Annotated in this window: 82 protein-coding genes, 3 rRNA genes and 3 pseudogenes (2 of these 88 running past the window's edge); 53 read left to right on the forward strand and 35 right to left on the reverse strand. The window is 58.5% G+C overall.

The window, feature by feature from the left end:
* The 3 genes in view from CAURIC_RS00535 to CAURIC_RS00545 are tightly spaced (at most 16 nt apart) and all read right to left on the reverse strand, a layout consistent with a single transcriptional unit that may run on beyond the window.
* On the reverse strand, nt 1–167 hold the start of the coding sequence (locus CAURIC_RS00535) for a hypothetical protein (RefSeq protein WP_290182930.1). It extends 244 nt beyond the left edge of the window; only the first 167 of its 411 coding nucleotides appear in the window; the start codon lies at nt 165–167; its stop codon lies off the left edge, out of view.
* Between the two features lie 16 nt (nt 168–183).
* Complete coding sequence (locus CAURIC_RS00540; RefSeq protein ID WP_290182932.1) at nt 184–2,952, reverse strand: hypothetical protein; 2,769 nt, start codon at nt 2,950–2,952, stop codon at nt 184–186.
* Nucleotides 2,949–3,257 (reverse strand): helix-turn-helix transcriptional regulator, encoded by a 309-nt coding sequence (locus CAURIC_RS00545; RefSeq protein ID WP_052095073.1) that lies wholly within the window; start codon nt 3,255–3,257, stop codon nt 2,949–2,951. The genes CAURIC_RS00540 and CAURIC_RS00545 overlap by 4 nt, the downstream gene beginning before the upstream one ends.
* A gap of 824 nt (nt 3,258–4,081) precedes the next feature.
* Here CAURIC_RS00545 and CAURIC_RS00550 point away from each other — a divergent pair.
* The 3 genes and pseudogenes from CAURIC_RS00550 to CAURIC_RS00560 form a co-directional block, all read left to right on the forward strand.
* Nucleotides 4,082–4,534 (forward strand): annotated as a pseudogene (locus CAURIC_RS00550) (FtsK/SpoIIIE domain-containing protein); the annotation flags it as partial.
* Nucleotides 4,535–4,789: 255 nt separating this feature from the next.
* Nucleotides 4,790–6,625: a type VII secretion protein EccCb gene (gene eccCb, locus CAURIC_RS00555; RefSeq protein WP_268871059.1), complete on the forward strand. Its 1,836-nt coding sequence runs from the start codon at nt 4,790–4,792 to the stop codon at nt 6,623–6,625.
* Nucleotides 6,626–6,817: 192 nt separating this feature from the next.
* A complete protein-coding gene (locus CAURIC_RS00560; RefSeq protein WP_156963494.1) occupies nt 6,818–7,633 on the forward strand; it encodes a hypothetical protein in 816 nt (271 codons plus the stop codon).
* 83 nt (nt 7,634–7,716) lie between these two features.
* Here the strand turns inward: CAURIC_RS00560 and CAURIC_RS00565 are convergent, their stop codons facing one another.
* Complete coding sequence (locus CAURIC_RS00565) at nt 7,717–8,439, reverse strand: hypothetical protein (RefSeq protein WP_035114969.1); 723 nt, start codon at nt 8,437–8,439, stop codon at nt 7,717–7,719.
* Nucleotides 8,440–8,610: 171 nt separating this feature from the next.
* Between CAURIC_RS00565 and CAURIC_RS11020 the strand changes: the two genes are divergently transcribed.
* The 4 genes from CAURIC_RS11020 (at nt 8,611) to CAURIC_RS00585 (ending at nt 13,327) form a co-directional block, all read left to right on the forward strand.
* A complete protein-coding gene (locus CAURIC_RS11020) occupies nt 8,611–10,239 on the forward strand; it encodes a MinD/ParA family ATP-binding protein (RefSeq protein ID WP_353959084.1) in 1,629 nt (542 codons plus the stop codon).
* Entirely contained in the window at nt 10,215–10,880 is a 666-nt protein-coding gene (locus tag CAURIC_RS00575) for a lysozyme family protein (protein ID WP_052095076.1), read from the forward strand. Before CAURIC_RS11020 ends, CAURIC_RS00575 begins: the two co-directional genes overlap by 25 nt.
* 479 nt (nt 10,881–11,359) lie before the next feature.
* Nucleotides 11,360–11,626, forward strand: a complete 267-nt coding sequence (locus CAURIC_RS00580) for a hypothetical protein (RefSeq protein WP_035114934.1) — start codon at nt 11,360–11,362, stop codon at nt 11,624–11,626.
* 183 nt (nt 11,627–11,809) lie between these two features.
* Entirely contained in the window at nt 11,810–13,327 is a 1,518-nt protein-coding gene (locus tag CAURIC_RS00585) for a dicarboxylate/amino acid:cation symporter (protein ID WP_265915215.1), read from the forward strand.
* Between the two features lie 78 nt (nt 13,328–13,405).
* Here the strand turns inward: CAURIC_RS00585 and CAURIC_RS00590 are convergent, their stop codons facing one another.
* The gene (locus CAURIC_RS00590; protein ID WP_052095077.1) at nt 13,406–14,419 is read right to left on the reverse strand and encodes a hypothetical protein; all 1,014 of its coding nucleotides are present in this window, start codon (nt 14,417–14,419) and stop codon (nt 13,406–13,408) included.
* Between the two features lie 330 nt (nt 14,420–14,749).
* Between CAURIC_RS00590 and CAURIC_RS00595 the strand changes: the two genes are divergently transcribed.
* A complete protein-coding gene (locus CAURIC_RS00595) occupies nt 14,750–15,916 on the forward strand; it encodes a cystathionine gamma-synthase (RefSeq protein WP_035114936.1) in 1,167 nt (388 codons plus the stop codon).
* Between the two features lie 194 nt (nt 15,917–16,110).
* Here the strand turns inward: CAURIC_RS00595 and CAURIC_RS00600 are convergent, their stop codons facing one another.
* The gene (locus CAURIC_RS00600; protein WP_052095078.1) at nt 16,111–17,112 is read right to left on the reverse strand and encodes an EXLDI protein; all 1,002 of its coding nucleotides are present in this window, start codon (nt 17,110–17,112) and stop codon (nt 16,111–16,113) included.
* A gap of 284 nt (nt 17,113–17,396) precedes the next feature.
* Here CAURIC_RS00600 and CAURIC_RS00605 point away from each other — a divergent pair, with 284 nt between their 5' ends.
* Nucleotides 17,397–18,179 carry an SDR family oxidoreductase gene (locus CAURIC_RS00605; RefSeq protein ID WP_052095079.1) on the forward strand — a complete coding sequence of 261 codons (783 nt, stop codon included), beginning with the start codon at nt 17,397–17,399 and terminating at the stop codon, nt 18,177–18,179.
* Here the strand turns inward: CAURIC_RS00605 and CAURIC_RS00610 are convergent.
* The 4 genes from CAURIC_RS00610 to CAURIC_RS00625 form a co-directional block, all read right to left on the reverse strand.
* Nucleotides 18,151–19,365 carry an MFS transporter gene (locus CAURIC_RS00610; RefSeq protein ID WP_290182940.1) on the reverse strand — a complete coding sequence of 405 codons (1,215 nt, stop codon included), beginning with the start codon at nt 19,363–19,365 and terminating at the stop codon, nt 18,151–18,153. The genes CAURIC_RS00605 and CAURIC_RS00610 overlap by 29 nt on opposite strands.
* 120 nt (nt 19,366–19,485) lie before the next feature.
* The gene (locus tag CAURIC_RS00615; protein ID WP_235700790.1) at nt 19,486–20,220 is read right to left on the reverse strand and encodes a hypothetical protein; all 735 of its coding nucleotides are present in this window, start codon (nt 20,218–20,220) and stop codon (nt 19,486–19,488) included.
* Nucleotides 20,221–20,225: 5 nt separating this feature from the next.
* A complete protein-coding gene (locus CAURIC_RS00620) occupies nt 20,226–20,825 on the reverse strand; it encodes a hypothetical protein (protein WP_052095082.1) in 600 nt (199 codons plus the stop codon).
* Between the two features lie 58 nt (nt 20,826–20,883).
* Nucleotides 20,884–22,200: a hypothetical protein gene (locus CAURIC_RS00625; protein WP_410170353.1), complete on the reverse strand. Its 1,317-nt coding sequence runs from the start codon at nt 22,198–22,200 to the stop codon at nt 20,884–20,886.
* A 361-nt stretch (nt 22,201–22,561) separates the two neighbouring features.
* Here CAURIC_RS00625 and CAURIC_RS00630 point away from each other — a divergent pair, with 361 nt between their 5' ends.
* Nucleotides 22,562–24,184 carry an alkaline phosphatase D family protein gene (locus CAURIC_RS00630; protein ID WP_035114939.1) on the forward strand — a complete coding sequence of 541 codons (1,623 nt, stop codon included), beginning with the start codon at nt 22,562–22,564 and terminating at the stop codon, nt 24,182–24,184.
* Nucleotides 24,185–24,201: 17 nt separating this feature from the next.
* Here the strand turns inward: CAURIC_RS00630 and CAURIC_RS00635 are convergent, their stop codons facing one another.
* From CAURIC_RS00635 to CAURIC_RS00650, 4 genes are all read right to left on the reverse strand, one after another.
* Nucleotides 24,202–24,519: a YbjQ family protein gene (locus CAURIC_RS00635; RefSeq protein ID WP_035114941.1), complete on the reverse strand. Its 318-nt coding sequence runs from the start codon at nt 24,517–24,519 to the stop codon at nt 24,202–24,204.
* Nucleotides 24,520–24,803: 284 nt separating this feature from the next.
* Nucleotides 24,804–27,809, reverse strand: coding sequence for a DEAD/DEAH box helicase (locus tag CAURIC_RS00640; protein WP_084588198.1), 3,006 nt, complete (start codon nt 27,807–27,809; stop codon nt 24,804–24,806).
* Complete coding sequence (locus tag CAURIC_RS00645) at nt 27,809–28,204, reverse strand: (deoxy)nucleoside triphosphate pyrophosphohydrolase (RefSeq protein WP_035114986.1); 396 nt, start codon at nt 28,202–28,204, stop codon at nt 27,809–27,811. The genes CAURIC_RS00640 and CAURIC_RS00645 overlap by 1 nt, the downstream gene beginning before the upstream one ends.
* Before the next feature lie 244 nt (nt 28,205–28,448).
* Nucleotides 28,449–30,959, reverse strand: coding sequence for an acyltransferase family protein (locus CAURIC_RS00650; RefSeq protein WP_235700791.1), 2,511 nt, complete (start codon nt 30,957–30,959; stop codon nt 28,449–28,451).
* Between the two features lie 130 nt (nt 30,960–31,089).
* On the opposite strand from CAURIC_RS00650, the gene CAURIC_RS00655 reads away from it, so the two are divergent.
* Nucleotides 31,090–31,596: a flavodoxin family protein gene (locus tag CAURIC_RS00655; RefSeq protein ID WP_290182947.1), complete on the forward strand. Its 507-nt coding sequence runs from the start codon at nt 31,090–31,092 to the stop codon at nt 31,594–31,596.
* Nucleotides 31,597–31,701: 105 nt separating this feature from the next.
* Here the strand turns inward: CAURIC_RS00655 and CAURIC_RS00660 are convergent, their stop codons facing one another.
* Nucleotides 31,702–32,022, reverse strand: coding sequence for a hypothetical protein (locus tag CAURIC_RS00660; protein WP_035114943.1), 321 nt, complete (start codon nt 32,020–32,022; stop codon nt 31,702–31,704).
* A 593-nt stretch (nt 32,023–32,615) separates the two neighbouring features.
* Here CAURIC_RS00660 and CAURIC_RS00665 point away from each other — a divergent pair.
* Both CAURIC_RS00665 and CAURIC_RS00670 read left to right on the forward strand, forming a co-directional pair.
* Nucleotides 32,616–33,668: an NAD(P)H-dependent flavin oxidoreductase gene (locus CAURIC_RS00665; protein WP_084588199.1), complete on the forward strand. Its 1,053-nt coding sequence runs from the start codon at nt 32,616–32,618 to the stop codon at nt 33,666–33,668.
* 192 nt (nt 33,669–33,860) lie between these two features.
* Nucleotides 33,861–34,181 carry a GlsB/YeaQ/YmgE family stress response membrane protein gene (locus CAURIC_RS00670; RefSeq protein ID WP_290182949.1) on the forward strand — a complete coding sequence of 107 codons (321 nt, stop codon included), beginning with the start codon at nt 33,861–33,863 and terminating at the stop codon, nt 34,179–34,181.
* A gap of 100 nt (nt 34,182–34,281) precedes the next feature.
* On the opposite strand, the gene CAURIC_RS00675 is transcribed toward CAURIC_RS00670, so the two are convergent.
* A complete protein-coding gene (locus CAURIC_RS00675; RefSeq protein ID WP_290182951.1) occupies nt 34,282–37,047 on the reverse strand; it encodes an ATP-dependent helicase C-terminal domain-containing protein in 2,766 nt (921 codons plus the stop codon).
* Nucleotides 37,048–37,319: 272 nt separating this feature from the next.
* On the opposite strand from CAURIC_RS00675, the gene CAURIC_RS00680 reads away from it, so the two are divergent.
* A complete protein-coding gene (locus tag CAURIC_RS00680) occupies nt 37,320–38,006 on the forward strand; it encodes a DNA-3-methyladenine glycosylase I (RefSeq protein ID WP_084588202.1) in 687 nt (228 codons plus the stop codon).
* 67 nt (nt 38,007–38,073) lie between these two features.
* Here CAURIC_RS00680 and CAURIC_RS00685 read toward each other — a convergent pair whose 3' ends face one another.
* Nucleotides 38,074–40,212, reverse strand: a complete 2,139-nt coding sequence (locus CAURIC_RS00685) for an FAD-dependent oxidoreductase (RefSeq protein ID WP_412766419.1) — start codon at nt 40,210–40,212, stop codon at nt 38,074–38,076.
* A gap of 483 nt (nt 40,213–40,695) precedes the next feature.
* Between CAURIC_RS00685 and gltB the strand changes: the two genes are divergently transcribed.
* From gltB to CAURIC_RS00705, 4 genes are all read left to right on the forward strand, one after another.
* Nucleotides 40,696–45,291 (forward strand): glutamate synthase large subunit, encoded by a 4,596-nt coding sequence (gltB, locus tag CAURIC_RS00690; protein ID WP_290182955.1) that lies wholly within the window; start codon nt 40,696–40,698, stop codon nt 45,289–45,291.
* On the forward strand, nt 45,291–46,829 hold the full coding sequence (locus tag CAURIC_RS00695; RefSeq protein ID WP_035114951.1) for a glutamate synthase subunit beta: 1,539 nt from the start codon (nt 45,291–45,293) through the stop codon (nt 46,827–46,829). The genes gltB and CAURIC_RS00695 overlap by 1 nt, the downstream gene beginning before the upstream one ends.
* A 309-nt stretch (nt 46,830–47,138) precedes the next feature.
* The gene (locus CAURIC_RS00700) at nt 47,139–47,483 is read left to right on the forward strand and encodes an RNA-binding S4 domain-containing protein (protein ID WP_070434455.1); all 345 of its coding nucleotides are present in this window, start codon (nt 47,139–47,141) and stop codon (nt 47,481–47,483) included.
* The gene (locus tag CAURIC_RS00705; protein WP_035114954.1) at nt 47,483–48,298 is read left to right on the forward strand and encodes a VOC family protein; all 816 of its coding nucleotides are present in this window, start codon (nt 47,483–47,485) and stop codon (nt 48,296–48,298) included. Before CAURIC_RS00700 ends, CAURIC_RS00705 begins: the two co-directional genes overlap by 1 nt.
* A gap of 152 nt (nt 48,299–48,450) precedes the next feature.
* Here the strand turns inward: CAURIC_RS00705 and CAURIC_RS00710 are convergent, their stop codons facing one another.
* On the reverse strand, nt 48,451–50,547 hold the full coding sequence (locus CAURIC_RS00710) for a M13 family metallopeptidase (RefSeq protein ID WP_290182959.1): 2,097 nt from the start codon (nt 50,545–50,547) through the stop codon (nt 48,451–48,453).
* A gap of 541 nt (nt 50,548–51,088) precedes the next feature.
* Between CAURIC_RS00710 and CAURIC_RS00715 the strand changes: the two genes are divergently transcribed.
* Complete coding sequence (locus CAURIC_RS00715) at nt 51,089–52,525, forward strand: glycoside hydrolase family 25 protein (RefSeq protein WP_035114957.1); 1,437 nt, start codon at nt 51,089–51,091, stop codon at nt 52,523–52,525.
* A gap of 1,106 nt (nt 52,526–53,631) precedes the next feature.
* Here the strand turns inward: CAURIC_RS00715 and CAURIC_RS00720 are convergent.
* The 3 genes from CAURIC_RS00720 to CAURIC_RS00730 all read right to left on the reverse strand — a co-directional run bounded on the left by CAURIC_RS00720 (nt 53,632) and on the right by CAURIC_RS00730 (nt 61,083).
* A complete protein-coding gene (locus CAURIC_RS00720; protein ID WP_290182961.1) occupies nt 53,632–57,168 on the reverse strand; it encodes an arabinosyltransferase domain-containing protein in 3,537 nt (1,178 codons plus the stop codon).
* 220 nt (nt 57,169–57,388) lie between these two features.
* Complete coding sequence (locus CAURIC_RS00725; protein WP_035116369.1) at nt 57,389–59,485, reverse strand: galactan 5-O-arabinofuranosyltransferase; 2,097 nt, start codon at nt 59,483–59,485, stop codon at nt 57,389–57,391.
* Nucleotides 59,486–59,682: 197 nt separating this feature from the next.
* Nucleotides 59,683–61,083 carry an NYN domain-containing protein gene (locus CAURIC_RS00730; protein WP_035116371.1) on the reverse strand — a complete coding sequence of 467 codons (1,401 nt, stop codon included), beginning with the start codon at nt 61,081–61,083 and terminating at the stop codon, nt 59,683–59,685.
* A 162-nt stretch (nt 61,084–61,245) separates the two neighbouring features.
* Here CAURIC_RS00730 and CAURIC_RS00735 point away from each other — a divergent pair, with 162 nt between their 5' ends.
* The 6 genes from CAURIC_RS00735 (at nt 61,246) to rrf (ending at nt 70,795) form a co-directional block, all read left to right on the forward strand.
* Entirely contained in the window at nt 61,246–61,620 is a 375-nt protein-coding gene (locus CAURIC_RS00735; RefSeq protein WP_035116373.1) for a GntR family transcriptional regulator, read from the forward strand.
* Nucleotides 61,617–62,630, forward strand: coding sequence for an ATP-binding cassette domain-containing protein (locus CAURIC_RS00740; RefSeq protein WP_035116375.1), 1,014 nt, complete (start codon nt 61,617–61,619; stop codon nt 62,628–62,630). Before CAURIC_RS00735 ends, CAURIC_RS00740 begins: the two co-directional genes overlap by 4 nt.
* Nucleotides 62,611–64,029, forward strand: coding sequence for a hypothetical protein (locus tag CAURIC_RS00745; protein WP_035116377.1), 1,419 nt, complete (start codon nt 62,611–62,613; stop codon nt 64,027–64,029). Before CAURIC_RS00740 ends, CAURIC_RS00745 begins: the two co-directional genes overlap by 20 nt.
* Nucleotides 64,030–65,375: 1,346 nt before the next feature.
* Nucleotides 65,376–66,896 (forward strand): 16S ribosomal RNA (locus CAURIC_RS00750).
* Between the two features lie 414 nt (nt 66,897–67,310).
* A 23S ribosomal RNA gene (locus CAURIC_RS00755) occupies nt 67,311–70,393 on the forward strand.
* A 285-nt stretch (nt 70,394–70,678) separates the two neighbouring features.
* Nucleotides 70,679–70,795 (forward strand): 5S ribosomal RNA (rrf, locus tag CAURIC_RS00760).
* The 16S, 23S and 5S rRNA genes sit together here, the layout of an rRNA operon.
* 1,102 nt (nt 70,796–71,897) lie before the next feature.
* Here the strand turns inward: rrf and CAURIC_RS11080 are convergent.
* Nucleotides 71,898–72,449, reverse strand: a pseudogene (locus CAURIC_RS11080) (pseudouridine synthase); the annotation flags it as partial.
* Nucleotides 72,450–72,485: 36 nt separating this feature from the next.
* Between CAURIC_RS11080 and CAURIC_RS00770 the strand changes: the two are divergent.
* The 3 genes from CAURIC_RS00770 to CAURIC_RS00780 all read left to right on the forward strand — a co-directional run bounded on the left by CAURIC_RS00770 (nt 72,486) and on the right by CAURIC_RS00780 (nt 74,609).
* Nucleotides 72,486–72,632 (forward strand): hypothetical protein, encoded by a 147-nt coding sequence (locus CAURIC_RS00770; protein WP_168155965.1) that lies wholly within the window; start codon nt 72,486–72,488, stop codon nt 72,630–72,632.
* A gap of 288 nt (nt 72,633–72,920) precedes the next feature.
* Nucleotides 72,921–73,820 carry a universal stress protein gene (locus CAURIC_RS00775; protein WP_035115986.1) on the forward strand — a complete coding sequence of 300 codons (900 nt, stop codon included), beginning with the start codon at nt 72,921–72,923 and terminating at the stop codon, nt 73,818–73,820.
* Between the two features lie 138 nt (nt 73,821–73,958).
* On the forward strand, nt 73,959–74,609 hold the full coding sequence (locus tag CAURIC_RS00780) for a TetR/AcrR family transcriptional regulator (RefSeq protein ID WP_035115984.1): 651 nt from the start codon (nt 73,959–73,961) through the stop codon (nt 74,607–74,609).
* A gap of 85 nt (nt 74,610–74,694) precedes the next feature.
* On the opposite strand, the gene yidC is transcribed toward CAURIC_RS00780, so the two are convergent.
* On the reverse strand, nt 74,695–75,639 hold the full coding sequence (yidC, locus tag CAURIC_RS00785) for a membrane protein insertase YidC (RefSeq protein WP_083283880.1): 945 nt from the start codon (nt 75,637–75,639) through the stop codon (nt 74,695–74,697).
* Between the two features lie 25 nt (nt 75,640–75,664).
* Between yidC and CAURIC_RS00790 the strand changes: the two genes are divergently transcribed.
* Both CAURIC_RS00790 and CAURIC_RS00795 read left to right on the forward strand, forming a co-directional pair.
* Nucleotides 75,665–76,498, forward strand: coding sequence for a class E sortase (locus CAURIC_RS00790; RefSeq protein ID WP_035115979.1), 834 nt, complete (start codon nt 75,665–75,667; stop codon nt 76,496–76,498).
* A gap of 4 nt (nt 76,499–76,502) precedes the next feature.
* Nucleotides 76,503–76,685, forward strand: coding sequence for a hypothetical protein (locus tag CAURIC_RS00795; RefSeq protein ID WP_035115977.1), 183 nt, complete (start codon nt 76,503–76,505; stop codon nt 76,683–76,685).
* On the opposite strand, the gene CAURIC_RS00800 is transcribed toward CAURIC_RS00795, so the two are convergent.
* The 4 genes from CAURIC_RS00800 to CAURIC_RS00815 all read right to left on the reverse strand — a co-directional run bounded on the left by CAURIC_RS00800 (nt 76,682) and on the right by CAURIC_RS00815 (nt 80,494).
* Nucleotides 76,682–77,251, reverse strand: a complete 570-nt coding sequence (locus CAURIC_RS00800; RefSeq protein ID WP_290182973.1) for a DUF2020 domain-containing protein — start codon at nt 77,249–77,251, stop codon at nt 76,682–76,684. The genes CAURIC_RS00795 and CAURIC_RS00800 overlap by 4 nt on opposite strands.
* Nucleotides 77,252–77,320: 69 nt before the next feature.
* Entirely contained in the window at nt 77,321–77,656 is a 336-nt protein-coding gene (locus tag CAURIC_RS00805) for a histone-like nucleoid-structuring protein Lsr2 (RefSeq protein WP_035115974.1), read from the reverse strand.
* 299 nt (nt 77,657–77,955) lie between these two features.
* Nucleotides 77,956–79,767, reverse strand: coding sequence for an alkaline phosphatase D family protein (locus tag CAURIC_RS00810; protein ID WP_084588257.1), 1,812 nt, complete (start codon nt 79,765–79,767; stop codon nt 77,956–77,958).
* Nucleotides 79,768–79,867: 100 nt separating this feature from the next.
* Nucleotides 79,868–80,494 (reverse strand): DUF6474 family protein, encoded by a 627-nt coding sequence (locus tag CAURIC_RS00815; RefSeq protein ID WP_035115972.1) that lies wholly within the window; start codon nt 80,492–80,494, stop codon nt 79,868–79,870.
* A 393-nt stretch (nt 80,495–80,887) separates the two neighbouring features.
* Here CAURIC_RS00815 and CAURIC_RS00820 point away from each other — a divergent pair, with 393 nt between their 5' ends.
* A complete protein-coding gene (locus tag CAURIC_RS00820; protein ID WP_353959085.1) occupies nt 80,888–82,366 on the forward strand; it encodes a ribonuclease H-like domain-containing protein in 1,479 nt (492 codons plus the stop codon).
* A 17-nt stretch (nt 82,367–82,383) separates the two neighbouring features.
* The gene (gene msrA, locus CAURIC_RS00825) at nt 82,384–83,118 is read left to right on the forward strand and encodes a peptide-methionine (S)-S-oxide reductase MsrA (protein WP_035115968.1); all 735 of its coding nucleotides are present in this window, start codon (nt 82,384–82,386) and stop codon (nt 83,116–83,118) included.
* A gap of 1,195 nt (nt 83,119–84,313) precedes the next feature.
* Here the strand turns inward: msrA and CAURIC_RS00830 are convergent.
* The gene (locus tag CAURIC_RS00830; protein WP_035115965.1) at nt 84,314–84,571 is read right to left on the reverse strand and encodes a hypothetical protein; all 258 of its coding nucleotides are present in this window, start codon (nt 84,569–84,571) and stop codon (nt 84,314–84,316) included.
* Nucleotides 84,572–84,706: 135 nt separating this feature from the next.
* Here CAURIC_RS00830 and CAURIC_RS00835 point away from each other — a divergent pair.
* A pseudogene (locus tag CAURIC_RS00835) lies at nt 84,707–85,264 on the forward strand (response regulator); the annotation flags it as partial.
* A gap of 38 nt (nt 85,265–85,302) precedes the next feature.
* Here the strand turns inward: CAURIC_RS00835 and CAURIC_RS00840 are convergent.
* Nucleotides 85,303–85,905 (reverse strand): superoxide dismutase, encoded by a 603-nt coding sequence (locus CAURIC_RS00840; RefSeq protein WP_035115962.1) that lies wholly within the window; start codon nt 85,903–85,905, stop codon nt 85,303–85,305.
* A 242-nt stretch (nt 85,906–86,147) separates the two neighbouring features.
* On the opposite strand from CAURIC_RS00840, the gene CAURIC_RS00845 reads away from it, so the two are divergent.
* A complete protein-coding gene (locus CAURIC_RS00845) occupies nt 86,148–87,116 on the forward strand; it encodes an L-lactate dehydrogenase (RefSeq protein ID WP_035115959.1) in 969 nt (322 codons plus the stop codon).
* A 62-nt stretch (nt 87,117–87,178) separates the two neighbouring features.
* Here the strand turns inward: CAURIC_RS00845 and CAURIC_RS00850 are convergent, their stop codons facing one another.
* Nucleotides 87,179–88,192, reverse strand: coding sequence for a patatin-like phospholipase family protein (locus CAURIC_RS00850; RefSeq protein ID WP_084588256.1), 1,014 nt, complete (start codon nt 88,190–88,192; stop codon nt 87,179–87,181).
* 40 nt (nt 88,193–88,232) lie between these two features.
* Here CAURIC_RS00850 and CAURIC_RS00855 point away from each other — a divergent pair, with 40 nt between their 5' ends.
* Together CAURIC_RS00855 and CAURIC_RS00860 are read left to right on the forward strand one after the other, a co-directional pair.
* A complete protein-coding gene (locus CAURIC_RS00855; protein ID WP_035115956.1) occupies nt 88,233–88,997 on the forward strand; it encodes a glycerophosphodiester phosphodiesterase in 765 nt (254 codons plus the stop codon).
* Nucleotides 88,998–89,160: 163 nt separating this feature from the next.
* Nucleotides 89,161–90,075 (forward strand): DUF5926 family protein, encoded by a 915-nt coding sequence (locus CAURIC_RS00860; protein ID WP_035115953.1) that lies wholly within the window; start codon nt 89,161–89,163, stop codon nt 90,073–90,075.
* A 44-nt stretch (nt 90,076–90,119) separates the two neighbouring features.
* Here the strand turns inward: CAURIC_RS00860 and CAURIC_RS11025 are convergent, their stop codons facing one another.
* The 3 genes from CAURIC_RS11025 to CAURIC_RS00875 all read right to left on the reverse strand — a co-directional run bounded on the left by CAURIC_RS11025 (nt 90,120) and on the right by CAURIC_RS00875 (nt 94,076).
* Entirely contained in the window at nt 90,120–90,956 is an 837-nt protein-coding gene (locus CAURIC_RS11025) for an LCP family protein (protein WP_265915243.1), read from the reverse strand.
* A gap of 752 nt (nt 90,957–91,708) precedes the next feature.
* Nucleotides 91,709–92,383 (reverse strand): CPBP family intramembrane glutamic endopeptidase, encoded by a 675-nt coding sequence (locus CAURIC_RS00870; protein WP_235700840.1) that lies wholly within the window; start codon nt 92,381–92,383, stop codon nt 91,709–91,711.
* A gap of 262 nt (nt 92,384–92,645) precedes the next feature.
* Nucleotides 92,646–94,076 carry an amidase family protein gene (locus CAURIC_RS00875; RefSeq protein WP_168155966.1) on the reverse strand — a complete coding sequence of 477 codons (1,431 nt, stop codon included), beginning with the start codon at nt 94,074–94,076 and terminating at the stop codon, nt 92,646–92,648.
* Between the two features lie 51 nt (nt 94,077–94,127).
* On the opposite strand from CAURIC_RS00875, the gene pheA reads away from it, so the two are divergent.
* The 3 genes from pheA (at nt 94,128) to CAURIC_RS00890 (ending at nt 97,027) form a co-directional block, all read left to right on the forward strand.
* Complete coding sequence (pheA, locus tag CAURIC_RS00880; RefSeq protein WP_235700845.1) at nt 94,128–95,186, forward strand: prephenate dehydratase; 1,059 nt, start codon at nt 94,128–94,130, stop codon at nt 95,184–95,186.
* A gap of 5 nt (nt 95,187–95,191) precedes the next feature.
* A complete protein-coding gene (locus tag CAURIC_RS00885) occupies nt 95,192–96,082 on the forward strand; it encodes a histidine phosphatase family protein (protein ID WP_052095195.1) in 891 nt (296 codons plus the stop codon).
* Between the two features lie 63 nt (nt 96,083–96,145).
* Entirely contained in the window at nt 96,146–97,027 is an 882-nt protein-coding gene (locus CAURIC_RS00890; RefSeq protein WP_290182985.1) for an SDR family NAD(P)-dependent oxidoreductase, read from the forward strand.
* A 66-nt stretch (nt 97,028–97,093) separates the two neighbouring features.
* On the opposite strand, the gene CAURIC_RS00895 is transcribed toward CAURIC_RS00890, so the two are convergent.
* The gene (locus CAURIC_RS00895) at nt 97,094–97,444 is read right to left on the reverse strand and encodes a metallopeptidase family protein (RefSeq protein WP_035115944.1); all 351 of its coding nucleotides are present in this window, start codon (nt 97,442–97,444) and stop codon (nt 97,094–97,096) included.
* A complete protein-coding gene (locus CAURIC_RS00900) occupies nt 97,434–98,552 on the reverse strand; it encodes a septum formation family protein (RefSeq protein WP_084588254.1) in 1,119 nt (372 codons plus the stop codon). The genes CAURIC_RS00895 and CAURIC_RS00900 overlap by 11 nt, the downstream gene beginning before the upstream one ends.
* Nucleotides 98,553–98,831: 279 nt before the next feature.
* On the opposite strand from CAURIC_RS00900, the gene serS reads away from it, so the two are divergent.
* The 14 genes from serS to CAURIC_RS00970 form a co-directional block, all read left to right on the forward strand.
* Nucleotides 98,832–100,106, forward strand: a complete 1,275-nt coding sequence (gene serS / locus CAURIC_RS00905) for a serine--tRNA ligase (protein WP_265915246.1) — start codon at nt 98,832–98,834, stop codon at nt 100,104–100,106.
* An 11-nt stretch (nt 100,107–100,117) separates the two neighbouring features.
* Entirely contained in the window at nt 100,118–101,071 is a 954-nt protein-coding gene (locus tag CAURIC_RS00910; RefSeq protein WP_035115941.1) for a lysophospholipid acyltransferase family protein, read from the forward strand.
* Between the two features lie 21 nt (nt 101,072–101,092).
* Entirely contained in the window at nt 101,093–101,947 is an 855-nt protein-coding gene (locus tag CAURIC_RS00915) for a Cof-type HAD-IIB family hydrolase (RefSeq protein ID WP_035115938.1), read from the forward strand.
* Nucleotides 101,948–101,949: 2 nt separating this feature from the next.
* Entirely contained in the window at nt 101,950–102,402 is a 453-nt protein-coding gene (locus CAURIC_RS00920; RefSeq protein ID WP_035115935.1) for a TIGR02611 family protein, read from the forward strand.
* A gap of 81 nt (nt 102,403–102,483) precedes the next feature.
* A complete protein-coding gene (gene glf / locus CAURIC_RS00925; RefSeq protein ID WP_265915247.1) occupies nt 102,484–103,653 on the forward strand; it encodes a UDP-galactopyranose mutase in 1,170 nt (389 codons plus the stop codon).
* A gap of 204 nt (nt 103,654–103,857) precedes the next feature.
* Nucleotides 103,858–105,939: a glycosyltransferase gene (locus CAURIC_RS00930; RefSeq protein ID WP_035116005.1), complete on the forward strand. Its 2,082-nt coding sequence runs from the start codon at nt 103,858–103,860 to the stop codon at nt 105,937–105,939.
* Nucleotides 105,940–106,063: 124 nt separating this feature from the next.
* Nucleotides 106,064–106,573 (forward strand): phosphatase PAP2 family protein, encoded by a 510-nt coding sequence (locus CAURIC_RS00935; protein ID WP_035116002.1) that lies wholly within the window; start codon nt 106,064–106,066, stop codon nt 106,571–106,573.
* A gap of 47 nt (nt 106,574–106,620) precedes the next feature.
* Nucleotides 106,621–107,646, forward strand: a complete 1,026-nt coding sequence (locus CAURIC_RS00940; RefSeq protein WP_070433640.1) for a decaprenyl-phosphate phosphoribosyltransferase — start codon at nt 106,621–106,623, stop codon at nt 107,644–107,646.
* Between the two features lie 635 nt (nt 107,647–108,281).
* A complete protein-coding gene (locus CAURIC_RS00945; RefSeq protein WP_070433551.1) occupies nt 108,282–109,301 on the forward strand; it encodes an alpha/beta hydrolase in 1,020 nt (339 codons plus the stop codon).
* A 138-nt stretch (nt 109,302–109,439) separates the two neighbouring features.
* Nucleotides 109,440–110,180, forward strand: coding sequence for a YoaK family protein (locus CAURIC_RS00950; RefSeq protein ID WP_052095194.1), 741 nt, complete (start codon nt 109,440–109,442; stop codon nt 110,178–110,180).
* Nucleotides 110,181–110,444: 264 nt separating this feature from the next.
* Nucleotides 110,445–112,406, forward strand: coding sequence for an alpha/beta hydrolase-fold protein (locus tag CAURIC_RS00955; protein WP_290182994.1), 1,962 nt, complete (start codon nt 110,445–110,447; stop codon nt 112,404–112,406).
* Nucleotides 112,407–112,633: 227 nt separating this feature from the next.
* Nucleotides 112,634–113,287, forward strand: a complete 654-nt coding sequence (locus tag CAURIC_RS00960) for a DUF732 domain-containing protein (protein ID WP_052095193.1) — start codon at nt 112,634–112,636, stop codon at nt 113,285–113,287.
* Nucleotides 113,288–113,427: 140 nt separating this feature from the next.
* The gene (locus tag CAURIC_RS00965; protein ID WP_035115932.1) at nt 113,428–114,366 is read left to right on the forward strand and encodes a cutinase family protein; all 939 of its coding nucleotides are present in this window, start codon (nt 113,428–113,430) and stop codon (nt 114,364–114,366) included.
* A 111-nt stretch (nt 114,367–114,477) separates the two neighbouring features.
* Nucleotides 114,478–115,343: the 5' end (the start) of a FadD32-like long-chain-fatty-acid--AMP ligase gene (locus CAURIC_RS00970; RefSeq protein WP_035115930.1), read on the forward strand. The gene runs 991 nt beyond the window's last position; the window shows 866 of its 1,857 coding nt (coding positions 1–866); it begins with the start codon at nt 114,478–114,480; the stop codon falls past the right edge of the window.

A 115,343-nucleotide genomic window follows, 5' to 3' on the forward strand; every position in this document is an offset into this window, starting at 1 on the left:
TGCCCATACGCGGCGAGAGCATCAGCCGCTTCGCGGGCGAGTCGATCGTAGAGGTCGCCCTGCTGCTCGGCAGCAGCAGCACGCTTGAGCTTCGCGATGCGGTCGGCGGCACGGCGGTGCTCCTGCTCGATCAGCTCATCGAGATTGGTGGAGATGTTGTTCGTCATGGTCAGTTCCTTCCAGTCAGTACGGCAGCCGGTCGGCGTCCGAGGGGTGGTCACCGGAGGCCATTGCCACCATCCGGTCGAGGTAGGGGGAGAGCGCGTCGGTGGGGAGCATCTGAGCGGCGCGCTCGGGGCGTCGAGCGTTGTCCCAGTCGCCGCGAGAAACGGTGCCCATCCCCCACTCAGCAAGCCACACAAGGCGCTCGGTAATGCTCAGAGAGCGGTCGGCCAATGTCGGGATCGTGATCACGCCCTGCCGGTGTGCCATGACGATGGACATCAGCACCGTGCGTTGCGGAGTAATGATCCGGCGACCCTTGCCGTGGGTGTATCGCACGTCCCAGTCACGCCATTCGGCGACGGTGCGAAGGCATCCTGTCCGTGCCATCTCGCGAGCGATCTGCCGGGCGCGCACGCAGTCCTCGATTCGTTCCCACGGTTCGGTGGGGAATGTCGCCATCTCCTTGGATGAGCCATCCGGAAGAGGCACCATCTCTGGGGTCATGGAGGACATGACGGGCTTGCGCTTGAGGTCATAGTCCATGCTCACGGAGCGCTCGACACGGGAGGGAAGAAAGTCCTTGCGGTCTTCGGTACGAGACAGCTCCTGGAACGACGGGAACCTGGTGTACCCGTTCGGAACGCGACCCTCACGGGTCACGACCGAAACCAGGAGCAACTCGCGGTCTTCAAGGCTGTCAGGGAGGACGCCCTTTGGTGCCTTGAGCCCGTTGTGAGCACACACCCCACGGAGGTCGAGGGAGACGTTGCCGCGCGTGGTGAAGTTCACCAGGTCGCGCTGCGCATGCTTGGCCTCCCAGATCGACGGGTCGCCGGTCAGAGCAATGCGCGCATCGCCGAGCACCTCCTTCAGCCCGTAGAGGTCCAGGGCGGCGACCTCATCCACGGTGGCGTCGGTGATGAAGCCATCCGTCGTCACCGAGTAGACCTTCCGTCCGTGATCGGTGAGTTGATTCATCGTCGCCAGCAGCTGAGCACGCACCAACGAGGTCGTGGTGGCAGCGTGATATGGGCTGGACACGGCCGAGCCGCTGTCGTTGTCTATTTCCTGTGCCCGAGCGTCCCAGGACCGATGCTCAGCGACATCCTGAGCAGTTTTGCCGTACACCGAGTTCACGCAGGTCTTGAGCGTCTGCTCCTCCAGCGACCCCTTGCCGTACAGCGCCTTAGCGGCGTTGCGGTCGTCGATCAGCTGCTTCACCCCATGACGCAACGACAGGCTCGGCTCACCATCGAGCTTGAGGACGCGTCCGAGGTAACCGATCTGGCAGTAGACTTTCGCGCCCACCACGAGAGCGAGCCACAGCTCAGGACCGCACACCCAGGTCCCAGCGACGCCCTCTGAGGTCCGCGGGTAGATGAGCGTCCCGTCAGCGACGATGGGCAGGCAAGGATGCAGCACATTGCCCGGGAACTCGAAGGAGACGAATCCTACGAACGGTGTCGTCGCCGAGGGCACCTCGTCCAGGGTGAGAGTCCTTTCGTGAACAACATCCTCGATGGCACCGGCCTCCCAGTCGAGGTCGCGCACCAACGCCATCGCGGTGGGATAGGCATTCTGAGCGTCGATGTCCACGGTCGGGATCGGGTAGTAACCAGGCATCGGGCAGCTGTTGAGACCGCCGTGATACGCGCGAGCGAATGCCTTAGTCAGCTGTGCAGCGGCACCGTCCAGAGGATTGCGGCCACGCTTGGCGTAGAAGCTCAGCCGGTCGCCTTCCTCGACGGCTTCGACGCCTTCGTCCTCATCCACCAGCCCGGCGAACTTCCGCCGAAACTCTGCCGGTGATGACGCCCCGAGGTAGGTACTGCCCGAATCTACAAGGGCGGCAGCCGCGCCACCGCTGAGAGTGATCGGAGGAACGACGCCATCGCCCCAGAGGCGGGCGAGGTACTCGACAACGATCACGGCGTCGTTGACGCCGTACTCCAGGAATGCCTGCAAATGCTCACACCGGTAGTCGGACATGCGCGAGATCCACCCATCCGGCACGTCCAGCTTCGCGACACCGCACGCCTCGCCGAGCACCACCAGCGACTTCTTCCCAGCAGGGGCCTGTGACATCGTGTCACGCACGGTCACCGACAAGCTCTGCCACCAGTGCCCGTTCTCGTTGCCCCGCTGCGAGCGGAACGGCAACAGCGTGACCAGCCCGCCACCAGCCGACGTCAGTCGGACGAGGCTGTCCAGCTCACGCGACTGGCCACCAGTGCGGAACGTCGTGAGGTCGGCGGAACCGTAATGACAGGCGAGCACGATGGGCACGCGCAGCTTCGCCAGCGCCTCGCGGCGCTTCTCCCAATCCTCGGACCAGAACGAGCCGCGAGAAACACCACGGGGACCTACCTCGTCAGGCACCAGAGGTGAGCGCCACAACTCAGCGGCAGTAACCACGGTCCACAGCGCCCGGTGCAGCGAGATGCGAGAGGTCGATCCCAGCGGAGGCAGGATGATGACCTCGACCATCACCGACGGATCGACCGGGTCCGGCACCGCGAACTGATAGCTGTCGATGACCCGAGCGCCACCACTGGTCGTGAACTCTGTGTCGAACCCGACGATGATGCCGGCGCGGCCCGTGCCCATCGCCCTCACCGACGGAAGGTCACCGAACGACCTCGTGGCGGCGCGGTCAGACGGTTGTAACGCGGGGCTCCCGCTCACCGCGGTCCGAGGGCGTCGCCGCACGAGCACCTCGAAGACGACGCCGTGCCGGGCGCCGTCGGTGATCTCCTGGCGCGTCCAGCCATACGCCGTGGCGCTCATGCCGCACCGCCTAACAGCGCAAACAGACGCTGCACCTGCTCATCGGTCAGCGGGGGAGCGGTGGCGACGATGTGCTTGACCGCGTCCTCGATGTCCTCGAAGGGGGCTGGCCGCTCCGGTACCGCGCGAACCTCAAGGTCGCTTGACCGCACCATCAGCCGGTTGCCGATCTTGACCGCGGGCAGGAGGCCCGCTTTGATGTCGCGTCTGAGGGTTGAATAGCCGCCGTATCCGAGAGCGGCGGCGCGCTTGAGTGAGATGAGTGGTTCAGGGGACGTGGTTATCGGAGTCGTAGCAAGACTCATCGTGGTAGTTTCCTCGCAGGAGTAATCCTCCGGCGTGGAGTGCATTGCCGGCTGCTACGGGGATTCACGGATAACTACATCCCACACCACATCAGTGCTCGTTTATCGCTGATCAAGCGTCTCGGGCTACTTGACTCCGTGGAGCTGCTAGACCGCCGGATAACCGGTCGAGGGGATCTGCCGCGCTCCTAAGACCATGATCGGAGCTTGGCTCGGCTACGATCATAGCAGGATCAAACACGATTTGGTGTCTCTGGTGCGCTACGTGACGCCAGTGCTGTCCTGAATGTGGTGACCTTCCGTCGGTGAGCGGGGGCACTTTCGTGCACGGCGACGCCTGGATCGGTTGCTTCGCCTGCTGCAACGAATGAGGGGGCAGCGGGGTCTCGACGTCTGGTTGCTGAGTGTGACAGTTCGGAACTGTCACACTTTTTCGACCCCTCCGAGACCGACGTTTCCCTTGGTCAGGAGACGTATGGTCGGGTACGGTCATTGGCCCCTATGGGGAGCCCCGCGTTAGGACCGTCTGACCGCGCCGCCGCGAGGTTGTTCGGTGACCTTCCGTCGGTGAGCGGGGGCACTTTCGTGCACGGCGACGCCTGGATCGGTTGCTTCGCCTGCTGCAACGAATGAGGGGGCGGAAGGGTGCAAGGGGGGATACGGGAGGCTGTTTCCGGCCCCTTTCATAAAATATTTACAAAACGTGTTAATTGGTACATTCCCATTAATACGTTTTCTTTTTTCTAGGCTTAGGGTTAAAACAGCCCCCGTATCCCCCTGGTGCGTACCCTCTTCGTAGCAACAACCCGTGTTCGGGTAAGTCTGAGGTGCTGCGCACTATCGTGTTGGCCCAAGTCGTCAACCATTCGCCGGAACAATTATCCCTTGTGCTCGTGGACTTCAAGGGTGGCGCTACCTTCGCTGGCCTAGAACCACTGCCGCATACAGCAGCGCTAGTGGATAACTTGGGCGACGGCGCTGGATTGGTCGACCGTTTGCATGATTCGATTGTGGGGGAAATTCAGCGTCGACAACACGTCCTACAGCAAGCCGGCAACCTAGCCAACGTTGGTGAATATAACAAGATTCGCGATGAAAAAATAGCGGCAGCGCAGCGAGGAGAGCGTCCTGAGTCGGAAATTCCGGAGCCTTTGCCAGTCCTTTTTGTCGTTATCGATGAGTTTGGTGAGTTGCTAGCTGCCAAACCTGAGTTCATCGAACTGTTCGTGCAAATCGGTCGTATTGGCCGCTCGATTGGTGTGCACTTGCTGCTTGCCTCCCAGCGGTTGGAGGAAGGCCGGCTCCGTGGATTGGAAACCTATCTGTCTTACCGCATTGGATTGCGCACCTTCTCTGCGTCGGAATCCCGCACCGCCTTGGGCACCACAGCTGCACACGAGCTACCTCCTATCCCCGGATCGGGATACCTCAAAGTTGATCCCGATATTTTCGAGAGATTCAAAGCCGCTTACGTTTCTGGGCCGTACGAATCCTCCGCATCTCAACAAGAAAATGTGCTGCCGCCTGTGCCGATGCCACTCGACCTTCACAACTCCACTGAAAGTTGGCTGGCTCAGCGCGAAGAGGCCTTCCGTGTGCAACTCGATAACAATCGTGATCGCGGAGAGGTTCCTGTGGACGACAGAACCACATTGGAGTTGGTGGTGTCTCGACTCGCCCCCGCCGCAGAAACCACGCGCCAGATCTGGTTGCCGCCACTACCGGAACAAACTGGACTAGAGGCAGCTGTAGGCAGAGTCGAACCAACCTCCACCCGTGGTCTCATGGGCGAAAAACCTGGCATGTTGAAACTTCCGATCGGACTGAAAGACAAGCCGTTAGAGCAGTGGCAAGGGCCTATGGTTATCGATCTCGCTGGCTCCCAGGGAAACGTTGCAGTGCTCGGAGCTCCGCAGTCGGGAAAAACCACCACTCTCAAGACACTGATACTGTCGCTGGCGCTGACCCACACACCCGCAGAGGCTGCCGTGTACATCGTCGATCTCAACGGCAGTGCTTTTACAGATTTTCAGATCTTGCCCCACGTAGGTGACGTTGCCACCCGGTTCGAAGAAAATAAACTTCGCCGAACATTCTCCGAAATGGTGCAGTTTCTCAATGAGCGGGAGCAGATTTTTGCAGCCCACCGCATTTCCTCCGTGGAGCAGATGCGAGATATGCATTCTAAGGGTCAGTTACCGGAACTCCGAAACGCGGATGTTTTCCTTGTCATTGACGGTTGGAACCGCTTGAAAAAGGATTACGACGAACTCGCCGAAGTGGTTCTCTCACTAGCAGAACGCGGCCTTGGTTACGGCATCCACGTTATCTTCGCCACCGGCCGATGGGCAGATTTCAAGCTGCAACTGCAGTCGGTCATCGGCACACGCATCGAGCATCGTCTGAACGATCCTTTAGACTCGAGCGTGGGCAAGAAGCCTCAAGAGGCGCTGGCGAAACAGGCCGTCGGTCGTGCCATGGCGAATGATGCTCTGTTCGCCCAAATCTGTATGCCTTACCTCAAACAACCTGATGTGGTACGCACGCAGGATACACATTCGCTGATTACCGCTATCGCTGATGCCCACCAGGGTACGGAAGCCGCACCAATTCGTATGCTTCCGGCCAAGGTGGAATATGACGAGCTGGTTGCCACCTCGGCAGGTGCGGAGCCAGCATTGATCGGTCTGGGAGAAACAACACTTCAGCCGGTGCGGTTTGATTTCGATCGGGGCCAGCGCCATCTATTGATCGTCGGTGATTCCGAATCGGGTAAGACTTCCACGATGCGCACACTTCTGGCAGAAGCGATCCGTGGTAAAAAACCCGGCCAAGTCATGTTCGGTGTTTTCGACCCACGTCGCACATTGTTGGGAGAATGCCCCGAAGAATTCCTCGGAGAATATGCGGGTACTCGTCCAAGTGCGGAAATCTTAGCAAAGGGAATTGCTAAGGAATTGGAACGTCGCTTGCCTCCGGCCTCTATCACGCCAGAACAATTAAGGAGTAAATCCTGGTGGCAGGGGCCAGAAATCTATTTGCTCATCGACGATGTTGAGCAATTTGAAGGGAACCAGAACCCCCTGCGGCCCATCGTCCCTTATCTATCGCATGCAGCGGATATCGGTTTGCATGTTTGGGTAGCTCGACGCTCGGCGGGTGTCTCCCGCTCAGCCTATGATCCACTCATTCAAGGCATTCGCGAAAACGGAGCAAGCGGCTTGTTGCTCTCGGGTGAAAAGCAAGAGGGCGCTATCTGGCCAAAAATCTACTTGGAACCATTGCCAGCAGGCCGTGGTCGTTGGGTGCGAAGCTCCGGCCGCACTGAATTGGTCCAGGTAGCCTACACACCACCGACTTCTTTCTGATTAGTTGTTGCTGCGCGCGGATAGCACCATCGTTAAACTCTGGTAGCGAAGGTAGTAGCGATCCAACCGAATATCGTTCGGATCCATGCCACCTAGGGCAATGGTCATCGTTACACTCTGATAACGAAGGAAGTAGCGATTTCGGTGATTCGGGTTTTGGTTGTGCAAGCCCGTGGCAGGAAAGAGGACAGTGTGAGCGACAAAACAGAATTAACTAAAATCCAATTCCACCCTGATGCCCCTCGTCCCCGCTTTATGTGGCAGGCAGACCTGCCTACCACGTGGGTCTACCTCGATACTCATCCAGAAGCTTCGGTGCGGCAGGCAGAAATCATTGCCGAAAACTATATTCCTGGGCATCGATTTAAGCGAGCAGAGCAGAAGCTCATTATTCGCCAGCTGGAAAGCGCAATTATTGCAGCCCGTAAAGCCAAGGCATTGCTAACTCTGATTTTGCCGGGCGTCAATGAAGCAGGAGAGCCAAGCGCTGCGACGTTGATCTTGCGTTGGTACGACAGCTCACCAGACATGTCTAGCATGGCGACAATTAAACGGGCCTTCGAAAAAAAGTCAGCCGTCATGGAGGAAGCCACCACTACTAAGGGCAGCGCATATGTAATGACGGCTGAAACCACAAAAACAGGGCCTCTGGATAACCGTCGCGATGCATATCACCGTCAAGCTTTTATACCTCTAGCAGGGACAACTTGGACATTGGTGGCCTCCGGCACTACTCCCGATCCGGATTCTGATGCCGTGATGAAGGATGCCATTTCTCGCTTAGTTAACAGCATTAAAGCCTATCCGGAGTCTTACGGGGAAAGGCTGCCCGATGTGGAGACTCTGGGCGAAGATGAGCAGACCGTGCAAACCGAATCGGTTGGAGAGCAAGTGGTGGAAGCGCAGAACCACGAAACGCAGACTGACTCTGTGGCGAAGACATCCGTGAATGACACGGATTACACTTTCCTAGCAAATGTCGACGGAGGGGAACTAACACGCGAATAGTGAATTCGGAATAGACAGGACTGCCGACTAGCGAGCCAGAGGAGAATGCTAGGCCCTACCGATCAAATCTGAGTTTTAATGCGTTAGAAAATTCTTGCCAGTAGTCGGTGATACATGGAAATGTCCTCTGGGTTAGTGGACGGTGTTAAACGTGTTCGAGACGTGGAGAGTAGGTTTAATGGGGGAAGAGAAACGGTATCGCTCGGCAAATTGCTCAGAGATCCGCCCACGGAGACTACCGTCACTCGCCCTTCTTGGGCCGCGCGAGTGAGATGGTGGCCTTCTTGGTACAGCCAGCCGTGATCCAAATGGTGCCGATCCGCCACTAGAAGGACATGTTTCGCCATTGCCGTCCCTGCCGCAATTGTGGCGGGGTTCAGTGTGTAGGGCAGGTCCATCACCACGGTGGGCCACCGGTGTTGTACGCGGGGTATCAGTGTATTCAGATGGAATGGTTCCAACTGATCGGTTGTCCCCGGCTGAGCTGCTACTACTGGGACTGAACCGGAATGATCTGCATAGCGTTCAATGTGAACGCGTTTCAACCCTCGAGATGGATTGGTCAAGAGACCGAAGAGGTCGCCGCTGGCCATCGCGCCTAGCGGGCCTCGCAGCGGTTGAGCTACGGTATCGCCATCGATCAACGCTACGGGGAGCTCGGAGACCTCATTGATGAGAATTCCAACGAGCGCGGACACCGGGGTAGTGAGCATCCTGTTATCCAGCGCAGCCACGGCAATGAGAGTGGGGCGGGATGTGTCGAGAACTGAACTGCGGCGCGCTTGAGCTACTCGATTTGCCCACACAACACGATGGAAGGCGCTCCACTTGCTAGTTCGGGGCTTCGTGGGGGAAGTGGAATTCACGACTGTCTTCGATCTCCGTCTTATTTCTCTGGCGCATGATAAATGCGCTTTCAACCATTACTATAGGTATGCGTTTTATCCTGCACTCGATAGCCACATTTCAGGAGCATCATGTCGAACGACAGTAACTTGCCGGACGGGATCCCCTCTTGGTTGCGGATGACCAACGAAAACCCTATCGCGGCTCCGGCGGCAGTACCACAAGCTCCTCGGAATAATGCGCACCCTAATAGCCCAGCAGACGAGTTGAAGGGTGGTCAGCAAGGGAAACTGAAATCGGACAGCGACGATCCTCATGCTCAGAGCTCGCAACGGTCTGATGCAGAGACGCAATTGCAGGCGCCGTCTCGTGCGAATACCCAACCGGCCACGACCGACGAGTCTTACGCAAACGCTGGCCAAGACCCATCGGCTCAGCCACAGTCGCACACCCAGCAGGGGCAATCGGCTCAGCCACAGTCGCACACCCAGCAGGGGCAACCGGCTCAGCCGCAGGCACATACCCATCCGGAACCATCAGCGCAGTTTCACCACCCGGATGAGCGAAGTCAGCAACAACAAACCCAGGGACAATTCAACTTCAACGCCCCACCACAGGCGCCGGGAGCCATAGGAATGGCGCGGCCCGCACAGCCGGCGCAGCCTTCTGAAAATCCATCGAGCGTGCCGCACGGGGCGTCAAACCCAGTAAACCCCTACACAGTAGCGCCCCAAACCCCCAGGCAAGCACCCTCGGGTTCTGAAATTCAAGCCCCACCGGTCCCCAAGACCGGTAAGCACCATGCGCAAATGGAGTACGACCTCAAGCCGCCACCGGCACTGGATCAATCCAACTTGGTAAACCCCGTTAAACGTGCACCTCGCCGTGGTTGGCGAAAGATGCTGTACAGCGTGACGGGTGGGCATGTCAACGTCGGCGATTCGCCCCAGGAGCTGCAACAGGATGCGCTCATGGAGCAGATCCGCAAGCCTCTGCGCGGTGATTACCGTATTGCGGTGATGTCGTTGAAGGGCGGGGTAGGAAAAACGACCACCACGGTAACTTTGGGCGGAGTTTTCGCTTCTGTACGCCATGACCGTGTGATCGCGATCGATGCTAACCCTGACCTGGGTACCTTGGCACAGCGAGTGGCCGCGCCGGGTCCCGCTACAATCCGTGATCTGCTCGCCGCCGAAGATACCTCTCGGTATGCCTCGATCCGTCAATACACCACCCAAGCAAAATCTCGTTTAGAAGTTATAGGATCCGAGCGTGATCCGGCGGTTTCCGAGGCCTTTAGTGAGTCCGACTACCGTCATGCCATTGACATCCTGCAGCACCATTACAACGTCATTCTGACAGACTGCGGAACTGGATTGATGCACTCTGCCATGGCCGGGGTGCTTGACTTGGCGAACACTTTGGTGTTGGTAACTTCACCGGCGCTTGATGGTGCGCAATCAGCCTCCGCGACCTTGGACTGGCTCAATCTGCATGGTTACGAGCAGCTAGCGGCGAATGCTGTGGTCGTTGTATCTGCGGCCCATCCAGGAAACGCCACCATCGATATGGAACAGCTATTGGCGCATTTTCGATCCAGAACGAGGGCAGTGCATGTAATCCCATTCGACCGGCACCTTTCAGAAGGCGCAATCATCGACCTGGAACGCATCGGCAAAGACACGCTGCGGTCTTATCACGAGCTAGCGGCAATCGTGGCGGAGGATTTCGATTCATGGCACAGGCACGCTCAGGGTTAAATTTCGTAGTTGTAGCGACTGTAGCCTCGCTGGTCCTTGGTACTACGGGCTGTGCTGATAGGTTGGAGCCCCCCGTACCTGAGCGGCATCCGCAGATCGAATCTATGTCCGAGTGGGCGCAAACTCGAGCTAAACCCTACGGGATTCCGCAGCGCCAGCTGGAAGCTTATGCCTATGCTGCGCACAAGGTTGGTAAGGATTCCGGTTGCGCTATCGGTTGGCCGACCATTGCGGCCCTCGGATCGGTGCTCAGTAACCATGGCCGAGCACGCGGTGCGAAAGTCGCTCCCGATGGGGTCACGACGGTAAAGCTTCGCGGTCTGACGGCTGCTGCCGGAGGTAAGAAACAGGTTACGGATACCGACGCTGGGGAAATCGACGGCGATTCCAAACGAGATGTGCCGGTAGGGCCGATGCAGATCATGCCTTCCCGATGGAAAGAGTCCGGCACTGCAGTGGAGCCCGGAACGATGGCAAACCCCGATAGTATCGATGACGCTGCTCTAACCACTGCCCTGATGCTGTGTAATTCCGGAGATGTGAGCTCACCCGACGGCTGGGCAGAAGCGATTGCGAAAATAAACCCAAGCAAAAAGTTCCTCAAGACTGTTCACGCGAAAGCGAAAGATTACAGCCGATGATCGCGAAGAAACCAAGTGTGGTGTTGTCCACCGTCAAGCGCTACAAGCTGCTTGGCGCTGTAGTATTCAGTGCACTGTGTTTGGTGGGGTGCGAGGCGCCTGGATCGGCCAAACCGCAGCAGGTCGACAGTCAGGTTCCCCCGCTCGGTGTACTACCGGATCTGCCGGAAAAAGTGACGGCTAAACCTACCCCGAGGCAAACACCTACGGCGCCAGTCGCCCCGTCCCCGGTTCCCGCACCGTCTGCACCTCCAGCCGTAACTGTCACTAAATTAAGGCCACCGCGTCCACAACCGGCTCCCCGGCGACCGGCCCCAGCGCCAGCGCCTGCGCCGAAGGATGATTCTGAGATCAGGATTCATGTCCCACCGGAGTTGCGTAACCTGCTTTAGCAAAACCGGCGGAAAAGCTATCCCGGATGCAGGCAAGAAATGCAGTTTCGGAATGTGCAGATAATTCATGGAAACGAGGTTTGAGCAATGACGATGCCCAATGTCGAACGTCCTCAGCCGAAAACCGGTCCTAATCGGGTAGAGGTTGTTTCACCTCGTCGAAAGAAGGATCATCGCGCCACTGTTCAGGCACAAAAACTGCGTGTGTCTTTGGCAACGGAAGCAATTTCTCATGGGGAAGTCGTTCCCTCCAGTGGGAAACGCACCTACAAGGTTCTGCTTGGTTCTGCGGCCCTAGCCGCGATCATCCTCGTCATCACCATCGGAGCGGCCACTGTAATTCAGATGCTCTAGCGCCACGGTGTACAGTATCCGGGTCTCCACGCTATAGACCGATCGGTATGGTTGAAATAGACCATTCGGTACGGAACGCGGGAATAACCCCAGCGCCACCATCGTTGCCCCGATTGGAAACGAAATGATGCCGTACAACGGCACCCGCGGAAAACTCCCTGTAGACCCAGAAAAGAGGACACCATGACCACCAGCATGAGGCCGGACCCGGACCGGCGCGTGGCGTCGGATAAAGAAAACCCCGGCGCCACCGGAACCGAGCCAGTCACCCAAACAACCACTCAAACAGCAACCCAAACAACCACTCAAACAGCAACCCAAACAACCACCCCGCCAACCGGTGAAGATCACCCCACGCCGCCGAAGCAGTCGAAGTGGTACTCCAACTTCGGCGCGCAGGTTATTGCGGGTCTGATTATCGGTTTGATCTTGGGCTTCGTTGCTCGTTCAATTGGTGCGGACGCCCCCGAGGCCGACGGCGAAGCAAGCAATTGGCTCGCGAGCCTGCTTGACGGCGTGGGTAGCGCATACGTCCAACTGCTCAAGGTGATGATCCCGCCACTTGTCATCACGGCTGTGATTACGAGTGTTGCTAACCTACGTAAGGTTGCGAATGCGGCACGCTTGGCGGCTTCCACCCTGTGGTGGTTCGCGATCACCGCTTTCTTCTCGGTATTGACCGGCATCGTTGTGGCACTGGTGATGCGCCCCGGTGTGGGCACTTCTATCAGTGCCGACGCCGCGAAGGAGCCCTCCACCCAGGGCAGCTGGTTGGGCTTTATCCAGTCTGTCGTCCCCAGCAACATCATGGGATTGGGTGCCAAGGTGTCCGAGACGGCCTCGGGCGCCCTCGGAGTGTCGTTGAGCTTCAATGTGCTGCAGTTGCTGGTGATCTCTATCGCCATTGGTGTGGCAGCCGTGCAGACTGGCGAGAAGGCAGAGCCGTTCCTCGGCTTCATGGAGTCCTTGTTGAGCATCGTGCAGAAGGTCCTGTGGTGGATCATCCGCCTGGCACCCATCGGCACCGCGGCGTTGATTGGCACGGCTGTAGCTACCTACGGCTGGGGCGCGCTGGGCGCGTTGGGTAAGTTCGTACTGGCCATCTACGTGGGCCTCGCCATCGTTGCCTTGGTGATTTACCCCACCGTCCTGGCGCTCAATGGCATCTCCCCGCGTGAGTTCTACCGTCGCGTGTGGCCAGTAATGTCGCTCGGTTTCGTCACCCGTTCGTCCATGGGCGTGATGCCCGTGACCGAGCAGATTACTGAGCGCAATATGGGCGTGGCCCGCGAGTACGCATCCTTTGCCATCCCGCTGGGCGCCACCACCAAGATGGACGGTTGCGCCGCGGTTTATCCTGCCGTGGCCGCCATATTCGTGGCTCAGTTCTACGGGATTGACCTGCACTTGCAGCACTACCTGCTGATCGTGCTGGTCTCTGTGTTAGGGTCTGCAGCTACTGCCGGTACCACGGGCGCGACAGTTATGTTGACGCTGACCTTGTCCACCCTGGGCCTGCCATTAGCAGGTGTTGGTCTGCTGCTGGCTATCGAGCCGATTGTCGATATGGGCCGCACCGCAGTGAATGTTACGGGACAGTCGCTTTCTGCCCTCGTGGTAGCGAAGCGCTCCGGCATCTGGGACCGTGAGGTTTGGGACGATGCGGAGCGTAGGGGCTTTGATTTGGCTGCAGCGAAGTAGGCCTGTCCCTCCGCTCGCAGTATGGGGGCGCGAAGGCTGCAGCCGGGTTAGCGCCGGGAAACCGGGCAGGGGTCGGGGCTAATTAACTCCGTAGGAATCCAGAATCTTCTGCGGGGTTCCGTCCTTCGGGTAGTTCAGCTCCATGACCACACCACGTGCAGGGTTGATGACCAACAATCCCTTTTCTAAGCTGCTCTTGCCGTAGGCAATGAAGCTGTCATTGGAATCCTTGACGATGTGGAAGTTCTTGACCTTAGCTGCCTTAATCCTGTTACTGGCGTAAGACTTGCTGGTCAGGTAAGTCACGCTGCTATATGGGCTGGGGGAGCTTTTGCCCATGCTGCAACGCGTGCCTTCGGCGTTACCGTCGGAAACCCTGCCGCCGCGGCCGTAGTGGTAGATCTCGAAGGAGCCGTTACGGCAGTTTTGAACCATGGTGGAAGTATCAAACGGTAGACCAGAGCGGTATTGGGCTGGCAATGTATCGTCCCCGCCCCACTTCTTTGGATCGTTTGGAGCCGCAGCTACCGAAGGATCAGTGGAACTGGACGGTGTGCTTTCAGAAGCTGAGTTCTCGCTAGACTCCTCGCTGGCAGAGCTGGCAGAGCTGGCAGAGCTGGCAGAGCTGGATTCAGCGGCCCCAGATGATGGGTTGTCGGAAGGTGGCGCTTCTGAGGAAGAGGAGCTGCTGGCTGCCTTGTTATCGGTTTCGGCATCGTCCTTATTTGCGAACAGGAAGTACGCGCCCACTGCCAGGATGACCGCCAGTAATATTCCCAAGATGATGGGCAAGGCCTTGTCGCCACCTCCGCTGTTTCCACCGTGGTGGCTTGACGGAATGTGCCCATTGCCGTCGGGTTGGTTGGAAACAAAGTACGGGTTGCCCAACCCATTGTTCTGCCCAAAGCCGTGCCCGGGCTGTGGTGGCTGGCCGGAACCAGCTTGACCACCGTGGCCGGGGTTGCCTTGAGCCCCGAAAACATGGGTCTGGTCGTTGTTTGGATTGTGGCCGCCGGGAACGTTACCGGCGGAGTAGTTGCCCGAGTTGTGTGGGCCATGTGGATTGCTTCCATAGGGATTCTGGTTGTTCATCGGGTTTTCCCTCTCACGTCGTTGTGTAGTTGGACTGTCCTGTTCCTGGACTTTGGTTAGGTGTCTGTACGTTGCCCAAACGTTCCCGTGGGATCGCAAAATTTTTTGTGCTCCGCCGATCGGGGGCGCTCCCGCACGGTGGTTGGTGAGGGGTCGATCCAAACCGGAATAGCTGATCTGATGATATGACCAGATGTGCAGCTAACGCGGGGTGAGCACAAAGAATTTACTTTCCGTTAACTTAAGACTGGTGTGCAAAAATGAACAGCTTGGTCTATTCTGTTGTGAACCGCTCGGTCTACAGTTGCAACGATTTTCCAAGGAGAACCCATGAGTCACCAGCACCAATCAGGTTTTGATACCAGCGCCATCCACGCGGGATACGAACCAGATGGCCACATGGGATCCATCAATGTACCTATTTATGCCTCCACAACTTTCGCGCAAAACGCTCCGAACGATCTGCGGGGTGGGTTCGAATACGGGCGCGTAGCCAATCCGACCGTCACGTCCTTGGCTAATACCATCGCAGCGCTGGAAGGCGCCAGCCATGGCAAAGTTTTCGCTTCCGGCATGGCGGCGACCGATCTTTTGCTGCGTGCCATTTTGCGCCCAGGTGATCACTTGGTGATGGGCCACGATGCTTACGGTGGAACCTACCGCCTGATCAGCACTGTGTTTGTGGAATGGGGCGTGGAGTTTTCGGTTGTCGATACCACCAAGCCCGATGAGGTTGCCGCCGCCTTGCAGCCCAATACCAAGCTGGTGTGGTTGGAGACCCCCACCAATCCGCTGCTGGCCGTCACCGATATCTCGGCCGTCGCCGGTGTTGTTCGTGCGCACGAATCCACTCCGCGTCTGATCGTGGACAATACCTTCGCCTCCCCATACCTCCAGCGGCCTTTGGACTTGGGAGCGGACGTAGTTCTTTACTCTACGACCAAGTACTTCGGTGGACACTCGGATGTCATTGGTGGCGCCGTGGTCTCCAACGATGCACAGCTGGACGAGGCACTTGACTTCCTGCTCGGTGGGGTTGGGCCCACTGCTTCACCATTCGACGCCTACCTGGTCGCCCGCGGCATAAAGACCCTTGGGGTGCGGATGGATCGGCACTGTTCGAACGCGCAGACCGTGGCGGAGTTTTTAGAGCAACGCCCTGAGGTGACTGAAGTCCTGTATCCCGGCCTGAAGTCCCACCCAGGCCACGAGGTGGCTGCACGTCAGGGCACGGGCAAGGGCTTTGGGGGAATGATTTCTCTCCGATTCGGCTCGGAGGAAAAGGCGCTGGCATTCTGCCAGGCCACAAGGCTCATCTGTCTGGCCGAATCCCTCGGTGGCGTGGAAAGCCTGCTGGAGCATCCCCCCACTATGACGCACCAATCGGTCGCGGGTTCTCAGCTGGAGGTGCCCCGCGACTTGGTGCGAATCTCCGTCGGCATTGAAAACGTGGAGGACCTCCTGGCGGATGTGGAGCAGGCCCTAGAGCGGATTTAGCTGGAGCGGACCCAACTGGAACGCATCTAATTGGAGCGGGCTCACCTGGGCTGGATCTGACTGGAACGCATCTAATTGGAGCGAGCTTAACTGGGCCGGATCTCATTCGCGCAGACCCAACTGGAGCGAACTCAACTCCTCGCGCGCGGTGGGTCGCCGCAGCAAACCCCGCAAGGGGGCTTGCTGCGCTGACATTAGATATCCAGGTACTCGGTTTCTGGGTTATCCAGTGCCCGCTCGGTAGCTGCGATGAATGGTGCGGGGACCGTTTTAGTTCGGCGGAAGGCGGCTTCCTGCAGCTTTTCAAGATCCGCGAATACCTCTAACTCGTGGTACGCGGCTAGCTCATCGCGAATGATGGAAGCGTGGGTTCCCCCCTCCGGCGCTGCTTCGGAGCCCTCTGTGTGCACGTGGAGGGAGTTGCCGGAACCATCAGCGCTTCCCGCCGTCTCCGTCGCCGCGGAATCCGCGCGGTGATCGACCACCTCTCCGAAGCCCTTGCGGGATTCCTTGTCCGAATTTTCCATGGAACCGTCGTTGGACTTATCGCCAGGCGCCACACTGCCGTCCCCGCGGAACGACCGGCCGCGATCGTTGGTGCCATTCACCAGGTCGCTGATGATCCGGTTAGCGCTATTCGCCAAATAGCTGAGGTCCACATCGACTTGTGGGCGGTAGGGGCTGCGCCCATCGCGACCGGTGGCTTTGTCGAAGGAGCGGAAGGCTAGGTCGATGAGGTCATTGGGGAACAGGTCCGTGCCCCGTGTGCCCCCAGCGGAAGGTGAGGTGGGGGAGCCCGAGGGGGCGTCGTTACCCCACGAGCCGGCAGCCTTACGGCCAGCATTCGGCCCCGCCGTGCCCGCACCGCGTGCCACGGCCACGAAATCGGGGTGTTCGGACCGGACTACTGCCAGGTTGCCCTTGGGGGTGAGGTAGCTGGTCCATTCGATCCGCCGGCCGTCGTGGGATTGGGACAGGCGGGCTAGCTGGTGGCCGTGGAAGACCTTTCTTGTTTCGACGCCATCGGTGCGATCGACCACGTGAACCTCATGGAACCCGCGCTCTGCTACATCGTTATGCCGCAGGTATAGCTTCAACCCCTCGACGACAGCAGGAGAGAGGCCACCTGCGAGCTCTGCTGCGCGGTCTGCGAGGGGCAGGTCGCTATCGGAAATGTAAATGGTCTTGTTAGGCATACGTACAAGTATGCGTAGAAGTGGGATGGGTGGCAAGGGGGGAGCGAAATAATTTCGGCCCGGCGGGCTGGGGGTGAGCGGGTGGAGGAGCAGGGCGCCGAAAGAATTGGGTGACCGGCCCGGCGGGTCCCGTGAGCGGGTGGAAGAGCAGAGCGCCGAAAGAATTGGGTGAACGGCCCAGCGGGCTGGAGTTGAACGGCCCAGCGGGCTGGAGTTGAACGGCCCAATAGGCTGGGGGTGAATCCGGCGAGGTTCTGTCTCAGTTGGTGCCTAGGATAAGTGGCATGAGTGTTACAGAGAATCTAAAAGATAACGCACGCACGCGCTTCGCCGTTGTGACCGGAGCTAGCGCGGGAATCGGTGAATCCACGGCTGAATTGCTGGCAAGGGATGGCTGGCGGGTAATTCTGGCTGCGCGCAGACAAGAGAAACTGCAGGAAGTCGCCCAGCGGATCAACGGCACTAATCCTGGTGGCGGAATTGTGCTGGCGCTCGATGTGACCGACAAGCAATCGATTGAGCGGTTCGCCCAGGATGTGCAGGACGTGGTTGCGCAGGTGCCGGGTGGTGCGCTGGAGCTGCTGGTGAACAATGCCGGTGGCGCGCGTGGGTTTGAACCGATTCTGGATACCGATCCGGAGGATTGGCGTTGGATGTTTGAGGCCAACGTGATGGGCACCTTAGAGGTTACTCGCGCTCTGTTTTCGCAGCTAGAGCGCGGTAAGGCCCCGCAAATTATCAACGTGGTTTCCGTGGCTGGGCGCGGTGCTTATCGCAACGGCGCGGGCTACAACGCGGCCAAGTTTGGCGAGACGGCCCTGACGGACGTGATGCGCATGGAATTCGCAGAGCACAACGTTCGGGTGTGCCAGGTGGATCCGGGGCGCGTGTCAACCGATTTCAGCGTCAATCGCTTTAAGGGCGATGTCGAACGGGCGGCCGAGGTCTACGCGGACAAGCTGAACCTCGTTGCCGCCGATATTGGCGAAACCATTCGGTGGATCGCTGACCGGCCGGCGCACATGGATGTGGAATCCATCATGATCCGTCCGCTGGATCAGGTGTAGCCGCCGCGCGACGAACGATAGCGGTATCCCAGATATAAACCACGCCGAGGATGCCCACGAGGATCAGGCCTGCGCCGACAACCCCGGGCCACTGCCAGTGGTGCCACGCGACGGCGCCGATCAAGGACCCAGCTGTGGCACCGAGGAAATAAATGAACATGTAAAGGGAATTCAACCGGGCCCGGGCGCCGGGGACGGTTGATGTGACGATAGCCATGCCCGTGACGTGCATCGATTGCAGTCCAAAGTCCACGAACAGGAACGCAACAATGACCGCCCACAGGTGGTGTGCACCGAAAATAGAGATGATCCACCCGATCACCAACGAGCCAAACGACAGGGCAGTGGCAAGTCCCGAACGGTTTTGATCACCCAGCTTCCCCACGGGGCGAGCTGCCAAGGCGCCCACCACACCGGCCAAACCAATCAGCCCGATCACACCCGTGGAAAGGAAGAACGGCTTGCCCGCCAGCAGCGCGGTCATGGTGGCCATCATCGCGGCAACGGAAGCGAACGCGAGGGCGCTTATCAGGGAGCGTGTGCGAACGCGCGGTTGGGTGAGGGCCAGTTCCAGCATGGAGGAATAAACCCTGCGTAGATCAATGGATTCCGTAGCCGAGTGGGGTTTGGTATCCGAGGGTAGCGAACGCCATAATGCGATTCCCACCAGCACTAATGCCAGGGTTAGTGTGGCGTAAGGTAAACGAATACCGGCGATTTGCCCCAGGATTCCCGAAACGGTTCGCGCCAAAAGAATGCCCGCCAATAGTCCGGAAAGCACGGTGCCCATGGCCTGGCCGGCTTGCCCCTCCGGGGCTAAATCGGCCGCATACGGGACTAGCACTTGGGCGGCGGTGCTGAATAAACCTGCGATCGCTAGACCTATGACCAAGACCCAGAAAGTGGGACTAATGGTGGCGAGGAAGTGCCCGGCCGCAGCGAGCCCAAGGAGGGTTAAAGCGAGGGTTTTGCGGTTGAATTTATCCCCGAGGGGCACCAACAGGATCAGACCTAGGGCATACATTCCCTGCAATACCGTCACTGTGGCGGCAGCCATGGAATCGGAAACCCCAAAAGTCGCGCTGAAATCGGCCAGCAGCGGTTGGTTAACATAATTGCCACCAGCGCACAGACCCGTAGCAATGGCCATGAGCAGTAAGGGCGTTGTCTGGGTTCTGGATTGCATGGGGTGACCTTATCGCAGCTCGTAAAAACAACGAGAGGGGCCCTGCAGCGTATGAACGCTACCGCCCCTCGTAGTACACGCTATTAATAGCATGCCGTTGTTTGGTTTTCCCACGTTGGATTAACCGAAGTCGGGAGCTTCCTCTAACCGCAGTTCCGAGTACCGCCCTTCCGGAACGGAGACCTTGTAGGTGGCACCCGTGGGTGCCCACTGCAGATCTTCCGTGCACTTCACGGGCTGCACATCGGCATCGAGGATCGTGAAGCCCCATACCAGGCGGCCCTGCTGGTGCGGCTGCAAGGTGTACGGCCCAACCGTTTCCGTCAACTTCCAAAAGGCCTGGTACACGTAATTGAATCCGTAGGCGCTGTTCAGAAGTTTGGCCAGTTCCCCATCCGGGGTGACCGTGGCAGATACTTCCGTGGTCTGCACGCGCTTGTTGGTGACCTTGTGGGTAACCGGAACGGCTTCTTCCGTGTTGTTTCCCACCGTGGCAGCATCCGTTTGCTTAAACCAACGATGCTGGGCCGAAACATACTTGGCGGCCGAACCGGGGGTCGCGCATTCCGTGTATGGCTTGAAATCCTCGTTCCAGCGCTGGGGAAGCTGGAACGCACCAGCGAAAGTACCGGGTGACGATGTTCCCGAGGGCTTGAGCGCAGGCGAATCCGTCACCGCGGGTGCCGTCGTATCGGCGGTAGTTCCGTTCGTACTCACCGCGGTCTCGGCCAGCGCGACAGGGGCATTCAGTGCTGTGGCGGTCCCCAGCACGACTGCACCTATACCGGTGGACATGACCGCCCAGGCATTTCGTCGTGGGGAGACAGAGGGGCGTCGAATAAAAGTAAACCGCATGGCTGTTATCCGAAGTTCTCGTTATCGCGGGTGGAGATCGCTACGTGGCGCTCGCGAGGAAGGGATGCGGTAAAGGTACTGCCGGTGCCCTGCCACGTGTGGTTGGTGCCACATACGGTGCGCTCACCTACGAAGTCAGAAACAACCCAACCGGCCTGCAGTACAGCGGTCTTGCCTGGCGCCAAGCTGTATGGGCCGATCGTCTCGCCAACCTCGTAGGTGGAGGAATCCGTGTAGGAGGAGGAGAAAGTGATCTTGATCAGGTCCAAGATTGGGAACTCGATGCCAGCGGAGACATTCCACGTCTTGGTCTTAGTTTCGGTAACCGATCGGGTGATTGGCAGTGGCTCGTCGTTGTAGTTGGAAACCGTCCAGGTGCCGGCCGAGCCGTCGAAGTAGGTCCGCTTGATCTTGATGGTCTGCCCGCGATCACCAGGGTTGGTGCAGGTTGCACCGATGGTGGTGGGGTTGGCCGTGCCCATGTTCTTCTGAGGAAGAGCAGCGGAAGCAGCTGGAGTGAAAACAGTGCCAGCGATGGATGCGGTCAGTGCAGCCGCCGATGCGGCCTTGAACAAAGATGCCTTGGAGAAGGTGGACTTGGACATGAGGGGTGCTCCTTTTTAGCGAGGTAGACAGGGAGAAACGTGTCAAACGTGAGGGGGTTTAACGATTGGACTGGGTGGGTACCGGCAAGGACCGGTACTCGTCAGGGGTGACATCCACTGTGCGGGTGGAACCGTCCTTGGCTGTCACCTTGGCTTCCGCCCAGAACCCGGAGGGGGCGCTGGCCTGCGGGTAGTTGCTGGTCAGGCTGTAGGTGCCGTCCTTCCCGCAGTGCAGCTCCCGGTAGTTGATCCGGGTCATGGTGGTTCCGTAGGTCACGCGAACGCGGTCGCCGGAATTCAAAGGAATGGGCTTCAGCGCGGTATTGACTGGCATGTAGGCGCGCTGCACTGTCCCAACGGATTGCAGCCAGCCCTCCGGTAGACGGCCGTTGTTGCCGCGCCAATTGAGGTAGCCGTTGAACTCTGCGCCCACGATGTGGTCCGTGACGGGGGTGAAGGTGTAGTCACCCTTCGACCAGTTCAGGAAGTCCTGGGAGTAACCGGGCTTGCGGAACGTGGGGCTCACCGAGGTGATATCTAGGGGAGTCCACGCGGTATCGGTCGCGGGAGTGCACTTATCGCCTTGCCTGGGCCACGAACTATCGCGTGCAGGGGGAATGGCCGGTTCCACAATCTGATCCTTCGCGGGATCCGCGACCTTTTCCAGCGATGGGCCCGAAACGCTGGTGTAGGTGCCGCCCGTGGGTTGGGAGTTGGCGCCCTTCGCGCGGGCGGGGATATGCATTGCCAAGTCAGACACACTGCCGTCTGGGCGGATCACGTAAGCGTAGGCGTAGCGTTCAGCGGGGGCTTGACCTCGGATGACGCCGGCCCCGGGTTCATTGACCACGTAGCCCTTTTGGCACGAGGTGAACATGGAGATGAAGTCCTTGAGAACCACACCATATTCGACTTTGAAAGACTCGCCCGGGCGCAGCGTGATGGGGCCGAAGGTTTCACCTTCCACCCAGCCGTTGGATAGCTTCAAGCCAATTTCGCTCTTCGCGGTGGTGTTCCAGTTGGAGGGCAGCTTGGCCTTCGAGTTCGCGTCGATCTCGTGGTTAGTGCCCGTTTCGACCTTCGCGGAGTACTTCACATCCTGGTTGGTGTTGTTTGTAAACTGCAGGCTGTCATCGTTGATGTAGTGGCGGGCAGTTTCACCGAAGTGCCAATCCGGGGTGATTTCCCCGGGCTTGCATGGCTTGTACAGTCCCGGCACGGGGTAGCCTTGTGGCATCGGTGGAATCTCTGCCTGCGCGGCTGGTGAGAGCACCGTGGCGGAGAGCAGGGAGCTGGAAACCACGGCGGCAGCAGCGACGGCAGCCCTGAATTTCTTAGGCTTACCCGAAGGTAATACACGGTTTTGGTTGAACATAAACAAACCTCTGAAGTGTTGGGGTGTTCCGCTAGGCTGGTGGTAATTGCCGTGTGAACAGTAGAGATCGTTGATTTACGCCAAGGCGCGAGGCTTCAGACTTTCTGTGGATTGTCGTACAACCCTCTTGATGGCACTGCTGATATTAAGGTTTACCCAGTGCCTCCGCAATATGAGCGGGGAAATTGTTTAACAAAATACACCCGCGGGGGTGGGGTGGTGCCCCCCGTGGGACCCCGCGGAGGAATTCTCGGCGTGTTTACTTGGCCGTCACTACCGAGTCAGCCGGTCCACCTAGCGTGGGGAATCGTTCTTCATTCAAGTTAAGTAACGCAATGACTTTCCCTAGGAGTGTTTTACGTTGAATTCCCCAGCTGACAAGGCGCAGCGCGAACTCACACGCCGCGGTTTCCTAAGAGTATCCGGCCTTACGGTCGCAGCCGCGGGTGCAGGATTCGTTGCACGTGGTACGGCAACAGCACAGTCCAGTTTTGGAGGCACATTCGGATCGTCCGCGGGAAGCTCCTTCGGAGCTCCCTTGCTGCCAAAGCGACCCGTGATTAGCCACGGTGTGGCGTCGGGTGAAATGACAAACAGCGGTGCAGTGATCTGGACCCGCGCCGATCGCCCCGCACGAATGGTGGTGGAAGCGGCGACGAATGGCCGGTTCAAGAATGCGAAAACGTTCCGGGCACCGGTCCCGTTGACTCCCGCGACGGATGGCACGGGACGTGTGCGGTTGTCTGGCTTTCCGGCGGGGCGCGACATCCACTACCGAGTGTTCCTGGAGGACATGTACACGGGGATGCGCTCTGCGCCAGTAGCGGGAACGTTCCGGACCGTTCCGGTGACCGCACGGGATATCCGTTTCCTCTGGTCGGGAGATGTGGCCGGGCAGGGATACGGCATTAACCCAAAGATTGGCGGCATGGTCGGTTGGGCAACCATGGCCAAGCGCAACCCGCATTTCTTCCTGCACTCGGGCGATGTTGTGTATGCCGATGGGCCGATTGAGGAAAAGGTCACGTTGGAAGACGGGCGCGTGTGGCACAACCTGGTCAGCGAGGAAACGTCCAAGGTGGCCGAAACCCTGAAGGAATTCCGCGGGCGCTATGCCTACAACCTGCGCGATGAGCACTACCGCAATTTCAACGCGCACGTGCCACAGCTGGTGCAGTGGGATGACCACGAAACCACGAACAACTGGTATCCGGGGGAGATCCTGACAGACGATAAGTACATGGAAAAGCGCGTGGATGTGCTGTCGGCGCGTTCGATCCGGGCTTTCCACGAGTGGCAGCCGGTGGATACCAAAACGGCAGTGGATGGGCGCATTTACCGCAAGGTTTCCTACGGGCCGCTGCTGGAGGTGTTCATCCTGGATATGCGCAGCTACAAGGATGAAAACACAAAGCACACCAAGGACAACAAGGAAGCCGGTTGGATCTTGGGCGATAAACAGCGGCAGTGGCTGATCGACGGGGTGAAGAAGTCGAAGGCTACGTGGAAGATCATTGCCAATGACCTACCGATCGGCATTGTCGTTCCCGATGGGGAGACAGCGCAGGAGGGCGTGTCGTCCGGCACTCCGGGCAAGCCGGTGGGGCGGGAGCAGGAGATCGCCACGGTGCTGTCCGCGATCAAGAACGTGAAGAATGTGGTGTGGCTGACCGCGGATGTGCACTACTGCGCGGCGCACGAGTACCACCCGGACCGGGCGGCGTTCCAGGATTTCTCCCCGTTCTGGGAGTTCGTCTCTGGCCCGCTAAATGCTGGCGCGTTCGGGCCGAACAAGATGGATTCGACCTTTGGCCCGGAGGTCGTGTTCTCCCACACCCCGGATCAGCCGAACCGTTCCCCGCTGGATGATTACCAGCACTTTGGTGAGGTGGACATCGATGGCCAGTCCCGAGAGTTGACGGTGCGTTTGATCAGCACCCGCGGCCAGGTGCTGTACACGAAGACGTTGCCGGCGAAGTGCTAGCGTGCTCGGCCGGTTGCCTAGCTGAGCTGGACGGCGGTGCCGGTGGCGGTGACCATGATCATGCCGCCCTGGCCCAGGGATTCGCAGTCGACCTTCACACCTACTACACCGTTGGCACCCAACTGGATGGCACGGTCGACCATTTCGCGCAGGGCTTCCTCGCGCGCGTTGTTGATCTCGCCTTCGTAGCTGGAGGAGCGCCCACCCACGATGTTGCGGAATCCCGCTCCGATGTCCTTGAACATGTTGATGCCCACGACTGATTCGCCTGCAACGATGCGGATGTAGTTTTCGATCTTGTGGCCGTCAATGGTTCCGGTGGTACTGACAATCATCGCTGGTTCTCCTTGCTCTGAGTGGGGTGTGGCCTGCTGAGCTGGAGGTTCACTGTGGAACCCTCTCCTAGACTCTCTATTTTAGGTCAGGCGGGCACGGTGGGATCACCGTTCCACCAACTTTTTCATCTAAACACACCGACGCCACGCTGGCCCGACCAAAGGCTCTCAGTACCTTTTGGGGGCGAAGCGCTGGGCGGGGTGATGCAGGGGGGGGCAATAGCGGTGCTCGGTGGGGCGGAGACGAAGTTTGGAGGGGAAGGCTACCGGGACCGGGTTAGTCCCTACACCGAAGGGCTCTCTTCAGAAAGCGTCGATGCCTTTGGTTCTCTCCTCATGGCCGCGGTTTCAAAGAACATGAGCAGATCATTACCCATTGGCTGAGCAAGATCTAGCTTCATATTCACGATTGAAACTTCCTCGCCCTTATCGCCTCGAATGGTGGTGTCCACAGCATCGCGTGGTTTAACGGGCCCTACATAGAAGAATCCTGTTCCCTCGAAATCATCGTTCTTGACGAAAAGTTCTAAGTGCAGAGAACCGGAGGCAATCTCTTGTTCGAGGGCTGAACGGGCCAGCGAGCGCCGATTCTTGCTGAACCAATTCATCGTCTTGTTATTGAGGAACTCGTCTTCGTATTGTGTGGAGGCCGAAATCGTAGCGGTTTTCTGGTATGTGACAAAGATCGGGCATGTATTAGTATCTTCATCCTTCGAATAACCGTACATGGTGGAATACTCATTATTTGCCCAGTTCAGAAGACGGCATACATCTTTACGTGAATAGCGGCGCCCGATGAGGGGGCCATCTGCTTTGTTGTAGCGGTGCAGATTGAGGAACCGAGCCGTTTCGTTGATGTCGTCGATGTGCTTCCGAAAGTATCCATCTTCGTTGTAAGCACGCTGCAGCTCCGGGACAATTTTTAGAGTCCGGTTGTCATCCTCGCCCGAAGTTGAGACCAGGGAAATGTTACCCACGCTGTTGCGTTCTGTTTGTACGAAGAACTCGAGGGTCAATATCCGCTCGACCGTCCGTGGCGTGGTTTTGAAATATCCAAGTCCTTCTGATTCAAACAAATTGCGCATTTGAACGTAGGAAACGCTACCGTGTTGCAGCAGGTATTCGAACACGACATTTTCGTGGATACGCTTGCCATTGAGGAGCTCTTGGTCCAAGAATTGAAGCACGTTCCCTTGAAACTCCGTCAGTGATTGCTCTACCTTGATGGTTTTCTTGAGGAAGTTCCAATATCCCTTGCGGTTGGAACTACTTTTACCCTGCGAAAGGCTGAACGCAACAGGGTCGAGCGTGTCGAAGCGAGCGAAGTCGACCCGCCACGGCTGTTGACCCAGGCGGAATCGAAGATTTGTGTAATCTTCTTTTAGGCGCGCAATGCTATCGATCTTGGCTTTCGCTAAAGATTCGAAGATTCGTTCTTGAGCAATTTCATCGAAAGACACTGACGATGCGCCGGCTACCGGGGAACCCTTAGCTGCCTTGCGAGTCCTCTGAGCAACTTCGTCCTTATTCCCCGAACTTTTTCCAAACAGCGCAATCGGGATATGGAAGTTGCTTGCGTAGTTACCGATGAAGTCGAGCACTCGGAGGTGGTCTTTGCCCGCGAATTTTCGAAGACCGCGGCCCAACTGCTGAGTGAAGACGATGCTGGATTGAGTCTCGCGCATCATGACGACTTGATTAATGCAGGGAATGTCAATGCCTTCGTTGAAGATATCGACAGTGCTGATGTAGTCAAGTTCCCCAGCCTCCAGCTTCGCAACTGTCGCTTCACGAACTTCCATTGGATCATCACCTGTGAGAGTGGCGACTCGAAGAGGGGCTGAGTTCTGTTCGTCGTAGACAATTTGGCCACTCAGCCCGGTGGCTAACCAGTGAGCCTCTTTCTTAGAACTGCAGAAAATAAGGCCTCGTGCATCACGGACGTGTCCATATTTGCGCAGTGCGGTTACGACCTGATCGATGCGACCACTTTCTAGCCTCGCATTTTCGCCAGTTCGATCACCAATCGGACGTCCAGCGGTGTCCGATCCTTCATGGATACCGTAGTAGCTAAACGGCACCAGCATCTTGTTCTCGAGGGCCTCTTGCAGACGAATCTCGTATGCAATGTTGTGGTCGAACAGCTCAAAGATGTTAAAGCCGTCAGTGCGTTCTGGAGTGGCGGTAAGACCGATGAGATGCTTCGGGGTGAGATATTCCAGGATTTTCCGGTAAGTCACTGCGTCAGCGCGGTGAGACTCATCGATGATTACAACGTCAAAGTGGTCAGGGGAGAATACCCTCATATTCTCGTCGCGGGACAATGTCTGGACAGTTGAAAATACAAATGGAGCTTCGAGATCTCGGTCCAGGCCTACGTATTTGCCGAATGCCTCATCGTCTTTTTCGAAGACGCGTTTAAACTCCTCAATGGCCTTGTTGAGAATCTGTTCGCGGTGAACGACGAAAAGCATTCGTTCGGGCTTCACGGCTCGTGCCGCTAATGCAGCGAGAATCGTTTTGCCCGTACCCGTTGCCGAAATGATGATGGCTCGGGATTCACCTTTCCGCCAGAGGGAAGCGAGGTTCTCCAACGCTTGGCGCTGCATTTTGTTCGGATAGATATTCCCAACGGGCACAACTTGCTCAACGCCCGTGTCGACGAGCTCGGGATGCGGGCGAATCTTCCGGTGCTTTTCGTAGTGAGCGATCCACTCTCGAGTGAGCTGTTCTGAATCCTTCCGAAGACTTTCGATCGCACTGCGCAGTTGGGTGGTGATGTCACCATCTGGCAATGCAGAGAACTTCATGTTCCATTCAGCGTTCTGTGTGAGGGCGAAGTTCGTCAGGTTTGAACTACCAATGATGGCTGTCGTGGAATCATCGGATTCAAAGATGTAGCCCTTCGAATGAAACGCATCGATGGTGTCTTTCAACACCCGGACCTCGATATTTTCGAGAAGGAGCAACTCTTCGAACATGGCCGGTTCATTGAAGTCTAGGTACGTAGAGGTGTAGATAACTCCTTTACCCTTGAAATCAAGAAGATGCTGTTTGAGCAGCGCGAGCGCGGAGGTCGTGACAAAAGCGACCGAGAAGTAGAAAGAATCGCAGCGCTTTAGCTCTTTGATGATTGCCGCGAGCATGGTTCGCTCGTCGTTGTTGCTAATCAACTCGGGGTGGTAACAAGCGGGCGTTATGGAATTCGAATCGAGGAAACCGTAACGGACGGCCTTTTCCACGAACTCTGGGGAGAATGTTGGTTCGGACTGGTGCAGTGGTAATTGCATCAAAGTAGTCCCGATTCCAAGAGTGCTACCGCTGGCAGGTCCGCTGGTGCCCATTCCACGGATCGGAGTTCGGATGGGGTAAGCCAGCGCATTTCTTCGTGTTCCGCCAGGATTGGGTCGGTTTCGCCCAATTCACAGATGTAGGTGGAAAGCACCACGGTTCCAAAGTCGTATTCATGCGCGGTGGTATCCAGGTGATCTCCAACCGTGGCTCTGCAGTTAAGTTCTTCATCGAGCTCGCGTCGCAGCGCCTGTTCTGGAGATTCGCCTTCTTCGATCTTGCCTCCGGGAAATTCCCAATAACCAGGTAGCGACATCGTTTCGCCTCGTTTGCAGGCGAGAATCTTTCCGTCTTGTACAAATACTGCGCCCACGACCTCAATTCGCTTGGACAACGGATAGCCCTTCTGTGATGTTTGTGATCCTAAAACGTGACCCATAGGGGAGGTCAGCTTCAGACTTAATCCGGTGTAGTCCAGGTAAATTCTAATGCGATTCCAGGACATGTACCGGGGATGTTCGATTTATCGCCTGTTCACCGCGTTGCATCGAGGCTCTCAGTCGATCCCCATCCACCCAATGAAAAGGGACGCCGCCCAAAGGCAGCGTCCTCATCGCATCTTCTGTGGATAACTAGCCCTACCGTGGCGGTTCAACCGGTGCCGGGACTGGCGCCGGGGCTCCTGGCGCCCCTGGATTTTGCTCCTCAGCGGGCGGCACTGCCGGGGCCACCGGCGCCGCTGGCGGCACCTCGGCCGGTGGCTCCTTCGCATTCGGCAACGCTGGTTGCCCCGGAATCGATGGCGCACCCGGCTGGCCCGGCACTGCGGGTATACCTGAGCCCGGCTGGCCCGGCGCTGGCGCACCCGGCGATGGAAGCGGCGAACCGTTTTCATCCACGGGCTGCTCCGGTTCCTCCAAGCTGATATCCATCCGCGGAATCTTGTGGTTCGGATCGAACATCTGCGCTTCCATCTCCCCGGCCAGGGTTTCCGCAAACACATTCGTGAAGTGGTGCGCATCGCGGTAGGCCGCCATGTTGCCGATAATCGCTGGGCACCAGCCCTCACGGCAGATCGCGGCGGTCAGGTCCATCAGCTTCACATTCAAGCCCTGGTAGGCCTTGATGGAAGGATCCTCCGGCAGCAATGATTCATTAACGGGAGTGCCACACGCCCGGTTGATGGCCAGCACCTCATCGAACGTGGGGTGTTCGGGATCCGCCACGCCGGAGAATCCCTCGGCGCCCGGGCCGTTCCAATTGCCTTCCATCATGCCCACCACGCATTGGCGCATATCCAGCGGGCCGCTGCCATCGGTGCGCATGTGCCACGGGTTGTCGCGGATCAGCCACGTCTTAATGCCCGCTTCGTGCCACGTCCGGACAGTATCCACGTACTCCGGCGGAATAACTTCCGGACCGTTGCCCTGAATATCGGATGGCCGCGTTCCCGGCATGAAGATGCCTTCTGTGGGCGGGTTCTTCGCAATGTAGTCCATGGTCGTCTTGGACCACTCGCGGCAGCTGGGATAATCCTGCCCGTTGTACAGAGTGATGTTCGCGTTGATGGGGCAACCCATCTTCAGCAGCGGGATCACCTTAATGCCCTGGCGCTTACCCACGATGTCCAGTGCGGGCATGTAGTGCTCCGTGTGGGAACCACCGACGGCGTAAAGGGTCCGCTTGGAATTCACATCGCCGTACGCGCACTGCTCCTGCGAGCGGTTGTAATTCTTCGTCAGCACCAGTACCGCAGGCTCAAATCCGATCTGGCATCCATCAGGCTGTGTGGGTGGCAGCAACTTATGGAAATCCTCCAGCGGAGGAACGATCGTTTTTCCCTCCGGGGTGGGCGCGTTATTAATGAAGCTCAACGCGCCGGGGTATTCCGCCCTGTCACTGGAGGCCTCCAGCAGCTGGTCCGTTCCCGCGCTCAACCGTTTTTCCAAAATGGGTGGCGACGCCACCACGGCCCCCGCAACCACAATAATCACTAGGGCGTAAACGGTCTTTGGCCACACTTTTAAGGAGTTCCCCACGTAGCTGGGGGACGTCAGCACCCAACTGCGTGCTGGCTTCTTGGCCTGGCGCAGCGGCTTTTCCACCAGCATCTTGGTCAGCCATGCCAGCACCAAGCTGGCGGCAATCACGCCCAGGCCCAGTGCCCAGGAGACCTTCGGCTGACCGGACCAGTTGAGTGCGAGCACCAGCAGCGGCCAGTGCCACAGGTACAGCGAGTAGGAAATACCGCCCAGTTCCACCATGGGGCGGGATTCCATTACGCGGGTCACGCCTACCGGCTGGCCGGATGAACCGGCTATGACCACCAACACAGCACCCGACAGCGGCACCAGCGTCCACGCGCCGGGGAACTGGTCCGAACCGTTCAGGAACACACCGGTGAGAGCGATCAGCAAAATACCGACCACGCCCAGGATCCGGCGCGCCCACGGCCCCAGCGGTCGCATCGCCGGGTTACCCTGCTTATCCCGCTTCAGCAGGATCATGCCGACCAATCCGCCCAGGCCGATCTCCCAGAAACGACTGAAGGTGGAGTAGTAATTCAGGGCCTGATCCTGGCCGTGCTGCCATGTCGCATACGCGAAACTCAGGATCGTCGCGGCACTGAGGATAACAACGAGGACGGGCCGCGCGAGGCGTCGAAATATAAAGGCAATAACCACAATGGCCAGCAAGGAAGCCAGGTAAATCTGCAGCTGAGCAGACATAGACCACAGGTGCTGGAACGGGCTGACCGTGGTTTGAATGGCCACGTAATCACGGCCGGAAAAAGCCAGCTGCCAGTTAATGAAGTAACCCAGCGCGGCCACGGCATCCTTGGCCATCTGCACCCAGACCAGCTTGTTCATGGTCAAGATGGCGGCCACCAACGTGGCGGCCACAACGATCGCCAACGGAGGGAATAATCGCCTGATGATGCGGATAACCGACTGCACGATCGTCAACCCCTTGGGGTTTCGAGCGTTGCTTAGTTGGCTTCCGAAAAAGAAAATTCCGCCGAGGAGTAGGAATACGTCCACGCCCGAGGAAACTTTCCCGACGAAAACGTGGAACACCACGACGAGGGCAATCGCGAATCCGCGAAGCCCCTCAATATCTTGTCTAAAACGTCCCGCTGCGCTGGCCATAACGAGACCAGCTTAGGCAGGTAGCTGGAAACAGTCGAATAGGACACTCCGGAACCACCGTTAACGATTCGATACCTATCGACAATGGTTTCGGCACAGGTCGGGGGCAAACTGGGCACAATGGGAGATTATGACGACCGTACTGATTGTCCACCACAGCCCCTCGCCGGTGACGGCGGCACTTTCATCTTTCATTCTTGATGCCGCGCGCTCCGCAGCTACCGAAGCTAACCAATCCCTCGGTTTGGAGGGGGACGGTGCGGTAAAGGTCCTGGAGCGGCATCCGCTGGATCCAGAGCTATCGGCCGATCAGCTGGCCGAGGAGTTGATCGGTGCGGATGCCGTGCTTTTCGGGACCACCGCGAACTTCGGATATATCTCGGGCGCCCTGAAACACTATTTCGATTCCACGTATATGGCCGCGCGTGAAAAGACCGTGGGTAAGCCCGTGAGCTGGTGGATCCGCGGCGGGTACGATACGACCGGCGCAGCCAAGGCGATGCGTGCGCTAACCACCGGATTTGAGATGCGCGTGGCCGCGGAACCCGTGGAGTTCACGGGTGAGTGGAAACCCCAGCAAGGTGTCCTGCGCACGATGGCGCAGGCGCTGGTGGGGGAGGCGTTGGGGCTGGGTTAGGGGATGATCCGCGGTGCCTCGTTGGTTCTCAACTTCTGAGCGAGCGCTAGCCTCGTCAGCGCCGGTTCCGATCCCCTATGCTGGCGCCGGTTGGGGGTCACCGCATTAGAGACGGTCGGACGCTGCATACGCAGCGCCCGCGCTGGCCGCAGTTACGGCCAACACGGCTGGCCAGGAGCCGATCTTCTTCGCCAGAGGATGGGAAAGACCGAAGGCTCCGATGTAACCCGCGGTTAGCGCGCCGGCCACTGGGGCACCGGCCTTGGCATTCCACGAGCGTGCGGCGTATGCGCCGGCAGCTGCCAAGATCACACCGCCCAAGGGGCGGATGCCCGTTTCGCGAGCTGTCAGCCATCCACCGATAAGACCGGTGGTGACAATTGCTGCGGTGTTAACGTCTTTTGCCTTCTTCAGAGTGAAATCCATGCCCCATACACTACGCGCATGTGCGAGGGCATTCCCATATAAACGTGGGCCCTGACACTAGGTCGTCATCGCATCACTGCACATTCGGCATTCCTATACCTACGCGTGGCCCGGCTCCCGTACTCGACGGCCCTCAGTGTGGGTGAGCGTGTTGGTCCTCATGTTGGTTGAGCAGAATGAGATGACGTTGGCGGGTTGGGGTGGTGTCGTTTCGTTCTGCTTTTCGAGCGTGTGGGTGGTCGTGTGGGTGAGCGTGTCGGCCGAGCGTGTGGGCGAGCATGTGAAGCCCGTGGTCTTCCTAGAGGTGCTGGGTAGGAGGAGGCAGACCACTGTAGGAGAGGAAAGGCCATGCGGACCCCGGCATTGCAGACCCAAGGAGCATTGCGCAAGCAGGTGCACACAGCCCGTAGGGGGTGGCGGGACCCTTCCGGAGCACGCAAAACAGCTGCTTAAAAACACGCAGTAATTAGCAGGAAATCCCAATGTGGGAACTCGCAACGGCCGGGAATGAAGTATGTAAGGTAGGGAACCGTAATGCGCGGTTCAGCAGTGAATCGAGATGCGAACTACCAAGTCCTGGAAATGATGTACAGATGGCAGATTCTCCCACCCACAATGCAAGCAGCCAGCGCCTGGATATGCAGAGCCAGTTTGCGCTTGGCCAAGGAGGACAGCCTGCCGGCAAGGTTTTGGCATCACGATTGACACGGTTGTGGGGGATCAACAAGCCCATCGTGGGAGCGCCAATGGCGGGGCGTTCGGATGGACATCTAGCTGCTGCGGTAAGTCGCGCAGGGGGATTGGGGATGTTCGGTGCGGGTGCGAAGAGCAGTTCCGGATGGATTAAGGAAAACGCGGACATTGCCCGCGAGGCTGGCCCGTTCGGCATCGGGCTGATGGTGTGGGCGCTAGAGGAAAACCCAGAACAATTTCAGGCGGTATTGGATGCGAAGCCCACGGCGGTTTCCCTAGGTTTCGGTGATGCCGCACCTTATGTCGAGCGCGCTCACCAAGCAGGAATTTCCGTGGTCGCTCCGGTGAATAGCCTCACGCAATTAAAGGCGGCGCTGGCAGCGGAAGTGGATGTGATCTGCGTGCAAGGTACTGACGCGGGTGGGCACACTGGTCGCATCGGGACCATGCCGCTGATGCAATTGGCACTCGGTTACTTAGAGGTTCACGCTCCTGGAATTCCTGTGTGCGTGGCCGGTGGGATCGGCTCCGGTCGTGGAGTGGCCGCGGCACTGGCGGCCGGTGCAGATGCAGCATGGGTAGGTACGGCATTGCTGGCCTCGCCGGAATCCGTGGGCTCGGAGGAACTGCGCGCGCTTGCCGTCAACAGCGGCAGTGGGCAGACCGTGTTGACCGATATCTATGACCGAGCTGAACAGCAAAAGTGGGATACCAAGACCTGGCCCACGCGTACGGTTCGCAATGCTTTCGTTGATGCGTACGCTCCCTTGAGTGACCGAGGTGAAGTCACCGATAAAGAACTGGTGGATGCGCGCAGCGAGGGTGGCGACTACGCCGCGGAGATGAAATTACATGCGGGGCAGGGCATCGGATTGTTGCGTGCTCAGGTTCCCGCGGGTGATGTGATTCAGAAACTCAACGACGAAGCGTGGGGTTTTTTGCACCGCTGGTAGCGCCCGAAGCGCGCGAACAACCCTAGATTCAGAAAAATTTTTACGGATTTTTCTTTGCTTTCGTTCGCACGGTGAAACTATCTGTGACCAGCGACGATCATGCGGCGTGTAGTCGTCGCCGACCGCGTTTACATGGTGTTTTCCTGCGTCGAACCTTTGCGGAAGCATCGACGCGCCTGTAAAAATGGTGACATGACTACTGCAATTCTTGCTGAAAGCACCCAACTACTTGCTGCCGACAATGGCGTTCCCGCGCTTGGTTTCTTGGGCTGGATCATCATTGGTGGCCTGGCCGGCTGGATTGGCTCCAAGATCATGGGCACCGATGCTCAAATGGGCATCCCAGCCAACATCATCGTCGGCATCGTCGGTGGTTTCCTGGGTGGTTGGCTCTTCACCCTCCTGGGCATCGATTCCGGTGGCTGGATCTTCAGCTTCATTACCTGCCTGATCGGCGCCTGCCTGCTGCTGTTCATTCTCAAGCTCATCACGGGCAAGAAGGGTCGTCAGTAAGACAACCCTGCATCCGTCGCACACGGCGGATGCCCCAATCCACCTCAGCTCAGCATTTTTAATCACCACGAAAACCCAATCCTCCGCGCGAGGGTTGGGTTTATTTTTTGCGCGGATCCTCCGGCCACGAATGCTTTGGGTATCGCCCACGCATATCCTTGCGAACGTCCTGGTAGGGGCCATCCCAAAAACTTGCCAGATCATCTGTCACTGCCAGTGGGCGTTGCGCCGGAGATAACAGGTGGAACTGCACGCGCCGATTACCAATGACCGGCGATTCCTCCAAACCAAAACAATCCTGCAACTTGGTGGCGATCACCGCGGGCGCATCCTCAGTGGCTGACCCCTCTACCGGTGGATATGTCACACGGGCACGCCGACCGCCGGGCAGCTCAATCGCCTCTGGAGCTAACTCGTCAATGGGGTGATCCCATGGGATCACTCCCCGCAGCAGGCCCACGACGTCCGGCTTCTGCCCTTTCACGAGGGCATCCGTCACAAAAGCCCGCACAGTTTCCGGCAATTCCCCGCGCAGGGTGGGGTAGCCGGGCACGTGGGCGTCGGCAAGAAATTGGATGCGCCGCGCCAACGATTCAGCCGCCGTAGTTAGGCCGACCAGCCGCAAACCGTGGGCGGTCAAGGCATCATCGATGGCCGCGCGGGTTTGTTCGGTGGTGGGTTGCGCGGGCGTGGACGACAGCTGGATCGCGCCTAAATGCCTGGTGGTGCGGGCGCGGACTCTGCCTGTCGCTTCGTCGTAGGTGGTGGTTGTTTCTTCTTTTATCCCGACGCCCCCCTCTCCCGCAGCAAAAACCTCCCCGGGCGTAAGCGGCAGTCCGCTACGCACTCGCGCACCCGTGCCGTCGCCCGTGTGTGCGCGGGAAATGTCGGCGATGGCGAACCAGTCCGACGGGGTTTGCGCGAGGGCTGCGGGTAGTAACGCTCCCGTACCTGATGTGGTGAGAACTGAGTGCTCGGACCCTGGGACACGCCGCGCGATGAGGTGAGGGAACGCGCAGGCGATGGTGAACGCGACGGGGTCGGCGGGAGTGAAGGGGTGCGTGGCGGTGGTGGGTTGCGCGGGTGTGTACTGCGGCAGTGCACGACGAAACAGCGAGCGTATGCGGGTGAATTCTGGGTGATTGTTCCCGAGCGTGCGGGCAGCGTGGCCGATATCGTCCGGCAGCCGGTTCGACGAGTCGAGGATGGCGAGGGTCTTCAGGATGAGTGAGGTGGCAGTGTGTGAGGCGGTGTGTGAGGCGGCAGTGTGTGAATCGGTGGGGGAGTGAGCCGGCGTGGCAGAGTGTGAGGCGGCAGTGTGTGAGGTGGCAGTGTGTGAATCGGTGGGGGAGTGAGCCGGCGTGGCATCCTCCACCGCTCGCAACGCCACCAGGCCACCGCGAGCCAGGTGTGGATCCATGGGAAGAGAGGCGAGTGCTTCGCCGAGGTCCGTGACCGTGCCGTAGGGGGTAGATTCGGACACGCCAGTGATAGCCCCGAGCATGACTAGTGACTGAGTGGCTTGCGTGGCCGCGACGGTGGGGAACGGATCGGGCAGAGGTAAATCCGTGCCGCCGGGGGAGCCCCAGCATGCGCAATCCAGCAACGCGCCTGTCAGGTCAGAGGTCTGAATTGCGGGAGGGGAGAAGGAGGGGAGCTTGCCGTATTCTTCGGCGGTAATACAGCGATAGACCACGCCGGGGCCCAGGCGGCCGGCACGACCTGCGCGTTGCGTGGCTGAGGCTTGGGAGGTTAACTCCGTGACCAGTACAGACATGCCTCGGCTGGAGTCTCGGCGGTTAACGCGGGACAGGCAGCTATCAACCACGATGGATACGCCGGGGACGGTGAGGGAGGATTCGGCAACGTCGGTTGCGATGATGACGCGGCGTGGGATGGGGGATTCAGACCGGGTGGGTGGGTTGATGACAAGCTGCTGCTGGGTGGGTGTAAGTCCACCGTGCAAGGCCAAAGCATCGACTGGGTGGCTGCTGCCATCAGCACCGTTCGCCGTGCAGGCAGCGATCATGTCCGCCACGATTTCAGTGCCACGGATGGTGGGAACAAAGGCCAAAATATCCGCGGAATCCGGCTGTTCGCGCAGCGCGTGAAGAATCGTCTGCGCAACGATCGCTTCAATGGAACCCGGTTGGCCGGGCCGGGCGCGGTGATCCCTCCTCGTTATGGAGGCCGTGGCGGGCGCGTAGTGAAATTGCAACGGGTGGATGGGTGAAGGAACATCCACAATCGGGGTTTTCAGCAGGTCGGCGAATTTCCTTGCATCGACCGTGGCGGACATTGCGACAACATACAGGTCGTCGCGGAGTTCGCGTAGTTGGGACACCATGGCGAAGACGAGGTCGGATTCCAACTGGCGCTCGTGGATCTCGTCCAGGATTACCGTGCCCACACCCTCGAGGTCCGGTGCACGCAGTAACCGGCGCAGCAGCACGCCCGGAGTGAGGAACTCGATGAGTGTTTCTGGCTTGACTGTGGATTCGCCCCGTACGGTATGACCTGCGATGGGCCAGCCGTACAGCTCGTTGAGGCGCGCCGCTGAGGATCGAGCTGCAACGCGCCGGGGCTGGGTGACGATGACTCTTCGGGTCTGGCTGGATTGCCCTGCCTGGTCGGGGTGTTGTGTGTGCTCCGCTGAGTGAAAATGGTCAATGTGCCCTACTTGGCCGGTGTGCGCTGCCTGCCCTGTCCGGGCCAAAAAATCAGCGACATAACCCGGCGCCAACGTGGTTTTGCCTGTACCGGGGGGTGCTTGGATGACCGCTCCACCATGGGATTTAAGCGCTGCGATGAGGTCAGCGCGGCCCTGGGAGAAGGGCAGATCTACATCCAGATACAGGTCACTCACGGCTATCCAGCTTAACGCGTGCATCGGACATTCCTTGCCCCGCCTCTAGCGTTCAAAGGCGAAAACTGCAGGACACGAAATTTCTTATCCACAAGCACGGGTGGCTGTGGAGAAAAAAGTTAGCCCCCACCGGTGAACTGGGGAAATGGGGCCGGGGTGGCGTCGGGAAAGAAAAGCGATGACGCATGCCGTGCCTAGTGTGATTCCTGCATGCCACCGCACCCGCAACCGCGATGGCGAAAAAAAGGGACAATGAGGAAAGGAAACCCGATATGAAGGCAGGAACTCTAATGGCAGACAACGTTCTTCCCAACGGATTGATCCGTGGAGATGACGGAATTGCACGACCGCCGTGGACGTATCGCACCGAAATTGAGAAGGACTATTTTGACAATGAGTGGGGCCGTCATGTCATCACTGAAAGCGGGTTGTTGGAACGTATTACCCTTGAGGGCTTTCAATCGGGCTTGAGCTGGTCGTTAGTGCTGAATAAGCGCCCTGCGTTTCGCGATGCATTCCACATGTTCGATCCCACGCGGATCGTCGCGATGCCGAAGGAGCGGCGGGAGGCAGCTTTGGCAGACGAACGCCTGATTCGTAATCCGCAGAAGCATGCGGCGCTGTACGACAACGCCCAAGCTGCAATTGACCTGCGGGATGATCCCGAAGCGCAGGCTCTTCCGGAGGGCCACCCAGCCCGGAAAGTGCTAGGAGGTGCGGCCGACCGGTTGGCACCGGGGCTGCCGGTGCTCGTGTGGAGTTTTACGCCGGAACACCACGAGCGCCCCCGGGATCAGGATAAGATCCCGCGGATTTCGGACGAATCCATTGCGATGGCTAAGGCACTGAAGGATCGTGGTTTCAGGTTTGTGGGACCCACCACGTGCTATGCCACGATGCAGGCCATTGGCATGGTCAATGACCGTGTGGTGCAGCCGGAGGGCGACGGCGAGACCTAGGGGAATGGTTGGGCGCCCAGTGCGGTGCTAGCGTGCACGTGGCTAGGCGCCCAGTGCGGTGCCGGAGTTAGATCCCTGCGGCAACCTCGACGGCTTGGCGGATGGCACGCTTGGCATCCAGCTCGGCGGCGACATCGGCACCGCCAACGATGTGCACGTTCGGGTGCTCTTCGCTGGCCCAGTCCTTGTTAACGGGGCGGACTGATTCCTGGCCGGTGCACAGCACGATGGAGTCCACGGGCAGGGTCAGAGCAATGCGACCATTGGCGTCTGCCTCACCCAGGGGGATGCCGGCGCGCTGAGCAGCGTTGATGGCGCGCTCGTCATCAGCGGCGATGGTGATGTGCAGGCCTTCGGAAGTGATCTTCTCGTACGTCACGCCCGCGACCTGCAATGCACCACCCATGGCCACACTCGCACGGTGAACCCAACCGGTGGTTTTGCCCAAGCCCTTGCCCAATTTGGACGTTTTCCGCTGCAGCATCACGATCTGGCGCTGCGGACGTTCAGGGCGGGGGCGGGTGAGATTGCCCTCCGTGGTGCTATCGGTGGTTACACCCCACTGCTTGGTCCAGCTTTCCAAGCTCTGAGGTTCACCTCCGCGGTCTTCCAGTAGGAACTCGGCAACGTCAAAACCGATGCCACCTGCGCCGATGACTGCCACGAACTGGCCGGCCTTCTTCGCGCCAGAGATGAGCTCGGGGTAGGTCAGCACCTGCACGCCGTCGATTGCGCCCGCCAGCCCTTCGGTCACACCCGGGAATTCAGGAATGCGTGGCTCCACACCGGTTGCCACGATGACCTCTTCGAAACCTTCGTCCAGTAGCTGCTCTGGGGTGCGGAATTCGGAGGTGTGGATCTCGACCTTCAGGCTGTTCAGGCGCTCCTGAACAGCGGTGAGGGAGTGAACGAACTCCTCCTTGCCCGGAACCCGCATTGCCAAACGGAACTGTCCGCCGACCTCATTAGAACCCTCGAACACGGTGACATCATGACCACGTTGAGCCAACGCTTCAGCCGCGAACAATCCAGCTACACCACCACCGATAACACCCACGCGCTTTGTGCCCTGTGCCGGCTTGAGCACCAGCTCAGTCTCGTAGCCAGCGCGAGGGTTGACCAAGCACGTGGCCCGCTTATTTCCGAACGTGTGGTCCAGGCAGGCCTGATTACAGGCGATACAAATGTTGATTTCCTTAGACAGACCGCGCGCTGCACGGTTGACCAGCTCTGGATCCGCCAACAGTGGGCGTGCCATGGAGACCAGGTCCGCCTGTGGGCTCTGCTCCGTGCTGCCGTCACCGGATACCCACCCACCGTTCAGTACCTGCTCGGCTACCTCCGGGTCGTTAATTCGGTTCGACGCCACGACGGGCACATTGACGTGGTCCCGCAGAACCTTCGTAGCCCACGCGAACGCGCCGCGGGGCACGGAGGTCACGATCGTGGGAACCTGCGCCTCGTGCCAACCGATGCCGGAGCTGAACAGGTCAACACCAGCGGCTTCCAGTTTGCCGGCCAGCTGCAGGATTTCTTCCTGGGTCTGCCCGCCTTCGACCAGGTCCAGAACACTGATGCGGTAGTCAATCACGAAGTCTTCGGGCACCGCAGCACGAATGGCTTTGATGATTTCAACAGGGAAGCGCTGGCGGTTTTCCGCAGAGCCACCCCAGTCGTCCGTGCGCTGGTTCGTGCGTTCAGCGAGGAATTGATTGATGAGGTACCCTTCGGAACCCATCACTTGCACGCCGTCGTAACCTGCTTCCGCTGCGTACTGCGCCGCGGTGGCATAGGCCGCAATGGTGGTTTCGATCTCCTCAACCGTCATCGCCCGCGCCGGGAATGGGCTGATGGGGGACTTCGAATCAGAGGCGCTCAGGGCCATCGGGTGGTAGCCGTAGCGCCCCGAGTGCAGCAGCTGCAGAATCGCCAAGGCGCCACCTTCATGTACGGCGTTGGTGACTTCCTTGTGAGCTGCCGCGATCTCTGGAGTGTTGAAAGGTTGGCCAAACGGAGTGAGGTTGCCCTCCAGCGTGGGTGGGTAACCACCGGTGACAACCGCGGCCACACCACCTTCGGCGCGCTCCTTGAAGTACGCTGCGAGCTTCGGAATATCGTCCAGCGAATCCTCCAGGCCCGTGTGCATCGAGCCCATGATCACACGGTTACGAAACTTTCGTTTGCCGACAGTGATGGGGGACAGCATGGTTGCGAAGTCGGCTGCGCCAGGGGCGTCGGAAAAAGAAGGGGTGCCAAGCGAAGCCGTTGTGGGCTGCGAGGGGGTAGCGGACTGCGCGGTGGGGCGGAGGCTCTCGGAATCAGTCATGGCCAAGATGTTGCCACAGGCAGTCGGGTGGGGGCGGGTGAATCCACGAAATATGAAGTCTTTGTTAAATCCTCTCCGATTTTGCGAATACCCGTTTACACTGCTTATGAAAGTGTGAGTAATTCACGTCTCTTGCGGTTTGGTTGTGTTAGGGGCATCACGGCCCCGATCGCGAAGCTGAACTTAGGTAACCCTGATTTGGACAGGTCGGGTGACATGGGTGACTCTATACACTCACCTCGGTTTCCAAAGTGACCGGAGTAACAGCAGAGGATGCGTTGCGTCCTCACCCACGAAAATTGGTGCAAATTATTCACGTATTCGCTTTAGCGGTACTTGTGACGAAGAGTTAGGTCGCCGACTATGAATAACTACCCTGCACGCCAGGGTCTTTATGACCCGCAGTTTGAGCACGATGCATGCGGTGTGGCGTTCGTCGCCGATATGCATGGCCGCCCGACCCGCGACATTGTGGAAAAGGGCATCCAGGCGCTGGTCAACCTAGACCATCGCGGTGCGGCTGGAGCCGAGAAGAATACCGGTGACGGTGCCGGTATCCTCATTCAGGTTCCAGACCGTTTCTACCGTGAGGAACTGGGAAGTAAGGGCGTAAATCTGCCCCCCGCCGGTCAGTACGCTACCGGCATCGCGTTCCTCCCTGCCTCCCGCATGGCCGCACTCGATGCAATGCGCGCTGTGGAGCGCATCATCGAGGAAGAAGGTCTGCAATTTATCGCGTGGCGCGATGTCGCGACTGATAACTCCTCCCTCGGCGCCATCGCCCGCGATGCCGAACCAATCTTCCAGCAGCTGTTCCTTTCTGGTTCCGACGCCCACGGCAACCCCCTAAGCGGCCTTGAATTGGACCGGCGCGTGTGGTTCGTACGCAAGCGTGCGGAGCGCGAACTCGGCACCCACGGAGCCGGTGCCGGAGCCGGCAGCGAAACCGTATACTTCCCATCGCTATCTAGCCGCACCATGGTTTACAAGGGCATGCTGACCACGCCTCAGCTGCGTGAGTTCTACCTGGATTTGCAGGACGAGCGCGTGGAATCTGCACTGGCTATCGTGCACTCACGCTTCTCTACCAACACGTTCCCTAGCTGGCCACTGGCGCACCCTTATCGCATGCTGGCGCACAACGGTGAAATCAACACCGTTCGCGGCAACGAAAACTGGATGCGCGCCCGCGAGTCCCAGATTCGTTCGGAGATCCTGGGAGACCTCGATCGCGTACTGCCCATCTGTGACCCAGCAGGCTCCGATACCGGTCGCTTCGATGAAGCTTTAGAACTGCTCCACCTAGGTGGACGCAGTTTGCCACACGCGGTTTTGATGATGGTTCCTCAAGCGTGGGAGCGCGACGAGAACATCGACCCAGAAGTCCGCGCGTTCTTCGAGTACCACTCCACGTTCATGGAGGCATGGGATGGTCCGGCCGCTTTGGCCTTCACCGACGGCACTGTGATCGGTTCTGTACTGGACCGTAACGGTCTGCGCCCAGGACGAATCTGGATCACCAAGGACGGGCTCGTCGTTATGGCATCCGAAGCTGGTGTGCTGGATATTCCCGAAGAGGACATCGTCAAGCGCACCCGCGTGGAACCAGGTCGCATGTTCCTGGTTGATACCGCCCGAGGAACCATCGTCAGTGACGAGGAAATCAAGCAGCAGTTGGCTGCGCAGCCCTACACCCAGTGGGTGGAGGACCAGCTGGTGCGGGCTGCGGATCTGCCACAGTCCACAACTATCGAGATGAACCACGAGCGCACAGTGTTGCGCCAGCGAGTCTTCGGCTACACCGAGGAGGATGTAGAAACCCTCATCCGTCCGATGGCCGGCGCTGGAGCCGAAGCCATCGGTTCCATGGGTACCGATACTCCAATCGCTGCGTTGTCCAACCGTCCGCGCACGCTGTATGACTTCTTCGCACAGCGATTCGCTCAAGTGACGAACCCGCCATTGGACTCCATCCGTGAAAAAATGGTGACCAGCCTGTTCACCCACCTGGGTGCGCAAGCTGACGTGCTGAACCCCACTCCGGAGGCCGCTCACCGGATTCACTTGGAAACCCCAGTGTTGGATAACCAACAGCTGGCGAACATCGTGGGAGCCGCAGGGGCAGACGAGGCCAAGTTCGGTGCTTTTAAAGCCATCACCATTTCTGGTCTGTACCCAGTAGCCCATGGTGGTGCCGGCCTGCGCCAAGCCATTGAGAGAATTCGTCGCCAAGTTTCCCAGGCTATTGCCGAGGATCACACCGTCATCGTGCTGTCCGACCGCGAGTCCGACGAGCGCTACGCGCCGATTCCATCCCTGCTGCTGGCCTCCGCAGTTCACCAGCACTTGGTGAAGGAGAAGACCCGCACCCGCGCATCGCTGGTCATCGAGTCCGGTGACTGCCGCGAGGTTCACCACTTGGCCATGCTGGTCAGCTTCGGTGCCGATGCCGTCAACCCATACATGGCCTTGCAAACCATCGCGGACTTGGCTGCCCAAGGGCGCATCGGGAACGTCACCGTTGCCGAGGGTGAGGCCAACTTCATTAAGGCAATGGGCACTGGCCTGCAAAAGGTCATGTCCAAGATGGGCATCGCCACTGTCGCTTCCTACCGTGGCGCACAGCTGGCGGATTCCATCGGTTTGAACCACTACCTGCTCAACGAGTACTTCACCGGTGCATTCAGCCCGATCGAAGGCATTGGACTGGAAGAAATCGCCGACGACGTGGCAACCCGCCACCGCGGTGCATTCTTGCCACGCCCTGAAGAGCAAGCTCACCGCGAGCTGGAAATCGGTGGCGAATACAAGTGGCGCCGCGAAGGCGAGTACCACCTGTTCAACCCAGAAACCGTCTTCAAACTGCAGCATGCAACCCGCACCGGCCAGTACCGGATCTTCAAGGAATACACCGACCGGGTCAACAACCAGTCCGAGCGGCTGGCGACCTTGCGTGGCCTGTTCAAGTTCGAAAGCAACCGCCCATCGATTTCCATCGATGAAGTAGAGCCAGTCAGCGAGATCGTCAAGCGTTTCTCCACTGGTGCAATGTCCTACGGCTCCATCTCCGCCGAGGCGCATGAGACGCTGGCGATTGCCATGAACCGCCTCAAGGGCATGTCCAACTCCGGTGAGGGTGGCGAAGATCCAGCCCGCTTCGAGAAGGAGCCCAATGGTGACTGGAAGCGTTCCGCAATCAAGCAGGTAGCCTCTGGCCGCTTCGGTGTGACCAGCCATTACCTGAACAACTGCACGGACATCCAGATCAAGATGGCCCAGGGTGCAAAGCCAGGTGAGGGCGGCCAGCTGCCTCCGGGCAAGGTCTACCCATGGATTGCCGAGGTTCGTGTGACCACCCCGGGCGTGGGCTTGATTTCCCCACCACCGCACCACGACATTTACTCCATCGAGGATCTGGCACAGCTCATCCACGACCTGAAGAACGCCAACCCAGATGCACGCATCCACGTCAAGCTGGTGGCCGAGCAGGGCGTGGGCACGGTCGCAGCGGGTGTTTCTAAGGCACACGCGGATGTCGTGCTGATCTCCGGCCACGATGGCGGTACCGGCGCTTCCCCACTGACCTCCCTCAAGCACGCGGGTGGCCCATGGGAGCTGGGGCTGGCTGAGACCCAGCAGACTCTGTTGATGAATGGTCTGCGTGACCGCATCACCGTCCAATGTGACGGTCAGCTCAAGACCGGCCGCGATGTTGTTGTAGCGGCGCTGTTGGGTGCTGAAGAATTCGGTTTTGCCACCGCACCGCTCGTGGTTTCCGGCTGCATCATGATGCGCGTGTGTCACCTTGATACTTGCCCCGTTGGTGTGGCAACCCAGAACCCGGAGCTGCGCAAGCGCTTCACTGGACAAGCGGAGCACGTGGTGAACTTCTTCAAGTTCATCGCCGAAGAAGTCCGTGAATACCTAGCCGAGCTAGGGTTCCGCAGCATCGAAGAAGCCGTGGGGCACTCCGAATGCCTCACCGGTGGTTCCATGGCCGTGGATCACAAGACCGCCGGCAAGCTGGACCTCACCCGCATCTTTGAGCGCCCCGACAGCCCATTCATGCACCAGGACCTGCACTGCACCAAGAAACAGGATCACTCCCTGGAAAAGGCGCTGGATAACCAAATCCGAAAGGATGCCGAGGACACCATCCGCCGAGCAGCAGCAGGCGAGGACGTTTCCATCGACCTGTCCTACCCCATCACGAACGTCAACCGCACCGTCGGCACCATGACCGGTTCCATGATTTCCCGCGTGGCCGGTCGCGAAGGATTGCCGCTGAACACCGTCAACCTCGAGTTCACGGGATCGGCCGGTAACTCGTTCGGTGCTTTCACCACACACGGAATGACGTTGACGCTGAAGGGCGATGCCAACGACTACGTCGGCAAGGGGCTCTCTGGTGCGCGCATCATCATCCGCCCAGGCGATAACGACCAAGCCGAGGACCTCTCCAACGACGTGATCGCCGGAAACGTTCTGGGATTCGGTGGTGTACACGGTGAGATGTTCATCCGCGGTTCCGTCGGCGAGCGCTTTTGTGTTCGTAACTCTGGTGTCACCGCAGTGGTAGAAGGCATCGGAAACCACGGTTGTGAATACATGACAGGTGGCCGCGTTATCGTCCTGGGCAAGGTGGGCAACAACTTCGCCGCGGGCATGTCCGGTGGTATTGCTTACCTCCTGGACGATGGAAGCGGCGTCGAAAAGAGAATCAACCCCGAGCTCGTAGAAGTAGAAACAGTCACCGACGAAGAAGAACTGCGGTGGTTGGAAGAAACCATCGCAACGCACAAGCAGCTCACGGGTTCAACCGTAGAGGTCAATGCTGCGGACCTCATTAAGGTCATGCCACGCGACTACGCACGCGTACTGACCACCATCCAGAAAGCCGAAGAAGCCGGTCTAGACAGGGACGGCATCGCCGCCGCCATCATGGAGGAAGTGAAGTAATGGCTGATCCACAAGGATTTTTGAAGTACCGTCGCGAGGGTGCGGCGACCCGTCCGATTCCTCTGCGCCTCATGGACTGGAACGAAGTCTATGAGAACTTCTCCGACGACAAGGTGCAGACTCAGGCCAGCCGCTGCATGGATTGCGGTATCCCGTTCTGCCACGACGGCTGCCCATTGGGCAACATCATCCCTGAGTGGAATGATCTAGTCCGCCAGGGCCGCTGGCGCGAGGCATACGACCGCCTGCACGCGACCAATAACTTCCCGGAGTTCACCGGCCGTCTGTGCCCCGCTCCCTGTGAAGGCGCGTGCGTGTTGGGTATCGGCGACGATCCCGTCAACATCAAGACCGTCGAATTCACCATCGTGGAGCACGCGTGGAAGGAAGGCTGGGTGGAACCCATCAAGCCGACGTTCTCCACGGGCCAGAAGGTGGCCGTTGTCGGTTCCGGACCTGCGGGCATGGCGGCAGCGCAGCAACTCACTCGCGCCGGGCACGCCGTCACCGTCTTCGAGCGCGCCGACCGCATCGGTGGCCTGATGCGCTATGGCGTGCCGGAATTCAAGATGGAAAAGAAGTGGATTGATCGCCGCATCCAGCAGATGGAGGCCGAAGGCACTGTCTTCAAGACCAACATCAGCCCCACCGGTGAAGACCTCAAGGATTTCGACGCCGTGATCCTCGCAATCGGTTCCACCGTTGGTCGCGACCTGCCCGTGCCAGGCCGTGATCTGGAGGGTGTGTACCAGGCAATGGAGTACCTTCCACCGGCAAACCGCGTGGGATACGGGGATATTGAAACGTCCCCGATCGATGCCAAGGGCAAGAACGTGGTCATCATCGGTGGTGGCGATACGGGTACTGACTGTTTCGGTACCGCGCTGCGACAAGGCGCGAAGACTGTACATCAGTTCGACATCATGCCGAAGCCACCGAAGACCCGTGCTGCTTCTACGCCCTGGCCGACCTACCCCCTGCAGCTGCGCCTCGCATCCGCGCATGAGGAAGGCGAATACGCCGTGACGGGTGAAGAGACTGCGGAGATCGTGGAGAAGCTGGGCTTCGATACCCGCGAAGTGGGCAATACGTTGGGTAAGCGTGGCTGGCAGATCAACACCGTGGAACTCACTGGTACCGATGGCAAGGTCACGGGCCTGAAGGGTGCTGAATGCCGCTTTGGTGACAACGGGTTGGAAAACGTTCCGGGCACCGATTTCGAAATGGATGCGGACCTAGTGCTACTGGCCATGGGCTTCGTTTCCGTCGAAGAATCCGCCGTAGTGCGGGACCTGGGCCTGGAGGTCGACGGCCGCGGACGGCTGGTGCGCGACGGCAAGTACCGTGCCAAGGCCACCACACCGGACTTTGCGGACATCCCGGTATTCGTCGCTGGCGACGCAGGGCGTGGCCAGTCCCTGATCGTGTGGGGAATCTCCGAAGGGCGTTCTGCCGCGGCGGAGGCCGATCGTGTGCTGATGGGCGAGACCGCCCTGCCACGGCCGATCAATCCAACGGATCTGGCGATGCGCGCTTAGGCACCCCTGCTCGGGCATGGCGCATCTAGCGCTGGGCCAGCGGCGGAGTGGATCTGGCGGTGCGGGCTTAGGCACCCCTGCTCGGGCATGGCGCATCTAGCGCTGGGCAAGCGGCGGAGTGGATCTGGCGGTGCGGGCCCGTATATAACGGTTCTGCACGCTACCTGCACGGTGCCTGCACGGTGCCTGCGATGCGCGCTAAGGCATTCTCGCGTGCGTACTTGTGCCCTGTCGGTACAGGTTTGAAACACCCCGCCACCAATGACGTCGATGGTGACCCGCGTGGCCTCACCCCGTACACTGGCCGGTATGCAAATCCCCGACATTCCCGTTCGCGATGAAATCCGCCTAGGGCAGTTCCTCAAGTACGCCAACCTGGTGGAAACCGGCGGGATCGCCAAGGACCTCATCCGCACCGAAATGGTTCGCGTTAATGGTGAGGTCGAGACTAGGCGCGGCAAAGTCCTGCGCCCAAGTGACGAGGTGACGGTGCTCGGCGAGGACGGTTCGGTTCTCGCTGGCGCGCGCGTGGTGGAATGCTCGGACAACTCGGCGAATGCGACAGGCATTGACGATGACGATGACCTTGGCGAATACTTCGACGAGGCCACCGCCGATGACGATTTCGACCCCGAAAAGTGGAGGAACATGTAATGCCCGCCATCATCGCCCACCCCGGCATGCCCCTGTGGATTGATCTAGCCACCACCGACATCACCGCCGCCCGGAACTTCTACGGGCAGCTGCTCGACTGGGAGTTCGAGGAGCTCGACGGGGAAAACAGTGGCTACGTTGTCGCTCGTCGTGAAGGAATGCCCGTCGCCGGTTTGGCCCAGGTGCCAGAGGGCTCGCTGTCGATGTGGGGTTTGTGCTTGTACACCCCTGATGTTGTTTCTTCGCACGACGCCGCCGTCTCCGCGGGCGCTACCAGCGCCTTGGAGCCCCGTTCATTAGGGGAGCGCGGTGCCATGGCGATGCTCCTGGATCCGGCGGGTGCAGCCATTGGTCTGAAGTGCCCAGCCGATGAACATGCATTGCTTGCAGCGGGCGAGCCTTCCACCCCAGTGTGGTATGAGCTGCTCGTGGGGGATAAGTGGGAAGAAACCTTGGAGTTCTACCACGAACTCGCCGGTTGGGACATTCGTCAGGCCAGTAATGATCCGGAGTTCCGGTATGCCGTCGGCGAACTGGAAGGCGGGGGACTGGCGGGTATGTGGGATACCTCCGCGATGGAGCAATCCACCAGCCTGTGGACGACGTACATGGGTGTGGCCGATATCGATAAGGCCGTATCGCAGATCCCTGCCTTGGGTGGCGTGGTGGTACGCCCACCGTACGAGGCTGAATTTGGTCGCGTGGCAACCATCCAAGATTCCACGGGCGCGATCCTCAATCTATGCGAGGTTGCGGAATATGATCCAGCCCAAGATGACGTGCACGAGCCGGACTTGTTCGCCCCCGAGGGCTAACACCCATCATCTGCGCCGACCGACCGGTGGCCTCTAGTGCCGGCGGACTGGTTGCGCCGGCCGACCGGTGGCGACCTGTAGCGCCGTCCGACTGGTTGCGCCGGCGGACCGCGCAAAGGGGGGCCAACACGGAGAGCCCCCGGTCGCGTGAGTTACCAGATGCTCACGCGATCTTTTTCGTCCAGCCACATGCCGTCGCCAGGTTGCACATCGAAGGCCTCATAGAACTCCGCTACGTTCGAGCTAGTGACGTTGCAGCGGAACTCCGCGGGGGAGTGCGGGTCAACGGAGATGAACTGCGCCGACAGTTGTGGGCGGATCGCGGTTTGCCAGACCCGCGCCCAGCTAATGAACAACCGCTGCAGCGCTGTGAACTCGGTACTGGCCACGGCATCCAAGCCCTCCATCTGCAGTTTTGGCGCGGAATCGAAGTCTTGGCCCTGGTCGGCCAAGTAACGGCGCAGTGCCACCACGGCGATCCCCAGTCCACCCAGATCACCGATGTTTTCACCCAGTGTGAACCGGCCATTGACCTTGTGCTCGGTGATCCCGCGCTGCTCCAGGCCGGTGGGAACCAAACCATCGAATTGATCCACAAGGCGCTTGGTCAGCGCGGTGAACGCTTCTCGGTCCTCATCGGTCCACCAAGAGTTCAAATTGCCATCGCCATCATACTTCGACCCTTGATCGTCGAAACCGTGCCCGATTTCGTGACCAATGACTGCGCCGATCGCACCGAAGTTCTGCGCCGCATCGGCATCGGGGGAGAAAAATGGTGGGCGCAGAATAGCCGCCGGGAACGTAATGTCGTTATTCACCGGGTTGTAGAACGCATTGACGGTTTGGGGGGTGGCGAACCATTCGCCCTTGTCACTGGGCTTGCCCAACTTGCTGACTTCGTAATCGTGGTTGAACTCCGCAGCCGCGCGCACGTTGGCCACTAGGTCAGCGCCTTTCGGGCTGATTTCCAGCCCCGCAAAGGACCGCCACTTGTCTGGGTAACCAATCTTGGGCTGGAACTTGTCCAACTTCGCCAACGCCTTTTCGCGCGTCACTGGAGTCATCCACTGCAACCCCGAAATCCGCTCCCGGTACGCTTCGATGAGGTAATCGACCAGTTCAAGCATCTTTTCTTTGTACTCGGGTGGGAAGTGCTCGGCCACGAATTTCTGGCCGACCTCTTCACCTACTGACCCTTCTACTAGGCCGACGCCACGCTTCCACCGATCCTTTTGCTCCGTTGCACCACTCAGTGTTCGGCCGTAGAACTCCCAATTGCGCTTCCCAATGGCCTCGGGCAGAACTCCCGCGCGAGCAGTGAGCACGCGCCAGTAGGCCCAGAGCTTCCACTGGTCAAGGTCAATCGTGGAATCCTGGGCCATGTCCGCGACGTGGTTTAGATAGGAAGGTTGATTGACAATGATCGTTTTGCCGCCGGCGGAATGTGGATCAACGTGGGTGGCCTCCAACCATTTCGCGAAAGGAAACGCGGTGGGCAGGTCGCTGACGGCAGTTGGGTTATACGTCTTTTCTGCTTCGCGACTATCGACGTTATTCCAATGCCCCTTGGCCAAGCGGGTTTCGAAATCGAAGATGGCCTCAGCGGCCTCTTCAGCGCTGGCCTCCGCGAAACGGCCGGGTCGGGCCTGTTTCTGCGCGAGGTTCAGCATATCCACAATGAATGCTCGGTAGGCTTCGCGCGTTTCTGCGTGCTGATCCTCGCGGTAATACGCCTCATCCGGCAGGCCGATGCCAGTTTGGACGAGGTAAACGATTTCCTTGTCCTCACTGGAATCCTTTTCAATGAAGTACCCGACGGCGCCGCCTACGCCGCGGGTATCCAGCGTGCCCAACGCGGTCGCCAGATCCTCGAGTCGGGAGGTGGACCTGATCGGATCCAGGTCGGCGTCGAGAACAGAAAGACCAGCGGCTTCAATGCCAGCGGTATCCATAAATGAAGAGTAGAGCGCCCCGACCCGGCCAGAGGGATCCTGCTTGGCCGCGGTTTCAATGAGGGCACGGACATCGGCTTCAGAGCGATCGCGCAGTGCGGTGAATGCGCCATCGATGGGGCGGTCGGCCGGAATCTGGTGGTTTGCGAGGAATTCCCCATTGATGTAGCGGTACAAGTCTTGTTGCGGGGTGGGGTGGCCGGTAGAGCGCTCTGAAATATTGTCTGGAATTGTTGCGGCGCCCGCGGTTGTCGCAGCGACCGTGGAAGGGGCGGAGTTGGAATTCGTTTCAGTCATGGTTTCCACCTTAGACATGGAGCCAGACACGATTGGGGTTTGGAGTGAAACACGCGTGATGCATGGGGTGGAGACAGTATCAATTCCGCGTGGGACATGGGGACTTGCTTACCGGATCGCCTAATGCGACAACGCCAGCATGAATTGCGCGTGGGACATGGGGCTTTGCCTACCGGATCGCCTAGCGCGACAACGCCAGCATGAATTGTGCGTGGGGCAGGGGGACTTGCTTACCGGATCGCCTAGCGCGACAACGCCAGCATGAATTGCGCGTGGGGCAGGGGGACTTGCTTACCGGATCGCCTAGCGCGACAACGCCAGCATGAATTGCGCGTGGCTTTTGTGCCAGACACGCCCGGAATGCGGAAAAATTTTTCAGCCGGAAACTATGGGGGTGAGGGCACTCAGGGAGGGCGGCGGGGCGTTAACTAGGGATTTTGCGGTGCAATGGAGAGGTGACCAAAAGAATTGTTGTGTATTGATGTAAATGAGATTGGTGTTACTACTGTGTTTTTTGGGAATCTTGAGTATTGTGTTACTCATGCTTTTATTGCCATGGCGCCGAAACGCGCGCACTACCGCCCCCGCCCGCATCACTGCAGCGGCCCTCGTCGGTTCTGCAGCAACCGTTGCGGCGTTGTTCGCAACTAACGTGATTCCTGTTCCTACCTGGGCACTCCCAGGCATCGACGTAGCGTCCCACCAGCACCCCGGCGGTGCTGCCATTGACTGGAATGCCGTAGCTGCTTCCGGTCAAAAATTCGCTTTCGTGAAGGCAACCGAGGGTGTGGGTTATACCAACCCATACTTCGTTTCGGATTCCATCAAGGCTCAGGAAGCCGGCATTGTGCCCGGTAGCTACCACTACGCCAAGCCCGGCACGGGAAGCCCACGCGCAGAAGCGCGTTTCTACGCCAGTGCGCTGACCACCGGTCCGCAGCCATCCCTGCCCCCCGTGCTGGACCTGGAGGAAACTGGTGGGCTGGACCCAGTTTCACTGCAAAATTGGGTGCGTGAGTGGATTGATGAGATCAAGATCCTGACCGGGCGCGATCCAATCATCTACACCTACTACGCATTCTGGATGCAGCAGATGGGTAACACCACGGAGTTCTCCGAGTACCCACTCTGGCTGGCCTATTACAACACCCAACTGCCCAACCAAATCCCAGGTGGCTGGGATGAAGTCACCTTCTGGCAGTACTCCGGTTCTGGTAGTGCAGCAGGTGTACAGACCCAAGTGGACTTGAACGAGTACTACGGGTCGGATGCACAACTGCAGCAGCTGGCGCAGAAAATGTCGGCCGATTCAAAGGCAGGTAAAGACGCAGCTGCGTTGAAGCCAATTCGCGACATCGTGAAAGACGAAGCGGGTGTGGTCAATAAGGTGGAACACCTCACCGGTGTGGATGTGCCACTAACGACCGACTTCGTGATGCTTTTGCTGGGTGTGATTGGCGGGCGCGTATCACCGGAGACGTTGCTAACTCAAGGGGCTCAGCAGCTGCAGGGTACGGCCATGGGCTCATCTGAGGGTGCGCCTCAGCCCGATCAGGTCTCGGGCTCCGTGAAGGCCGGGCAAGAAGGATTGAAGGCCGTTACTGCGTTGGCTAAAGCCTTCCAAGAATTCAATAAGTCGGGAGGGCAGGTGCCGATCGACGCGCTGCTGCCTCTACTGCAAGGTGCTGCCGGCTCCGCGGGCGCGGGCGGGGCAGGCGCAGGTGGACAGATCAATGTCAGCCAGCTGCTGAAGCTGCTGCAGCAGTTCGGTGGTACGCAGAACTGGAACGCTAAGCTGCAAAGTGGCCAGGTTTCCGCAGATCCGAACGCGATGAAGGAACTGGCCGATGAGGCAGCCAAGGCGGTCCCGACTCCAGCGGGCAAGAAGGCTGCTCAGCAGTTGCCTCAGCTGGTTCAGGGTGGTGCGAAGGGTGCAGGCGCTGGAAACGGTGCTGGCGCGGGAGCAACTGCGAAGTAGAGGGATGCCCCGGTGGCGCCGGTGCGGGTTACGAGAACAAACGCAAGCGGACCGGGAAGCAAGGGGTGCCCCGGTGGTGCTGGCGTGGGATTAATTGCGAAGTGCGGGGGTGCCGGTGCGGGTGCTGGCGCGGGAGCAACTGCGAAGTGTGGAGTCCCCCGATGGTGCCGGTGCGGGTGCCGGCGTGGGAGTAACTGTGAAGTGTGGGGTGCCCTGATGGCGCTGGTGCTGCGTTAGCTTCGCCATACGTACCTGCCGGATTGACCTATGTAGGGTTGCAGTGCCGACACTGCTGCAAGGAATCGATCCAAGCGCGTACACGCGCTTGGATCCCTTTTTAGTTTCTCTATCGCCCGTCGTGTTAAGACTAGCTTTTCACCAGCTGGGTAGTGGGGGATTACATGGAGGTTCCGGTCGGTGCTGTGCTCTGTTTTCAGCTGGCTAGCTCCCCTGGGGCCGCGATACGGGATTTGTATGCGCATTCATTCCCTCATCCTCTCGTCCCGCGGTACCCCGGCCACCCTTCTTGCGCCTCGGTCCTTGTTGAGATTCTTGTTCTGCTTTTCGTTCGTGGCGGGTTTGTTGGGCCTTTGGTGTTGTCCGTCTGTTTGGGGTGTTGGAGGAGCAGAATGTGATGCACAGTATCGGTCGTGTAGGTGACGTCCCGTTCTGCTTTTCGCACGTGGCGGGGGTTTGCCGAGCGGCTGTCCGGATAATGAACGACGTGTGGGGCGGAGTGTCCGCCGCCCACATACTACTTCGCACAATGTGCAGCAGAACTCTGACAAAATCACGCGTTTTTGTTGGACTTCTGCTGCACATTTGTTGTGCGGCGCGGGAACCCCGGTACTGGGGTCGGCGCGGGAACCCTGGTACTTGGGTTGGCGCGGGAATTCGGGCACTAGGGGGTTCGGGAGAGCCTCCTGCCCCTGTGCGGTCTCAGGCCCAGCCCTGACCAGGCTTAATACCGGCAGCAACAAAACCCTCACACCCCCACCCCCCCAGCACCAGGCCCAGCCCCCAACAGCCCCCTGCGGCTCTGGGGCCACCCCCCAGCCTCACACCCCCACCCCCAGCACCAGCCGCACACCCCCCAGCAGCACCCCCTACCGCTTCTTCTTGGACTCGAACTTCATCGGCCCCGGTGTCCAAGTGCCCGATCGGGTCTCGGTGGACGTGCGCAGCTCAACCGGCTTCGGCTCCTCCCCGGCGCCGTCCTTATAGGTCGTCAGCTTGTCTAGCACACCCCAGTCGCGCTGCCAGTCATTTTGCAGGTAGGTAGGCATTTCCTGGGCTTCGGTGGTCATTTGAACCAGCCCCACAGAGCCACCACCGGAGTAATCCATCACAGGCGAGTGCGCGCGACGGCCACCGTGATCGGGGGATACGCGGAAGGTTGGAACCTCGGCCACACCCGCGTTGTGACCGTAGGAACGCTGGCATGGGAACTGTAGCGCCACGGACCAGTCCAGTAATCCGGGTTGGTCGCTACCGATGGCCTCGTTCATAGAGATCAGTTCGGGTGCGCGGGGTGGCGTGATCGCCAGCCACTGATCGGGCGTGACATTCATATCCACGGCCCGGATACGGATCACCTCGGCACCTTCGGGCACGGCTTCCTTTGGAATGCGCATGTTGCGCCACTCCGGCGCGGTGCCGATGTCCAGCGGCTGGTATTGCCCCATCAGCTCGAAATCTCCCTGGCCGTTGGACTTGCCGAACTCCACCTTGAGCTCCTGGCCGTACTGGAACACACCGTTCATGTCGTAGTGCGCAACTTCGCCGGCTGCGGAGAACACAATCAGCGGCTTGGTATCCGTCAGCTCTGGGACCTTGAACCACTTGGTGGTGGTGTGAGCCGGCAGCTGCAGTCCTTCGGTGAAGGAGCCCAACACTGGCACCTTCTTGCCGTCCAAGCCGAACGGCAGTTTCGCGTAGGAGCCGTTCACTCCCTTGGTCTCCGTCAGACCACCGGTGGTGCCGGACTCCACGGACTGGTCCTGCGCGGCATTTGCCGCATCGACCGCGCTGGTGCCCGTTCCGTCGTCGTTGCTTCCGCCAGCTTGGCTGTCAGTCTTATCGGTGCCGTCGTTCTTTTTATTCGACGCCGCCCCGTCCGTGCTTGTGCCACCATTTTTAAATTGGTTCTGGTTGATCACGCTGGTTTGGGGGGTGGTGCCGCTGGAGTTGTTTTCACCGGGGTTAATGCGCGTGGGCACATTGTTTGGGTCGAATCCACGCGCGTCCGTTCCCTGCAGTGAATCCTTCAACGCGGACCCATCGGCTACTTCTAGGAAGGAATCGTTGGTGTTCTTTTCCACGCGCACGGCGTCCGCCAACTGGCAGGTATTGCCCGAGAGGGTCTTGATGTTGCCCTGCCCCACGCTGTAGGCGGGCCATTGCGCCAGCATGCCCTTGGTCAGCGAAGCGAGGATGAAGGCTACCACTACCGCGCTCAGCACACCGATGGGTGCGGCGGTCAACCCGTTGAGTCGGGCCGACTGGCGCTTTTCCTTCTGGTCGATATCTGCGACTTCGGCGGAGGATGTGGCTCGGGCATGCTTGGCGTCGGAAAGAAATCCAATGACACCAGCGGTGACTAGAACCAGCAGGGAAACAGCCAGCATCACGCTCGACATCTCGATGCCGGCGATCTGGATTGACTTGTCCCACCACGGCACGCCGTAGGAGGAGATGTACCACCAACCGTTTGTGCCGGACAGGGTGAAGGCGAACAGCATCAGCGAGGCGCCGATGAACAGGATGCGGTTGCGCAGTGACTTCAGTGCGATGTGCGAGGCCGCCACGGCTGCTAGCGCCGCGATAGCTGCGCCGATGCCCGCGTATACACCGAAGTGGTGGGTCCACTTGGTGGGTGTGAAGGTCATGAAGAACATCGTGCCCAGTATGACCATGACCAAGCGGGTGCTGGGCCCCTTGGCAGCACCGGGGACGCGACGATTGCGCAGCATGGAAGCGATAACCACACCGAACGCGAAGAACAGCATGAGGATGCTGAAACGGCGGGGGAAGCTACCGTCCACGGTCTGCTCAAGCAACGCGGTGTAGCGCAGGTATTCCTCATACCACGGCACCGCTGGGCCGATGGCGCTTCGCACGCGGATTGCTTCCATAACCGACGCCAACGTTTGGTCCGCGAACACCGTGATCAGGACTGCGGTACCCGCAGGCAAGAACGGCGCGAGTTGCGCCAGGATCGCTACAAAGGTGCGTCCGCGAGGGGATCCCTTGGGAGCATCCAGCAGTGGCAGGCGACGGATGAGAATGCCGATCAAGGATCCGATGGAAGCCAGAAGCGCGGCTACGGCCATCAATCCCGTGGGGCCAGCGGACAGCGCTAGCGTGGCAAACAGGGTGCCCACGGCGGCCGGAAGCAAGCGGTGCGTGGCGATGGCGCGCTCTAGGGAAACCCAGGTGAGTAGGGACAGCATCGCGATGATTGGCTCGGGGCGAGTGCCGTTGTTGTAGGTCATCCAGAACAGCAGGAAAACTGCCGCCATCGTCCAGTGAGCGACGGCGCGGGAGTTCACCTTCGCGCCGAGGCGCGGCAGCACCTCGCGTGATAGGACGAGCCACGTAACAAGGCCGGCTAGCAGCGACGGCAGGCGCACCCACGTGGAAGACGAAGACACGTGGGTTAATAGTGCGATCAGGTCGTAGAACGGGGAGCCGAATGGGGATTCCGGCACACCGAACCAGCGGTAGTAGTTGGCCATGTAGCCCGCGTGTTCGCTGATGCGTGCCATGGTGAGGATGTAACCGTCATCAGCGGTGTTTGCGCCCACGAAGTACCACAGCAGTAAGGATCCGCCGACCACGCCGTCCAGCAGGCGTGGTCGCCACCAGCCAGCCGGCAGCACGCGACCGCGGCGGCGGGCTTGGCCGCGCCCGTCGAGCTTGTCTATCTGGTGCAAAGTCCACAGCGCGATGATGGTGAGGACGATGCCTAGCCACATCACAGCGGACTTCAGCAGTGTGGGGGAGGAGCTGAAGCGGGAGTCCACAGTCACATGGGCTTGCAGGCCCGCTTCGGTGGCCTGTTTGGCGGACTCGGGTGTGTTGATGATTTCCGAGTAGATGCCGGTGACCATCGGTCGGATGTCATCGCCGATGGAGGCATCGTAGGGGGTGTTGTCCTTGCGGGTGGCATCGGGTACCCATACGCGGGTGACCTCGGAGTTTGAGACGATCCGCAGCTTGGCATCTTTGGGCAGGGCCTTCAGGTCGTCCTTGCTCAGTGTCAGCGGAACCACGTTGCGCAACACCACGTCGATACCGTCACCGGTTGAGCGCACGAACATGCCACGCAGCGTGGGCTCGGTAGAACCCTCCGGCACCGTGGAGAGAATGGTGCTTTCGCCCTCGTTGAGGTTTTGCACTTCTTGCAATGGAAGCGTGATATCCAGATCCTGGGGGACGTAGGAGATCAATGGGGCCGTGACGGAATTGAGGTCACCTCCCTGCGGCCAGTTGAATTCCGCCGATTCCTGCTTGACGGGCAGGAAGGGGAGGGAGACGAACATCATCAGTCCAACTAGACCGGAGACGATCGAAACTAGTTTGAGCCGCGATCGTTGCCGGACTGTGGACTCCGCTTGCCGTTGTTGTTGGACCTTTGACACGGGTAGTCATCCTACGTCAAAAACCCCTAGATACGTAACTCTTGTGACTGGTGTTACGTGCCTTTTTGCTGTGTGTTAGCTGCTTTTATTTCGACGCCGCCACGTTCTTGCCTGAGAAGGTGACACTACTTGTCTCGGACTGCGACCACGAAGGGGCCGACTTGGGTGAGTGACCATCCGTCGGCGAAGGCGGCCGCGTGGAACTGTGAGGAGGGTGACACTACTTGTCTCGGACTGCGACCACGAAGGGGCCGACTTGGGTGAGTGACCATCCGTTGGCGAAGGCGGCCGCGTGGAACTGCAGAGAACGGAACCGCACGTTTGGCTGATTCGGGTAAATGTCATCTGCGATGAGGTAGGTAAAGGTGCCGTCGCCCGCGCCTACGACGGTGGGGTACTTCCCTTCTTCTGTTAGTTGGGCGATTTCCTCTGGGGATTCCTTGAGGTCCAACTGGCCACGCATCACGATGGCATCGGGCTTGTGCCAACCGCGATCGCGTTCAGCGGCATCCATGGCATCGCGCAATTCCTGCGGATCGGTGATGGTGGACCAGCGTTCGATTTCCTTGTTGCGTTCTTCGAACTGCCCCAGGGGGTTGGCATAGTGGGCCGTCATCGCTTGGAATGCGTGATACGGGTAAAAGGACATGAAGTTCTTCTCGTCCGTGAGCACAACGGTGCCTGCGCGAGACGTGAAATGCTCCATCAAGGTGGCGTCGACATTCCGGTAATAAGTGGTGGAATCGGCAGGGAATCGGTCGCCACGTTTAGCCTCGCCGTCGGCATCCGTGTATGCGAGATCGATGTTGTCCTGATTAGTGAAGGGGATCGAGGTCGCGTAACCAATGCAGGCCAGGGCCATCAGGATGGCAATAACACGGCTGGCTAGGCGCGCATTGGTGTCCGAGAGGGTCTCCGGGTATAGCCGTCGCAGCCCCGATAGGTGGAATTCGGCGATAGCTAACACACCCGCTACGCCAAGGATGATGGCAACGGGCAATCCCAGGCGGAAGCCCAACAACGTGGTGCCTGCCAACGTGGCTAGCATCGATAGTGTTATCCAGCCATACGTCACGAACAGCCCGACGGATAGGGCGCGAACATCCCCATCACGGTATCGGACGACCAGCCAGATTAGCGCCAATAGACTGAGTACAGCCAGTGCGGGAGATTCGAAGAACGGCAGAGGTAACTCCGTGCCGTCACTGGGCAAATAGTGCTGTGCCTTGCCCGTGGGGCCGTGGGGTTGAGTGAACAGGCTCGCTAAGTAAGGGGCCCAGCCCAGCAGGGCGATGGCCATGGAACCGATGCCAATGACCGAGGTGATGAGCAGTGGCTTGATGGAGCGATACGCAATGCAGGCCAATAGGCTGGTGACTACAACAGCCAGGGCGGAAATCGCCGTGAACAATGTGTACAGGTTGGCGGACAACCCCAGGTAAACGATGATGCCCGCGAGAGCAGCTCGACCGCCAAACATCGCGCGGCGTGCCATGATCAGCGCTGCGGGCATGCCCATGGCCACGATGGCAGCGTAGGGCTCCTCGGGGGCAATGACCAAGGTGATCGTCACCGTCACCATTGCCACAGCCGTGGCAACGGGCAGTGAGCCGGACATCCTCTGCCACACGGGGACCAGCATGGAGCCGGTCGCAGCGATGGTGACGAGCGCCCAAGGTTTGAACGCAGCCCAGCCCGCCACTCCGGTGAGTTTGGCAAAGAGGCCCCCCGTAAAAAACCACAGTCCAGGATAGAAACTGGGAAGATCCTTGTAGGCCATATCGTCCCAGCTCAGCTGGTCCGTCATGCGCGTGAGGAATTGCGTGCGGAATGCTTGGTCAACACTCACGCCATCGAGGTACAGGCGGGTTGCGGCCAAAGGTACAGCCAGCGACGCGATGACCAACGCTGCGGGAGCCAAGTAGCACACGCTCGTGAGCGTGACCCTGCCCAGAGAGGTTTGCATCCACCGAGACACGCGGGTGGGGCGCGCACCCGTTGCGCTGTGGCTCAATAGGGAGCGCAGGGTGCTGCGGGTGCGCGGATGCAACCAGCGGTAGCATGCCATGGCCACGATCAAAGTAGTCAGGATGATTCCTGCGGTGGACAGTGCTTTGAGGACATAGCTGCTGTTGAACGCGGGCAAGTCCACCCTGCCGGTGACAAACCACGCGGTCAGCGTGAGAATCGCTGCTGCCACACCGGTGAGAAGCATGCGCAAAAGTGTGGACGGCAATGACAATGCATCGTCCACGTAGGCGGGGTAGTCATCACTGGCGGGCACCAAGAGGCGCCGGGTGCTGGCTTCGGTTGTCATGGACTCATAATTCCATACCGGTGCGACAATCCCCACCCAGTTATGCCGGGCGCTGCTGCAGTGGCTGCCCGGGTGGCTGCCTGGACGGTTACCTCGATGGTTATGTAGGTGGCAATTCAAGTTGGCACGCAAGTGGTCACCCAGGTGTCACTTGCGTAGCTAATCCGTCCCAACCCGGCCCAGCTTGGCGGGGAATCTTATTTCCGCAGCAGGATCCCACGGATTCCCGCGTGAAAGCCGTCGCGCAAGCCCACGCGCTGGCGCTCTGTAAGGGTGTATTCGTGCAGGGTGTCGCACGCGAATTGCAGTAGCGGACGATCGATGTCCGGTGGCAGTCCGCCGCCGGACAGCATATGCGCATTGTCCTTTTGATCCTCGGTGGCTGCATTATCGAACCACCAGATGGCGTATTGCTGACCGATGTCGTAGGGGCTTTGCTCCCCTGCGGAGGTCCACACCTCGTTCGGCAGCGGGACGTACCGGCTGCGCAGTTTGCGGTGCCGCGCCATCATTCCGGGGTTCGGGCGCGGGGTTGGGCGTGGGGAGTTCTCGGTTTCCCCACTCTCGGACTCCCCACTCTCGGACGGAGCCTGTTCGTTGGCCGGCGTACTGGCCTGCTCATTGGCCGGCACCTCCGCCGTTCTATCACTGACCGTCAGCGGGGTTATTGCTGGTTGCGACTTGTTGTTGGCGGCATCGGCCGGGGTTGGTGCGGCTGGTTCACTTTCCTTCGACGCCACCCCGCGTTCATTGACCCCAACGGGCTCTGCGCCGCGAGAAGTCGCGCTGGGGCCGCTGCGAACGGGACCGGGGATGGGATTGCTGTCGGCGGCTGTTTCCTTGAGGGCCTCAGCTTCTTCAGCAGCGTCCGCGCCTTCTTCGGCTGCGGGGTCAACCACGATGTAATCTTCGTCGCCCTCGGCCTCGCTGAGTGCAAGTTCCGCGGCGGCGGCTTCTTCTGCAGAACAATCGGAATCGACGGCGGGGCAGTCGGCATCCACGGAATTCTTGGCTTGATCTTCGTCTTCGCATTGCGACGGCAGCAATGGCCCCTCGAGGATTTCCAACCGCATGGTGTCCTTGAAGTCCTCGCGAGGATCCAGGATTGTTGTTGTATCGCAGGCATAGCGCAGCTGGTTGGACATTGAATCCCAACCGAATCCATATAGGTGCACGCGGATGCCCGCGGCTACGGCTTCCTCCACCCCCGGCAGCATGTCGGCATCGCCGGAAACTAAGACGATATCGGACACTTGCCCCTTGAGTGCGGCGATCACCATGTCCGCGACCAGGCGGGTATCCACGGCTTTTTGCGTGCGCCGATCGCCCCACTCAATCAGTTGTCCGGCACGAAGCTGCACGCCGGGTTCGCTTCGTAGGGAGCGTTGATAGCGATGGGGCCCGTTTTCGGGGATACCGTCATACCAAAACTGTCTATGAACTGGCTGTTTCAACTGGTTCTGCACCATGGTGCTGAGTACAGAGACGACCTCCGGTAAATCGATTTCTAGCTGGGCGCGCGCACCGGTTTCCCAGGCGTTATAAAAGCTCGCCAGCAAATAAGAGGTGTCAACATAAACCTGCGTTCTTTCCAACATTGAGCATTGTCCGTTCTTTAATTGGGTTTTTTCTCCGTCCTCTAGCATGCCCGAAAAATGTGTTATATGGTTAGTTACGCAAGTAACCAACCAACTAGGTGGGCTGCTGCACGGAACATCTATTACCAGACATTTCCACCCCGTCAGAAAGGGGGAAGCCCAGTGGATGAAGCCACCTCACCCCTGTTCCAGCAGGTAGCGGAGCTCGTCGCTGATGCAATCGTCGATGGCTCCCTAGAAGAGGGGCAACGCGCACCCTCCACCAACGAGCTGGCGGAATTTCACAGCATTAACCCCGCGACCGCACGCAAAGGCCTCACGTTGCTCGTTGATCAGGGAGTGCTGGTTAAACGCCGTGGTGTCGGCATGTTTGTCGAAGAGGGGGCGCGGGAAACAATCCTCAAACTTCGACAGGGCTCGTTCGCGGCGAGCTACGTTGTCCCGCTCATCGATGAAGCTGTCAAGCTCGGATTCGATCGCTCCTATGTGCACACCCTTATCGACCAAGTCGCAGAAAGTCGAGGACTATACACATGACCACAAGTAACTATTCAGCCCCACCGGATACCGATGTCGCATCGACCGGGGCGCAGTTCATGACCGGCAGTATCGATCTTCGTGGCGTCGGTAAAAAATTTAGTGGCGGTCACCGAGCCCTCCACGACGTCACAGCCCACCTGCCTGGCGGCCGTATATATGGCTTAATTGGCCGCAATGGGGCGGGCAAGACCACCTTGCTGCGTGCCATTGCCGGCCAGCTACGGGTCGAGGGGGACGTCACCATCGACGGGCAACAGGTAATCGACAACCGGGCGGTGTTGGATCGGCTTATTCTTTCGGGGCCCGACGCCGCCTGGCCGACCGACGTCAAAGTCAATGCGCTTCTGGCAATGGGGGCGGCTCGTTGGGAAACATGGAACCGAGATCTCGCCGCGCGTTACGTCAAAGAATATGACCTCGATATCAAAAAGTCGCTGGGCACGATGTCCCGAGGGCAGAAGTCTTTGGTCTCCATTGTCATGGGGCTGGCGGCGCAGTGCCCCATCACGCTCTTAGATGAACCCTATCTGGGCCTGGATGTGCAGAACAAAGAGATGTTCTACCGGCACCTGCTGGAGGACGTGGAACGCAATCCGCGCACGATCATTTTGTCTACCCACCACATCGAAGATGCCTCGAAGATTCTGGAAGACGTGATTTTTATCGACCGCGGGCGGATTACCGGAGTGGATGCGCTAGAGCGGGTGACTGAGCGGATTGCGGTCCTCACCGGTTCCGAGGCTGCGGTATCCGCTCAATTGGCCGCCCTAAATGCTCAAGAAGCCCTGCTGTCCGAAACCACGATGGGTGGCCAGCGGCGAGTGTTCGTGGATATTCGAGCCCTGGGGCGCGGCAACCCGCACGCAGTGCCGATGGATTCTGCACGCATGGACAATTTGCTAGCGGGCACCGGGGTTCGCATGACGCACCCGGACCTAGAGCAGGCTGTCATGGCTTTGACCGGACACGAATTGGGAGTGAATGACAGTGGGCACAGCAACACGTAATGGGGTTATCCAGCGCGGGACCGGTGGCGCGCCAACCTCGCTTGGCCAAGCCTCCGCGACGGGGCCCAGTGACTGGCACGTTGCGAAGACCTTGGCCGTCACGATGGTGCGACGACCCAAGTCCGGGTTCCTTTCACTTTGGGTTGTGTTCTACGTGCCACTGATGCTTGCGCTGCAGGACTTGCCAGCGGGGGCTTTCTTTGATTGGTTCATGCTTCTGTGCGTTGTAGTGGTTACAGGGGTGTCGCCCAGCTTCGTTGTGTGGCCCGCTTCTGCGCTGCGTGCCCTCAGCTGCTCCACAGCGGTTATTCGCCGAGCGCGATTCTCGTTGGGCCTGCTGTTTGGCCTTGTCATGCTGCTCACACAAAGCGGGATTCTACTGTGGAAAGTCGGCCCACGTCCCGCAGAGTTCTGGGTTCCGCTAGTGATTGCTGCATTGATGCAGATCGCGGTGTATATCAACGACTGGCGGGGAGCGGAAAAGATCGAGGATGCGGTGACCCGCGAGGAACGCCGGAAGCATAGCCTCGAGGAAAGACGGGCGGAGAAGACCGCTCAGGCTTCCATCGGCGGCGACCACTCCGACAAAGACGACGAATCGATCATTGGGGTCCGCGCGGGCTTGGGCCGGAAGCTTTCCAGCGGGGACACGCTTCTCGATGAAATCATCGTCAAGCCATGGGTTAGCGCCGGGAAATGGTACCGGGCTCCTTTGATTGTGGGCAGCTTCGTGTTGATCTGCCTTACCTATCTGATTACTGCCGATCCTCGCGAGGTCTTCTCGTGGGGCCAATGGTTCCTTTTAGTTGTCGTGATCAATGCGCCGTTTATCCTCGCCATTGCTTATGCATCGCAACTAAACCACTGGTTGGCATTCTCCGGAGTGCGCCCCCAATGGTGGCGGCAACACCTGAAACTGCAGGTCGTTTCCCTATGGCTCGGCCCGGCAGTAACGATCGCGGCTTTCGGCGGGTACTTTGCCGGCCTAGGGATGCGGAGCGTGCAACCAGCGCTTCCTTGGAGTGTCTATTCAGTGGCCGCAGCCGGTCTGCTTGGTCTGTGTGGGCAGATTTTGTTGCTCGGTCTTGCGAATGCGTTGACTATCGCCGTCAACCGTATGCGGGGATGGCGTATCGGAGCCACGATCTGCTTGGTCTACGCCATCGGCGGTGTGGGGATAGCGATGGTGGTGGAGACCGTACGAAAACAGCACGATGCAATCGTGCAGGCATCCGGAGAAAGTTTGAGCCTTGATCAGCTGTTCTGGGCGTTGGGCTGGCGTGGTTGCCTGTTGTCGCTCGTGGTCGCGGCGGTGTTCTGGAGCATCGGGGCTTGGGGTCACAAGCACCTTAATGTGCGGGACTCCACCGACATCGACTTCTTCGGAACGTCGAAGTAGCCACCCCACGCCAGCGCACGATCCTTTAGCAAGTCGGCTATCGCTATCGCCCTCTTCGGAACCTGGGAGTAGCTTCCCAAAACCCAATGCCGTGCTGTAGATACTGAAACTGCTGAAGCCGAACCGTCGATTGCAGGCCTACGGGGTAGTGACTCCACCTGGTTGCTTCTTCGCTAAGGCAGCTGAACCCCGCCGTTGTGCGGGGTTTCATTTTATGTGGATGTCCTGGGGTTGCATGGGCTTGGTGTGTGCGGTTGGTGTGTGGTGGTGGTTGGTGCGTGGTGGTGGGTTGGTTTGTTGGTGTGGGCGCCTTGGGGTTGTGTGCGGTTGGTTGGCGGGGTTTTGGTGTTGGTTGGCTGGTGGTTGGTGCGTGGTGGTGGGTTGGTTTCTTGGTGTGGGCGCCTTGGGGTTGTTGTGTGGGGTTGGTTGGTGTTGTGTGCGGTTGGCTTCTTGGTGTGGATGCCTTGGGGTTGGTGTTGGTTGGTGTGTGGTGGTGGGTTGGTGTTGTGTGTCGTGGTGTTTTGGTGGTGTGAGCTGGGGATTTGTGGTTGGTGTGTGGGGTGTGTAGATTTATGCAAGTCAGCGCGACGGGCTGCCCCGTGTTTGTAAGGCTTTTGTGCTTGCCGATGGTGGTGAGTGTGGCTGGGGAGTGTGTTGTGTTGGTTGTTAGGTAAGTAGCACGGTAGGTCCTGCGGCAGTGTGGGGCGGTGTTCACCCGGATTTTGTTTTTTGTTTGGGTCTAGGTTACACTGTGATTCCGTTGCAGCATGATCGCCTCAGTTTGTTGGGGTGTGGTTGTTGTGTGCGAATGTTGTTTGAGAACTCAATAGCGTGATGAACCGAAACAGTGATTGTTGTTGTTTTTGACGTGATACACGGTGACGAAACGATGCATGGTTAGACTGTCCGGATGATGCTGCCTGCGTGCCCTTTGTGTGGTGCGTGGATCATACTGTGTGTGTGGTGATGGTGTGTGGTTGTGTGTGTTATCAGCATGTGGTCGCATTTCTGTTGTGGTGTTGTTTGTGGTGGTGTTTGTGTTTGTCTGATGGTCATGCCGGTCGTGTGGTAACTCGCACGGTGATGCCTGCCTATTGTTGGTGGGGTTGGTTTGAATTGTAATCATCATGTGTGCACGTTGTGTCGTGTGTGTGTGGTGTAGGACGTGTTTTGTTTTTGTGGTCATGGATGAGTCGATGATTGTTGTTTCAATTGTTTTTGTGTGTCGGTGAGGTCACCCCCGTGACTGTTTGAGCTGATGCATTTGATTTATTTTTTGATCAGTAGTTCTTATTTTTTTGGCCATGGTTTGTGGCTCTCTTTTTTGTTGAGTCTGTTGACTGGCTTTTATGGAGAGTTTGATCCTGGCTCAGGATGAACGCTGGCGGCGTGCTTAACACATGCAAGTCGAACGGAAAGGCCCTGCTTGCAGGGTACTCGAGTGGCGAACGGGTGAGTAACACGTGGGTGATCTGCCTCGTACTTCGGGATAAGCCTGGGAAACTGGGTCTAATACCGGATAGGACCGGCCTTTAGTGTGGTTGGTGGAAAGTTTTGTCGGTACGAGATGAGCCCGCGGCCTATCAGCTTGTTGGTGGGGTAATGGCCTACCAAGGCGACGACGGGTAGCCGGCCTGAGAGGGTGTACGGCCACATTGGGACTGAGACACGGCCCAGACTCCTACGGGAGGCAGCAGTGGGGAATATTGCACAATGGGCGGAAGCCTGATGCAGCGACGCCGCGTGAGGGATGACGGCCTTCGGGTTGTAAACCTCTTTCGCTAGGGAAGAAGCCACGTGTGGTGACGGTACCTGGATAAGAAGCACCGGCTAACTACGTGCCAGCAGCCGCGGTAATACGTAGGGTGCAAGCGTTGTCCGGAATTACTGGGCGTAAAGAGCTCGTAGGTGGTTTGTCGCGTCGTTAGTGAAAGCCCGGGGCTTAACTCCGGGTCTGCTGGCGATACGGGCATAACTTGAGTGCTGTAGGGGAGACTGGAATTCCTGGTGTAGCGGTGGAATGCGCAGATATCAGGAGGAACACCGATGGCGAAGGCAGGTCTCTGGGCAGTAACTGACGCTGAGGAGCGAAAGCATGGGTAGCGAACAGGATTAGATACCCTGGTAGTCCATGCCGTAAACGGTGGGCGCTAGGTGTGGGGGTTTTTCACGACTTCCGTGCCGTAGCTAACGCATTAAGCGCCCCGCCTGGGGAGTACGGCCGCAAGGCTAAAACTCAAAGGAATTGACGGGGGCCCGCACAAGCGGCGGAGCATGTGGATTAATTCGATGCAACGCGAAGAACCTTACCTGGGCTTGACATATACGGGATCGGCGTAGAGATACGTTTTCCCTTGTGGCTCGTATACAGGTGGTGCATGGTTGTCGTCAGCTCGTGTCGTGAGATGTTGGGTTAAGTCCCGCAACGAGCGCAACCCTTGTCTTGTGTTGCCAGCACGTTATGGTGGGGACTCGCGAGAGACTGCCGGGGTTAACTCGGAGGAAGGTGGGGATGACGTCAAATCATCATGCCCCTTATGTCCAGGGCTTCACACATGCTACAATGGTCGGTACAGTGGGTTGCGATACCGTGAGGTGGAGCTAATCCCTTAAAGCCGGTCTCAGTTCGGATTGGAGTCTGCAACTCGACTCCATGAAGTCGGAGTCGCTAGTAATCGCAGATCAGCAACGCTGCGGTGAATACGTTCCCGGGCCTTGTACACACCGCCCGTCACGTCATGAAAGTTGGTAACACCCGAAGCCAGTGGCCTAAACTTGTTAGGGAGCTGTCGAAGGTGGGATCGGCGATTGGGACGAAGTCGTAACAAGGTAGCCGTACCGGAAGGTGCGGCTGGATCACCTCCTTTCTAAGGAGTTTTTATTTTGTGTTTTTGTGTTCCGGGTGAACATGATTGTTGGATACATCCTGCGTGTTGTTGTGGGGTGTGCATCACGGTCATCGCATGGTTGTGTGGTGGTTGATGAGTTTGATGTGTGTTGGTGTTGTTGTGTTGTGTTGGGGATAGCAGCGGTGTGCGTGCCTTTTTGTGGGTGCGTGTGTTTCGGTTTGTCATGTCTGTTGGGTGTCTGGGACAGCATTGTTGTGTGTGATGCATGAGAGTGTGTTCCTTGTTGTGGGAAGCGTGTGCTGTGTGTGCTGCCTGGTGGTGGTGCGTGTGGTGTGTGTTTTCGTGGTGTTTGAGAACTGTATAGTGGACGCGAGTATCTTCTTTATTTTTTTGTGATTGTAAGTGTATCTATCTGCCATTGTTTGTGGTGTTGTGTTTGTTGTTAAGGGCACACGGTGGATGCCTTGGCACAGTAAGCCGATGAAGGACGTGTAAGGCCGCGATAGGCCTCGGGGAGTTGCCAATAGAGCGTTGATCCGAGGGTGTCCGAATGGGGAAACCTGGCTGCAGTGATGTGTAGTCGCCCGCTGGTGAATTCAATAGCTGGTGTGGAGGGAACGCGGGGAAGTGAAACATCTCAGTACCCGTAGGAGAAGAAAATAATAATGATTCTGCTAGTAGCGGCGAGCGAACGTGGATTAATGGCTAAACCATATGCGTGTGATACCTGGCAGGGGTTGCGTGTGTGGGGTTGTGGGGCCTTGTTGTGCGGTGCTGCCATGGCCGTGCATCAGTCATGTGTGTTAGCGGAAGTGGTTTGGAATGGCCTGCCGTAGACGGTGAGAGTCCGGTACGTGAAAGCATGTGTGGTTGGTGTTGATGAGTGTCCCCGAGTAGCAGCGGGCTCGTGGAATCTGCTGTGAATCTGCCGGGACCACCCGGTAAGCCTGAATACTTGTATTGTGACCGATAGCGGATTAGTACCGTGAGGGAATGGTGAAAAGTACCCCGGGAGGGGAGTGAAATAGTACCTGAAACCGTGTGCTTACAATCCGTCAGAGCCTCTTTTTGTGGGGTGATGGCGTGCCTTTTGAAGAATGAGCCTGCGAGTCAGCGGCATGTCGCGAGGTTAACCCGTGTTGTGGGGTAGTCGTAGCGAAAGCGAATCCTAATAGGGTGTTGAGTGGCATGTCCTGGACCCGAAGCGGGGTGATCTACCCATGGCCAGTGTGAAGCAGCTGTAAGAGGTTGTGGAGGCGCGAACCCACTTAGGTTGAAAACTGAGGGGATGAGCTGTGGGTAGGGGTGAAAGGCTAATCAAACTCCGTGATAGCTGGTTCTCCCCGAAATGCATTTAGGTGCAGCGTCGTGTGTTTCTTCCTGGAGGTAGAGCTACTGGTTGGTTTAGCGGGACTATCATCTTAGCGACATCAGCCAAACTCCGAATGCCGGTGAAGTGAGAGCGCGGCAGTGAGACTGCGGGGGATAAGCTTCGTAGTCGAGAGGGAAACAGCCCAGATCGCCGGCTAAGGCCCCGAAGAGTGTACTAAGTGGAAAAGGATGTGGGATCGCGAAGACAGCCAGGAGGTTGGCTTAGAAGCAGCCATCCTTGAAAGAGTGCGTAATAGCTCACTGGTCGAGTGGTTCTGCGCCGACAATGTAGTGGGGCTCAAGTACACCGCCGAAGCCGCGGAACTCAACTGTTGTTGGGTTGGTAGGGGAGCGTCGTGTGGCCGGTGAAGGTGCGGGGTGACCCAGTGCTGGAGGCTATGCGAGTGAGAATGCAGGCATGAGTAGCGAATGATGCGTGAGAAACGTATCCGCCGGATGACTAAGGGTTCCTGGGTCAAGCTAATCTTCCCAGGGTGAGTCGGGACCTAAGGCGAGGCCGACAGGCGTAGTCGATGGACAACGGGTTGATATTCCCGTACCCGTGTATGTGCGCCCAATGGTGAATCAGTGATACTAACCACCCAAATCCATGCGTGTAGCACTTTGTGTTGTGTGTGTGGGGCTGCGTGGGACCTGAGCTGGTAGTAGCCAAGCGATGGGGTGACGCAGGAAGGTAGCCAAGCCACTTATTGGATTGTGGTGTAAGCGTGTGGCCCGCGCCCAGTGGTAAATCCCGGGGCGTGTATGGGTGAGGCGTGATGCGTACCCGTTGTGGGGATGTTGGTGATCCTATGCTGTCGAGAAAAGCCTCTAGTGAGTGCATACATGGCCCGTACCCATAACCGACACAGGTGGTCAGGTAGAGAATACTAAGGCGATCGGGTGAACTGTGGTTAAGGAACTCGGCAAATTGCCCCCGTAACTTCGGGAGAAGGGGGACCACTGCTGGTGACAGACTGGTTTTGAGCTGGTGGTGGTCGCAGAGAATAGAGGGAAGCGACTGTTTACTAAAAACACAGGTCCGTGCGAAGACGGTGAAGTCGATGTATACGGACTGACGCCTGCCCGGTGCTGGAAGGTTAAGAGGACCTGTTAGACCCCCTTTGGGGGTCGAAGCGGAGAATTTAAGCCCCAGTAAACGGCGGTGGTAACTATAACCATCCTAAGGTAGCGAAATTCCTTGTCGGGTAAGTTCCGACCTGCACGAATGGCGTAACGACTTCCCTGCTGTCTCAACCACAGGCCCGGCGAAATTGCAGTACGAGTAAAGATGCTCGTTACGCGCGGCAGGACGAAAAGACCCCGGGACCTTCACTATAGCTTGGTATTGGTGTTCGGTTCGGTTTGTGTAGGATAGGTGGGAGACTGTGAAGCGGCCACGCCAGTGGTTGTGGAGTCGTTGTTGAAATACCACTCTGATCGTATTGGATATCTGAACCTCGGCCCGTGATCCGGGTTAGGGACAGTGCCTGGTGGGTAGTTTAACTGGGGCGGTTGCCTCCCAAAGAGTAACGGAGGCGCCCAAAGGTTCCCTCAGCCTGGTTGGCAATCAGGTGTTGAGTGTAAGTGCACAAGGGAGCTTGACTGTGAGACTGACAGGTCGAGCAGGTACGAAAGTAGGGACTAGTGATCCGGCACCGGCTTGTGGAAGCGGTGTCGCTCAACGGATAAAAGGTACCCCGGGGATAACAGGCTGATCTTCCCCAAGAGTCCATATCGACGGGATGGTTTGGCACCTCGATGTCGGCTCGTCGCATCCTGGGGCTGGAGTAGGTCCCAAGGGTTGGGCTGTTCGCCCATTAAAGCGGCACGCGAGCTGGGTTTAGAACGTCGTGAGACAGTTCGGTCTCTATCCGCCGTGCGCGTTGAAACTTGAGAAAGGCTGTCCCTAGTACGAGAGGACCGGGACGGACATACCTCTGGTGCGCCAGTTGTCACGCCCGTGGCATGGCTGGTTGGCTACGTATGGAAGGGATAACCGCTGAAAGCATCTAAGCGGGAAGCCTGTTTCAAGATGAGGTTTCGTTTGAGGTTCCCTAGAGACTATGGGGTTGATAGGCCGGATCTGGAAGCGTAGTAATACGTGGAGGTGACCGGTACTAATTGACCGAGACTAAACATGATAACCCGTGACTGGCTAGAGCAGTGGCATACCATGTGGTGGTGTGTTGGTGTGTGGTTGGTGATGATGGTTGGTGTGGTACACGCACAGTCCATGCCGTGTGGTGTGGTTGTGAGTCGCATAAAAATTGCGTGGCACTAGTTTTTTGTGTTGTAGAGGATCTATCGTGTGTAGCTGCCTGTTGTGGGTGGGCTCGCGTCTGTTATGCAGTGTCTGGGACACTACGGCATACCAGCACCCTGTTTGTGGGTGGTTGGGTGTGTTGTTTGTTTCCTGTTGTTGGTTTGTCGGTGGTTTTTGCGATGGGGTCACGCCCGGTCCCTTTCCGAACCCGGAAGCTAAGCCTATCCGCGCCGATGGTACTGCACTCGGGAGGGTGTGGGAGAGTAGGTCGCCGCCGGCATTTATACTGTTTTTGTGTGTGTGATGGTGTGGGGTGTGTTGTCAGCAACGTGGTGTTGTTGGTGGCATGCCCCGCACCATCACACACTTTTTTTATGCCCATGTGTGGTGGGGTGGGTGGTGTAGATCGTTGTCGGTGCCACACCACCACACTCTTTTGCCCGTCTGTGCTGGTGGGGTGGGGTGTGTGGTTGTTGTGATGGGAACGAACTGTTCGTTTCTGTGGGTGGGCTTGTGCACCATCGCTCAACCGGCGCCATCGCTGTTGCAGCCGCATCCCCTCCTTGTTGAACCCTCTTTGTTTATCCCTGTTTGTCTGGCACTCTGAATGTTCTCAGCTCGCCACTGAGTGGGTCGGTGAATGTCAGCTGGGCAGCCGTTAGACCCATTGGCCGATTGAAATCCTCGTCTTCCGCAAATGGCGGGCTGGGCAGGTCCGTGGCGCGGCCCAACAACGCATCGGTACAGATAAACCCATACAGTGCGTCATTGACGATCGGTAGTCCCAGGGAGCGCATCACCACGCGTAATTGGTGAGTGCGCCCCGAATGAGGCTCTAGGCGCCACACAAGTCGGGTGGTTGGAGCCGACGTGGATACCGTGTCGGTGACTATGCGAACTCCGGTGATGGCCGTTATAGCGTTATCTGCTGTTGCATCCAGATCCAGATAGGTGTTGAGTCTCCCACGGATTTTGACCATGTGATGGCCCAAAACCCAGGGGGATTCGGTGGTTGGTTGGGAACGTTCACGCCAAGGCATATCGATCACAACTTCATCCAAGGTGGGTAATGTTAACCCAGTATCCATCCTCCCCGTTGCTCCCGCTGTTTTTTCACCGCGCAAGGAAGTTTGGTCAGTGTGTGCTTTGTGTTGGCTTGCATACTCTGACTGCCACGTGGTCGCGCGTGCGGTTATTACCTCTTTTTCGTTTGTGGCACGACTCACGACAGGGTCACCGCCCTTGTCAAAGCCTTTAGCGTCAGTACCGCGTCCGCCTCGGTTTATCTCTCCGCCTTCGCGGCCGCATAGGTGTTGGCTTAGGCCTCCGCTCTCGGCGTTAAGTATTAACTTTCGCAACCACGGCGGCGGGTCCGCCGGTAGATCTGTAATGGCCTCATACACCTTTTGCGGCTCGCGCCTATCGAACATCGTTTGGTATGCACCACGAATCTCCGGTCGCTTGGTAAACATCAGCACTCCGCGCGTGAGCCGATCCAACCGGTGGCATGGGGAGAGCTCCGGGATTCCGAACTGTACACGGGCCTTGGTTAACGCCGTTTGCGTGATGTGCTGGCCTCGAGGCAGGGTTGCGAGGAACGAGGGTTTGTTTACTACCAAGAGGTCGTTATCTTCATAGATCAATTCCAGAGCGCCGGGGACTTCTCGTTCTGGTGCTGGGCGACGGTAAAAGTTAATGGAAATACCTGGACGAACTAGATCGTCAGGCGCCACTTCTTGGCCGTTGTCGAAGCGCACTAGGCCGTCTGAAAAGCGCTGGCGTACTGCGTCTTCGTTATCTTCGGGGTGCCTGTGCCGCTGGTTGAAAATCAACCGGGAAACAAAGTCTATTGCTTTGATCGGCGCGCCTTCGCCCATAGGTACTTGAACCCGGGTAGGGTTTAGGCCATTTTTGATTGGCAAAGGACTGATCACCAGGTATGCTCTCCTCTTATGGATCTCAACGCAATCATGAATACTATCGCTCAATTCTTCTCCACCGACTTTGGCGCGGCTTTCGGCCGTGTTCTCAGCGCGATCTTCCAATTCTTCTTCCCAGCGAACGCGCCGGCAGCTCATGATGTACCATTGCCAACTCCTAAGATTCCTGGCAAGTAAGCCTCCAGCCTCTAGAGCCTATGACGATGCAGCTGCGGTGAGGTGAGGATTTTTCTCACTGCTCTTAGCGTGTAGGCGCCCCTGCGTGCCCACTCTTTGCGGGTTGCGACCCTCAGCGCCCTCAGCGTCCCTTATTATCAAAGCCCCCACTGAAGTTCGCGTGAGTTATTTCACCTCATGCCAACCCTTCTGTGGGGGTTTTCGCAACCCCCTGGCCCCCTTTAGTGCGCAAAAGCGCATAATGGGTTTAGAGACAACATTGCACGGTCGAAGAAAGGTTGCGTCACAATGCCCACAGATTCGCACAAGGTTATTATCGTCGCGGTTGATGGATCCGAAGCCAGCTCAGTAGCGGTGAAGTGGGCCGCCAACGCGGCTTTGAAGCGTAAGCAGCCACTGAAGCTGGTTAGCGCTTACACCATGCCCCAGTTCATGTATGCCGATGGGATGGTGCCTCCACAGGAGCTTTACGACGAGTTGGAAAATGAGGCTAACGAGAAGATCGCGAACGCGCGCAAGATCGTGACCGATTTTTCTTCCGACATCGAGATCTCTCACGAGGTCCGCGAGTCCTCCCCAATCGACATGCTCTTGGAGTTTTCGGAAACTGCAGAGATGATCGTGATGGGTAGTCGTGGCCTTGGCGGCCTCTCTGGTCTGGTGATGGGGTCGGTCTCTGCAGCTGTGGTTTCCCACGCGGAATGCCCGGTTGTCGTGGTTCGGAAGGATAACGACGTCACGGAAGAGAACAAGTACGGACCGGTGGTTGTGGGCGTCGACGGTTCCGATGTGTCCCGCCAGGCCCTGCAGGTCGCCTTCCGTGAGGCGGATGCCCGCGAGACCGTGCTGCGCGCAATCCACGGTTGGAACGACACCCAGGTTCACACCACCTATGTGGGCCTCGTGGATGCGCAAAACGAAATGGAGCGCACTCTTAAGGAGCGTCAGGACATGCTGCAAAATGAGCTTGCCGACCTCGTTAAGCAGTATCCACATGTCCGGGTTGAGGAAGTTGTGGAACGCGACCGTCCTATCAACGCCCTTCGCGATGCTGCTTCGGACGCTCAGCTGCTCATCACAGGTTCGCACGGCCGCGGTGGTTTCAAGGGTATGCTGCTGGGCTCGACTTCCCGCGCACTGCTGCAATATGCACCGTGCCCAATGATGGTGGTCCGTCCGCGCCGCTAAAACTTCAACCCGCTAAAGTCTTTGCAGTAAAGTAGTAGGCCTTAGCGGGTTTCCTTATGCCCGCCGGTGGTTGTTGGTTTCTTTTTTCTTACCGACGCCCCAATGGTCCCCACGTAAAAATTTCAAGGAGAAGCTTCAATGTCCACGGCAGGTGACGCGGCCAAAGCTGCCAAGCCGGCGAAGAAGACGACCTCTCGCCGCAGGAACCGCCCAGGTCCGCGGCAACGGTTGTTGGCTAGCGCCACCCACCTGTTTACGACTGAGGGGATCCGTGTGATCGGCATCGATCGCATTTTGCGGGATGCGGATGTGGCCAAGGCCAGTTTGTATTCGTTGTTCGGTTCCAAAGATAACCTCGTGGTGGCCTACTTGGAGGCGCTCGACGAGAAATGGCGTGAGGACTGGACTGCGTTGGCAGAACAGCGGGAAAAGCCTGAAGAACGGATCATTGCATTCTTTGATCTGTGTATCAAGAACGAGCCGGACAATAACTATCGCGGTTCACACTTCCAGAATGCGGCGGGTGAATATCCTCGCCCTGAAACGGAAAGTGAAGAGCGCATCCGATCGGCGGCGATGGAGCATCGCCGGTGGTGTCGTGACACGATGGCAGAGCTGCTGACGGAGCGTTTCGGATATGCATCTCTCACTTTGGCAGATCAACTGATGGTCTTCCTCGACGGTGGCCTAGCTGGCGCGAAGATGTCTCGTACCGTCGTGCCATTGGAAACCGCGCGTGACATGGCGAAGCAGATTCTGCTGCGTGCCCCAATGATGTACTCGATTTAAAAGATCTGTGCGGGCCCGCTTCAACAGGCCGCCCTGTTAAATCTCCCGAGCGAGTGTTCTTCGACTAAATCTCCCGAGCCAGTATTTACTCGCCCTTGCGGGAGCCTCGTTTACCGGCCTTCTTTTCACGCTTGCGCGTTAAGTACAGGTGTTTTTGTTCTGCGTGATGCTCCCGGAATTCCGAGGTATAAGGCACGCGCTTATCGAGGGTGCGCTGGATAACGTACGTCTGCAACGTGGTCCATAGGTTGTTGCACACCCAGTAAATGAGAATCGCAATTGGTGCGGGACCAAAAAGCCCGAACACGATAGGGAAGAAGAAGAGTACTGGGCCCAGGGGCCACATCAGTTTCACGAACCCTCGTGCAGCTGTAGAGGCATGATCCACAACCTGAAGATTTCGCTTGAGTGTGTAGGCCCAGTTAGCCGTAGTAAATACTGCGGCGCAGAGCGCCAAAGGCAGTGCCAGTTTTAATACAGCATCGTGGGTGGTCCCCAAATCGGCGAGCATTTCCGGTTTCATCGCGGGATAACTGGAAATGGGAATGTTGAACGCGTGGGCGTCGAGAAAAAGAGAAATATCTTCGGGCGTTAAGGGGCCGAAGCTATGGTGGGTGGCGTCCACGCCCTCGGCAGGGCGGGCAATGCGCAAGAGTAGTTGATAAAGACCCAGAATGAGCGGAATCTGGATGAGCGCAGGAAGGCAGCCATCGACGACTTTGTAATCGCTATTTTTGCGTAGCTCGCGCTCGCGGGCCAGTCTTTCTTTCCGCTCCTCGGGGCTTTTCCTACCCTTAAACTCCTCGTTCAGACGGCGGAGGCTGGGGCGCATGTTGGCGAGGTGTCGGCCGGACGCATACTGGCGGTAAGCTAGGGGAAAAAGGAATCCGCGGATCGTCACTACCAACATGATGAGGCTAATGACCCAGGCAGTGGAAGCATCCATCCCCAGCGGACCAGAGAAAAGACTGTGCCATAGCTTGAGGACCCACGCGACAAGTTTCTCCACATACTCCATGACAGGAAACATTACCCTTTAAATATGAGCTAGTACTATGACAAACATGAGCACCACCACTGACAGTCATAGTTCGTTACCACGGGCCGTGCCACCTAAAAAGCGTTTGGACCCGATCAGCGTCCTCGGTGAGTTGCTGGTTACTTTTGGAGTGATCTGCCTGCTTTTCGGCTTCTGGGAAGTGGTCTGGACCAATGTGCAATCCGGTCGCGAACAAAATATCGTCGCTCAACGACTGGAAGATCAGTGGCGGGACAAGAATCCCCGGCCTTTAACTGAACCGCCGGAGGGCGCAGCATTTGCGCGACTCTACATTCCCACGTTTGGTTCGGATTTCAATTTCTCCATCGTGAAAGGTGTGAAAGACGAAGACTTGGATAAAGGGCCCGGCCACTACCTAGATTCTCAATTGCCGGGTGAGCCCGGGAATTTCGCTATGGCGGGGCACCGGGTGGGGCGCGGGTCGCCGTTTAACGACTTAGGGCTACTGAACACTTGCGATGCCGTCGTTGTAGAAACCGCAGGAGCGTGGGATATTTACCGCGTGTTGCCTATTGATGTGGCGTCAGGGCAGCGCCAGGCGAAGCTTTCCGAGTGTATGGATGCGCAGTTGGCCACACGTATGAGCCAGGGAGAATATTCCCAAGTTAACGGACGATACATCACTACTCCGAACGACGTGGAGGTTATCAATCCAGTTCCGCATGTATCCCGCGTGGCGGCCAAACCCGGTGATGCCTCACTGTTGACGATGACCACGTGCCATCCGCAGTATTCGAACACGGAGCGCATGATTGTGCACGCCGTAAAGGTCCGCAGTGATGACAAGAAACCCGGTTATGTTCCCGCCGAGCTAACGAAGGAGGTTTAGTTTCATGTACGCAGCATTGTGGAGGGCCCTTCCTGGGCCGTGGTGGATGAGGTTAATCATTGTGCTTATCGCACTGGTGGGAATCTTTTTCCTATTGATGGAAGTGATATTCCCCAAAATCGGCCCCATGATGCCGTGGACTGAGGTGGGAGTGCAGTCGATGGCGGATTGGGTGGCGGTGCTCTAGAGCTTCAAATTCCGGATAGTCTTTTCTGCGATCTTTTGCGCCTTGATGGATTGCGCCTGAGCTGTCCAGACTACGACCGCAGTCTCGTCCTTCCATACCGCGTAAATCGCGCCAGAATTCTTGCCCCCGTCTTTATCGCCACCCTTGCGCCCACCGGACCAACCTTCGGGCTGCAGCGCTTTGAGAGTGGTGTTCACCGGCGCAGCGCTATCAACGACCTTAACTGCATCCGTGTTAGTACGCATCTTCCGCACCAAAACCTGCGCTTGTGGTTCATTCTCGTAGGACCAGAACGTGCATGCAACGGGATCGAAGCGTGCATCCACGGTGACGCCCGTGAGACGCTGGCCCGTGGTGTTTTGTAACCACTCGCCATCGAGGTACGGACATGCTCCTCCCGCGGACGTGTCCTTATCGCCGGGCTCCGGCTTGGTGTTCACCGGTAGCTCCGTGCCCTTGACGGGGGCCACAGTGCGTTCCGCAGCTTGCTGTTTGCCCGGTTCCGGCGTGGGCACGGAAGGTTTATCGGGGAAGATAGAGCAGGAAACCAATAGAGCCGACGCCATGCTTAGCGCACAGGCGCCTCGCATTGGGCGAAGCGCAGTGCGGATACTATTGGTGATAGAGCTCAGCAACTACTTGCCTTGATCCTTCTCGAAGCGCTCAATGACATCGGCAGAAATGCGACCGCGGGAAGAAACAGAAATGTTATTTTTCTTTGCCCATTCGCGAATGCGCTTGTTTTGGCCCGGATTAGTGGTCCGGTTGACACGCTTGCCGGAGCGTGGCTTGCGGCGTGCAACCTGGACAAATGGTTGCACGGCATCGTCGAATTTCTGGGAGTTTTCTGGAGAGAGATCTAAGGTGTAGTCCACTCCATTAACGGTGAAGTCAACGACCTTAACTTCATCTTCGGACAGGGGAGTGTTATCGAAATCATCGAAGAACTGGGTTACTTCACGACGTGCCATGAGTGGTGCCTCCAAAACGTTGGGTGAGATTATGGCCTTATTGCTTTCTTAACAAGGATAATCAAGGTTTGGGTAAAAGCAAGTCTGAACATGAGGTCCAATAATCACCGGTACTTTTAGGGGAAAAACTTATAGCAGTTCAGCAGCATGGGAAGGCCATTTCTTTAGGTGGGCTATCTATTGGCGAAGTATTGAAAAAATATAAGAAAAATACAAGAAACCCTTAGTGGTGAGGGGGTTGGACCGATGGGAAACGGGCGAGGTAGCGGTGATGCTAACTCGCCCGTAATGGGGGGGATCTATACTCCGGAACGGCCTGTGTGGGTGCCAGGATTAATACGATTACCGTGCAACCGGATACCCTTACCGCGGTAGGTTCGCGCGGACTTGGCGCGGAACAAAGGTGCATTTCGACGGAAGATTCCGTCATTATGCATGAACATCCAGTCCGCGTGCACGAATTCAGGAGTTACCTGAACCACGGTATAACCGTGGGAATCGTAATCGAGGAATTTAATGTGCCGGTTCATTCCCTTGAACGCTTCCTCCGCGGTGTGGGAAAGGGCATTGTCCTCTGGAAGCTTCAAAATATCGTCGATATTGGAGCTGGTCACTGAGGTGCAGACAATCTCCACGCCCGCCACCCCCTTGTGTGGATAAGCGCCTGGCTCAACTGGAATATCGTTTGCCCACGACGAGTGAATGTCACCGGTGAGCCACACGGTGTTGTTAATTTTGCGCTCGGTGAGCAGTTTAATGAGTCGACGGCGCTCTGCGGCGTAACCATCCCACTGGTCGAAGTTGTACGGCATGCCCTGCTCTGGCAGGCCAAGCAGCTGGGTGACAGCGGCAGTTGTTTTCGGATCTAGTGGTGGGATGAGGACGGGGGAGATCATGACGGAGTTGCCGATCAGATTCCACTTTGCCTGAGACGTGGTCAGTTTGCCCGCCAACCACTTGAACTGCTCGGAGCCCAACATGGTTCGGTTTTTCTGATCGATTCCCTTAGCCTTCAGGAAGCTCATCTGCTTGTTGCGGTAGGTGCGCAGATCCAGCATGTTGAGCTCTACCAAGTTGCCGAAGCTGAGGTTTCGGTAAATATGGCCGCCGTGGGAGAACGGGGTAGCCCGAATGGGGAGCCACTCTAAATAGGCTTGGATTGCTGCGTCACGGCGCTTGGTGAAGCTGCCCTCCCGGCCAGGGGTGTGGTTTTCGGCACCGCCAGCCCACGTATCATTGGCAACCTCGTGGTCATCCCATGTCACGATCCAGGGGCATGCGGCGTGGGCTGCCTGCAGAGAAGAGTCAGTTCGGTACTGGGCGTAACGCTCGCGGTAATCCTGCAATGTAACGATTTCGTTCACGGGAAGGTGGCCACGAACCGCGCCCCGTTTACCGTTGTATTCGCCGCGCTTGTATTCGTAGATGTAGTCGCCGACATGCAGGGCAAAGTCTAGATCCGTGCGTTTTGCCATGTCACGGTAGGCGTTGAAGTAACCTGCCTCCCAGTTCGCGCAACTAAACAGAGCGAAGCGCAGTTCGGAAACATTAGCGCCTGCGGCAGGGGCGGTACGCGTACGGCCGATGGGGGAAATCTGGCCACGGTAGGGGCCATCCACCACGATAAAGCGGTAGTAGTAGCTGGTCGCTGGTTGCAAGCCCGTGACATCGGGCTTGACCGTCATGTCGGTGGCGGGAGTTGCGAAGACGGTTCCGGAAGTAACGATCGTTTTGAAATCGCGGTTGGGTGAGACTTCCCACTTCAACTTGGTCTTTACTCCGCGACCGCGACCTGCGTAGTCATTGGGGCGGCTGGTGACGCGGGTCCACAACAAAACACCGTTGGGCAGTGGGTCGCCGGAAGCTACACCATGCTGAAATACTGCGTGACGTGCTGGAGTGGCAGCAGCTGCGCCCGTTTGGGCGGAAACGGCTACAGCGCCCGCAGCAGTAAGTGTGGCGCCCGCCTGGAAAGCGCGTCGGCGCGTAATCGCAGTTGCAGCAGTTGAGGAGGAGGAAACTTCGGCCACCTCAGGGGTGACGGAAGAGGAAACTTCGCTCACCTCAGGGGTGACGGAAGAGGGAGCGGAGGAGTGATCAGAATTCGTCATGGTGAAATCACACCACGGCTTCCCTAATCCCGCTGGGTGAACGCGTCAGCAATAATGCATTCGGGGGTGAACGGGGGGTGGTAGACCCTCGCTATAGAAGTTAGACGGACTTCTCCGCGATCTGCGACTCAATCAGGTCCAGTTCGGTGGACACGCTGCCCAGCAAGCGGCGCTGCTGACTAGGAGGCATCGCCTCGGCGTTTCGTACGGCATCCTCAAGGGTGTCTAGGCGCTCGTCAATGTCTTTGGCGAAACCATTGGGTACACCGCGCTTCACTGCATCGCGGACCGCCTTGATTCGAGCGCGCTGGGGCGCGCCTTCACCGCTGAAGGCTGCCATGCTGCGGCGAGTCACACCAGAACGGGATGCCCGCGACCCTTCGGAGTTCTCCTGAATCTGCACCATAGCCCGGTAAAGCAGTGGTAAAGCCGCAGGAGCTGCCGTGCGCAAAGCAGTGGCGTAGCGCGCAACGTTGTTCTTATTGAAACGACCGGCCTTGATCTGCTGCAGGGCGTTCTTGGCCATGTATTCCTCGTGCTTACGGCGCGCTTTCAGTTCCTTGGCGTCGTATTTACGAACCTGCTTGGCGGTTTTGCGCAGGTACTTATCCTTGCGCTTTTCCAGCTTCGCATCAGCCTTGGCTTCGGCCTTCGCGCGCAGCTTAGCGGCCTTGTAAGCAGCCTTCTTCTCTTGGCGGCGCTTGCGCATCTTGCTGAGCAATCCCATGTTTCTCCGAACGTCTTTCGCTAACTTGTCAGTCTCGGGTGTGCTTCTTGGTGTTTTACCACCTTGACGCCCCGCAACCACAATACTTCAAACCTACCGCGCATACTGCTCAGCTTGCGCGCGCAGGTCGGCGCTACACTGAGATGCATTGTGAGATCGCACCCCGCCTACAGTGAAAGCGACGTGAATGTCGGCCACCTGCCGCCACTCACGCCCGCCGATCTAACCGGTTGCAGGCATCGCGCGGTGTTAAGGCGCAAACTTGGGTCGTGGGAACCCGTCAAAGACCTAACCGGGGCGGGATTAGAGCGGTTGTCGGCGCGGGCGGGCGCGGCGTCCCGGCGTCGAGCGGTAATGGAGTTACTACCGCACAAGTCGCGCCTTGGTGACAAGGTGGCGTGGTCCCGTGTGGATGTGCCCTTCGACGACGACAACGCCGTGGAGTTAACGCTGGAAGCCATAGCGACCGGCGCACGCGTTATCACGGGGGCTGTCTTGGAGAACTCGGAATTTAGGGTTTATGTGGACTTCCTCGTGCGGATGGACCACACCGCGGGGTTCGACGACCGCACTGTCTACGCCCCGGTCGTGATTTCCAGCCATGCGGTCGCCCGCCCAGCTAAAAGCAGCGCCCAGGCTGACTGTGCCATCGTGGACCTGGCCGCGTTGGGCTTATCCAAACCCATCCCCGTTGCATGGAGGCACCGCACAGTAGCCGGCGAAGGGCAACGCGCTGCCATGGCGCACACCATTTTGAAAGAATGGGGCAGGGCGGCTGCAGAGGTTGGGTTCATTGGTCGCGCGGGTGCGTCGCCGCGGGTGCGCTGCTTCTTCTACAGCGCAGAAATCGTTATGCCCGGTTTAATGGCCGCACTATCCGAATCAATCCCCACCCGGCCCAGTCGGGTGAAGGAATGCAAGGTGTGCGAGTTCCACAACCACTGCCGGCTGCAGTTGCTGGAGACCGCCGATATCTCCCTGCTGCTCCCCGGAGATAAAAACCGGAAGTGGCGGGAGCGGGGGATTGATACGCTGCCACAGCTTATGGCCGCCAACGTGGGCGAGACCAGTCAGCTGGCCCGGGCGTGGCTGCAGGGTAAAACCATCTTGCGGCGTGAATACTCCCGCTGGGTGAGCGATCCATTGTTGTGGGGCAATCAGGAATTCGTGCTGGAGGGTAAGCAAGCCCCTATGGCCCGGGAGCTGGCGAAGCTCGTGGAGGTGGACGTGGACATGGAGGCTCACCCCAACCGTGGCACGTTCCTGTGGGGCACCTTCGACGGTTCGCGGTACGTCGCGTTCAGTGACTTCTCCGCCGATGGCGATGAGGGACAACACGTGGCGGAGTTCTGGGAGTGGCTGCAGCAATCGCGCGCTGCTGCTGAAAGAGACGGGAAAACTCTGCGCGTGTGGGTGTATGCCGCACAGGGCGAAAACCACTGGCTGCGCTATTACGCCCGTCAGTTCGGCGGCCGTGAATACCGCGTGGAGGGCACCGCTGGGTCACGGGTTATTGCTATGCCGTCGATTCAGGACGTCGAGGCTTTTATTAATTCCGACGCCTGGTGCGACATCTTCCCCGTTGTCCGGAAGGCTCTCGCCTCCAGCGATTCGCTTGGGCTGAAAACGATTGCGCCACTGGCGGGTTTCGAATTTAGCCAAGAGGGTGTGAACGGCCGCGCGGCCGTGGATCTGTTTGAAAAAGCCGTTGGGCGCACCGGCAGCGAGGCAGCTGTAGCTAGGCGTACTCTGGAGCGCTATAACGCCGACGACTGCGTAGCGACCGCCTCGGTGAGAGCTTGGTTGCGGCGGGGCGCGCCGGGTGTGGACGACGTGGCGTCGGGCGAAAAAGTAAACAACAGCCAACCGTGAGCTAGAGAGAAAAATCGATGAATCTGTTTGAAAAGATTGCAGCACTCAATGCGAAGGGGCCGTTTCGGGCGGAACGGGTAACAGCGGAAACTGCGCTTAAGGGCGGGCGCCACCCCGTCTTGCCTGAGCCTCAGCCCAATGCGGTGTTGGGAACGCCGCTGCAGGGGGCGGGTGATGCGGCATGGAACCAGTGGCTGGAGCAACAGGGAAAGCGGGCTGACCTGCGCGACGTTGTGATCGGCGTGGGGTGCTTCTGGGGTGGCGAGAAGATGTTTTGGGGCGTGGAGGGGATAGTGGGTACTTCGGTGGGATACGCCGGCGGGTACACACAGAACCCGACGTATCGCGAGGTTTGTACCGGCCGGACAGGGCATGCAGAGGTGACCCGCGTGGTGTTCGATGCGAAGGTGATTTCTGCGGAGGAAGTTGTAGCTATTGCGTTTGAGAATCACGACCCCACCCAGGGCGATAAGCAAGGTAACGATATTGGCACGCAGTATCGGTCGGCGGTGTACGCGAACTCGCCGGAGCAGCTAAAGACGATTGAGGCTGCGATCGAAAGCTGGCGCGAGCGCTTTGCTGAGAAGGGCTTTGGGGACATCACGACGGAGGTGGGATTGCTGGCCGATATCGGGGATGGGCACTACTACTTGGCGGAAGATGAGCACCAGCAGTACCTGCATAAGAATCCTGGCGGGTACTGCAACCACGGGCCAAACGGTGTGAGCTGCCCAACCGGGGTGTTGGGGTAGAGCATGATCTGCGCGGGGCGGGGGAGGCGGCGAAAGTAGCCATTAGGATCAGGACTCTCCAAATCGCCACGCACTTCAATCCCGTAACTGTAGTAAGACCTCAAGGAGGCTAGACAGTTCGCATCGTCAATGTCGTATGGGAAATACTCTGGAAGGGGTATCTGTACGTCTACGAGAAAATCCCAGGTTGGCTCTCCAAAGCGTTCCCACAAGTCCATCGCGTCCTTGGGCATTCTAAAACCAACTTCCTATTGATGTATGCAGGGAGTCTACAATAACCAGGTTGATCTATGTACGAGCTCACCCTTCTCGTCTTTTATGAATTGCGAGAATTGCAGGAAAGCTAGGACACTGCGAGGTTCAGAGTATGTAGATCCCTGCTTTTTACTAGCTAATGTTCTCCTATATGTCCTCGAATTACTATCGAGTACAAACAACGGCAAAGTGATGTCGTGAAATCTCTCGCCGACCGTCGCTTGCGGGGGCCTGTCTTCGTACGGCTTAAGAATTGATAGTTCCCCGCACGTGGTGTTACTGAGCTATTTAGGTAAATCCTCAGTAATGGCGCTAAAGAGTTTGTCAATGCCGGAGCGCAGAATTGTTTGAGCGTGAAAGTATCAAGTGGGCTACATAACGTAGGGTTAGAGATGCGCCTGCGATGATCAGCACCGACCCAAGAAAAAAGCAAAGCCAGCTCCTATGTTAGGGCCATCTGACGCGCTAGAGATAAAGGCTACTGTTGAGCCAACTATCAGCAGTCCAATGCCTGTCGCAATTCTGCGAAAAACTACTACGGCAACGACCAGAGAGAGTAATGCAGCACATACACAGGCGATGATCAATGATTGATTCCAATTCTGGAAGAACCCTTCCTCACTTCCATACTGGGGATAGTAAAAGAGCATTATTGCTGGACGAGTGGTTCCCAAGAGTGCGAGTAAGAGGATCAGCAACTCAGGGAAGGGGCTATCAATAGTTTTCGCACGAAAAATCAGCTCCTGGTCTAGAAGGAATGTGAGACGTTCTTTACTGCTTGGTAATAAGCATCACTTCGACCATTACGCATTCTCCGATTATCAGTTCCTTCTCGATAGGTTTTCGCACAAGCGGATTTCGGCCACGTCAGAAAACTGTTCGGGCCTCTCATTGCATCGTACTTTTTACGGATCTCACCACAGGCTTTAAAAGGGGAAGGTCAATAGGTGCGACAGTTCGTCGGTGTGGCCGCTGCAAAGGTCTGTACTCCAGCACGGCGCGCAGTAGTTTGCTCTTGGGCTTCCTGCACTTCAGCTCGGTCGGCTTCTTCCTTGGTGAAGCCGGCAGGCACGCCCTCCCTATCTGAGCGCATTTGTCCTAGGGTGATCGTATTCTTGGGGCTTTCGGTCGGCTTCCAGTCGGCGCCAGCATCATTATCAACGTTGTTATCGTTGAACCAAGGGCTTGCTCGCATCATTAGCACTTCTTTTTGTCTTCAGTCTTTGTGGCTGGCCGTGCTTATCCTCGTGCGTCATACCTCTATCCAAGAGGATATTTCGGGAAGGAAACCATCCTTTCTGCCTAATTGTAGACGAAGGCTGAACATGGTTGCGATGTGGTGGTATCTGATATTCACATGCCACGGATGAACGGTGTCGAATTCCTGGACAAGCTCAAAGAGCTAGAGCAGCCACCGATCTTCATCGCGATGACTGCCTTTGACACGGATGACACAATGCTCCAGGTCTTGGCCCACGGCGGTGCCGGCTACGTCATCAAAAGCGATAAACCACGTTCGATCATCGATGCCGCCGATGATGCATGCAATGGCGGCACGGCTTTATCTCCTCAGTGTGTGACACGCTTGATGAAGCTGTCCATCATCCTCTTCAATTCCGCAACGAACAAGGCCATGACTCTGGGCTCTTCACAGAAGAACGTCCTGGAGTTGCTATGTGCTGGATGTTCAAATGCGGAGATCGCCAAGCCGTGTTCTGCACACCGTTTGTCGTTACCACGAAGCACGCTCGGCGGACATGTTGTATCAAGCGCAACTGCGCGTTCCCCTAGGTATGCGAATACCCCGGCACCTCATATCAAGGAGATGCCGGGGTTGTCCGTGTTGAAGTGCTCAATCGAGCGCCCAGCTGGCAGCAGCCACAGTGGCTAATTCACACCCCTGTTGCGCCAACCGGGAGCGCGGGTTGCTTACTTGGAAGCTGCTTCGTAGCGCTGTGCAACCTCGTCCCAGTTGAAGACGTTCCAGACTGCCTTGACGTAGTCAGCCTTCACGTTCTTGTACTGGAGGTAGAAAGCGTGCTCCCACATATCCAGAAGCAGCAGTGGGGTGAGGTTGATGGACAGGTTGCCCTGCTGGTCGGTCATCTGCTCGACAACCAGGCGACCTGCGACATGGTCGTAACCCAGTACGGCCCACCCGGAGCCCTGCAGGCCCAGGGCGGCAGCGCTGAAGTGATCCTTGAATGCCTCGAAGGAACCGAAGTCGCGGTTGATAGCTTCAGCCAACTCGCCGGTTGGCTCGCCGCCACCGTTAGGGGACAAGTTCTTCCAGAACAGGGAGTGGTTGGTGTGTCCACCCAGGTTGAAAGCCAGGTCCTTGGACAGGGCGGTAACTGCTGCGCCGATGGTGCCGTTCTGGCGAGCCTCTTCCAACTTCTCCAGCGCGCTGTTAGCTCCGTTGACGTAATTCTGGTGGTGCTTGGTGTGGTGGATTTCCATGATCTCACCGGAGATGTGTGGCTCCAGTGCGTCGTATGGGTAGTCCAGTTGTGGCAGCTCGTACTTAGCCATTGTTCTTGTTTTCCTTCCGTTGCTTTTCTTGTCTTGTTACCGACGCCCCGCGCTTTACCCCGCTCAAGCGTTCCAGCGGGCTCAACTGCGGTTTTTCGGTTACGTGTTCAAGTGTGGCCTCGCGCGCGCGCCGTTTCAAGCAGCCATATAGAACTTGAAAGTTCAATAAGTTGAACAGTGTGTGCGAGGGGGACGTAACGTTCAGACAGCGCGATATCTGGCTGCGGGGTAGCTTAGGCCGTATGGAGCTGACAAGCGGAACCAAGATTGTCCTCATTGGCGCCGGTGACGTGGGGGTTGCGTACGCCTACACCATCGTGAACCAGGGTCTCACGGATCATCTCGCCATCATCGATATTGACGAACGCAAAACGTGGGGCCATGTCCAAGACCTCAACCATGCCGTGCCCTGGTCAGGTCACAACACCCGCGTCACCATGGGAACCTACGAGGATTGTCGTGATGCGGCCATCGTCGTGAACTGCGCGGGAGTTGCGCAAAAACCAGGTGAAACCCGACTGGACCTCGTAACCCGAAACACTGAAATCTTCAACAACATCGTTGGTGCCGTTATGGACCACGGGTTCAACGGAATCTTCATCGTGGCCACCAATCCCGTAGACATTCTCAGCTACGCAACGTGGAAGTTCAGTGGCCTGCCGTCCGCCCGCATCATCGGCAGCGGAACAATTCTGGATACCGCGCGCTATCGTCATGCACTTGGCGAATACTTTCAAGTAGCGGATACCAGCGTGCATGCCTACGTCATTGGTGAACACGGCGATACAGAACTGCCAGTACTCTCCGCCGGTTCGGTGGCGGGAGTGGGCCTGCCCAAACGTCTGGCTCAGGTTAGCGAAAATGGCCCCTCCCAGGCTGATGAGATCTTCGAGCGCACGCGCACCGCCGCTTACGACATCATTAAGGCCAAGGGGTCAACCAGTTTTGGAATTGGCATGGGCCTAGCCCGAATTACCCGCGCAGTATTGCAGAACCAGGACGTTGTGTTGCCGGTATCCGCCCTGCTGGACGGTGAATATGGGCGCGAAGACGTGTACATCGGCACGCCCGCGGTTATCAATCGCACCGGCATCCGGCACGTCGTGGAATTGGATTTGGACGACGAAGAATTCAACAAGTTTGACCACTCAGTCAGTGTTTTGCGCGACGTCATGGGTAAAGCGGGGCTGCTGGAAGTGGCGTCGGACTAAAAACTAGAAGCAAAGAGTGAGAAAAGTGTCCACCTAGAGCAATCGGGGGCGGCAATGGAGGGCTATAGACCGAGGAACTTTTTGATGGCAGGCATTTCTTCGCGTGCTTGGGTCAGCCCGGATTCGTAAGCGCTGAGCAAACGGCGGATATTGCGATCACCATTCGTAATGCGCAGCGAACGCGGGGCGAAAACATACGCGCGCCCCTGTCGTTCCATTTCAAAAATCTGCTCCCGAACCTGGTTGTAACGATCGTGCCGGGTAATGATCGAATCGACCAAAGCCGGATATTTCTTAAACATCCGTTGCACACCCCAGTCCACGTGACCTGCGCTCTTGCGGTACGAGCGGGTGCGGGTTTGAATCACCAAGAACTTTTCGAACCCATCTTGGATAGCCGAATCAATGGGAATGCCGCCCGTGGGGCCGAACGCGCCATCAAACCACGGGTCGCCATCAATATCTACAGGGGGCATGAAAAACGGGAGAGTGCTGGAAGCCTGTGCGCGGATGAAAAACTCCTGGGGAGTATGGATATCTTCACGACCCCAGTGCTTCGTCTCCCCAGTTCGCGCGTTGAAACCCGAAATCCGGTATTGCACTGGTGAGCGCTGGAAGTAATTCCAATCCAATTCCATCGGATGGCCCGGAATGCCCGCCGCGCCATAAATATATTGAGCGTTGAAAAATCCATCGCCGCGCATCCATGTGCGGAACCCACCGAAATTAGGATCGGAAGGGAATGTGGTGAAGGTGGCGCGCATGCGCTCCGGATCGCGTGCAATGTAATAGGCCACGTGCGAGGTAGCGGCGGAATTACCGCATACCCAACCGAAATTTACGTCCGCTTCCAACAGTGCTTGCACCATGGCGGCCGAAAAAACGGCACGCATAGCGCCCCCTTCGAATACCAGTGCCGTATCGGTCACATTAGGTGGGGGCGAGAGCGGTTTTTGCATGCCAAGGTTGCGCACGCATTTAAGGCTACAGTGCCCTTTCTTCCGACGCCCCGCGGGGCGGGCATCTTCGCCACTCAAGTGGGGGAACGGGGCAATCCCACTTTGGGGGCTGTACATGCCCTGCAGAAAGCGGGGAGGCGTACTAAAACTTAAACCTATGAAGATTGTCGCCCACCGCGGAGCCTCCGGGGAACGCCCAGAGCACACCCTGGCCGCATACGAATTAGCTGTGGAGCGGCAAGCCGACGGAATGGAATGCGATATTCGCCTGACTCGCGATGGGCAGCTGGTGTGTTTTCACGACCGCACCATCGAGCGCACTTGTGTGGATTCCAATCTCCCGTCCACAACGGTTATCAGCGAACTGACGTTGGCGGAATTGCAAGAATTGAATTTCGGCACGCCCGAAGAACCCGCTCCCATTCTTACGTTGCGCGAACTGCTGGAGGTTTTCCAACAGGCGCGGGCGGACGGGCGCGACGGCGCACCGGAGCTTTTCATCGAAACCAAACACCCCAATCGCTATGGACCAAAGGTGGAGTACGCCTTACAACAGGAGCTGGTGCGCGCTGGGTTGGCCGCAGGCGATGCCGTGCATTTGATTTCCTTTAGCCCGCAATCGCTGGTGCGGTTCAAAATGATCAATCCGCGGATACATCGCATTTTGCTCCGGCGGGAATACCAACGGATGCTGAATCCGGGTTTGGAAGCACTGCACGTGGTAGATGCCCATGGTTTGAGCGTGGCGCGTGGAAAGATCCGCCCCGACATCATTGGGCGATTCGGCGACGGCACATATATGTGGACTGCTGATAAAGAAGACGACGTGCGGTGGGCCACGCGCCGGGGTGTGACGTGGCTGGCGACGAACTACCCGGGGCGGGCGCGTATGTGGCGTGATGATGAGCTCGGCAATGCCTAGACAGATGGACGATCGCGGTGCAGGGGGCGAGTTAGGGTTTTCGTCTTGCAATGATGAGCTCGGCAATGCCTAAACAGACTGGCGCTTGTGGGTGCAGGGCGCGAGTTAGGGTTTTCGTCTTGCAATGATGAGCTCGGCAATACCTAAAGGTAAGATAAGCGCCGTGGCTAAGAAGAAAAAGAACAACGAGCAACTTCCAGAGGGCATGAGCCGCCGTCAGGCCAAGCTCGCTGCCCGCGCTGCGGAACGCGCCAAGTTGCAGAAGGACCCTCGTCCGTACGACGGATTCGCTATGGAAGCGGACCTCATCGCACTGCAGGAGTTCGTCCCCTCCGCGCACTTCACGCCAGAAGTGAAGGGGATCGACCGCAAGGTTTCCATCGTCTCTGTGCTGCCAGGCGCCGTTGCAGCCCTGTTGCGCAGCGCCGAGGACGGCGGGGATGCCTATGTCGCGCTGCAAACGCAGCACCGCGGCAACAACCCACACCGCGATCTGGCGTTTGTGCTCAACTGGGTGAAGTCCGCCGAGCCTGGCCAATCCCTCGAAGTCGGCATCGCCGATGGGTCCGAGCCAGAGCTGACGGAGTTCCTGGATAAGAGCACTCAGGAAGACATCACCGTGAGCCAGGACTTCAATTGGTGGCTGACCGAGGCGCAGCAGGGTAACCCTCAGGTGATGGCTACCTTGCAGCGTGCCAACGATTCGGTCCTGCCGTCCCACCGCGTTGATGCAGATATTAAGGGTGCCGCCTGGTGGATCGATCCGGGCGAGAAGGCCCACATCCGCTGGGTGCGTCAAGAGGATGAAATTGAATTGCTGAACGCCTTGGCTCGCCTGCACGCAGCCGGTGAACTGCACTTGGGTGAAGGTTCCAAGTTCGCCGGGGTGTTCCGTACTCACGGTGTGCTGGTCCCTGTGTGGGATTTGGACAACACCAGGGAGTACGGCGCGTGGACTGCTGGCCTAGAAGCTTTGGATAGGAAGCTGGATGCAGCACTGGGGAACTCCGAGGCGCTGACCGCTGATGAGCAGAAGGCAAAGCAGACCATCATTTCCCGTGAGGTAACGATCCGCTGACCGTGCGCGACTACGCCTGAGGGTCTGCGCCGGCCTACGGCGGACTATTTCAACTTGTTGAATATGGCCTGTGCAGCTTGGTCATCCCACACAGCTACATTGCCCGCGTAAGTATCCATGTAGCTGCCGATGGGAACCGTTTCTTGTGTAGCGCCACCACGCATGGCTAGGCCCAACAGGGCCAAGTTCCAAGCGTGGTCCTTTTTATTAACGGTCAGGCTGGAGGCGAGGGACTTCGCAGTGGGCAGACCACGGAATGGGTTGAGGATGGTCCCGGGGGAAGCCACCTTTTTACTCAACGCCGATAGGAATTCTTTCTGACGGTCCACACGGTCCAAGTCACCACGTGCGGAGGTATAGCGGGAGCGTACATATCCCAAGGCGGTGGGGCCATCCATTTCCTGGCAACCGGCCTTGAGGTTTATGCCGGCCATGGGATCATTAAGCGGTTCTTTTAAACACATTTCCAAACCGCCAACGGAATCCACGACATTCGCAAAACCGCCAAAGCCGATTTCGGCATAGCGATCAATTCGCAAACCAGTAGCTTTTTCCACGGTCTGCTGCAGCAGAGCGGGGCCACCAAGGCTGAAGGCTTGGTTCAACTTATTCTGACCCTGGCCAGGGATATCAACCCAACTATCGCGAGGTAGCGAGAGCATGGTGGGCTTACCACCAAGGCTGGGGACATGGACAATCATGATGGTATCCGTGCGTCCCACTGCGTCATTGAGTTCACCGGCCATCAATCGGTCTGCATCCTTTTTGTCCAAACCGGCGCGAGAGTCCGAGCCGACCAATAGCCAGTTAGTGCCCTTGGTATTCCCCACACGGCCACTGTAGTTTTGCAGAGCCTCCGTACGATTGAGTTTTGAATCCACCCAAAACAGACTGCCCACCATGAGGAGAACAAAAACTAGCAATAATGAGGCCACTGCTTTAAACAGCCCGAAGCGTGGCCGGCGGCGTGGGCGACGTGTGGCTTGGGGATCGCGGCGGCGTCGGGACAACAAAGATCCAGAGTCCGTGGGGCGGTTCCGACGCGACGAGGAACCAAAGCTAGGTGATCCGGAAGGGCGCGGTGGCACACTCTCGAAACCGCGCGGCCCCTGGGCAGGTGGCACGCTCTCGAAACTGCGCGGCCCCTGTGCAGGTGGCACGCTCTCGAAACTGCGCGACGCCTGCGGGGAGGGTGGAACTTGTTGCCGGCGATACCGAGGCGGTTCTGGTTGAGGGAGATTATCGTGGTGCGGTGTACGCCGGTTATGCGCGAAAGTGTCATCCGAGTGGCCACTTTCGGGTCGTGCGCTGTCTGCCCGGTTTCCCTCTGGGGGTGGCACAGTACTACGACGCCGAACGGGGCGCCCGAAACGGTCTAAGATCAACTCACCGTTTCGGTCGCGGGCGAAGCCATCTTTGGCGGAATCATCGCGAGGTGTCATGGGGTATATGGTAGCGAGCCATTTATGTAGTTCTTTTTCACACACTTACCTCCCAGTAATCCCTAAGCAAGATTGCAAGTGTTAGGGCGCGGGAATCGTACGCCTGCTTGCGGGAGTCTGGGCGTGGAAAGCGGTGAGAGACACGAGTTCGGTACACAAGGAGGCTGTGGGGCAAGACCGGTGCAAAACCCCTATAACCACACGGCATAACCGACGAACGCGACTGTGTCGATTAACCCGTGTCCGATAACCAGTGGCCAAATCCTCCCTGTTTTCTTGAAGTACCAGAGGTAAATGATGCCCATGACAATGTTGCCTACTCCTGCGGAATATCCCTGGTAGAGGTGATAGCTGCCACGTAACAAGGAACTAGCTGCGAACACCGCGGGCCAACCCCACCGCAGTTGGCGCAGGCGAGTGGCTAGCCAGGCAACCACGACGAGTTCCTCGGCGAAACCGTTGGCCCATGAATTTAGTACCAGCAACGGCAGCTGGGCTGGGTTATCCGCTAGTCCGCTGGGGGCGACGTTCCGGGAAAGCCCCAAGTGCACCGCGCTGAAATAGAAAGCCAACCCAGGCAGGCCAATAATTGCGGCTAAACCCGCGCCGTGCAGCCAGTCCTTCGCCCGCATTCGCCAGTCCATGGGGGCGGGCAGATGGCGCAGTAGCAAAAACAACGCCAGCCCGCCCCACGCAAAGAGGGCGCCACTGCTGATGATTTGGAAAACGGGGTCCAACCACTCCACCCCAGAGGCTGTGCGATTAATTGTGGTGGTTTGTTCGTTGAGCGGGGTGGGATCGAGCGTTGCTTCCAGGAGTCGTAGTGCCGCGCGCACACCGGCCGTGCCGAACGTGATTGTCAGCACTAGTAGGATTTCCCACCTGAGGGGCCGGCTCGCTATACCGCCTGGCGCTGTTTCACTTGGCGGGGTCTCGCTTGGTGCTGTCTCGCCTGGTGCTGTTTCACTTGGCGGGGTCTCGCTTGGTGCTGTCTCGCCTGGTGCTGTTTCACTTGGCGGGGTCTCGCTTGGCGCTGTCTCGCCTAGCGCTGTCTCGCCTGGCGCTGTCTCACTCGGCGGGGTCTCACCTGGCGTTGTCCTATTGAGCTCCATGCCGGGCCCCTTTCCCTCACCCATGCGCGCCACCGCATCCACAGCCATGCCCGCCGCCGGGCGCTGCATGCCCTTCCGACTGAACCACCGCACGGAAACCAAGTTGACCAAAGTCGCTGGGCTCGCCCACACTGAGTTGGGTGGGGTCGAGGACGCGCGTGGCGTCGGTAACCAAAGTAGCCAACCCGAGTAGCTCGCTTTCCGACACGCGATCGCCAACCGCCCCCAGCATCAGAGAAATGGGCCAACGGCCCGGCACCCGGCTGGGGTCGACCAGTGGCACGGTGACGGCCGCCCAACCCATAAGATTCCACAGGGTACCCCACGGAGTCCACGCGGTCTGAGCTGCGAAGTTATCCTGTGGGCTCAGTGAGCTGAATGTTCCTGGGGGTGGCGGAGCATGTGCGATGGTGGGGGTGGCAATGACGTCGAAGTCGTGCCACGGCCCGTCGGAGGGGTCGAGGCTGCAGATTGCTTCTTCTATTCGACGCCGACGCCACGCGGGAACCTGCCGTCCCGTGCTTCGCAGCCACGCCGTCAGTGGTGACAACGTTCCGGGAAGATCCGCACAGCGGGCCGCGATGACCGTAGAAAACAGGTCGAATGTGGATGGCGGGTACGGCGCGGGGGCAGCTGTGACCGACGTGACGGCATCCGTGGTCACCAGCAAACTGGCGCTGGCGGCAGTCGCAGCGGCGATGCGGGGATCCACGGGAACGGGGGAGTGAAAACCCATGTTCGTGTAACCCACGCGGAGCGAATTCGGCACCGCGGCGTGTAGGCCATAGGCGCGGGCGGTGGTGGGAATATCTTTGGCAATGAATCCGTGAGCGGTGGGGGTGAAACCGCCCCGATAGCGGTCGTGCGCTGGCTTTAGCGCCGCCAAACCACAACACGCAGCGGGGATACGAATGGAACCTCCACCATCGGTGGCGTGGGCAATGTCGACCAGCCGGCGGGCAACAGCGACAGCGGCACCGCCCGAAGACCCGCCGGGCATAAACTGCGCGCCCAGTGGGTTGACGGGGTGGGGAAAACCCACCGGTTCCGTATATGCGGTTGTCCCGTATTCCGCGCTAGCGGAAGCACCCACGAGGGTGGCGCCGGCACGCAAGAGGCGCAGGGCTGCAGTATCCGAATGGTCGGCGGTGAGCTGATGGTGAACCGAACCCATGGTAGTGACTTCCCCGGCGAGCTTTTGCAGGTCCTTCAGTAGCACTTCCTGGCCGGATAAATCGCCCACGAGGTGGCCCGTGGGCAGCCAATTCAGCCAGTCGGGGCCCTCTTCCGCGCCGTCCGGGTGTGGGTAATTGGGTTCCGTGGCCAAGGTGCGCGGGCGGTCATAAATACGGGCCACACCCAACTGTTCCGCGGTGAGCCCAGTCCGGCGAATCTCCGTCTGGAGGCGGGTCGCGAAATCTGGACGGTCGAAAGCGGATGGAGTCATAGTGATTGCCACGATACAGGGGCTGGGTATTCCTCTATGGTGATAACTATGATGACCCATCTCTCTGCTTCCGATTCACGATGCCGCGTTGCTTTCTTGGGGCCGCGGGGCACGTTCACCGAGCAAGCGCTACGGGAATTCATGGCCGCCGGGCACGTACCGCCGGCTGCAGAAACCGTGGAGGTGGCAGCGCCGGGCGTCGCCCTAAAGATGGTGAGGGAAGGCCAAGCCGATTTCGCCTGTGTTGCCCTAGAGTCCAGCGTGGATGGGCCAGTGGCACAAACTGAAGATGCGCTGGCGGCGGGAGAGCGACTGCAGATTTACCACGAAGTTATCGTGCCTGTGGCATTCACGATCATGGTGCGGCAGGGGATGGCGCCGGAAGACGCGCGGACGATCACCACACACCCAGTGGCAGAAGCGCAGGTGAGGCAATGGATTGCCGAGCACCTGCCGCATGTGACTTTCGTCCCCGCGAGCTCGAACGGAGCGGCTGCACAGATGGTGGCTGAGGGGCGGGCCGATGTGGCTGCGGCCCCGGAACGCGCCCGGGAAATCCATGACTTGGAGGCGCTGGCGAAAAACGTCGCGGATGTTCCCGGCGCGCACACCCGGTTCGTCTTGGTGGGCAAGCCAGGGGCGCCCACCCCGCGGACAGGCAATGATCGCACCGGGGTGGCTTTCGTCCTCGAAAACCAGCCGAGCAGTTTGTTGGATGCGTTGACGCAGCTTTCGGGACGCGGAGTGGATATGTCCCGCATTAGTTCGCGGCCGTTGAGGGGTGCGTTGGAGGCAGCGAACAGTTCGGGCAGTTTTGGCGCGCCGGGTATCACCGAGGCAATGGGCGCGCTGGGCGCTACGACCGTGACAGCCGGCGAGAGCCTGCCGATGGCGGGGCATTACGTATTCCACGTGGGTGTGGTCGGGCACATTGACGATGCGGCCGTGGCCGAGGCCCTGGCCGGCTTGCACCGGGTTGCACGCCACGTGCGGTACCTCGGCAGTTGGCCGGCCAGCGAGGATGTGAAGAACCGGCACCAGGGCTCGGCACCACCGAGTTTCACCGAATCGGTCACCTGGGTCGACCGTCTCAAGCAAGGGGAGGATTAATCACCGTGACCAGTTCTGTTCCAAACGATGCACCACACACCGCGACGGATTTCGCGGACGTTGTAGCCAACGCAACTCCGCAGGCCGAAGCCGTAGGTGTGCGCCGGTTGTTCCTCGTGCGCCACGGCCAAACCACGTCCAATGCCATCCACGCGCTAGATACTGCCCTGCCCGGCGCGGACCTCACGGAACTCGGGCGTATGCAGGCCACCGAAGCTGGGACAACGCTAGCGGAGCGAACCCAGCGCGCACGCATTCTTTCCAGCCAAGCGGCCCGTGCCCAGCAAACCGCCGTCAATGTTGCCCACGCTTTTGCCGTTGCGGGCGGGCACGTAAGCGGGGTTGGCCGGGATGGTAGCGAGGCTTTGCCTTCTGCTCTTTTGTTGGACGACGCCACTGCGCAGCACATGATCAAATCTCCCCATGCCACCGCCGCAGCCGCGGGCGAGGTGCGTGCTTTACCCGGTGTCGCCGAAATTGCGGCCGGGGATTACGAGATGCGCAATGATGAGGACGCGCACGAGCATTATCATCGCATTCTCGGCGAATGGCTGTATGGCCAGCGCACCACGCGGGTGCCGGGCGGGGAGACTGGAGAGGAAGTCCTGCTGCGTTACCTGAAGCCCTTGTTGGTGGCTTTGGCGGAACACGCAGAACGCGGGGAGGAAGATCTGGCGCTGGTGAGCCACGGAGCCGTTATCCGTTTGGCTGCGGGATTGCTGGGCAACGTGCCCGGGGAATGGGCTTTCGGGCACTACCTGCCGAATGCGCACATGGTGGAGTTGGAAATCCCGGAGCAGTTGCCCGAGATCGTAGAGGGGCACCCGGATGAATTAGAGGCACTGACTGGGACATTCCGCCTGCGTGCATGGGGGTTGCACGGTACTCCAGAATAGAAACCGATGAGTTCTGCGCATTTGGACACATAGGTTCCGTACGAGAAACTAATCTTTTTAGGTATGAGCTTTCTTAGCGGGATCCTAAACAAGAACAAGTCCAATGCTGCCACGGATGGTTCGCATGGTGGCCAAAGAAACCAGGCCGTCGACGGCAACCAGAGGGAGCGGTCCCCACGGGTCGTACTCATCACCGGAGCAGCCTCCGGGCTGGGGTTGGAACTCGCCAAAAATTACCTCGCTTTAGGCGAACGGGTGATTCTCACCGACTTGGCCCCAACGGCACCTTCCAGCGTGGCCGGCCTGGCGGGCAATTGGGAATACCACCAGCTGGATGTCACCAAGGAAGAAGACTGGCAAGCAGTATCTGCCGAGGTCCCAGCCTTAGACATCCTCATCAGCAATGCTGGTATGGCCATCGGTGGCCGGATCACGGAAACGTCGATGGAAACGTGGCAGCGGGCTATCGATATCAACCTGCTGGGTGGCGTGCGCGCGCTGCAGACCTTCGTTCCCAAGATGAACCGCGGGGGTCGTGTGGTTCTTACCGGCTCCTCGGCAGGTTTGGTGCAGCCCCCGGTGATGGCGGCGTACAACGCCACGAAGAGCGCCGTTGTTGGCCTGGCCGAAGGTCTGGATGCGGAACTGCGCTACCGCAAGATCAGCGTTTCGGTTCTTTGCCCCGGATTCTTCAAGTCCAACCTGGCAAGTTCGCTCACAGGGGACGACGCCCACGCGGATCAGATCGCCCGAACCCTTTTGGAGAAAACTTTCCTCACCGCCGAGGTTGTGGCGCGCCGTTCGGTCAAAGGTATCGAAAAGCGCCGTGTGATCATTACCCCGGATTTCTTCTCGGCTTTCACTTGGTACGCCAAGCGCTTCAACCGCGTACCGACCTTGGTCATCACGCGTGTGATTGGCGGCTACGTGGGGCGCAGGGCCTAACCCCAGCCGCTTTCATGGAGCTAACGACGGTGTATTGCCTAGGCGAACCCCGTCTGGCTGTGCGGCCTAACCCCAGCCCAGTTCGTGCAGGCGGTCATCGTCGATCCCGAAATGGTGGCCAAGTTCGTGGATCACGGTGATTGCCACCTGTTCCACGAGCTCCTCTTCCGTATCGCACACGTCTGCTAGCGCTAAGCGGTAGATGGTGATTTTATCCGGCAGGGCAGAGGTATATTCACTGGTCCGCTCGGTGAGGGCCACGCCTTCGTAGAGTCCGAGTATGTGTGGGCTTTCCGGATTGTAGTCTTCGGTGACAATCGCAACATTGTTGACGTTATCGATGAGCTGCCGGGGAATACGGCGCAATCCCGCATCGACAAGCTCCTCGAAACGATCAGGGTCGATATCAATTGCCAACGACGGCTCCATCGGTAGCTTGATTAGCGCCGGCACCGGTATCGGCTTCTGGGCCGGCTTGTCCGGCCGTTCCCGCGGCTCCCGCGTTTCCAGGGGTGGAACCGGCACCGTCGCCCGGCTTGCGCAGCGGGTTGCGCTTAGGTTGCTTGGCCGGTGGCTGGCCGTCGATCGTGAAGCTCTGGCGCACATCACCTTGCAAGGTTGCGAAACTGCCGCCGCTCTTTCCGAACGTCAGCGCGCAATTCACCGATCGTGAGCCTGCATCCCACGACTGCTTCTGCAGAGTCGTCCAGAATGGTGCCAGCGTGGAGTTGTATAGGGCATCGTCGCCGCCGAGGTATTCACGGGCAGCATCGGTGCACACCTTATTCAAGTGTTGGTTTTGTTTCTCGACGCCCGGCCATGGGCCCGAGAACGTTTTGCTGAGGTCCACTAGCTTTGTCACCTGCCACGAGTGTGGTCGGTCGCAGGTTGTCTCGGTGGTGGTATTGCCCTTCACGAGAACGCAGGTATCGGGCTTGGATACCCGCGATTGATCCTGTTGGGCAGCTAACCCGCGAGTCTCCACGGCTCGGCTTTCTTCGTCAATCACCATGACACCGCACAGCATCGTGCGGTCACCGGCTGCCCAGGCGGATTTAGGGGGCAGAATCGGAGCGATGGAATATCGCCCTTCCGGATCGAGTTTGCCCTTGAGGTACTTGAGTGTGGGACCCACGCACAGCTCATTTGTGAGCTTTTCCTGGCGGGCTTTGCCCGGTGGGCGGGATTCGGGTCCGAATTCGCTGGTGGGATACGTGCCTAAGTCTTCGCGTGTAGCGACCTCAAAACGGTGATTCTGCGCACAGTCAACAGTTGCGAAATCTGTGTTGGCCCCTTTGGGCCCCGGCATCCAGTTAACGCAGGCCCCTGCCTGGGCATCGGTAAACGCGGTGGGAACGGGGTCAGCTGCCTTGGACTTGGAATGAATAGCCGGGCTCAAAGGAGTGCCACTTTCGGGCGCGTTAAACAGGAACGCGCCGGCGCCTACACCACCGCATAGGGCGGCGAGCAGTGCAGTTGTCGTGCTTCGCATGCGCTTGGTCCACGTGGCTTGACTGAGGGTCATCCTGCTTCTTTCTCAACGGGTGTTGTTTGACTATAACGCCAAGACGGCTAATCCAAAGCCCAAGGCCGTTGTTGGGTTACAGTGTAGTGGCGAAGTTCGCGTTGGCCCATGCCGAGCGCCGTGAGTTGAAGACCTCAGCATAATTGACGAGTAGCAGTGTAGTGGCGAAGTTCGCGTTGGCCCATGCCGAGCGCCGTGAGTTGAAGACTTCAGCACACTTAACAATTAACAGAGTAGTAGCTGGGCGCGGGGAAACGTTCTACCGCTAAAGTGAACAGCATGATTGATCTGAAGCTCTTGCGCGATAACCCCGACATCGTCCGCGCTTCCCAGCGCACCCGTGGTGAAGATCCTGCCCTTGTGGATCAGCTATTGGAGGCCGATGCGCGCCGTCGCGATGCGATCACCGCCGCCGACTCCGCCCGAGCAGAGCAAAAGTCCTTCTCCAAGGCCATGGGACAGCAAATGCGCACCGCTTCCGATGAGGAGAAGAAGGCGCTGCGCGAGCAGGGCAAGGAAAAGGCCGAGGCAGTAAAAGCACTTGAAGCTGAGCAGGCCGCAGCTGAACAGGCCGTTCACGACCTGCAGTTGAAGCTCTCCAACGTGGTCGAGGAGGGCGCTCCCGCCGGTGGGGAGGACGACTTCGTGGTTCTGGAGCATGTGGGCGAGCCCACGGAGTTTGGTTTCGAACCCAAGGACCACCTGGAGTTAGGAGAATCGCTTGGGTTGATCGATATGAAGCGCGGTACCAAGGTATCGGGTGCGCGTTTCTACTTCCTTACTGGCGACGGCGCTCTTTTGCAGCTGGGTATGTTGCAACTAGCCGCGCAAAAGGCCGTGGAACACGGATTCACCTTGATGATCCCTCCGGTATTGGTCCGTCCCGAGGTCATGGCTGGCACTGGCTTCTTGGGCGCCCATGCCGATGAGATTTACCACCTCGAAGAAGACGACATGTACCTTGTCGGCACCTCCGAAGTTGCCTTGGCTGGATACCACTCCGATGAGATCATCGACTTGAACAACGGGCCCGTGCGCTACGCGGGTTGGTCCTCTTGCTTCCGTCGTGAGGCAGGGTCGTATGGCAAGGACACCCGTGGAATCATCCGTGTTCACCAGTTCGACAAGCTCGAGATGTTTGTTTACTGCAAGCCCGAGGAAGCCAAAACCGTCCACCAGGAACTTCTCCAGATGGAGAAGGACATGCTGGCGGCCGTCGAGGTCCCATACCGCGTGATCGATGTGGCTGGCGGAGACTTAGGTTCGTCCGCAGCGCGGAAATACGACACCGAAGCGTGGGTACCAACGCAGGGCACCTATCGCGAGCTCACCAGTACGTCCAACTGCACGACTTTCCAGGCTCGCCGCCTTAAAACGCGTTACCGCGATGCTGATGGAAAGGCACAAACGGCTGCGACGTTGAACGGCACGTTGGCCACGACCCGCTGGTTGGTGGCCATCTTGGAAAACAATCAGCAGGCCGACGGATCTGTGCGCGTCCCCAAGGCCCTACAGCCATTCGTAGGCAAAGAAGTTTTGGAACCAAAGAAGTAATCTCAATACTCATGGCCAAACTTAAAGACCGCTTTATCCGTCTGCCCGAAGGCTTCGCTCCTGCGCCCAACCACCGCGAGGAAGCCCGGGAATTTCCCTATTCCCGGCCGATCATCTCCATCGCGAAGAAATGGATGGACTGGGTTCAGAAACTCGACGTCGTCATTCTTAACCCGGAGAACATTCCTGCTACCGGTGGCGCGATGATCGCGATCAACCACACCGGTTACTGGGATTTCGTTTACGGTGGCATCCCCGCGCACTTCAACGGCCGTCGCCTAGTGCGGTTTATGGCGAAGAAGGAAATTTTCGACGTCAAGGGAGTAGGCGCGCTCATGCGTGCGATGAAGCACATCCCCGTTGACCGCGCCGATGGGCAAGCTAGCGTGGATGAGGCCATCCGTCGCCTGCGGATGGGGCAGCTGGTGGGCATTTTCCCAGAGGCCACCATTTCTCGCTCCTTTGAAGTCAAAGAATTCCGGCAAGGTGCTGCCAAAATTGCTTTCGACGCCAACGTGCCACTCATCCCACTGACCATCTGGGGATCACAGCAGGTGTGGACGAAGGGGCACAAGCCCAACTGGCGGCCGAAAAATGCAAAACTCGTGCTGATTGTGGGCAAGCCGGTGGAAGTCACCGCAGATTCCGCAGCAACTACCGATCGTTTACATAAAGCGATGGTGGAGCAGCTGCAGGAAAACCGTCGCATCTACGAACAAGAATTCGGCCCCATGCCCAAGGGCGAATACTGGGTGCCGGCCAACATGGGCGGAACTGCCCCAACGCTGGAAGAAGCCACGGTCAAAGACCGGGAGGACCAGGCCGAACGCAAACGCAAGAGGGCGGAGGCGCAGGTTCGGGCAGAGCGGCGTCGAGAAGAAGAAAAGAAACAACTGGCCGCGGCACCCGCCTGGAGAAAACCCGTGATACGCCTGCAGCAACGGTTGAACCGCAAGAACAAATAAACGCTAGGAGTTACATAGGCGATGCAAGGGCCAATATGGAGGCCAAAATTGGTGGTCAGCGATGTGGATGGCACACTGCTAGATCACCGGGAACGAGTATCGCCTCGGATGCGCGCCATTATCGATGACATGGCACGCCAAGGCACCGCGTTCACGCTTGCCACTGGCCGCCCCGCGCGCTGGCTACTCCCAGTGCTGGAACAGATCAACGTACGCCCCATAGTGGTGTGCGCGAATGGGGCCGTAATCTACGACAGCGCATTGGACCGCGTGGTGCATGCCGAAAGTCTTTCACCGGAAGTGCAACGGGACCTCGTGGAATCGCTGCAAGCCGTTGATCCCGAGTGGGGTTTCGCGGTCGAACGCGTTGGTCGTAGTGCTTTCGACCGGGAAAACGAGCTGTTTTGCGTAACCCCCAACTACGATCACGCGTGGATTTCCGATGAGCACACCACCGTGCCACGGGAGCAGTTGGTATCTATGCCCGCGGTCAAGCTTCTGGTACGTGACCACAGGCGAAGCTCCGCGGCACTCTACGAAGCGGTGGCGCCATACATCGATCCCGCCCTGGCACACGCCACGTTTTCCTGGGAAGGCGGATTGGTAGAAATCAGCGCGCCGGGCGTATCCAAGCGCACGGCCCTACAACGAGTGGCCAAGAGCATTGAGGTGCGCACCGAAGACATCATCGTTTTCGGGGACATGCCGAATGACCTGGAGATGTTGCGATGGGCTGGCACTGGGGTGGCGATGGGGAATGCGCGCGACGAAGTCAAGGCAGCCGCGGATGCGGTCACCGCCACCAACGATGATGACGGAGTGGCTGAATACCTCACCCGCTGGTTCAATTCCGCGGAAACCATGAGGGAGAACTAACCATGGCGACCATGGGCGAGGCTGTGCATCAGCGGGTCGAGAAGATCCGCGCACACCACGAGAAGCTGAAACGGCACCCGAGGTTCGGTTTCTTAGTGCGCCCCGTCACCTTGGTTGCGGGCTGGATTATGACCGTCCTGGGAATCATCGCGATTCCATTTCCCGGTCCTGGTTGGCTCATGGTGTTTGTTTCCATCGGTATTTTGTCCCTGGAATTAGAATGGCCGCACCGGCTTCTTAGCTGGTCAGTGCGCAAATACGACCAGATTGATACGTGGTTCAAACAACTGCCGCTGATTATCAAGGGCCTGATCGGTCTTCTCCTGCTGATTATCACCTGGTGCATTTTCGCCTTCCTGTTTTGGGCGGGGTGGAAACTGGGAATGTTGGATTGGACTCGCCCTTGGCTACAACCCGCCGTGGATTGGCTTCCCGACTGGCTGGGGTTGGAGTAGCCACACGCGCGGCGTCGTCCCAAAGAAAAGCCCCGGAGTGCCTGCCCTGCGAATGCCGGCGTGCCGGGTAACCTTGGCGCCATGAGTGAAAAAGCGAAGTACGACCTCATTGTTGTTGGCACCGGCCTGTTCGGACTGACCGTGGCTGAACGCGCCTCGACGCTCAAGGGAGCGCGGGTGCTGATGATTGAAAAGCGCTCGCACCTAGGCGGAAATGCTTACTCCGAGCGTGACCCGGAAACCAACATTGAGGTACACAAGTACGGCGCACACCTGTTCCACACGTCCAACGAGCGAGTGTGGGAATACGTCAACCAGTTCACGGAGTTCACGGACTACCAGCACCGAGTGTTCGCCATGCACGACGGCAACGCGTATCAGTTCCCCATGGGCCTGGGCCTGATCAACCAGTTCTTCGGCCGGTACTACACCCCAGATGAAGCAAAGAAGCTGATTGAGGAACAACGCGGAGACCAAGATCCACACAGTGCGAAAAACTTAGAGGAAAAGGCCATCGCACTGATCGGCGAACCGCTGTATGAAGCATTCGTGAAGCACTACACCGCCAAGCAGTGGCAGACCGATCCGAAGGATCTGCCGGCCTCCATCATCAGCCGCCTGCCGGTTCGCTACACCTTCAATAACCGCTACTTCAACGACACGTATGAAGGACTGCCGGTCGATGGCTACACCGCGTGGATGAACAAGATGGTGGAAAGCGACAATATCGACGTGCGCCTAGACACCGATTGGTTCGCCGCGCGCGAGGACATCCAGGCGGAGAACCCGGGAGCCCCCGTGGTGTACACCGGTCCGCTGGATAAGTACTTCAACTACCAGGAGGGCGAGCTGGGTTGGCGTACCTTGGACTTCGAGACTGAGGTGCTGGATACGGGTGACTTCCAGGGCACCTCGGTGATGAACTACAACGATGCGGACGTGCCCTACACTCGCATTCACGAGTTCCGGCACTTCCATCCAGAGCGCGAGGCGGAGCACGCCAAAGACAAGACGATCATCGTCAAGGAGTACTCCCGTTTCGCCGAGCGCGATGAGGAAGTGTACTACCCCATCAACACGCCCGAAGATCGTGACAAGCTACAGAAATACCGCGAGCTGGCCCAGCGCGAAACCGATGAGCACAAGGTGTTCTTCGGTGGACGTTTGGGTACGTACCAGTACTTGGACATGCACATGGCGATCGGATCAGCCCTGAGCATGTACGACAATAAAATCGCTGCGTTGCTGTAGGGAAGTAACCGGGAGCGATGCCTAGTCAAGCCCAGTGCGCTCGGCCCCCTGCGTTCCCTGATCACGGCACCAACCCCTGCCAATGCCCGGTTTGGGCGTGGCGGAGGGCGCCCTCGGCGGGGCAATCGTGGATAATTGATGGGTAATACTGTCTACGTGGAGGTCCGCTTCCAGCCCATGGCTGCTCAAACTAAGTCTGAAAACATGAGTGCTCAAGCTCAGTCTGAATCGCGCGATTCCTTCGATCCAACCCGTCTAGCTCGGGTTATCCTGCCGAAGCGCGGTGAACCACGGGATGTGCGCTCGCTTTACATCGTGGAAGACGAGCAGTCCACTGCTGGACGTGTCACCGCACTATCCCGCACATCGTGCACTATTCCCGGTGGCACCGAGATCTCCTTCGAATCCTATTTCAACGCGTTCCCGGCCTCCTACTGGCGCCGCTGGTCCCAGTTAGACGACGTGCAGCTGCGCATCGAGCTCACCGGTGATGCACGCGTGGATATCTACCGTTCGAAGATCGACGGTTCGCGTATTGCCGTCACCGGCGATGTAGTGGAGACTGATGAATCGGGCCGGGGGACTGCGGAGTTCACCATCTCGTTGGCGCCGTTTGAAGATGGTGGCTGGATCTGGTTCGACATCACGTGCGAATCCGCCGTGACCATTCACTCCGCTGGTTGGTACGCGACGAAACCGGCCGAGGGCCAGGTTTTAGTATCCGACGCCACGCTGACAGACCCTACGACCGGAGCAGAGAAGCGATACTCCGCGGGGGACGTTCTGCCGGTAGCCGAACCGCGCGTGACAGTGGGCATTCCCACGTTCAACCGGCCCACGGACGCGGTGGCGGCGCTCGAAGCACTGTCTTCCGACCCGGTCGTGGATGCAGTGATCGATGCCGTGATCATGCCGGATCAGGGCGATAAGCACCCCGCAGATGAGCCGGGATTCCCCGCGGTAGAGGCCCACTTCGGCGACCGCCTGCGCATCTGCCCGCAGGGCAACCTCGGTGGCTCCGGTGGTTACTCCCGCATCATGTATGAGGCCCGGCACGCAGAGCGCGGCACTGATAGCCCATTCATTCTGTACATGGACGATGACATCCAGATTGAGCCGGACGCGGTCTTGCGTTCCTTGGCTGCTGCCCGCTACGCTACGTCGCCGATGTTGATCGGTGGCCAGATGCTGAACCTGCAGGAGCGCAGCCACCTGCACACTATGGGTGAAGTGATCGACCGCGGTTCCTTCATGTGGACTGCCGCGCCACACACGCATTACGATCATGATTTCTACAAGCATCCTCTGCGCGATCGCGGATCATATGGCAACAATGCCTCCGGTGAAGAGATCGATTCCAAGGATCTACACCGTCGCATCGACGTGGATTACAACGGCTGGTGGATGTGCATGATCCCACGGGTCGTCGCGGAAACCATCGGTCAGCCCCTACCGCTGTTCATCAAGTGGGATGACGGCGAATTCGGCCTCCGCGCGAAGGATGCAGGATTCCCCACCGCATCGTGGCCAGGCATTGCGATTTGGCACATGGCATGGTCCGACAAAGACGATGCCATTGACTGGCAAGCATACTTCCACCTGCGGAACCGCCTGATCGTAGCTGCCATCCAGCACGATGGTTCCCCGCGCGGCATTATCACTTCGATGGCTAAAGCGACAGCCAAGCACCTTTTGTGCTTGGAATACTCCACCGTTGCTATCCAAAATGAGGCGATGAAGGACTTCTTGGCAGGCCCCGAACAGCTCTTCGGCATTCTGGATACTGCACTGCCACGCATCAACAAGCTGCGTAAGAACTACTCCGATGCCCAGGTGTTGCCCAGCGCTACCGCGCTTCCTGCGCCATCCGGTGGACCAGCAGGCCTGACCGATATTCCAACCAACCCGGTTGCCAAAATAAAGACTCTCACCCGGGGGCTGCTGAACAACTCCCGTCCTGCCGATGCTCGCCACCACCACACACCACAGGTGAACCTGCCACCCATCGAAGCCCGCTGGTTCAGCCTATCCCGTGTGGATGGTGCTACTGTCACCACCGCAGACGGCAGGGGAGTGGTGTACCGCAAACGTGACCGTGGCCAGATGATCGCACTGGCCAAGGATTCCGCCCGTTTGCAAAAGGAGGTGGCAGCCCGCTTCGACGAGATGCGTACGCGTTACCGCGCCGCACATCCAGAGCTCACCAGCCGCGAAGCATGGGCCAAGATCTTCGAGCCGGCCCACGCCACCGCGACGGGTACCACCACTGCTCAGGAGAAAAACTAACGTGAATACCGCGAATACCGCGAATAGTGCTGCGGGTAGTGCCAACACCGCGGACAGTGCCACGGGCACCACTAACACCGCGGACAGCGCCGCGAATGGCACCAACACCGCGGACAGTGCCACAATCCCGGGCGACCCGTGGAAAGAATCTGACCTCCTAGTCGCGATTCAAAAAAGCATCTCCCACCAACCCGGTGTGATGTCAACCGCACGGTTGATGAGCTTTTTCGGCGAGCACGCCCTCGGATGGATGGCCCTGGCAGCCGCCGGATGCGCACTAGATAAACCGCGACAGAAGCAGTGGCTAGCCACGGGCGTGGGCGCCTTCTCGGCACACGCGGCCTCGGTGATCGTCAAGCGTATTATCCGCCGGCCTCGCCCGCACGATCCGCGTATCACTATTGGAGTGGGAACCCCGTCCAAGTTGAGCTTCCCTTCGTCGCACGCTACGAGTTCCACCGCGGCGCTCGTCGGTACCGCTCAAACGATTGGTAGCCCGCTACCATTGGTAGGCGTTCCCGCGATGGCCCTTTCCCGTTTGGTACTGGGTGTGCACTATCCAACCGACGTTGTACTGGGCAGCATTATCGGCGCCACCACCGCCGGTATCACGCGCAAGTTAATGCTCGGCTAAAGCGCTGGGCGTCGAATAAAAGAAGTAACAGGACAGGAGAAGAAACGGTGAGCGAACAGCAAAACCGTCCGGAAACCCTGCTCGGTTCCGAACCTCACACCTCGGGTCTGGAGCCCGAGCGTGGCCGGTCCGAGACGAGCGTCCCGACGGATACTTCGGGACCGCGCGCACCGCGTAACCTGCCAGAGGCCATGGTCAAAGCACTGCGCCCGAAGCAGTGGGTGAAAAATGTCCTGGTTGTCGCAGCTCCGGCGGCGGCGGGCAGCTCCTCGCTGTTCCACGGTCGAGTGCTGCTGGACGTGGTGATCGCGTTCGTGGCTTTCTGCCTGGCGGCCAGCTCCATCTACTTGGTCAATGACGCGCGTGATGTGGAAGCCGACCGCGCCCACCCAACCAAGCGATTCCGCCCCATCGCCGCCGGTGTACTTCCAGTGAACCTGGCTTACGCGATGGCCGTGGTGCTGATTATTCTGGCGATTGGTGGCTCGTTCTTAGCGACCTCCGGGTCCAATTTGGCCATTGTGGTTACCGTGTACATCGCCCTGCAGCTGGGGTACTGCTTCGGTTGGAAGCACCAGCCAGTGATTGATATTGCCCTAGTGAGCTCCGGGTTCATGCTGCGTGCGATGGCCGGCGGTGTAGCGGCCTCTATTGTCCTGTCCCAGTGGTTCCTGCTGGTGGCGGCCTTCGGCTCCCTGTTCATGGCAGCCGGTAAGCGCTACGCAGAGTTGAAGCTATCGCTGCGGTCCGGCGCCAAGATACGCAAGTCACTCGAGAGCTACACCCCGACATACCTGCGCTTCGTTTGGACTCTCGCCGCGACTGCCGTGGTGCTGTGCTACGCGCTGTGGGGCTTTGATCTGTCCCAGCGTTCCGATGGTGCGGTGGCTGTGTGGTACCAGATCTCCATGGTTCCCTTTACCGTTGCAATCCTGCGCTACGCCGCGGATGTGGATCGTGGCGAAGGTGGCGCCCCCGATGAGATCGCCCTGAATGACCGCACCCTGCAGCTGCTGGCGCTGACATGGATTTTCACCATCGCTATGGCGGTATACATCGTGCCGGCGCTTTGAGTTGCTTGGCTTTAACCGGCGGGGTTTGAGTAGGGGAGCTGGACCTGGGCTCTCTTGAACGCCCCTGGGGCTGGTTTTCGCGCGCTGAACTTGGGGCCGGTATTCTCGCGTTGAACCTGGGGCCGGTTTTCGCGCGCCGAGCTTGGGGCCGGTTTTCGCGCGCCGAGCTTGGGGCCGGTTTTCGCGCGCCGAGCTTGGGGCCGGTTTTCTCGCGCCGAGAAACAAATGTGCAGCAGAAGTCCAACAAAAACGCGTCATTTTGTCTGAGTTCTGCTGCACATTGTGTGGACTAGTGCGTGGGCAGTGGTCTCCTCGCTACATCGGTGTTCGTTATCCGGGGGTGTGGACTAGTGCGTGGGCGGTGGTCTCCTCGTTAGATCGGTGTTCGTTATCCGGGGATGCGAACTAGTGCTTGGGCAGTGGTCTCCCTGCCCCTGCCCCTCAACACTCACCTACCCCTTTGGGTGGGTGTCTTCTTTTGGGGTATGTCCGGGCTGCCTGAAAGTGGTGCTCGACGACAAATTTGCGGTTCCGTGGGCGGCAACCTCTGCCGTGTGGCAGAAGTATTAGTTAGAAACGTAACTTTTTGGTAACATCACCACTCGACGTTAAACCACTTAAGGGAGTCAAAGTAAATGAACGCTCATCAGACTGCACAGGGTTGGGGAAAGAAGATCCTCGCCTTGATGGTGGCGCTGACCACCGCAATGGGCTTGGCTACCGTTGCCGCACCTTCGGCCTCGGCCGCGGATAACCGCACCCGCCTGCGCCCCGGTTGCACCTGGAGCCCATACAAGTTCTACGTACAGAACTGCTGGGTTAACTCCCCAGCAATGGGTCAGAAGATTAAGGTACAGATCAAGCCGTCCTCCCGCGGTGGTAACGCGGGCATTTACCTCCTCGACGGCCTTCGCGCGCGCCAGGATTGGAACGGCTGGACGTACCAAGGCCGCGGCGTGGACATGTTTGTCAATGACAATGTCACGCTGGTGATGCCCGTTGGTGGCCAGTCTCAGTTTTACGCGGACTGGATCGCGCCGTACGGTGGCACGGGTGGGCCGAAGAAGCCGAAGTGGGAGACCTTCCTCACCCGCGAACTCCCTAACTACCTGCAGCGCCACTTCGGTGTAAGCCCACGCAACAATGCCGTTGTGGGCCTGTCCATGGGTGGTACGGCCGCAATGAACCTCGCCGCTTGGCACCGCAATCAGTTCAAGCACGTTTCCTCTCTGTCTGGTTACCTGAACCCAACGTGGCCTGGCATGTACTTGGGTATCCAGTACGCAATGATGCAGGGTGGCGGTCCGGGTGCTCGCATCTGGGACATGTGGGGTTCCCCAGTGGACCCAACCCGCTTCCGCAATGACCCAACCATTCAGGCCGGCCGTTTCGCCGGTATGCCGATGTACCTCTCTGCCGCTGGCGGAATTACCACCTCTCAGGAAAACTTCCTCGGCGACCCGATCGGCGTGGCATCGGGCGTTGCCCTAGAGTGGCTATCCCGTACTTCCACTGCGAAATTCGAGGTCGCAGCTAGGGTTGCGGGTGCTCGCCCAGTGGTTAGCTATCCAATAACTGGAGTCCACAACTGGCCTTACTGGAACATCGAGCTGCGTAACGCTCGTCCTCACATCCTTCGTGCTCTACATGCTTAGGTGACTCATATCGGGTTAAAACCCTCTAAGGCTTGTCAGCCTTAGAGGGTTTTTCGTGTCCCAGCGGTGGGCGGCTGATGCTGTGTTCTGGTGGTACTCTTTGCCTCGTCACGATTAACGATCCAAGGCGAGCCTGCAGTGAGTCCAAGCACTTTTTTTCGACAAGCACGCGAAACTGTTCTTCCCGTAACGTCCAATCCCCATGGCCCGCTACCTCCGCTGCTTCTGGTCTGGACGGTAGTAACTGGACTCGTGGATGCTTATTCTTACCTGCAGCTTAACCACGTTTTCGTAGCCAACATGACGGGAAATGTTGTGTTCTTAGGCTTTTCCTTTTCTGGGGTCTCTGGTTTTGCGTGGTGGGCCTCGCTCCTGGCTATCGTGGCCTTCATGACGGGGGCGAAACTTGGTGGGGGCTTTGCACACGTGAGGAAACCCCGTCACCGTGGCTCACTGCTATTTAGAGCTGGGATGGTTCAGATGCTGCTTTTCGCTGCATCCGCACTTTTGGCCTTTGTTCTGCCACCGAGCCAAAGTACTGCCAGTTTGGTGATGCTGGTTATCGTTCTTTCCGTAGCGATGGGTCTGCAGAATTCAATTGCGCGAGAGCTGTCGGTTCCCGACCTCACTACGACTGTTCTTACGCTGACCATCACCGGGCTTGCAAGTGATGGCGAAGGGAGCCACAAAACCAACAATGCTGGTCGGCGTGTCCTTTCGATTATGTCCATGGCGCTGGGTGCTTTGGTTGGAGGGGCCATGGTGCATGTTGGAACTGGATACTTGGCATTGCTGATCGCGGTTGCGCTTACTGCGGTTATAACGTGGCGGGCGTTCAGCTTGCGCAATGTCACCGCCGAATGGGCGCGGTTGGCGTAGGGGCCAATTCGTCCTCGGATTTCCCAAGCCGTTGGTTTTGTGGGAAAAGCTAATTCTTGCTAGATTTTTCGTGGTAGCCTAACCCTCAAGTAAAACTTTAAGTTTGCTGCGTGTTACACAAGCGGATAGCTAAACGCTTGTAATAATGACTACTGTCAATTGCCACGCGCGCCAGTATCGAAGCGGGAGGGGAACCTGCTTCGGTCCTAGCTCCGCACGACCAACTCGACATAGCTGACGCTCACGAAGGAAAGAATGTAACTTATGCGCCCTGCCGCGATTAAATCCCCCCGCTTCCGCTCCGCACGTCGCGTGAGCGCTGCTTCCTTGGCCCTGCCGCTCGCTGTTGCAATGGGCCTATCTTTGGCACCTGTAGCCCCAGCTCAGCAGGCACCAGGTTCCCTGTCCTCCAGCAGCCCTGGATCCGGCACCGGATACCTGAACCCGGATAACCTCCCCAAGCGCACACCACAGAAGGTCACCGAGCAACCCCTGCAAGGCCTGCCAGAAGGCGTGAGTGTTGATCGCGTGGAGTGGATTACCGATCGCTGGGCGAACGTCTTCATCAACTCGAAGGCTATGCCAGGCAAGCCCATCAAGGTGCAGATCCTGCTGGCCCGTGATTGGTACAAAACTCCAGACAAGAAGTTCCCAACCGTATGGGCGCTCGACGGTCTGCGCGCCCGTGACGACGAATCCGGTTGGACCTTGGCCACGAACATTACGTCCTTCTACGCCGATAAGAACGTCAATGTGGTGCTACCAGTCGGCGGCGAGTCCTCCTTCTACACCGACTGGCAGCAGCCAGACAAGGGCAAGCACTACAAGTGGGAATCCTTCCTCACCCAAGAGTTGCCCGCTGTCCTGCGTGAAGGCTGGCGCTCCACGGAAGACCGCGCGATCGTTGGCCTTTCCATGGGTGGCACCGCCGCAATGAACCTAGCCGAGCGCTTCCCTAAGATGTGGAAGTTCGTCGGTTCCTTCTCCGGCTACCTAGACACCACCTCCTATGGCATGCCACAAGCAATCGGTTACGCTACCAACGACGGTGGCGGCTACGATGCCCAGAAGATGTGGGGGCCATATGGCAGTCAGGACTGGACGGATCACGATCCGAAGCTGGGCATCAAGGACCTCGGTGACATGACTGTCTACGTTTCAGCTGGTAACGGTAACGCGGGCAAGTACGACAAACCGGGCGCTCTGCCCGGACTGCCTGCCAACATGGCCGGCTTTGGCTTGGAGGCAATGTCCCGTATGACCACCGAGACCTTCGTGCGCTACGCGAAAGCCGCCAACAAGAAGGTCATTACCCAGTTCCGCCCGTCGGGCACCCACGACTGGCCATACTGGCAGTTCGAGATGACCCAGGCATGGCCTTACATTGCCGATACTCTGAACCTGCCGGAATCCGATCGTGGCGCATCCTGCCAGCCCGTTGGGGATATTGCGAAGCGCGTGAGCGAGTTCCCGCAGCTCGGCGCTTGCATCTCTGATGAGTACGACGGTGCGGGCAAGGGGAAGATTCAGGACTTCCGCGGCGGTCGTGCTTACTGGAGCCCAGAAACCGGTGCTCACTTCCTGTGGGGTCGTATCGGTGCTCTGTATTCCAGCCTGAAGGGCACTCACTCGTGGCTGGGCTACCCGAAGAGCGAAGAAATCTCGATCTCCAACGGACGCGGTCGCTTCGTGGCGTTTGAACACGGCAACATCTACTGGACCCCAACCACCGGTGCTGTCGCTGTAGCCAAGGACATCCTGGGCACCTGGGGCAAGATCAAGTACGAAAATGGCCCGCTCGGTTACCCAACGGCTGAAGCAAAGAAGATGGGCGACGGCTGGGTGCAGCAGTTCGAAAACGGCGTTATCACCCGTGATAAGGACGGCAAAACCCAGTACGTGCAGGGTGAAATCTCTAAGAAGTACATGTCGGTCAAGGGGCCAGAGTCTAAGCTCGGTTTCCCGGTTACCGGTGAAAACTCCCTGCCGAACAACAAGGGCAAAATGTCCGAGTTCACGGGTGGATTTATTTACTGGTCCCCAGCTACCGGCGCACACATCATCTACAAGGGTGCGATCTTCGATGCATGGGGCGAGGAAAAATTCGAACAGGGCAAATTCGGCCTGCCCACCGCTGATCAGGAAGCTATTCCAGCCGGTGGCCAGATCGTGAAGTTCCAAGGCGGCACCATCAGCGAAGTAAACGGCAAGATCGTCAAGAAGTAACGGCAAGATCGTCAAGAAGTAGCGGCACGGTCGTCAAGAAGTAACGGCAAGATCGTCAAGAAATAGGGCGAATCCCGCCGGAGTTACAAGCCTTTGGCGATGGTGGCTTCAGGCAACCATCAGCCAAGGGCTTTAGTCTTTTTCTGGACACATCTACCGTGCTCACATCACTCCCGGCCTCCGCATGGTCGGGGACAAAACTCACAACCTCACAAGGAGTCCATGTCATGCACGTTCCACACCAGCCATTCGGGAACCATTTGCAGTCGGTGGAACACGCTTCCTGCACCGTTTCCTCAACTTCTTCGCGGAAGCGCCGCCGTTCTTTCAACCGTGGTTGGCTTGTAGCTCCATTGGCAGCTGCACTGCTTTCTGGCGGTTTAGTTGCCTGTGGTTCGGACTCCACGGTGGATAACAATGCGGATTCTTCCTCCACTGCCTCCAGTGTGCCTTCTGTTTCTGCGTCGGCTTCGGCGACCTCTTCTCAAACCTCTGATTCCGACGCCCCGTCGGATTCGAACTCTGCTTCTCCCGAGCCCGAACAAGGTGGTCCGATGACGACTGCCCGGGATGGCAGCGTAGAAGAAATTGATGAAGTTCCGGCTGGTGCCGGCCGCACCGCCGAAGACGATGATTTTTTGAACGAGCTCAAAAACAAAGGCATAGATTTTGACAAGGCCGGTGATAAGAATGCGTCAGCCAGCCTGCAAGATCAGGTCATCGCAGCGGCCAGGGCGTCGTGCCAAGAAGGCAGTGATGATCGCATTCAGAATTACCTACCGATGGCAGCAGGGCAGATGCAGGCCCAAGGCGTGGTTGATAAACCAGAGGAAGCAGCGAAAACAATCCAAGATGCGGCGAAGAAGGTGTATTGCAAGTAAGTCTTGCTAGGCCGTGTATTGCAAGTAAATCTTGCTAGGCCGCGTATTGCAAGTAAGTCCTGCTAGGCCGCGTATTGCAAGTAAATCTTGCTAGGCCGTAAGGCATTGGAACCGGAATCAGAACAACAGGTAAAAGGACTATGAAAAAGCTGCTTACGATCGTTGCCGCCCTCGTGGTGGTCATCGTTATTGTTGTGGGCGTGGGGTCGTGGATCAACAAGAACGACAATGCGGGACCATCGCTACCGGGACCGAAGGAACCATCGAACTCGGCTGGGCCGAACGCGCCACAAAACCCACCTGGTTGCGCGCCTTATGAACTGATCGCCGCTCCGGGAACTTGGGAGTCCAAGGCCAACGACGATCCCGTTAATCCACATGCTTTTAAGTGGTCTTTGCTGTTACAGACCACGCAGCCACTGCAGCAACAGTACAGTCCAGAGCAGCTCAAGGTGTGGACAGTGCCCTATACGGCGCAATTCCGCAACATCAATGCGCAGCATGAGAAAACTTACGATGCCTCCCGCGCGGAGGGTTACGGCAAGATCGCCAATGAACTGAAGAGCACCCACCAGCGTTGCCCAGCTACGAAGTTCCTCTTGGTCGGGTTTAGCCAAGGCGCGGTCATCATGGGCGATATGGCCAACAACATTGGCAATGGCCGCGGGCCGGTTCCGGCAGATTCCGTGCGTGGAGTGACCTTGATCGCCGATGGTCGGCAGGAACTGGACAAAGGCGTCCTGGTGGGTAATAAGGGCGTCAGCGGTGTGGGCGCGGAAATCGCCCTCAATCCGGTGAGCGGATTGATCCAGGGCATCGTCCCGGGGGCAACCATGAGGGGCCCACGACCTGATGGCTTTGGTGGGCTCAGTGACCGCGTATTTAATATCTGCGCCGTCGGCGACTTGGTGTGTGACGGCCCCCGGGATCCCGTGAATGCGGTGGCCAAAGCACGCGAAATGTTTCTGGCGAATCCGGTGCACAAGGAGTATGCAAAAAACCGTAGTGTGCTGCCCGGCGGAGCAACCGCACCGGAGTGGGTTGTGGGTTGGACCAAGAAAATCGTGGAAGCTGGATAACGGGTGGAGACTTTTCTCACGTTTCACACGAGTAACGCAGACGGACGGGTCCACGATATGTTTCACTAGATAAAACCAGTAGTTTTCTGTTCGATAACCAAGGGATGTGGCATGGACATTCAGTCCGCAATGAAGCAATTCTATGACGAGCAAGGGAATATCAATGTTCCTGACCAGCTCACTTTGTCCGGCATGTGCGAAATGCTCTACACCATGGCCCAAATGGAGGGCACAGCCGATGACGTGTTGATCCGTTACTGGGACTTCAGCGGATCCCGCGAAGGTGCATTGCGAGAGGTCAGTCGTTCGGAGGTCAACACCCGCATCAAGGCCGTGTGCGTGCGTCTGCAGCAGGTTGCCGAGCCCGGTGATCGCGTAGCCATCCTCGCCAACAACTCTCCGGAGTACATGTACGCCTTCTTGGGCGCCATGTACGCCAAGATGGCGCCGGTTCCGCTATATGATCCCAACGAACCCGGCCACACGGGGCACCTCACTGCGGTGTTGGGTTCATCCGAGCCCAAGGTGGTGCTGACTAATAAGCAGTCCGCCTCAGCTGTTCGCCAGCACTTCGCCGGTGTAGCTGCCGCAGAACGCCCCCGGGTGCTGACCGTGGATGCGCTTCCGGATTCCTTGGCCGAGGAGTGGGTCAACCCCATGATGACCTACATGTCTAACCCGGAGTTGGCGCCGAAGAGCAGCGATGAGGCTTTCCTGCAGTACACGTCGGGCTCCACCCGCACTCCCGCCGGTGTTGTTCTCACGCACAAGTCCATCGTGACTAACGTGTTGCAGATCTTCGCTGCCGCCAACCTTAAGCCCCCGATGCGACTGGTGACGTGGCTGCCGCTGCACCACGATATGGGCGTGATCCTCGCGGCATTCGTCATCATCTTGGGTGTGCCGTTTGACCTGATGAGCCCACGCGACTTCATCCAGGACCCCTCCCGCTGGCTCAAGCAGCTCAACAAGCGCGA

Origin of the sequence: Corynebacterium auriscanis (assembly GCF_030408435.1) — a bacterium.
In the GTDB taxonomy this organism is placed as follows: Bacteria; Actinomycetota; Actinomycetes; order Mycobacteriales; family Mycobacteriaceae; genus Corynebacterium; species Corynebacterium auriscanis.

What these genes read in the sequence shown, in the direction of transcription:
- pheA (WP_235700845.1), top strand. Translation starts at nt 94,128, where the DNA reads ATGACCCATCTCTCTGCTTCCGATTCACGATGCCGCGTTGCTTTCTTG.
- CAURIC_RS00915 (WP_035115938.1), top strand. Translation starts at nt 101,093, where the DNA reads ATGCAAGGGCCAATATGGAGGCCAAAATTGGTGGTCAGCGATGTGGAT.
- CAURIC_RS00715 (WP_035114957.1), top strand. Translation starts at nt 51,089, where the DNA reads ATGCTTTTATTGCCATGGCGCCGAAACGCGCGCACTACCGCCCCCGCC.
- CAURIC_RS00910 (WP_035115941.1), top strand. Translation starts at nt 100,118, where the DNA reads ATGGCCAAACTTAAAGACCGCTTTATCCGTCTGCCCGAAGGCTTCGCT.
- CAURIC_RS00780 (WP_035115984.1), top strand. Translation starts at nt 73,959, where the DNA reads ATGTCCACGGCAGGTGACGCGGCCAAAGCTGCCAAGCCGGCGAAGAAG.
- yidC (WP_083283880.1), bottom strand. Translation starts at nt 75,639, where the DNA reads ATGTTTCCTGTCATGGAGTATGTGGAGAAACTTGTCGCGTGGGTCCTC.
- CAURIC_RS00815 (WP_035115972.1), bottom strand. Translation starts at nt 80,494, where the DNA reads ATGGGATTGCTCAGCAAGATGCGCAAGCGCCGCCAAGAGAAGAAGGCT.
- CAURIC_RS00845 (WP_035115959.1), top strand. Translation starts at nt 86,148, where the DNA reads ATGGAGCTGACAAGCGGAACCAAGATTGTCCTCATTGGCGCCGGTGAC.
- CAURIC_RS00615 (WP_235700790.1), bottom strand. Translation starts at nt 20,220, where the DNA reads ATGCGGTTTACTTTTATTCGACGCCCCTCTGTCTCCCCACGACGAAAT.
- CAURIC_RS00710 (WP_290182959.1), bottom strand. Translation starts at nt 50,547, where the DNA reads ATGACTGAAACGAATTCCAACTCCGCCCCTTCCACGGTCGCTGCGACA.
- CAURIC_RS00695 (WP_035114951.1), top strand. Translation starts at nt 45,291, where the DNA reads ATGGCTGATCCACAAGGATTTTTGAAGTACCGTCGCGAGGGTGCGGCG.
- CAURIC_RS00890 (WP_290182985.1), top strand. Translation starts at nt 96,146, where the DNA reads ATGAGCTTTCTTAGCGGGATCCTAAACAAGAACAAGTCCAATGCTGCC.
- CAURIC_RS00655 (WP_290182947.1), top strand. Translation starts at nt 31,090, where the DNA reads ATGACGACCGTACTGATTGTCCACCACAGCCCCTCGCCGGTGACGGCG.
- CAURIC_RS00800 (WP_290182973.1), bottom strand. Translation starts at nt 77,251, where the DNA reads ATGGCGTCGGCTCTATTGGTTTCCTGCTCTATCTTCCCCGATAAACCT.
- CAURIC_RS00960 (WP_052095193.1), top strand. Translation starts at nt 112,634, where the DNA reads ATGCACGTTCCACACCAGCCATTCGGGAACCATTTGCAGTCGGTGGAA.
- CAURIC_RS00575 (WP_052095076.1), top strand. Translation starts at nt 10,215, where the DNA reads ATGGCACAGGCACGCTCAGGGTTAAATTTCGTAGTTGTAGCGACTGTA.
- CAURIC_RS00850 (WP_084588256.1), bottom strand. Translation starts at nt 88,192, where the DNA reads ATGTACAGCCCCCAAAGTGGGATTGCCCCGTTCCCCCACTTGAGTGGC.
- CAURIC_RS00830 (WP_035115965.1), bottom strand. Translation starts at nt 84,571, where the DNA reads ATGATGCGAGCAAGCCCTTGGTTCAACGATAACAACGTTGATAATGAT.
- CAURIC_RS00580 (WP_035114934.1), top strand. Translation starts at nt 11,360, where the DNA reads ATGACGATGCCCAATGTCGAACGTCCTCAGCCGAAAACCGGTCCTAAT.
- CAURIC_RS00730 (WP_035116371.1), bottom strand. Translation starts at nt 61,083, where the DNA reads ATGTTGGAAAGAACGCAGGTTTATGTTGACACCTCTTATTTGCTGGCG.
- CAURIC_RS00680 (WP_084588202.1), top strand. Translation starts at nt 37,320, where the DNA reads ATGAAGGCAGGAACTCTAATGGCAGACAACGTTCTTCCCAACGGATTG.
- CAURIC_RS00965 (WP_035115932.1), top strand. Translation starts at nt 113,428, where the DNA reads ATGAAAAAGCTGCTTACGATCGTTGCCGCCCTCGTGGTGGTCATCGTT.
- CAURIC_RS00705 (WP_035114954.1), top strand. Translation starts at nt 47,483, where the DNA reads ATGCCCGCCATCATCGCCCACCCCGGCATGCCCCTGTGGATTGATCTA.
- CAURIC_RS00665 (WP_084588199.1), top strand. Translation starts at nt 32,616, where the DNA reads ATGGCAGATTCTCCCACCCACAATGCAAGCAGCCAGCGCCTGGATATG.
- CAURIC_RS00590 (WP_052095077.1), bottom strand. Translation starts at nt 14,419, where the DNA reads ATGAACAACCAGAATCCCTATGGAAGCAATCCACATGGCCCACACAAC.
- CAURIC_RS00660 (WP_035114943.1), bottom strand. Translation starts at nt 32,022, where the DNA reads ATGGATTTCACTCTGAAGAAGGCAAAAGACGTTAACACCGCAGCAATT.
- eccCb (WP_268871059.1), top strand. Translation starts at nt 4,790, where the DNA reads ATGCCACTCGACCTTCACAACTCCACTGAAAGTTGGCTGGCTCAGCGC.
- CAURIC_RS00540 (WP_290182932.1), bottom strand. Translation starts at nt 2,952, where the DNA reads ATGAGCGCCACGGCGTATGGCTGGACGCGCCAGGAGATCACCGACGGC.
- CAURIC_RS00610 (WP_290182940.1), bottom strand. Translation starts at nt 19,365, where the DNA reads ATGCAATCCAGAACCCAGACAACGCCCTTACTGCTCATGGCCATTGCT.
- CAURIC_RS00740 (WP_035116375.1), top strand. Translation starts at nt 61,617, where the DNA reads ATGACCACAAGTAACTATTCAGCCCCACCGGATACCGATGTCGCATCG.
- CAURIC_RS00605 (WP_052095079.1), top strand. Translation starts at nt 17,397, where the DNA reads ATGAGTGTTACAGAGAATCTAAAAGATAACGCACGCACGCGCTTCGCC.
- CAURIC_RS00650 (WP_235700791.1), bottom strand. Translation starts at nt 30,959, where the DNA reads ATGGCCAGCGCAGCGGGACGTTTTAGACAAGATATTGAGGGGCTTCGC.
- CAURIC_RS00640 (WP_084588198.1), bottom strand. Translation starts at nt 27,809, where the DNA reads ATGCAATTACCACTGCACCAGTCCGAACCAACATTCTCCCCAGAGTTC.
- CAURIC_RS00840 (WP_035115962.1), bottom strand. Translation starts at nt 85,905, where the DNA reads ATGGCTAAGTACGAGCTGCCACAACTGGACTACCCATACGACGCACTG.
- CAURIC_RS00685 (WP_412766419.1), bottom strand. Translation starts at nt 40,212, where the DNA reads ATGCTGTCCCCCATCACTGTCGGCAAACGAAAGTTTCGTAACCGTGTG.
- CAURIC_RS00595 (WP_035114936.1), top strand. Translation starts at nt 14,750, where the DNA reads ATGAGTCACCAGCACCAATCAGGTTTTGATACCAGCGCCATCCACGCG.
- CAURIC_RS00790 (WP_035115979.1), top strand. Translation starts at nt 75,665, where the DNA reads ATGACAAACATGAGCACCACCACTGACAGTCATAGTTCGTTACCACGG.
- CAURIC_RS00670 (WP_290182949.1), top strand. Translation starts at nt 33,861, where the DNA reads ATGACTACTGCAATTCTTGCTGAAAGCACCCAACTACTTGCTGCCGAC.
- CAURIC_RS00855 (WP_035115956.1), top strand. Translation starts at nt 88,233, where the DNA reads ATGAAGATTGTCGCCCACCGCGGAGCCTCCGGGGAACGCCCAGAGCAC.
- CAURIC_RS00920 (WP_035115935.1), top strand. Translation starts at nt 101,950, where the DNA reads ATGGCGACCATGGGCGAGGCTGTGCATCAGCGGGTCGAGAAGATCCGC.
- CAURIC_RS00955 (WP_290182994.1), top strand. Translation starts at nt 110,445, where the DNA reads ATGCGCCCTGCCGCGATTAAATCCCCCCGCTTCCGCTCCGCACGTCGC.
- CAURIC_RS00795 (WP_035115977.1), top strand. Translation starts at nt 76,503, where the DNA reads ATGTACGCAGCATTGTGGAGGGCCCTTCCTGGGCCGTGGTGGATGAGG.
- CAURIC_RS00585 (WP_265915215.1), top strand. Translation starts at nt 11,810, where the DNA reads ATGACCACCAGCATGAGGCCGGACCCGGACCGGCGCGTGGCGTCGGAT.
- msrA (WP_035115968.1), top strand. Translation starts at nt 82,384, where the DNA reads ATGAATCTGTTTGAAAAGATTGCAGCACTCAATGCGAAGGGGCCGTTT.
- CAURIC_RS00805 (WP_035115974.1), bottom strand. Translation starts at nt 77,656, where the DNA reads ATGGCACGTCGTGAAGTAACCCAGTTCTTCGATGATTTCGATAACACT.
- CAURIC_RS00810 (WP_084588257.1), bottom strand. Translation starts at nt 79,767, where the DNA reads ATGACGAATTCTGATCACTCCTCCGCTCCCTCTTCCGTCACCCCTGAG.
- CAURIC_RS00620 (WP_052095082.1), bottom strand. Translation starts at nt 20,825, where the DNA reads ATGTCCAAGTCCACCTTCTCCAAGGCATCTTTGTTCAAGGCCGCATCG.
- gltB (WP_290182955.1), top strand. Translation starts at nt 40,696, where the DNA reads ATGAATAACTACCCTGCACGCCAGGGTCTTTATGACCCGCAGTTTGAG.
- CAURIC_RS00930 (WP_035116005.1), top strand. Translation starts at nt 103,858, where the DNA reads ATGAGTGCTCAAGCTCAGTCTGAATCGCGCGATTCCTTCGATCCAACC.
- CAURIC_RS11020 (WP_353959084.1), top strand. Translation starts at nt 8,611, where the DNA reads ATGTCGAACGACAGTAACTTGCCGGACGGGATCCCCTCTTGGTTGCGG.
- CAURIC_RS00770 (WP_168155965.1), top strand. Translation starts at nt 72,486, where the DNA reads ATGAATACTATCGCTCAATTCTTCTCCACCGACTTTGGCGCGGCTTTC.
- CAURIC_RS00775 (WP_035115986.1), top strand. Translation starts at nt 72,921, where the DNA reads ATGCCCACAGATTCGCACAAGGTTATTATCGTCGCGGTTGATGGATCC.
- CAURIC_RS00900 (WP_084588254.1), bottom strand. Translation starts at nt 98,552, where the DNA reads ATGACCCTCAGTCAAGCCACGTGGACCAAGCGCATGCGAAGCACGACA.
- CAURIC_RS00700 (WP_070434455.1), top strand. Translation starts at nt 47,139, where the DNA reads ATGCAAATCCCCGACATTCCCGTTCGCGATGAAATCCGCCTAGGGCAG.
- CAURIC_RS00600 (WP_052095078.1), bottom strand. Translation starts at nt 17,112, where the DNA reads ATGCCTAACAAGACCATTTACATTTCCGATAGCGACCTGCCCCTCGCA.
- CAURIC_RS00625 (WP_410170353.1), bottom strand. Translation starts at nt 22,200, where the DNA reads ATGTTCAACCAAAACCGTGTATTACCTTCGGGTAAGCCTAAGAAATTC.
- CAURIC_RS00635 (WP_035114941.1), bottom strand. Translation starts at nt 24,519, where the DNA reads ATGATTGTCAGTACCACCGGAACCATTGACGGCCACAAGATCGAAAAC.
- CAURIC_RS00875 (WP_168155966.1), bottom strand. Translation starts at nt 94,076, where the DNA reads ATGACTCCATCCGCTTTCGACCGTCCAGATTTCGCGACCCGCCTCCAG.
- CAURIC_RS00725 (WP_035116369.1), bottom strand. Translation starts at nt 59,485, where the DNA reads ATGACAACCGAAGCCAGCACCCGGCGCCTCTTGGTGCCCGCCAGTGAT.
- CAURIC_RS00545 (WP_052095073.1), bottom strand. Translation starts at nt 3,257, where the DNA reads ATGAGTCTTGCTACGACTCCGATAACCACGTCCCCTGAACCACTCATC.
- serS (WP_265915246.1), top strand. Translation starts at nt 98,832, where the DNA reads ATGATTGATCTGAAGCTCTTGCGCGATAACCCCGACATCGTCCGCGCT.
- CAURIC_RS00945 (WP_070433551.1), top strand. Translation starts at nt 108,282, where the DNA reads ATGAACGCTCATCAGACTGCACAGGGTTGGGGAAAGAAGATCCTCGCC.
- glf (WP_265915247.1), top strand. Translation starts at nt 102,484, where the DNA reads ATGAGTGAAAAAGCGAAGTACGACCTCATTGTTGTTGGCACCGGCCTG.